Origin of the sequence: Sphingobium amiense (assembly GCF_003967075.1) — a bacterium.
In the GTDB taxonomy this organism is placed as follows: Bacteria; Pseudomonadota; Alphaproteobacteria; order Sphingomonadales; family Sphingomonadaceae; genus Sphingobium; species Sphingobium amiense.
The window spans coordinates 1-109729 of sequence record NZ_AP018665.1; the positions used below are offsets into that span (position 1 = coordinate 1).

The 109729-nt window shown below is 63.1% G+C and carries 115 protein-coding genes and 9 pseudogenes; 55 read left to right on the forward strand and 69 right to left on the reverse strand.

Annotated elements, in window-relative coordinates:
* Both SAMIE_RS20265 and SAMIE_RS20270 read left to right on the forward strand, forming a co-directional pair.
* Complete coding sequence (locus tag SAMIE_RS20265) at positions 1-1203, forward strand: AAA family ATPase (RefSeq protein WP_062787893.1); 1203 nt, start codon at positions 1-3, stop codon at positions 1201-1203.
* 259 nt (positions 1204-1462) lie between these two features.
* Positions 1463-2446 (forward strand): ParB/RepB/Spo0J family partition protein, encoded by a 984-nt coding sequence (locus tag SAMIE_RS20270; RefSeq protein ID WP_030092784.1) that lies wholly within the window; start codon positions 1463-1465, stop codon positions 2444-2446.
* Positions 2447-2492: 46 nt separating this feature from the next.
* On the opposite strand, the gene SAMIE_RS20275 is transcribed toward SAMIE_RS20270, so the two are convergent.
* Positions 2493-3296 carry a hypothetical protein gene (locus SAMIE_RS20275; RefSeq protein WP_126516946.1) on the reverse strand — a complete coding sequence of 268 codons (804 nt, stop codon included), beginning with the start codon at positions 3294-3296 and terminating at the stop codon, positions 2493-2495.
* Positions 3297-3494: 198 nt separating this feature from the next.
* On the opposite strand from SAMIE_RS20275, the gene SAMIE_RS20280 reads away from it, so the two are divergent.
* The 3 genes from SAMIE_RS20280 to SAMIE_RS20290 are packed head-to-tail and all read left to right on the forward strand — an operon-like array spanning position 3495 to position 7260.
* Positions 3495-5168, forward strand: coding sequence for a Mu transposase C-terminal domain-containing protein (locus tag SAMIE_RS20280; protein ID WP_030540650.1), 1674 nt, complete (start codon positions 3495-3497; stop codon positions 5166-5168).
* The gene (locus SAMIE_RS20285) at positions 5165-6001 is read left to right on the forward strand and encodes a TniB family NTP-binding protein (RefSeq protein ID WP_030540651.1); all 837 of its coding nucleotides are present in this window, start codon (positions 5165-5167) and stop codon (positions 5999-6001) included. Before SAMIE_RS20280 ends, SAMIE_RS20285 begins: the two co-directional genes overlap by 4 nt.
* Entirely contained in the window at positions 5998-7260 is a 1263-nt protein-coding gene (locus SAMIE_RS20290; RefSeq protein ID WP_048575061.1) for a TniQ family protein, read from the forward strand. Before SAMIE_RS20285 ends, SAMIE_RS20290 begins: the two co-directional genes overlap by 4 nt.
* 254 nt (positions 7261-7514) lie before the next feature.
* Here SAMIE_RS20290 and SAMIE_RS20295 read toward each other — a convergent pair whose 3' ends face one another.
* Positions 7515-8645, reverse strand: coding sequence for a MarR family transcriptional regulator (locus SAMIE_RS20295; protein WP_126516947.1), 1131 nt, complete (start codon positions 8643-8645; stop codon positions 7515-7517).
* A 247-nt stretch (positions 8646-8892) separates the two neighbouring features.
* Here SAMIE_RS20295 and SAMIE_RS20300 point away from each other — a divergent pair, with 247 nt between their 5' ends.
* The 4 genes and pseudogenes from SAMIE_RS20300 to SAMIE_RS20315 all read left to right on the forward strand — a co-directional run bounded on the left by SAMIE_RS20300 (position 8893) and on the right by SAMIE_RS20315 (position 12947).
* Positions 8893-10134: a site-specific integrase gene (locus SAMIE_RS20300; protein ID WP_030541452.1), complete on the forward strand. Its 1242-nt coding sequence runs from the start codon at positions 8893-8895 to the stop codon at positions 10132-10134.
* Between the two features lie 67 nt (positions 10135-10201).
* A pseudogene (locus SAMIE_RS20305) lies at positions 10202-10642 on the forward strand (integrase); the annotation flags it as partial.
* 215 nt (positions 10643-10857) lie between these two features.
* A complete protein-coding gene (locus SAMIE_RS20310; protein ID WP_232037459.1) occupies positions 10858-12672 on the forward strand; it encodes a sigma-54-dependent Fis family transcriptional regulator in 1815 nt (604 codons plus the stop codon).
* Positions 12673-12755: 83 nt separating this feature from the next.
* Positions 12756-12947, forward strand: a complete 192-nt coding sequence (locus tag SAMIE_RS20315; RefSeq protein WP_066704279.1) for a 2-hydroxymuconate tautomerase — start codon at positions 12756-12758, stop codon at positions 12945-12947.
* A gap of 16 nt (positions 12948-12963) precedes the next feature.
* Here SAMIE_RS20315 and SAMIE_RS20320 read toward each other — a convergent pair.
* A pseudogene (locus SAMIE_RS20320) lies at positions 12964-13047 on the reverse strand (IS5 family transposase); the annotation flags it as partial.
* Between SAMIE_RS20320 and SAMIE_RS23850 the strand changes: the two are divergent.
* Both SAMIE_RS23850 and SAMIE_RS24170 read left to right on the forward strand, forming a co-directional pair.
* Positions 13038-13249, forward strand: a pseudogene (locus tag SAMIE_RS23850) (IS3 family transposase); the annotation flags it as partial. The pseudogenes SAMIE_RS20320 and SAMIE_RS23850 sit on opposite strands and share 10 nt — an antisense overlap.
* A gap of 192 nt (positions 13250-13441) precedes the next feature.
* Entirely contained in the window at positions 13442-13690 is a 249-nt protein-coding gene (locus SAMIE_RS24170) for a transposase (RefSeq protein ID WP_408641274.1), read from the forward strand.
* Here the strand turns inward: SAMIE_RS24170 and tnpC (SAMIE_RS20330) are convergent.
* From tnpC (SAMIE_RS20330) to SAMIE_RS20340, 3 genes are all read right to left on the reverse strand, one after another.
* On the reverse strand, positions 13641-15134 hold the full coding sequence (tnpC, locus tag SAMIE_RS20330) for an IS66 family transposase (protein ID WP_066522435.1): 1494 nt from the start codon (positions 15132-15134) through the stop codon (positions 13641-13643). The two genes, SAMIE_RS24170 and tnpC (SAMIE_RS20330), sit on opposite strands and share 50 nt — an antisense overlap.
* Positions 15135-15428: 294 nt before the next feature.
* On the reverse strand, positions 15429-15800 hold the full coding sequence (gene tnpB, locus SAMIE_RS20335; RefSeq protein WP_062346440.1) for an IS66 family insertion sequence element accessory protein TnpB: 372 nt from the start codon (positions 15798-15800) through the stop codon (positions 15429-15431).
* A complete protein-coding gene (locus tag SAMIE_RS20340; protein WP_062346444.1) occupies positions 15797-16210 on the reverse strand; it encodes a transposase in 414 nt (137 codons plus the stop codon). The genes tnpB (SAMIE_RS20335) and SAMIE_RS20340 overlap by 4 nt, the downstream gene beginning before the upstream one ends.
* A gap of 94 nt (positions 16211-16304) precedes the next feature.
* Between SAMIE_RS20340 and SAMIE_RS23505 the strand changes: the two genes are divergently transcribed.
* From SAMIE_RS23505 to SAMIE_RS20355, 4 genes are all read left to right on the forward strand, one after another.
* Positions 16305-16544 carry a hypothetical protein gene (locus tag SAMIE_RS23505; protein WP_162849110.1) on the forward strand — a complete coding sequence of 80 codons (240 nt, stop codon included), beginning with the start codon at positions 16305-16307 and terminating at the stop codon, positions 16542-16544.
* Positions 16541-16912 carry an IS66 family insertion sequence element accessory protein TnpB gene (gene tnpB / locus SAMIE_RS23510; protein WP_062346440.1) on the forward strand — a complete coding sequence of 124 codons (372 nt, stop codon included), beginning with the start codon at positions 16541-16543 and terminating at the stop codon, positions 16910-16912. Before SAMIE_RS23505 ends, tnpB (SAMIE_RS23510) begins: the two co-directional genes overlap by 4 nt.
* Before the next feature lie 294 nt (positions 16913-17206).
* On the forward strand, positions 17207-18700 hold the full coding sequence (gene tnpC, locus SAMIE_RS20350) for an IS66 family transposase (RefSeq protein ID WP_066522435.1): 1494 nt from the start codon (positions 17207-17209) through the stop codon (positions 18698-18700).
* A 38-nt stretch (positions 18701-18738) separates the two neighbouring features.
* The gene (locus SAMIE_RS20355; protein ID WP_096362254.1) at positions 18739-19053 is read left to right on the forward strand and encodes a helix-turn-helix domain-containing protein; all 315 of its coding nucleotides are present in this window, start codon (positions 18739-18741) and stop codon (positions 19051-19053) included.
* A gap of 59 nt (positions 19054-19112) precedes the next feature.
* Here SAMIE_RS20355 and SAMIE_RS20360 read toward each other — a convergent pair whose 3' ends face one another.
* On the reverse strand, positions 19113-19748 hold the full coding sequence (locus SAMIE_RS20360; RefSeq protein WP_126516950.1) for a TonB-dependent receptor domain-containing protein: 636 nt from the start codon (positions 19746-19748) through the stop codon (positions 19113-19115).
* A 123-nt stretch (positions 19749-19871) separates the two neighbouring features.
* Between SAMIE_RS20360 and istA the strand changes: the two genes are divergently transcribed.
* From istA to SAMIE_RS20385, 5 genes and pseudogenes are all read left to right on the forward strand, one after another.
* Entirely contained in the window at positions 19872-21395 is a 1524-nt protein-coding gene (gene istA / locus SAMIE_RS20365) for an IS21 family transposase (RefSeq protein WP_126516836.1), read from the forward strand.
* Positions 21385-22167 carry an IS21-like element helper ATPase IstB gene (gene istB, locus SAMIE_RS20370; RefSeq protein ID WP_126516718.1) on the forward strand — a complete coding sequence of 261 codons (783 nt, stop codon included), beginning with the start codon at positions 21385-21387 and terminating at the stop codon, positions 22165-22167. The genes istA and istB overlap by 11 nt, the downstream gene beginning before the upstream one ends.
* Positions 22168-22243: 76 nt before the next feature.
* Positions 22244-23677, forward strand: a pseudogene (locus tag SAMIE_RS20375) (efflux RND transporter permease subunit); the annotation flags it as partial.
* Positions 23670-23969 (forward strand): DUF3240 family protein, encoded by a 300-nt coding sequence (locus SAMIE_RS20380; RefSeq protein ID WP_010338397.1) that lies wholly within the window; start codon positions 23670-23672, stop codon positions 23967-23969. The pseudogene SAMIE_RS20375 and the gene SAMIE_RS20380, both read left to right, overlap by 8 nt.
* Complete coding sequence (locus tag SAMIE_RS20385; RefSeq protein WP_232037460.1) at positions 23966-24940, forward strand: TolC family protein; 975 nt, start codon at positions 23966-23968, stop codon at positions 24938-24940. The genes SAMIE_RS20380 and SAMIE_RS20385 overlap by 4 nt, the downstream gene beginning before the upstream one ends.
* Before the next feature lie 38 nt (positions 24941-24978).
* Here SAMIE_RS20385 and SAMIE_RS20395 read toward each other — a convergent pair whose 3' ends face one another.
* Both SAMIE_RS20395 and SAMIE_RS20400 read right to left on the reverse strand, forming a co-directional pair.
* Positions 24979-26328 carry an IS1380-like element ISSp1 family transposase gene (locus SAMIE_RS20395; RefSeq protein ID WP_013039775.1) on the reverse strand — a complete coding sequence of 450 codons (1350 nt, stop codon included), beginning with the start codon at positions 26326-26328 and terminating at the stop codon, positions 24979-24981.
* A 100-nt stretch (positions 26329-26428) separates the two neighbouring features.
* A complete protein-coding gene (locus tag SAMIE_RS20400; protein ID WP_096362252.1) occupies positions 26429-27001 on the reverse strand; it encodes an AMP-binding protein in 573 nt (190 codons plus the stop codon).
* A 221-nt stretch (positions 27002-27222) separates the two neighbouring features.
* On the opposite strand from SAMIE_RS20400, the gene SAMIE_RS20405 reads away from it, so the two are divergent.
* Together SAMIE_RS20405 and SAMIE_RS20410 are read left to right on the forward strand one after the other, a co-directional pair.
* Complete coding sequence (locus SAMIE_RS20405) at positions 27223-28704, forward strand: zinc-binding dehydrogenase (protein WP_066704036.1); 1482 nt, start codon at positions 27223-27225, stop codon at positions 28702-28704.
* 475 nt (positions 28705-29179) lie between these two features.
* The gene (locus SAMIE_RS20410; protein ID WP_162849111.1) at positions 29180-30775 is read left to right on the forward strand and encodes an FAD-dependent monooxygenase; all 1596 of its coding nucleotides are present in this window, start codon (positions 29180-29182) and stop codon (positions 30773-30775) included.
* 347 nt (positions 30776-31122) lie between these two features.
* Here SAMIE_RS20410 and SAMIE_RS20415 read toward each other — a convergent pair whose 3' ends face one another.
* Both SAMIE_RS20415 and SAMIE_RS20420 read right to left on the reverse strand, forming a co-directional pair.
* The gene (locus SAMIE_RS20415; protein ID WP_123905555.1) at positions 31123-31473 is read right to left on the reverse strand and encodes a TetR family transcriptional regulator C-terminal domain-containing protein; all 351 of its coding nucleotides are present in this window, start codon (positions 31471-31473) and stop codon (positions 31123-31125) included.
* Positions 31451-31699, reverse strand: a complete 249-nt coding sequence (locus SAMIE_RS20420) for a TetR/AcrR family transcriptional regulator (protein WP_083952639.1) — start codon at positions 31697-31699, stop codon at positions 31451-31453. The genes SAMIE_RS20415 and SAMIE_RS20420 overlap by 23 nt, the downstream gene beginning before the upstream one ends.
* Positions 31700-31747: 48 nt before the next feature.
* Between SAMIE_RS20420 and SAMIE_RS20425 the strand changes: the two genes are divergently transcribed.
* Together SAMIE_RS20425 and SAMIE_RS20430 are read left to right on the forward strand one after the other, a co-directional pair.
* Positions 31748-32116 (forward strand): CopG family transcriptional regulator, encoded by a 369-nt coding sequence (locus SAMIE_RS20425; RefSeq protein ID WP_066704032.1) that lies wholly within the window; start codon positions 31748-31750, stop codon positions 32114-32116.
* A gap of 5 nt (positions 32117-32121) precedes the next feature.
* The gene (locus SAMIE_RS20430) at positions 32122-33102 is read left to right on the forward strand and encodes a tyrosine-type recombinase/integrase (protein WP_066704038.1); all 981 of its coding nucleotides are present in this window, start codon (positions 32122-32124) and stop codon (positions 33100-33102) included.
* On the opposite strand, the gene SAMIE_RS20435 is transcribed toward SAMIE_RS20430, so the two are convergent.
* Genes SAMIE_RS20435 through SAMIE_RS20445 form a run of 3 tightly spaced genes read right to left on the reverse strand, consistent with a single transcriptional unit; the run spans position 33099 to position 34297 of the window.
* The gene (locus SAMIE_RS20435; protein WP_066704029.1) at positions 33099-33719 is read right to left on the reverse strand and encodes a histidine phosphatase family protein; all 621 of its coding nucleotides are present in this window, start codon (positions 33717-33719) and stop codon (positions 33099-33101) included. The two genes, SAMIE_RS20430 and SAMIE_RS20435, sit on opposite strands and share 4 nt — an antisense overlap.
* 18 nt (positions 33720-33737) lie before the next feature.
* Positions 33738-34031 (reverse strand): type II toxin-antitoxin system RelE/ParE family toxin, encoded by a 294-nt coding sequence (locus SAMIE_RS20440; protein WP_066704026.1) that lies wholly within the window; start codon positions 34029-34031, stop codon positions 33738-33740.
* A complete protein-coding gene (locus tag SAMIE_RS20445) occupies positions 34019-34297 on the reverse strand; it encodes a CopG family ribbon-helix-helix protein (RefSeq protein WP_066704024.1) in 279 nt (92 codons plus the stop codon). Before SAMIE_RS20445 ends, SAMIE_RS20440 begins: the two co-directional genes overlap by 13 nt.
* Before the next feature lie 539 nt (positions 34298-34836).
* Between SAMIE_RS20445 and SAMIE_RS20450 the strand changes: the two genes are divergently transcribed.
* The 3 genes from SAMIE_RS20450 to SAMIE_RS20460 all read left to right on the forward strand — a co-directional run bounded on the left by SAMIE_RS20450 (position 34837) and on the right by SAMIE_RS20460 (position 36500).
* Complete coding sequence (locus SAMIE_RS20450) at positions 34837-35478, forward strand: transcription elongation protein SprT (protein ID WP_066704021.1); 642 nt, start codon at positions 34837-34839, stop codon at positions 35476-35478.
* Between the two features lie 79 nt (positions 35479-35557).
* Entirely contained in the window at positions 35558-36193 is a 636-nt protein-coding gene (locus SAMIE_RS20455; protein ID WP_066704017.1) for an AAA family ATPase, read from the forward strand.
* 25 nt (positions 36194-36218) lie between these two features.
* On the forward strand, positions 36219-36500 hold the full coding sequence (locus tag SAMIE_RS20460; protein ID WP_066704014.1) for a hypothetical protein: 282 nt from the start codon (positions 36219-36221) through the stop codon (positions 36498-36500).
* Positions 36501-36556: 56 nt separating this feature from the next.
* On the opposite strand, the gene SAMIE_RS20465 is transcribed toward SAMIE_RS20460, so the two are convergent.
* Positions 36557-37468 (reverse strand): replication initiation protein, encoded by a 912-nt coding sequence (locus SAMIE_RS20465; protein ID WP_066704011.1) that lies wholly within the window; start codon positions 37466-37468, stop codon positions 36557-36559.
* 307 nt (positions 37469-37775) lie between these two features.
* A pseudogene (locus SAMIE_RS20470) lies at positions 37776-39887 on the reverse strand (Tn3 family transposase); the annotation flags it as partial.
* Between the two features lie 122 nt (positions 39888-40009).
* Between SAMIE_RS20470 and SAMIE_RS20475 the strand changes: the two are divergent.
* Together SAMIE_RS20475 and SAMIE_RS20480 are read left to right on the forward strand one after the other, a co-directional pair.
* Positions 40010-42919: a Tn3 family transposase gene (locus tag SAMIE_RS20475; protein ID WP_006961814.1), complete on the forward strand. Its 2910-nt coding sequence runs from the start codon at positions 40010-40012 to the stop codon at positions 42917-42919.
* Between the two features lie 142 nt (positions 42920-43061).
* Positions 43062-43928, forward strand: coding sequence for a recombinase family protein (locus SAMIE_RS20480; protein WP_006961816.1), 867 nt, complete (start codon positions 43062-43064; stop codon positions 43926-43928).
* A 24-nt stretch (positions 43929-43952) separates the two neighbouring features.
* Here SAMIE_RS20480 and SAMIE_RS23855 read toward each other — a convergent pair whose 3' ends face one another.
* The 9 genes from SAMIE_RS23855 to groES form a co-directional block, all read right to left on the reverse strand.
* Positions 43953-44360 (reverse strand): nucleotidyl cyclase domain-containing protein, encoded by a 408-nt coding sequence (locus tag SAMIE_RS23855; RefSeq protein WP_232037461.1) that lies wholly within the window; start codon positions 44358-44360, stop codon positions 43953-43955.
* A gap of 66 nt (positions 44361-44426) precedes the next feature.
* Positions 44427-47570, reverse strand: a complete 3144-nt coding sequence (locus tag SAMIE_RS20495) for a response regulator (protein ID WP_066701793.1) — start codon at positions 47568-47570, stop codon at positions 44427-44429.
* Between the two features lie 222 nt (positions 47571-47792).
* Entirely contained in the window at positions 47793-49349 is a 1557-nt protein-coding gene (locus SAMIE_RS20500; protein WP_083952558.1) for a phosphomannomutase, read from the reverse strand.
* Complete coding sequence (locus SAMIE_RS20505; RefSeq protein WP_066701770.1) at positions 49330-50679, reverse strand: glycoside hydrolase family 130 protein; 1350 nt, start codon at positions 50677-50679, stop codon at positions 49330-49332. Before SAMIE_RS20505 ends, SAMIE_RS20500 begins: the two co-directional genes overlap by 20 nt.
* Positions 50670-52976, reverse strand: coding sequence for a glycosyltransferase family 4 protein (locus SAMIE_RS20510; RefSeq protein WP_066701769.1), 2307 nt, complete (start codon positions 52974-52976; stop codon positions 50670-50672). Before SAMIE_RS20510 ends, SAMIE_RS20505 begins: the two co-directional genes overlap by 10 nt.
* Positions 52973-53809, reverse strand: coding sequence for a class I mannose-6-phosphate isomerase (locus tag SAMIE_RS20515; RefSeq protein ID WP_066701766.1), 837 nt, complete (start codon positions 53807-53809; stop codon positions 52973-52975). The genes SAMIE_RS20510 and SAMIE_RS20515 overlap by 4 nt, the downstream gene beginning before the upstream one ends.
* A gap of 34 nt (positions 53810-53843) precedes the next feature.
* Complete coding sequence (locus SAMIE_RS20520) at positions 53844-54920, reverse strand: mannose-1-phosphate guanylyltransferase/mannose-6-phosphate isomerase (protein ID WP_066701764.1); 1077 nt, start codon at positions 54918-54920, stop codon at positions 53844-53846.
* A 136-nt stretch (positions 54921-55056) separates the two neighbouring features.
* On the reverse strand, positions 55057-56676 hold the full coding sequence (gene groL, locus SAMIE_RS20525) for a chaperonin GroEL (protein WP_008829923.1): 1620 nt from the start codon (positions 56674-56676) through the stop codon (positions 55057-55059).
* Between the two features lie 53 nt (positions 56677-56729).
* Positions 56730-57044, reverse strand: a complete 315-nt coding sequence (groES, locus tag SAMIE_RS20530) for a co-chaperone GroES (RefSeq protein WP_008829924.1) — start codon at positions 57042-57044, stop codon at positions 56730-56732.
* A 271-nt stretch (positions 57045-57315) separates the two neighbouring features.
* On the opposite strand from groES, the gene SAMIE_RS20535 reads away from it, so the two are divergent.
* The 5 genes from SAMIE_RS20535 to SAMIE_RS20555 all read left to right on the forward strand — a co-directional run bounded on the left by SAMIE_RS20535 (position 57316) and on the right by SAMIE_RS20555 (position 58886).
* Positions 57316-57552, forward strand: a complete 237-nt coding sequence (locus SAMIE_RS20535) for a hypothetical protein (protein WP_008829925.1) — start codon at positions 57316-57318, stop codon at positions 57550-57552.
* Positions 57549-57818 carry an usg protein gene (locus SAMIE_RS20540; protein WP_008829926.1) on the forward strand — a complete coding sequence of 90 codons (270 nt, stop codon included), beginning with the start codon at positions 57549-57551 and terminating at the stop codon, positions 57816-57818. Before SAMIE_RS20535 ends, SAMIE_RS20540 begins: the two co-directional genes overlap by 4 nt.
* The gene (locus SAMIE_RS20545; RefSeq protein WP_008829927.1) at positions 57815-58213 is read left to right on the forward strand and encodes a hypothetical protein; all 399 of its coding nucleotides are present in this window, start codon (positions 57815-57817) and stop codon (positions 58211-58213) included. Before SAMIE_RS20540 ends, SAMIE_RS20545 begins: the two co-directional genes overlap by 4 nt.
* 44 nt (positions 58214-58257) lie before the next feature.
* Positions 58258-58488 (forward strand): hypothetical protein, encoded by a 231-nt coding sequence (locus SAMIE_RS20550; protein ID WP_036528742.1) that lies wholly within the window; start codon positions 58258-58260, stop codon positions 58486-58488.
* A gap of 125 nt (positions 58489-58613) precedes the next feature.
* Positions 58614-58886 (forward strand): DUF1971 domain-containing protein, encoded by a 273-nt coding sequence (locus tag SAMIE_RS20555; RefSeq protein WP_397587088.1) that lies wholly within the window; start codon positions 58614-58616, stop codon positions 58884-58886.
* A 54-nt stretch (positions 58887-58940) separates the two neighbouring features.
* Here SAMIE_RS20555 and SAMIE_RS20560 read toward each other — a convergent pair whose 3' ends face one another.
* From SAMIE_RS20560 to SAMIE_RS20565, 3 genes and pseudogenes are all read right to left on the reverse strand, one after another.
* A complete protein-coding gene (locus SAMIE_RS20560) occupies positions 58941-60218 on the reverse strand; it encodes an ATP-binding protein (protein WP_066701762.1) in 1278 nt (425 codons plus the stop codon).
* A gap of 88 nt (positions 60219-60306) precedes the next feature.
* Positions 60307-60576, reverse strand: coding sequence for a PAS domain-containing protein (locus SAMIE_RS24175; RefSeq protein ID WP_169800216.1), 270 nt, complete (start codon positions 60574-60576; stop codon positions 60307-60309).
* Between the two features lie 10 nt (positions 60577-60586).
* Positions 60587-61381: pseudogene (locus SAMIE_RS20565) on the reverse strand (alpha/beta fold hydrolase).
* Positions 61382-61604: 223 nt separating this feature from the next.
* Between SAMIE_RS20565 and SAMIE_RS20570 the strand changes: the two are divergent.
* Positions 61605-62555 (forward strand): NAD(P)/FAD-dependent oxidoreductase, encoded by a 951-nt coding sequence (locus SAMIE_RS20570; protein ID WP_066701760.1) that lies wholly within the window; start codon positions 61605-61607, stop codon positions 62553-62555.
* Between the two features lie 33 nt (positions 62556-62588).
* Here the strand turns inward: SAMIE_RS20570 and SAMIE_RS20575 are convergent, their stop codons facing one another.
* Positions 62589-62852 (reverse strand): hypothetical protein, encoded by a 264-nt coding sequence (locus tag SAMIE_RS20575; protein ID WP_066701758.1) that lies wholly within the window; start codon positions 62850-62852, stop codon positions 62589-62591.
* A 103-nt stretch (positions 62853-62955) separates the two neighbouring features.
* Between SAMIE_RS20575 and SAMIE_RS20580 the strand changes: the two genes are divergently transcribed.
* The gene (locus SAMIE_RS20580) at positions 62956-63144 is read left to right on the forward strand and encodes a hypothetical protein (protein ID WP_066701756.1); all 189 of its coding nucleotides are present in this window, start codon (positions 62956-62958) and stop codon (positions 63142-63144) included.
* Between the two features lie 78 nt (positions 63145-63222).
* Here the strand turns inward: SAMIE_RS20580 and SAMIE_RS24010 are convergent, their stop codons facing one another.
* The 3 genes from SAMIE_RS24010 to SAMIE_RS20590 all read right to left on the reverse strand — a co-directional run bounded on the left by SAMIE_RS24010 (position 63223) and on the right by SAMIE_RS20590 (position 64557).
* Positions 63223-63357 (reverse strand): hypothetical protein, encoded by a 135-nt coding sequence (locus SAMIE_RS24010; RefSeq protein WP_267886517.1) that lies wholly within the window; start codon positions 63355-63357, stop codon positions 63223-63225.
* The gene (locus SAMIE_RS20585; protein ID WP_066701755.1) at positions 63354-63686 is read right to left on the reverse strand and encodes a PilZ domain-containing protein; all 333 of its coding nucleotides are present in this window, start codon (positions 63684-63686) and stop codon (positions 63354-63356) included. Before SAMIE_RS20585 ends, SAMIE_RS24010 begins: the two co-directional genes overlap by 4 nt.
* Before the next feature lie 91 nt (positions 63687-63777).
* Positions 63778-64557 carry a transglutaminase-like domain-containing protein gene (locus SAMIE_RS20590; protein WP_066701754.1) on the reverse strand — a complete coding sequence of 260 codons (780 nt, stop codon included), beginning with the start codon at positions 64555-64557 and terminating at the stop codon, positions 63778-63780.
* 155 nt (positions 64558-64712) lie between these two features.
* Between SAMIE_RS20590 and SAMIE_RS20595 the strand changes: the two genes are divergently transcribed.
* The gene (locus SAMIE_RS20595) at positions 64713-66218 is read left to right on the forward strand and encodes an ABC1 kinase family protein (protein WP_066701752.1); all 1506 of its coding nucleotides are present in this window, start codon (positions 64713-64715) and stop codon (positions 66216-66218) included.
* 39 nt (positions 66219-66257) lie between these two features.
* On the opposite strand, the gene SAMIE_RS23860 is transcribed toward SAMIE_RS20595, so the two are convergent.
* The 4 genes and pseudogenes from SAMIE_RS23860 to SAMIE_RS20615 all read right to left on the reverse strand — a co-directional run bounded on the left by SAMIE_RS23860 (position 66258) and on the right by SAMIE_RS20615 (position 67432).
* Positions 66258-66497 carry a response regulator gene (locus SAMIE_RS23860; RefSeq protein ID WP_305851986.1) on the reverse strand — a complete coding sequence of 80 codons (240 nt, stop codon included), beginning with the start codon at positions 66495-66497 and terminating at the stop codon, positions 66258-66260.
* A gap of 89 nt (positions 66498-66586) precedes the next feature.
* Positions 66587-66754, reverse strand: a pseudogene (locus tag SAMIE_RS20605) (Na+/H+ antiporter); the annotation flags it as partial.
* A 31-nt stretch (positions 66755-66785) separates the two neighbouring features.
* Positions 66786-67094, reverse strand: a complete 309-nt coding sequence (locus SAMIE_RS20610) for an alkylphosphonate utilization protein (protein WP_011950649.1) — start codon at positions 67092-67094, stop codon at positions 66786-66788.
* A 14-nt stretch (positions 67095-67108) separates the two neighbouring features.
* Positions 67109-67432 carry a helix-turn-helix domain-containing protein gene (locus SAMIE_RS20615; RefSeq protein ID WP_008829942.1) on the reverse strand — a complete coding sequence of 108 codons (324 nt, stop codon included), beginning with the start codon at positions 67430-67432 and terminating at the stop codon, positions 67109-67111.
* A 97-nt stretch (positions 67433-67529) separates the two neighbouring features.
* Here SAMIE_RS20615 and SAMIE_RS20620 point away from each other — a divergent pair, with 97 nt between their 5' ends.
* The 4 genes from SAMIE_RS20620 to acpP all read left to right on the forward strand — a co-directional run bounded on the left by SAMIE_RS20620 (position 67530) and on the right by acpP (position 70839).
* On the forward strand, positions 67530-69137 hold the full coding sequence (locus tag SAMIE_RS20620) for a phosphoenolpyruvate carboxykinase (protein ID WP_048938212.1): 1608 nt from the start codon (positions 67530-67532) through the stop codon (positions 69135-69137).
* 58 nt (positions 69138-69195) lie between these two features.
* Positions 69196-69615 carry an acyl-CoA thioesterase gene (locus SAMIE_RS20625; protein WP_048938211.1) on the forward strand — a complete coding sequence of 140 codons (420 nt, stop codon included), beginning with the start codon at positions 69196-69198 and terminating at the stop codon, positions 69613-69615.
* 62 nt (positions 69616-69677) lie between these two features.
* Positions 69678-70385 (forward strand): HD-GYP domain-containing protein, encoded by a 708-nt coding sequence (locus SAMIE_RS20630; RefSeq protein WP_305851985.1) that lies wholly within the window; start codon positions 69678-69680, stop codon positions 70383-70385.
* 217 nt (positions 70386-70602) lie between these two features.
* On the forward strand, positions 70603-70839 hold the full coding sequence (gene acpP, locus SAMIE_RS20635; protein WP_066701786.1) for an acyl carrier protein: 237 nt from the start codon (positions 70603-70605) through the stop codon (positions 70837-70839).
* A 73-nt stretch (positions 70840-70912) separates the two neighbouring features.
* On the opposite strand, the gene SAMIE_RS20640 is transcribed toward acpP, so the two are convergent.
* The 3 genes from SAMIE_RS20640 to SAMIE_RS20650 form a co-directional block, all read right to left on the reverse strand.
* On the reverse strand, positions 70913-71536 hold the full coding sequence (locus SAMIE_RS20640) for an HdeD family acid-resistance protein (RefSeq protein ID WP_066701749.1): 624 nt from the start codon (positions 71534-71536) through the stop codon (positions 70913-70915).
* A 13-nt stretch (positions 71537-71549) separates the two neighbouring features.
* Complete coding sequence (locus SAMIE_RS20645; RefSeq protein WP_066701784.1) at positions 71550-72251, reverse strand: Bax inhibitor-1/YccA family protein; 702 nt, start codon at positions 72249-72251, stop codon at positions 71550-71552.
* Positions 72252-72447: 196 nt separating this feature from the next.
* Positions 72448-72765, reverse strand: a complete 318-nt coding sequence (locus SAMIE_RS20650; protein WP_232037463.1) for a hypothetical protein — start codon at positions 72763-72765, stop codon at positions 72448-72450.
* Positions 72766-72839: 74 nt separating this feature from the next.
* Between SAMIE_RS20650 and SAMIE_RS20655 the strand changes: the two genes are divergently transcribed.
* Positions 72840-73049: a hypothetical protein gene (locus SAMIE_RS20655; protein WP_066701781.1), complete on the forward strand. Its 210-nt coding sequence runs from the start codon at positions 72840-72842 to the stop codon at positions 73047-73049.
* An 8-nt stretch (positions 73050-73057) separates the two neighbouring features.
* Here the strand turns inward: SAMIE_RS20655 and SAMIE_RS20660 are convergent, their stop codons facing one another.
* From SAMIE_RS20660 to SAMIE_RS20755, 20 genes are all read right to left on the reverse strand, one after another.
* Complete coding sequence (locus tag SAMIE_RS20660) at positions 73058-75868, reverse strand: conjugal transfer protein TraG N-terminal domain-containing protein (RefSeq protein WP_066701741.1); 2811 nt, start codon at positions 75866-75868, stop codon at positions 73058-73060.
* Between the two features lie 16 nt (positions 75869-75884).
* On the reverse strand, positions 75885-77348 hold the full coding sequence (locus SAMIE_RS20665) for a conjugal transfer protein TraH (protein ID WP_066701739.1): 1464 nt from the start codon (positions 77346-77348) through the stop codon (positions 75885-75887).
* Positions 77348-78163 (reverse strand): conjugal transfer protein TraF, encoded by an 816-nt coding sequence (locus SAMIE_RS20670; RefSeq protein ID WP_066701737.1) that lies wholly within the window; start codon positions 78161-78163, stop codon positions 77348-77350. The genes SAMIE_RS20665 and SAMIE_RS20670 overlap by 1 nt, the downstream gene beginning before the upstream one ends.
* 215 nt (positions 78164-78378) lie before the next feature.
* On the reverse strand, positions 78379-78771 hold the full coding sequence (locus tag SAMIE_RS20675; RefSeq protein WP_232037464.1) for a hypothetical protein: 393 nt from the start codon (positions 78769-78771) through the stop codon (positions 78379-78381).
* A complete protein-coding gene (locus SAMIE_RS20680; RefSeq protein ID WP_066701736.1) occupies positions 78752-80614 on the reverse strand; it encodes a conjugal transfer protein TraN in 1863 nt (620 codons plus the stop codon). Before SAMIE_RS20680 ends, SAMIE_RS20675 begins: the two co-directional genes overlap by 20 nt.
* Positions 80614-81357 (reverse strand): type-F conjugative transfer system pilin assembly protein TrbC, encoded by a 744-nt coding sequence (gene trbC / locus SAMIE_RS20685; RefSeq protein WP_036528769.1) that lies wholly within the window; start codon positions 81355-81357, stop codon positions 80614-80616. Before trbC ends, SAMIE_RS20680 begins: the two co-directional genes overlap by 1 nt.
* A gap of 10 nt (positions 81358-81367) precedes the next feature.
* Positions 81368-82390: a conjugal transfer pilus assembly protein TraU gene (traU, locus tag SAMIE_RS20690; protein WP_066701734.1), complete on the reverse strand. Its 1023-nt coding sequence runs from the start codon at positions 82388-82390 to the stop codon at positions 81368-81370.
* A complete protein-coding gene (locus tag SAMIE_RS20695) occupies positions 82387-82659 on the reverse strand; it encodes a hypothetical protein (protein WP_066701732.1) in 273 nt (90 codons plus the stop codon). Before SAMIE_RS20695 ends, traU begins: the two co-directional genes overlap by 4 nt.
* Positions 82659-83312, reverse strand: a complete 654-nt coding sequence (gene traW, locus SAMIE_RS20700) for a type-F conjugative transfer system protein TraW (protein WP_066701729.1) — start codon at positions 83310-83312, stop codon at positions 82659-82661. The genes SAMIE_RS20695 and traW overlap by 1 nt, the downstream gene beginning before the upstream one ends.
* The gene (locus SAMIE_RS20705) at positions 83309-83872 is read right to left on the reverse strand and encodes a S26 family signal peptidase (RefSeq protein WP_232037466.1); all 564 of its coding nucleotides are present in this window, start codon (positions 83870-83872) and stop codon (positions 83309-83311) included. The genes traW and SAMIE_RS20705 overlap by 4 nt, the downstream gene beginning before the upstream one ends.
* A complete protein-coding gene (locus SAMIE_RS20710; RefSeq protein WP_036528775.1) occupies positions 83853-84500 on the reverse strand; it encodes a TrbI F-type domain-containing protein in 648 nt (215 codons plus the stop codon). The genes SAMIE_RS20705 and SAMIE_RS20710 overlap by 20 nt, the downstream gene beginning before the upstream one ends.
* Positions 84493-84867 carry a hypothetical protein gene (locus tag SAMIE_RS20715; RefSeq protein WP_036528777.1) on the reverse strand — a complete coding sequence of 125 codons (375 nt, stop codon included), beginning with the start codon at positions 84865-84867 and terminating at the stop codon, positions 84493-84495. Before SAMIE_RS20715 ends, SAMIE_RS20710 begins: the two co-directional genes overlap by 8 nt.
* Before the next feature lie 5 nt (positions 84868-84872).
* A complete protein-coding gene (traC, locus tag SAMIE_RS20720) occupies positions 84873-87467 on the reverse strand; it encodes a type IV secretion system protein TraC (protein ID WP_066701727.1) in 2595 nt (864 codons plus the stop codon).
* A 1-nt stretch (position 87468) separates the two neighbouring features.
* A complete protein-coding gene (locus SAMIE_RS20725) occupies positions 87469-88482 on the reverse strand; it encodes a TraV family lipoprotein (protein WP_066701724.1) in 1014 nt (337 codons plus the stop codon).
* Complete coding sequence (locus SAMIE_RS20730; RefSeq protein WP_066701776.1) at positions 88458-89345, reverse strand: DsbC family protein; 888 nt, start codon at positions 89343-89345, stop codon at positions 88458-88460. The genes SAMIE_RS20725 and SAMIE_RS20730 overlap by 25 nt, the downstream gene beginning before the upstream one ends.
* Positions 89332-90663 carry a TraB/VirB10 family protein gene (locus tag SAMIE_RS20735; RefSeq protein ID WP_066701722.1) on the reverse strand — a complete coding sequence of 444 codons (1332 nt, stop codon included), beginning with the start codon at positions 90661-90663 and terminating at the stop codon, positions 89332-89334. Before SAMIE_RS20735 ends, SAMIE_RS20730 begins: the two co-directional genes overlap by 14 nt.
* 4 nt (positions 90664-90667) lie before the next feature.
* Positions 90668-91471 carry a type-F conjugative transfer system secretin TraK gene (locus SAMIE_RS20740; RefSeq protein ID WP_066701719.1) on the reverse strand — a complete coding sequence of 268 codons (804 nt, stop codon included), beginning with the start codon at positions 91469-91471 and terminating at the stop codon, positions 90668-90670.
* Positions 91468-92034: a type IV conjugative transfer system protein TraE gene (locus tag SAMIE_RS20745; RefSeq protein WP_066701717.1), complete on the reverse strand. Its 567-nt coding sequence runs from the start codon at positions 92032-92034 to the stop codon at positions 91468-91470. The genes SAMIE_RS20740 and SAMIE_RS20745 overlap by 4 nt, the downstream gene beginning before the upstream one ends.
* A gap of 1 nt (position 92035) precedes the next feature.
* Positions 92036-92326: a type IV conjugative transfer system protein TraL gene (traL, locus tag SAMIE_RS20750; RefSeq protein ID WP_008832027.1), complete on the reverse strand. Its 291-nt coding sequence runs from the start codon at positions 92324-92326 to the stop codon at positions 92036-92038.
* Positions 92327-92381: 55 nt separating this feature from the next.
* The gene (locus tag SAMIE_RS20755) at positions 92382-92702 is read right to left on the reverse strand and encodes a TrbC/VirB2 family protein (RefSeq protein ID WP_008832026.1); all 321 of its coding nucleotides are present in this window, start codon (positions 92700-92702) and stop codon (positions 92382-92384) included.
* Between the two features lie 360 nt (positions 92703-93062).
* On the opposite strand from SAMIE_RS20755, the gene SAMIE_RS20760 reads away from it, so the two are divergent.
* Entirely contained in the window at positions 93063-93575 is a 513-nt protein-coding gene (locus tag SAMIE_RS20760) for a hypothetical protein (RefSeq protein WP_036528824.1), read from the forward strand.
* 227 nt (positions 93576-93802) lie between these two features.
* A complete protein-coding gene (locus SAMIE_RS20765) occupies positions 93803-94219 on the forward strand; it encodes a hypothetical protein (protein ID WP_232037467.1) in 417 nt (138 codons plus the stop codon).
* Positions 94220-94273: 54 nt separating this feature from the next.
* Here SAMIE_RS20765 and SAMIE_RS20770 read toward each other — a convergent pair whose 3' ends face one another.
* Positions 94274-95269 carry a lytic transglycosylase domain-containing protein gene (locus SAMIE_RS20770; RefSeq protein ID WP_066701710.1) on the reverse strand — a complete coding sequence of 332 codons (996 nt, stop codon included), beginning with the start codon at positions 95267-95269 and terminating at the stop codon, positions 94274-94276.
* 110 nt (positions 95270-95379) lie between these two features.
* Here SAMIE_RS20770 and SAMIE_RS20775 point away from each other — a divergent pair, with 110 nt between their 5' ends.
* Positions 95380-96675: a hypothetical protein gene (locus SAMIE_RS20775; RefSeq protein WP_066701708.1), complete on the forward strand. Its 1296-nt coding sequence runs from the start codon at positions 95380-95382 to the stop codon at positions 96673-96675.
* A gap of 48 nt (positions 96676-96723) precedes the next feature.
* On the opposite strand, the gene SAMIE_RS20780 is transcribed toward SAMIE_RS20775, so the two are convergent.
* The gene (locus SAMIE_RS20780) at positions 96724-96993 is read right to left on the reverse strand and encodes a hypothetical protein (RefSeq protein WP_066701706.1); all 270 of its coding nucleotides are present in this window, start codon (positions 96991-96993) and stop codon (positions 96724-96726) included.
* Positions 96994-97213: 220 nt separating this feature from the next.
* Between SAMIE_RS20780 and SAMIE_RS20785 the strand changes: the two genes are divergently transcribed.
* Positions 97214-97498 (forward strand): hypothetical protein, encoded by a 285-nt coding sequence (locus SAMIE_RS20785; RefSeq protein WP_066701775.1) that lies wholly within the window; start codon positions 97214-97216, stop codon positions 97496-97498.
* 137 nt (positions 97499-97635) lie between these two features.
* Positions 97636-98139 (forward strand): DUF983 domain-containing protein, encoded by a 504-nt coding sequence (locus SAMIE_RS20790; RefSeq protein WP_232037468.1) that lies wholly within the window; start codon positions 97636-97638, stop codon positions 98137-98139.
* A 15-nt stretch (positions 98140-98154) separates the two neighbouring features.
* Here the strand turns inward: SAMIE_RS20790 and SAMIE_RS20795 are convergent, their stop codons facing one another.
* From SAMIE_RS20795 to SAMIE_RS20805, 3 genes and pseudogenes are all read right to left on the reverse strand, one after another.
* Positions 98155-98706, reverse strand: a complete 552-nt coding sequence (locus tag SAMIE_RS20795; protein WP_232037470.1) for a sensor histidine kinase — start codon at positions 98704-98706, stop codon at positions 98155-98157.
* 14 nt (positions 98707-98720) lie between these two features.
* Positions 98721-98975 (reverse strand): annotated as a pseudogene (locus SAMIE_RS20800) (DUF4158 domain-containing protein); the annotation flags it as partial.
* A gap of 4 nt (positions 98976-98979) precedes the next feature.
* Positions 98980-99487, reverse strand: a pseudogene (locus SAMIE_RS20805) (recombinase family protein).
* Positions 99488-99740: 253 nt separating this feature from the next.
* Here SAMIE_RS20805 and SAMIE_RS20810 point away from each other — a divergent pair.
* Genes SAMIE_RS20810 through arsH form a run of 5 tightly spaced genes read left to right on the forward strand, consistent with a single transcriptional unit; the run spans position 99741 to position 102739 of the window.
* The gene (locus SAMIE_RS20810; protein WP_048937964.1) at positions 99741-100073 is read left to right on the forward strand and encodes an ArsR/SmtB family transcription factor; all 333 of its coding nucleotides are present in this window, start codon (positions 99741-99743) and stop codon (positions 100071-100073) included.
* An 8-nt stretch (positions 100074-100081) separates the two neighbouring features.
* Entirely contained in the window at positions 100082-100513 is a 432-nt protein-coding gene (arsC, locus tag SAMIE_RS20815) for an arsenate reductase (glutaredoxin) (protein WP_066701701.1), read from the forward strand.
* On the forward strand, positions 100510-101571 hold the full coding sequence (arsB, locus tag SAMIE_RS20820) for an ACR3 family arsenite efflux transporter (protein ID WP_048937962.1): 1062 nt from the start codon (positions 100510-100512) through the stop codon (positions 101569-101571). The genes arsC and arsB overlap by 4 nt, the downstream gene beginning before the upstream one ends.
* A complete protein-coding gene (locus SAMIE_RS20825; RefSeq protein WP_048937961.1) occupies positions 101568-102002 on the forward strand; it encodes a GNAT family N-acetyltransferase in 435 nt (144 codons plus the stop codon). The genes arsB and SAMIE_RS20825 overlap by 4 nt, the downstream gene beginning before the upstream one ends.
* Positions 101999-102739, forward strand: coding sequence for an arsenical resistance protein ArsH (gene arsH / locus SAMIE_RS20830; RefSeq protein ID WP_066701700.1), 741 nt, complete (start codon positions 101999-102001; stop codon positions 102737-102739). The genes SAMIE_RS20825 and arsH overlap by 4 nt, the downstream gene beginning before the upstream one ends.
* A 70-nt stretch (positions 102740-102809) precedes the next feature.
* Here the strand turns inward: arsH and SAMIE_RS20835 are convergent, their stop codons facing one another.
* Both SAMIE_RS20835 and SAMIE_RS20840 read right to left on the reverse strand, forming a co-directional pair.
* Positions 102810-103475 (reverse strand): cytochrome b/b6 domain-containing protein, encoded by a 666-nt coding sequence (locus SAMIE_RS20835; RefSeq protein WP_048937959.1) that lies wholly within the window; start codon positions 103473-103475, stop codon positions 102810-102812.
* 65 nt (positions 103476-103540) lie between these two features.
* Complete coding sequence (locus SAMIE_RS20840; protein ID WP_126516951.1) at positions 103541-103975, reverse strand: TolC family protein; 435 nt, start codon at positions 103973-103975, stop codon at positions 103541-103543.
* Between the two features lie 118 nt (positions 103976-104093).
* Here SAMIE_RS20840 and SAMIE_RS20845 point away from each other — a divergent pair, with 118 nt between their 5' ends.
* A complete protein-coding gene (locus SAMIE_RS20845; RefSeq protein ID WP_162849047.1) occupies positions 104094-105443 on the forward strand; it encodes an IS1380 family transposase in 1350 nt (449 codons plus the stop codon).
* A 152-nt stretch (positions 105444-105595) separates the two neighbouring features.
* On the opposite strand, the gene SAMIE_RS20850 is transcribed toward SAMIE_RS20845, so the two are convergent.
* On the reverse strand, positions 105596-105889 hold the full coding sequence (locus SAMIE_RS20850; protein WP_162849112.1) for a metal-dependent hydrolase: 294 nt from the start codon (positions 105887-105889) through the stop codon (positions 105596-105598).
* A gap of 197 nt (positions 105890-106086) precedes the next feature.
* On the opposite strand from SAMIE_RS20850, the gene SAMIE_RS20855 reads away from it, so the two are divergent.
* Entirely contained in the window at positions 106087-107163 is a 1077-nt protein-coding gene (locus SAMIE_RS20855) for an AraC family transcriptional regulator (protein WP_066704062.1), read from the forward strand.
* Between the two features lie 71 nt (positions 107164-107234).
* Entirely contained in the window at positions 107235-108356 is a 1122-nt protein-coding gene (locus tag SAMIE_RS20860) for a helix-turn-helix domain-containing protein (RefSeq protein WP_066704061.1), read from the forward strand.
* A 457-nt stretch (positions 108357-108813) separates the two neighbouring features.
* Here SAMIE_RS20860 and SAMIE_RS20865 read toward each other — a convergent pair whose 3' ends face one another.
* The gene (locus tag SAMIE_RS20865; RefSeq protein WP_066522057.1) at positions 108814-109221 is read right to left on the reverse strand and encodes a limonene-1,2-epoxide hydrolase family protein; all 408 of its coding nucleotides are present in this window, start codon (positions 109219-109221) and stop codon (positions 108814-108816) included.
* Positions 109222-109380: 159 nt separating this feature from the next.
* Entirely contained in the window at positions 109381-109650 is a 270-nt protein-coding gene (locus tag SAMIE_RS20870) for a cytochrome C oxidase subunit IV family protein (RefSeq protein ID WP_083949243.1), read from the reverse strand.
* Positions 109651-109729: the final 79 nt, after the last annotated feature.

Here is a 109729-nt window from a genome sequence, read left to right on the forward strand (position 1 = left end):
ATGGCCACTGATCCCACAAATGTCCCCGCCGATGACCTTCTGGAAGGTGGCCTGGATGTGCTTCACCGTAAAGCGCTCACGATCCTCAAGCGGATCCGCGACAGCGCGGTCGATCCAGAGACAGGGCAGAAGCGAGCCCCCACCTTCCCTATCTCCAAGGCTGCATCACTTGTCGGACGCACCGCGTCGGCGATCCGAGAAGCTGAACGCGACGGGCGTTTGCCGGAGCGTGGGCGGACGGCTTCCGGTCATCGCGTCCAATATACGCTCGAAGAACTCGATCATATGCGTGAGGTGTTCGGAACGCGTCCGTGGCGCAGCCCGGAAGATCCACCCGCCATTCTCTCGGTCTGCAATTTCAAGGGCGGTGTCGGCAAGTCCACGATCGCGCTGCACCTGGCTCAGCACTTCGCGATCAACGGCTATCGTGTGCTGTTTATCGACTGCGACAGCCAAGCTTCATCGACAATGATGTTCGGCTACCGACCAGACGTCGATCTGGAGGAGGACGACACGCTCTATGGGCATTTCCATAACCCGGAATTGCTGGGTGTGCGAAAGATCATTCGGAAGACCCACTTCCATGGGCTCGATCTGATCCCTGCGAATTTGCGGCTCTACAATCTCGAATACGAGATCGCCGGCTACCTCGCGCGCAATCAGAACCTGAACATCATCGACCTGATCGCCGAGGCCATCGACTCGGTGGTAGAAGATTACGATGTGGTGATCATGGATCCGCCTCCAGCACTCGGCATGGTCTCCATGGCGGTCCTTCAAGCAGCCAATGCGATGGTGATCCCCGTGCCGCCAAGCCTGGTCGACTTCGCATCGACGGTGTCGTTTATCGACATGGCGAAGACCACGATGAAGCAGCTCGAGCAGCTCGCGGGGAGGGGGCGCCCGGCTTACAATTTCATCCGTCTCGTCGGCAGCCGGGTCGACGACAGCAAGTCGATGCATCGTGAGATACTTTCGATGATGCGGAGCGTTTTCGGAGGCTCAATGTCTTCTTCGGTGATGGTCACCAGTGCGGAGATCGACAATGCCAGCTCGCGGATGAAGACGGTCTTTGAACTGGAAAAGCCCGTCACTTCGCACGAGGTTTACAACCGGTGCATGAGGCATCTGAATGAGGTTTGCCGAGACATCGAAGAAGACGTTTTGCGGACCTGGCCGAGCCGGGCAGGGGGGCAGCTTTGAGCAGCAGTTGCCACGTGGCAACAGCGGGCAATTGTTCGCCGTCTATGGGGCTGAAATCTGCTAAGAATGATGCGTTGTTGCCACGTGGCAACCGAGCAAGGAAAGCGTTTATAAACAGTATCATGAGCCAAATTCCAGGATCAGTTTTCCCTCAGAAAAGGGGAGCCGAAGGCGAGGCGAATTTCGGTTTGTTGCCACGTGGCAACAGACCAACAAATCGGGTCTCCAAGATGCCGGAAATTCGAGTAGGAGCGAGCCGATGACAAAAGGAAATAAGGGCTTCGGCTCGATGTTCACCGAAGGCCTGGATAATGAGGCCGAGCTTGACAATGCGAGCCCCTCGGAAGGGATCATGGCGAGCCGAAGCCAGACCCTGGCGCGGATAGCGAGCGGCAAGACGGTTACCGATCGAACGGAGTGGGTGGACCCGGCTCGTTGCCGTCCCTGGCGGATGCACAATCGCGACCTGGACCATTTGTCCGAAGAGAGCTGTCGCGATCTGATCGACTCCTTTCTCGCGGCGAAGCGGCAGCGCATCCCGGCGATCGTGCGTCGTCTGAAGGACGATCCTGACTACGATTATGAGATCATCGCTGGCGTTCGCCGGTGGTGGACCGTCCAGTGGCTCCGCGAACATCATCATCCAGAATTTGATTATCTCGTCACGATCCAGACCGTCACGGATGAAGAGGCATTCCGGGTTTCGGACGTTGAAAATCGGTCGCGAAAGGACATTTCAGACTGGGAGCGTGCAAAGGAATATGCGCGAGCGCTGTCGGAGTTTTACGAGAACTCCCAGTCCCAGATGGCGGAGCATCTCAACCTCTCGCGGTCATGGCTGAGCCGCCTGCTGGATGTTGCGAGGCTTCCTGAGGAGATCGTGGCGGCATTTTCGGACACCCACGACATTACCGTTCGAGTGGCGCGCGATATCAAACCGCTGACCAGCGAACCGAAAACTCTGAAGCGAATGCGAGACGAGGCCGAGCGCATCGAGGCCGAGCGTAGGAATGGTGGTTCCAGTCTGACCGGACCCGAGGTGGCGAAGCGACTTGTTCGTGCGACCGTTGAGGCAAAGAAGAAGGAGACTGGCGAGCGAGAGATCACGGGCAAAGGCGGAAAGACGATTCTGCGCTATGCCAGTGCCAGAGGTGGGGGGATCACGATCAAGATCGTGCCCCGGACCGGCGCCACGAAGGCCGAGCTCATGAAAGCGATCGAAGAACTGTTGCCGGCGAGCTGAGCAAAACAAGCGAGACGGCGTTTCAGTACGGAGGGCGTCCCGGTCGCTATTCGGCCCGCAGCCGGCGCTGCGCGGCAGGCGTGGTGGGCAGCGCCGCGAGGAGCTTTCGGGCACCCTGAGGTGTCACAGACAGCAGCTTCGAAACGGAGGATGCCTGGAGCCCTGGATAGGCGATCAATAGGCGCCCGAGAAGCGGCAGGCGACTTCGCTGAGTTGCACCTAAATTGGTGAGCTTGGCGACGTCATGCTCAATTGCGGAAAGCTCGCGGAGCCCCGCCGCGCTGATCTGCCCGATCTCCTTAGCGAGGAACCCGGTCAGCGCGGCAGGGGAAGGGGGCATGAACTTGGGGAGCGGCACCAGTGAGGGGATGATGCGGCTCGTGAAGCCAGCGCGGTAGAGCATGCGAGGAAGAGCGGTCGCGACGAGCCAGTTGCGATCGCGGCAGCGGGGAGGAAGCTCCAACGAGCGTCCGTCGATCGCAACAACCTCCGAGGCGCCGACCGGAAGACGCTCGGTCATTTCGGCAAGAGCGAACACGCGCTCGGCGATGGACCGGAGATCGGCGACGGGGAAGGGTGCATCCGCCGCAGACTTCACCTGACGCCAGAGCGGGCCGAAGTGTGCGAGATCGTCTCCACCATAGCGCTCAGCCTCTGCACGGTCGTCGAGGATGGTTCGGAGAGCATTGAGGGATGCGCGGCCAACCGGGTCTCTGACATCCTCGTCCCGACTTAGTGCGAGGTGGAAAATGGACGCCACCGATATCGGATCGTTGAGACCTTCGGAGGCGCGGGGAGGGGCGCTTCGCCCCGCGATCCAATCCTGCAGGTCGCCGACAGCGATCGGCACGCCGGCGAGACCTGCTAACGCCGCGGCGCCGTGATGTCAGCCGACAAAATAGGCTACATTTCAATAATATCATGTAATATCAATATATTACATCGGATGCTCTGCGAGTAATTCTGTCTAGGGCAATATACACGTCGCGGTGTTCGACAAAATAAGCTACATTTCGCGGACAGCAAAAATCATTGGGGAGCCCGTTCCGTGATTGAGCGCAAGCCGTCTCCAGCGCCCCGGCGGAGCCTCAAATCGCTTGAGGCGGGATTGGCTCTCTACCCCCATTTCCGGCGACATATATCGCTTTCCGGCCCGGTGACAGCGGCTCAGGTTCAGGCGATTTCCGAGGCAACCGGCCTTAAAGAGCGGCAGATACGGACACTGGCCGCGCGCTTCCGGGTGCATCCGGTCGCGGAAACGCTGGCTCCAAAACCGCGTGGACCCGCTGTTGGATCGCACAGGATCGATCCCGAGGTGAGGGCCGCCATCGAGACGTTGATCGACGAAATTGCGCTCAAGATGGTGCCGCCATCGCGTGCGGAAGCGGCGCGGCAGATTTGGGGCCTGTTGCACGCGGACAACGGAGATCATCGCTTTCCCGCCGATCTGATCCCAAGCGAGAAGACGATCGAGCGGCTTCTGGCTGAGATTCCGAGCCGTGTTTGGGCGAAAGCGACGATGGGATCGAAGACGCGGAGCGCCCATGAACCGCACCCCGGCGAATATGCAAGCGAGGGATTTCTCGACCTGGTTCAGATGGATCACACCAAGGGCGATGTCATCCTGGTCGATAGTCTGCGGCGCGAACAGCTCGGAAGACCGTGGATCACCTTCCTCATCGAAATCTGGACCCGGTCCATTCTTGGTTACTATGTCAGCTTCGGCGACCCCTCGATATTCCGGTGCGGACGGGCGGTTGCGAGCGCTGTGTTGCCCAAAGAGCCGGCCCTCGCCCACCTGGGCGTCGATGTCAGCTATCCGATGCACGGTTTGTTCCGGCGCTTGCATGCCGATCAGGCCAAACCGCATCGCTCCGAAGCCTTCCGGCGCGCCTGCGTCCGCAATGGGATTGGCCCCGATGTGCGGAGGCCCGGGCCGGCCCATCTTGGCGGGCATATCGAGCGGCTGATCGGCACGATGATTGGAAAACTGCGGCTTTTGCCCGGTGCGACCGGATCGAACGTGGCGGCGCGCGACGGCTATGATGCCGAGGCGGACGCGGCGATGACGCTTGTGGAATTCGAGCGCTGGCTGCTGTGCCAGATCGCGATCTATCATCACGCGCCGCATAGCGCGCTGGGCGGCCTGTGTCCGGCCCAGATGTGGGAGCGCGAGGCGGCGAAGCACAGCCCGCTGCTGCCCGTGTCGGTCGATGCGGGCGAACTGTTCCGCCAGTTTCTGCCGTCGAAGTCGCTCACGGTCCATGCCAAGGGTATCCAGATCAGATATCGCCATTACTGGCACCCGATGCTTGCCGCCAGGATCGGCCAAAGGGTCGAGATCAGCTGGGATGAGCGGACGATCCAGCATATCTACGCCGACCTCGACGGCCGCTATGTCGAATTGCCGGTTGTCGGCGACTATCCCGACGTCTGGGAGGCGGATTGGGAGGCCGCCAGGGCAGGAGTGCGGGCGCTAGGCCGGGCCTACCAGGCCGATGGCGGTCGCGCGGCGACGGCGCGGGCGGTGGCCGCCGCCAATCAGGAAATCCACCGCGCCCGCGTTCGCACGAAGGCGGCGCGGCGCCAGGCAAAGCGCCGCGAAGGCGAGGGGACGACGCTCGCGGACCTCCGGTATGGCGAAGCGCCGGAAAAGCCGCCCATTGACTGGAAACCGGTCGCCGAGCTCAGCGAAGACGACTGGTTGCAGGAGCGGACATGAGCGCCGCTGCGACCGCGCCATCGCTGGCGCCCTCCTTCTGGATCGATTTCGAAGAAGCGCGGAACGCGGTCGAGACGATCGTCGATGTCGCGCATGACGATCCCGAGGAACGCCCGACCTGCATCGTGCTCACCGGACAGTCCGGCATGGGCAAAACCTCGATCCTGCGCGAAGCGCAGCGCCGCCTTGCCGAAGCCTTTCCCGAGCCCGCCGATTGGGGCGAGGCGCGCTATCAGCCCGTGCTGCGCACGGTCATTCCCTCGAGTCCGACCTCGCTCAAGATCAACCTCGCCCTGCTCTGGAAACAGGGCTGGCCGATCCGCACGAACACGCACAAAACCGCCGATTTGAAGGTCGTCGACCTGCTGGCCGAACAGGGCACGCGGCTGGTCGCGATCGACAATGTCCATGTGATCCTGACCGCGAGCGGCGTTGCGCGGCGCGATACGCTCGATGCGTTCCGCTTCCTGATGAGCGCGGGCAATGTGCCGCTGGTCGTGGCGGGCCTCGATGTCGCCCGGCAGATCTTCGCCGACGATGTCGAGCTGGCGTACCGCTCAATCATCCTCAAATTGCCGTTATGGGAGCCGGGCGAGCCCGCGCAGCGCCTGATCCGCGCGCTGGCCCGCGGCATGGGGATGGAGGAGCCCGACCATCTCGCCGAACCCGCGTTCGCCGAGCGCATCTGGCGGACCAGCGGCGGGGTCACCGGGAACTTCAAGCGCATCCTGCACTGGTCGGGAAAGGTCGCGCGGCGGCATGACCGCCGGTTCGTGACCCAGGACGATATCACCGAGGCGCTGCAATTGTTTACGCCTTATAGCCCGGAATGAGCGGGCGGGAGATCGAGCCGCTGGCGTTTCGGGTGAGGCCGCTGCCCGAGGAATGTTTCGAATCCTGGCTGCGCCGCCTGGCCGCGCGTCATGAGACCACGCCCAAAGCGCTGTTTCGCCATCTCGGCATCGACGCGGCGCTCGCCGATCGCGACCTGGCCGTGTCGCCCGTACCGGCCACGTCGCGCGTACCGGCCACGTCGCGCGCATCGGCTTGGTTGGCCGCGCCGGCGCCGGCGGTCGCTGGCGTGCCGGACCGCCGCCAGGTGATGGTAGAACGGCTCGCGTGGGCGACGATGGTGCCCGCGAAGGCGATTTCTAGGACGTTCGTCGGCTGTGGGCGCGGCGATCTGTTGCCGCTGACGCTGCGGTCAATCGGCTGCGCCCAGTGCTGGCTTGACTGGCTGGTGTCCGGCGCGCCGTGGCGGATCGAGCGGAGCTGGATCTTGCGCGTGACGACCTTCTGCGACCGTCATGCGCTGTTGCTGACCGATCTTGCGGGGATCAGGGCCCTGGGGCGGACGCAGGCCGCCGAGCGGGCGCTCGCGGCCCGGGTCGCGCGCACGCGCGCGCAAATGGCGCGGTTTGCCTTCGTCAAAACCCGAGTGCTGTGGAACGGGATGATTGCGCGGGAGCAAATCCGCGGCGCCCGCCCCGGTGACCGGGTAGGTTGGGAGCGGTACCGGGCGGCGCTGGTCGGCAACCGCTTCCACTACGCTCCGGTGCGTCATCTGCTGCTGGCGGCGCTCCACAGCAGTGACGGGCTGAAAGCCGGGCGATGGGAGCAAATCTTCCGCTTCGATGCGCAGCCGGCACGCCTGCCGCGAAAGGCGGCTTCCGGCGTCGGACCCCAATTATCGGATCTGGCGGAGGCGATCGCCAGGGTCGGCCTGCGGCAGCTCGACCGCGAGCGTCGCCGGCTCACCATGGTCTGCGAGCAGCTCGAGCAGGCCAAGCGCAATTATCCCCGTGCCCATTTGATGCAGGGGCTGAAGGCTCGCCGCGCGGCGCTGGCGCGCGCGGTACGAGACGCCGCCGCGACGGAGAGCGCGGCGATGTCAGCGCAGCGCCGTGGTTTCCAGGAGGCGCTGTTTTACCTGCAAGCATCGGGGATGGTGGGCGCGGCGATGTCCGCCGGCTGCGCCGAGCCGGCTTGCAGCGCGAATGGCGATCTGTGGCGGGCGCGGCTCGCCGCCTGCTTCGCCGCTCCCAGGTTTCGCATCCTGCTCGATCTGCCGGGTCATGGGCGCGGATGGTAAAGCCGGACGGCGACGGTCGCCCATTGGGCATTTCGCGCGAATTTGCCCTCAGGAGGCCCGTAGGGCGTGGTGGCGGCCTCTGGGCGCCCCCTCCTATCCGAGACCGCCTTTTTGCGCTCCCAGGGGCTTTTGCGCGAACTTTCCTTTGATCGTTCAAAGACAGGTCATGGCCTGAAACGGCGGCGCGAGTCCCGTATCGGGCGCGTCGATTTGAAGTTTCTGCCGGGGTTTCCTATCTTGCCGTGTTGCCGGGGTCATTCGCGCGCCGTCTCCATACGGGCGAGCACGCGCTCGACATCGGCCATGGCCGCGTCGAACGCGGCGAACGTCGCGCCGGAGCTGGTTTCAACGGATCTGCTTTCACCCTCGGCCGCCAGCGTGGCACGGCGCGCGCGGGGCAGGGCGCGGATGATCGTGTGATGTTCGTACGCCGCCCGCTCGGCGAGGCCCGCTTTGACGAGGGCGGCGACGAGATCGCGCACGCCGTTTTTCGAAACGCCAAGGGCCTTCTCGATCTGGAGCGGGCGCAGCGGTCCGAAGCCCGCGAGCAGCCGGTAGAGCAGCGGCGCGCGCGAGGTCGAACGCAGGACGGTCATCGCCTCATGCACTTCGCGCACGCTCGCATGGGCTGCATCGAGCTGGTCGCTCAGCCGCTGCGCAGCTTCGCCGGCGGCCTCGGCCGTGATAATGGCGCGCTCGCGGGACCAGAGCTCGGGTCTGAGCGCCTCGGCGCGCACGGCTCCGGGCAGGGGCAGCGGCCTGGTCGCTGGCGCGCTCCGCGCGATCAGGGCGCCGGCGAGGAGATCGAGCGCCCACAGCGGCGTGGCCGTCCGCGTCTGCTCGAAGGAGACCGGCCCGGCGGGCAGGGGGAGCAGCTGGTAGCTGCGCTCGGTGGGCGCGAAATGCGGCGAGGCGGCCGCGGCCCGATGCAGGCGATCGAGCGCGGCGAGGGGCCAGTCGTCCGCGCGATCGTCGGCGGGCGGCTCGGCGAGCCGCGCCGCTTCCGCTACGGCGAACGCGGGGGCATCGCCGCGCTCGCCTTGCGGGGCGCCCTCGCCGCGATGGAAATGCGCTGCGGCGCGGATTTGGATGGCCGTGTCGGCGAGCGGCGCCCAGGCCGACAGCGAGAGCTCGGCGAGCAGCGTGTCGGCGACCAGCGAGGGCGGGGCTGCGACATGGGCGGTGGCGTCGGGCACGGGCTGGAGGCCGGAAAACCATGCGGAAAACCAGCTGTTCGCGCCGGAAAAGCCGCTACCCGTGAGCGCTTCGACGAGGAGCAGGCGGGCGAGCGCGGCGCAGAATTGATGCGCAACTTGCGCGGGCACATGCGCTAAACGGCCTTGCAGCTGGCCCCAGGTGAGCGCCGCGCGCACCCTTGCCGTCATCAGGTCTTCGATCGGCGCATCTTCGTCCGATCGGAGCGGATGGAATCGGGTCGATGGATCGCAAAAATCGGGCATGTCGCAAGGGTAACCTAAACTGCCTTAACTGCACCATCCCTAGCACGCCCTTTTTTGCACTATCGATAATAGAGTGTTATCGATAGTGACTTCGGCGAAATCGGGGTTATAGTCCCCCGGTATGCGCGCCAAATCCGTCCTGTCGATCGCTGCACAGACAGAGCGTCTGCCCATGCCCAAGCGCTCGGTTTCCGCGGAGATCGTGACGATCCTGGCACCCGGCGAGGCGCCGCTGCCCCAGCGGCGGTCGGGCGCCGCGCAAGATCGCGCGGTCCAGCTCGTCGAGTTGCTTCAGGAGCTGACAGGCGAAGGCGCCAGCCTGGTCGAACTCAACTTCCAGAAGAGCATCGAGGCGCGGGCGCCCGCCAGCATCAAGGCGCTCGCGGTCGATCTCGATTGCTACGCGCGCTTCTCGGCCGAGCGCGGCGGGATCGGCCTGCCCGCCGACGAAGCGCGGCTTGTCGCCTATATTGACTATTGCGAGGCGCGGCGGCTCAAGCCGGCGACCGTGTCCCGGCGCCTGTCCTCGCTGGCGGTGGCCCATCACCTTCTCGACGTTCCATGCCCCGTCGGTGCCGTCGTGGTCCGCGATGCGCTGCGTGGGCTGCGGCGTCGGGCCGGAGTCCGGCAGCGCCAGGCCGGCCCGTTGCGGCTCGGCGAAGGGATCGGGCGGGAAGCCGTCAGGGGGTTCACGCTGTCGGTGCTGCTCGAGGCGTGTGGGCGCGACGTCGCTGGCCTGCGCGACGCGGCGATCCTGTCGCTCGGCTATGATGCGGGTTTGCGCGTATCGGAGCTGGTGGCCGTCGCCGTCGAATTGATGGAAGCGCAAGAGGATGGATCGGGGCTGCTCGAGGTGCCCCACTCGAAAACCGACCAGGAAGGGCAAGGGGCCTGGGTGTGGCTGTCGCCCGACACGATGCGGCGTGTCGCTCTTTGGCGCGAGGCCGCATCAATCCGCGCGGGCGCCTTGTTCCGCCGCGTAGCGGTGATCCGGACCAAACCCCGCGAAGCGCGCCGGGCGCTCGCGATCGAGGATCTGGCCTATCATGCCCGGGTCGATCGGGAACGCATGGCGGCGCGGCCTGCGCGCGCGGCCACGGTGACCTACGGAATTGGCGAGCGCGCGCTGACGCCGGCGGCGATGCGGCTGATCATCAAGCGCACGGCGCTCGCCGCAGCCGACCAGGGCCTGGTCGATCTCATGGGCGCCGATCTCGACCATGCGATCGATGCGCTGAGCACGCATTCGTTGCGCGTCGGCCTGACCCAGGATCTGTTCGCCAATGGCGAGGATGCGGGACCGATCGCGCAGGCATTGCGATGGACCTCGACCGCCACTGCACTCCGCTACGGCCGCAAGCTCGCTCCGTCGTCCAACGCGGCGGCGCGTATGTTGAAGGGTGTCAGGAAATAACGCCGGTGCAGAGAATTTTGTCGGTCAGGTGAATTGGCGTGGGGTGTCGGATGCAGTGTTCTTTGTCCGTTCACAGCAGGTGCGGCGCTACAAGGCGCGCGCCGCTGTGCGCGGTCGGCTGATCGACAGCATCTCGGGCCGCGAGACCTGGGATTTGCGCAAGACGCTCTCCAAGCCCGCGGTGAAGGCGCGCGTCGAATATGACATCGGCACCATGGCGCTGCACCCGGGATCGATCGGGCCAATCTTCCGGTCGATCATCCAGCGCGCGTTCGATCTGGGCGCATTGCCCGATCTGACCGGGGAGGATCTCGCCCGGCTGCTCAAGGGAGTCAGCGCGCACTCGACACGGATCGGGCTCAATCAGGACCTGTTCGCGAGCGGCGAGGATTTGGCGGGGATCATGGACGCGTTACGCTGGCAGTCGCCGCGTATGCCGCTCGCGTACAACCGCAATCTCGCCGCCGAGCACGGCGCTGCGGGGCGTCTGCTGGCCAAGCTTGCATAGGTGCGATTGAGACCAAGGCGACGCCCATCCTGGGAATGCAGCAAATTATGGCTCGTACGAACGCCTCGCAGTGGGCGGGCAATGCAGTGAATTATGGCTGTTCACAGTCGTTCGCGGCGACGGGCGATAGGCACGATTGGACCAAATAGCTAATAGACCTTGACTCGACCTCTTGAAGATTTTACCATATGAAGAAAATGAGGATGGAGAGCTGCGTGGCAAACATTGACTCGATACCGCCTCTCGCGAATGAGATTTCATATGATCAACCCTGTCGGGAAGGCATTATGAAGGGCGCAATCGAATTACCCGATATCAAAGATCTTACCGACCAGCTGCGGTTTTCGCCTGGCACGGGCCACATCTGGCTGGGTAATGATCGAATGGTGTTGATGCATACGCGGTCGATGCGCGCGCTCCGCGAGGAGCTAGTTACCACGATCGGGATGGCGGCGACAAGGGCGCTATTGACGAGAGTCGGATACGCATCAGGCGTGCAAGACGCAGAACTCGCTGTGAGGATCAGAGGGCAGCGCTCGTTTGACGAGTTCTTTCTTGTCGGACCGCAGTTACATGGTCTTGAGGGAGTCGGCAGGGTTGAACCGGTATCGGTTCAGTCTGACCCGAAGACAGGGCATTTCTATGGAGAATTCATTTGGCACGACAGCTGGGAGGATGAGGTTCACATCGACTCATTTGGTGTTACAAGTGAGGCAGCGTGCTGGACCCAAATTGGGTATGCTTCCGGATATACATCTGCATTTGTAGGCCGCCCTATCGCCTTCAGAGAAGTGGAATGTCGTGCAACAGGCCACACTTTCTGTCGCATCATTGGAAAGCCCGTCCCGGAGTGGGGACGGGAGGCCGCTGACGATTTGCCATACTTACAACCGCACCAATTCGTGAATCCTAGAAGTTTTTCGGCAACGAGCCAAGTTGCCCAGGGTGAAACCGTGACCGTGGAAGGGCGGCCGACTGCGATCGCGTCGGCACGCGGGCTGGTCGGAGCGTCAGCAGGGTTTAATCTGGTCTGCCATATGCTTGAAAAGGTCGCCCCGACGAATGCATCCGTACTCCTCCTAGGTGAAAGTGGAGTAGGCAAAGAGGTTTTTGCGCGAACTTTGCAACGGATATCATCTCGGCCAGCAGGCCCGTTTATAGCTGTGAATTGCGCGGCTGTTCCGGAGCAACTTATCGAAGCAGAGCTCTTCGGCGTGACAAAGGGAGCGTATACGGGCGCTACTGAAGACCGGCCAGGGCGCTTCGAGCGAGCTGATGGCGGTACAATCTTTCTCGACGAGATTGGCACACTTTCGTTGCCCGCACAGGGAAAACTTCTTCGTGTGCTGCAGGAGCGCGAGGTTGAGCGGCTTGGCGACTCCAAAACGCGTAAGATCGATGTTCGAGTCGTGGCGGCAACCAATGAAGACCTGCGTAAACGTGTGGAAGCACGGGAGTTCCGGCAAGATCTGTTCTATCGGTTAAATGTTTTTCCAATCATCATCCCACCCTTAAGGGAAAGACGAGCGGACATCTCGCTCTTGATGGAGCATTTTCTTGAGCTGTTTACGACACGACATGGAAAGCCGCATAGTGGTTTTACGCAAAGAGCTATTGGGGCTTTGTTTTCATATTCCTGGCCCGGGAACGTCCGCGAGCTTGAGAACATGATTGAACGTGGGGTAATCTTAGCTCCTCATGGAGAAGCTATCGATATCTCTCATTTATTTACGGCCGGTGAGCCCTTGGATGCCGAGCTGCTATCGATGGCAGCGGACGGTAGTTTGGAAAGAAGCCGGAGAGGTAAGGGGATTAGTGGGTTCTATGAGCGACCCGACTTAAGTGGTCTGTTAGATAATCTTATTGATACAGGCGTAAGTCTTAATACGGTTGAAGACCTATTGCTCGAGAAGGCAATCTCTAAAGCGGACGGGAATGTTTCTGAAGGAGCGCGAATTCTCGGTCTCACTCGACCTCAGTATGCATACCGACTTAAGCGTCGTTCGGGTGGAAGCGAAGACGGCGGATAGCGCGTTCCCCAACCTCAAGTTGTGGGGCTAAGCAAAACCTTCTCGCTAAACAGAATATTCTAAATCGATTTGGAGTATAAAATATGCCTTTTGCGCAAATCTTTATTCTTGAGGGCCGCACCGAGGACCAAAAACGGGCCATTATCGAGAAAGTTACGCAAGCACTCGTCGAAGCCGTTGGAGCGCCAAAGGAGAATGTGCGGGTGTGGATCCAGGAGCTACCTAAGGAGAACTGGGGAATCGCGGGGGTCACAGCAAAGTCGCTTGGTCGTTAGGGTCAGTACTCACTGATCAAAGCCAGAAGATGGCGGTGGCGGCCAGGGCAATGGCGGAGAAGAAGACGGTCGGACAGCGATCATAGCGGGTGGCTGACCGACAACGGCTGCTGCTACACTGCACGCGGCACCTGAGCCTTCTCCCGCGACAACGGCCTCGTGCCGCGCACGACCCCAGTCAGCTCGCCCTCCACAATCAAGTGGCATGGCTGAAGCCTTCGGTCACACCCCTCAAACGCGACTATGTCGGCGTAAATCCAACGCCGGATGCGAAGACTGTCATCGGGCAGATCTCTGACTGGCTCACCTTGCGCGGCGTATTCATCCGGTGAGGCACGCCTTGCGGTGATGGCTGGGACCGCTCTTAACAGCGTATCCGTCATCCCAGACCCACGTGGCGTAGATGGCCATGAGCTTTGAGTGTCCCGCGTGCATATCGCGTAATTTGATTCGGCGGGGTGACTGTGGAGCAAGAGATCGACGGCAGTGGCGGCGTGGAGAACGGGCGCCGACGGCGCTGGACGCTGGAAGAGAAGCGCGCGGTGGTGGAGCTGTCGCTCGATCCGGCGTGCAGCATGGCGGAGGTGGCCGCGTGTTTCGATGTCCTTCCGGCCCAGATATATGCCTGGCGCCGCGAGTTGCGCGTATCCGTCATCCCAGACCCACGTGGCGGAAACGTGCCGGTCAAGCGTCTTAAGAGGGGGCGTTGCGCCCGGCGATCTTGGGGAAGTGCCAGGGCATGAGGGAATCGAGGTCCTTGTTGCTATGACCGTTGGCAAGCTTGGTGAGGGTGGCGGTGAGCCAGGCGAGCGGATCGACGTCCGAGAGTTTGCACGTTTCGAGAAGGCTGGCGAGCACCGCCCAATTGTCTGCCCCGGCATCGCTGCCGGCGAACAACGAGTTGCGGCGCGACAGGGCAATCGGGCGGATGCTTCTTTCGACCGTGTTGGTATCGAGCTCGACGCGGCCGTCGAGCAGGCAATAGGTGAGCTGCTGCCAGTGGTTGAGCATATAGTTGATCGCTTCGGCCATCTTGCCCTTGGCGCTGAACCGGCCGAGGTTCTTCGAGAGATAGTCGCGCAGGTTATCGAACAGCGGCTTCAGTATCAGCTGCCGCCCTTCGAACCGCGCCTCGGGCGAGGTGTCCCTGAGCGTCGCCTCGATCTTGTAGATCGCCGAGAAGCGACGGAGCACCTCGTCGGCAACGGGCTCCTTTTCGCGGAAATCGTAGAACTTGCGCCGCGCGTGAAGCAGGCAGAATGCGAGGGTGACGCCATTGCGGCGCTTGATCTCATTGTAGCCGGCATAGCCGTCCACCTGGAGCACCCCGGCGAAGTCGCCGAGATGGTCGATCGGATGCATGCCGCCGCGGCCGGCGGCGTACATGTAGACGACGGCGGGCGGCGCGAGTCCGCCCCATGGCCGATCGTCGCGGGCATAGGCCCACAGCTGGCCGCTCTTGGTCTTGCCGGTCCCGGGCGCCAGCACGGGCATGCGCGTCTCGTCGGCGAACAGCTTCACCGAACTTCGCAGCTCGGCGAGCAGATGCTGCCTGAGCGGAGTCAGCCACCATCCGACGCGCCCGACCCAGTCGGCGAGCGTTGCCCGGTCGAGATCGATCCCCTGGCGGGCGTAGATCTGGGCTTGCCGGTAAAGCGGAAGGTGATCGGCGTAGCGCGCGACGATGACCTGGGCGACGAGCGCGTCGGTGGGCAGGCCCTGATCGACGATGAAGCTTGGCGCCGGCGCCTGGGTGACGCCGCCCTCGTCGCAGCCGCGGCAGCCATAGCGCGGACGGCGGGTGACCAGCACGCGGAAGATGGTGGGCACGACGTCGAGGCGCTCGGTGACGTCCTCGCCGATGACATGAAGATCGTTGCCGCAGCAGGCACACTGCTTGTCTTCGATGTCGACGACCTGCTCGATACGCTCGAGATGGGCGGGCAGCGCTCCACGGTTGTTGCGGCGGCGGCGCTTTGTCTCGCCGGTCGCGTCAGCCTGGTCGATCAGCGCTTCGAGCCCGGCCTCGGCGCGCGACAAGGCAGCTTCGAGCTCTTCGAGCACGAGCTGGTACTGGTCGGGATCGAGCCGCTCGGCGCTCTGGCCGAAACGGTGGCGCTTGAACTGGTCGAGAATGTCGTTGAGGCGCTTGACCTCATCGCGGGCGGCCGCGAGCGCGTCCTCCATCTCGGCGGCCTTCGCCTCGGCGATGACGGCGGCGTGTTCGGCCGCTTTCGCGGTGGCGAGCGCGATGATCTCGCGCGCCTCAGCTTGGGCCGCAGCGCGGGCGAGCGCCTCGTTCTCGGCGTTGATGCGAACGATCTGCTGGTCGCGTTCGGCCGCCTCGGCGGTCAGCTTCGCGATGGTCGCGAGCAGCGCAACTGGGTCTTTGCAGGAGGCCGTCAGCGGGTCCATGGCAGGCATCGAATCACATGCGTAACGACGCGTCCAGCGCAGTTGACTCGGCCTGTCGCGACTATCTCACGCATCAGCGAAACCCTCGATTTTAGGCGGATTTACGCGCCTTGGCGCGCGGTGCCGACGCCAGTCCATGCCCGAGGTGAGTGCTGCCATCTGCGCCGCCGTGATCGAAAAACTGCCATCGACCGCCGGCGGCCAGGCGAATCCTTCGGCGGCCTCGGCGCGCTTGGTCATCAGCCAGATGCCGGTGCCGTCGAACCACAGAATCTTCAGCCTGTCCTTCCTCTTGGAACGAAAAATATAGGCGACTCCGCGCCACGGATCCTGGCTCAACTCGTGCTGGACCTTGGCCACCAGCGTGTCGATGCCGCAGCGGAAATCGATCGGCTTGGTGTAGATCAGCACCTTGGCGTCGCTGCCCGGCCCGATCATCGCGCCCTCAGCAGCGCTGCGATTACCGAGGCGACCAGCGTCGAACTTGCGCCGTGGGCGACCATCACTGGCACGCCGCGCACTTCCATTGCGACCTGCACCACCGCGTCCGGCAGCAGCCGCGCGTTCGCGGCCTCCGGTTCGAGCAGCACCGCCGGCACCGATGTCGGCTCGATGACCGCCGGCAGGAACATCGCCCTGTCCTCGCGCGCCGCGTCCTCCGCCATCTCGCGCAACTCGCGGCGCCAGGCATATATCTGGGCCGGAAGGACATCGAAACACGCGGCCACCTCCGCCATGCTGCACGCCGGATCGAGCGACAGCTCCACCACCGCGCGCTTCTCTTCCAGCGTCCAGCGCCGTCGGCGCCCGTTCTCCACGCCGCCACTGCCGTCGATCTCTTGCTCCACAGTCACCCCGCCGAATCAAATTACGCGATATGCACGCGGGACACTCAAAGCTCATGGCCATCTACGCCACGTGGGTCTGGGATGACGGATACAGTTGCGCGAGATGGCGGAGGACGCGGCGCGCGAGGACAGGGCGATGTTCCTGCCGGCGGTCATCGAGCCGACATCGGTGCCGGCGGTGCTGCTCGAACCGGAGGCCGCGAACGCGCGGCTGCTGCCGGACGCGGTGGTGCAGGTCGCAATGGAAGTGCGCGGCGTGCCAGTGATGGTCGCCCACGGCGCAAGTTCGACGCTGGTCGCCTCGGTAATCGCAGCGCTGCTGAGGGCGCGATGATCGGGCCGGGCAGCGACGCCAAGGTGCTGATCTACACCAAGCCGATCGATTTCCGCTGCGGCATCGACACGCTGGTGGCCAAGGTCCAGCACGAGTTGAGCCAGGATCCGTGGCGCGGAGTCGCCTATATTTTTCGTTCCAAGAGGAAGGACAGGCTGAAGATTCTGTGGTTCGACGGCACCGGCATCTGGCTGATGACCAAGCGCGCCGAGGCCGCCGAAGGATTCGCCTGGCCGCCGGCGGTCGATGGCAGTTTTTCGATCACGGCGGCGCAGATGGCAGCACTCACCTCGGGCATGGACTGGCGTCGGCACCGCGCGCCAAGGCGCGTAAATCCGCCTAAAATCGAGGGTTTCGCTGATGCGTGAGATAGTCGCGACAGGCCGAGTCAACTGCGCTGGACGCGTCGTTACGCATGTGATTCGATGCCTGCCATGGACCCGCTGACGGCCTCCTGCAAAGACCCAGTTGCGCTGCTCGCGACCATCGCGAAGCTGACCGCCGAGGCGGCCGAACGCGACCAGCAGATCGTTCGCATCAACGCCGAGAACGAGGCGCTCGCCCGCGCTGCGGCCCAAGCTGAGGCGCGCGAGATCATCGCGCTCGCCACCGCGAAAGCGGCCGAACACGCCGCCGTCATCGCCGAGGCGAAGGCCGCCGAGATGGAGGACGCGCTCGCGGCCGCCCGCGATGAGGTCAAGCGCCTCAACGACATTCTCGACCAGTTCAAGCGCCACCGTTTCGGCCAGAGCGCCGAGCGGCTCGATCCCGACCAGTACCAGCTCGTGCTCGAAGAGCTCGAAGCTGCCTTGTCGCGCGCCGAGGCCGGGCTCGAAGCGCTGATCGACCAGGCTGACGCGACCGGCGAGACAAAGCGCCGCCGCCGCAACAACCGTGGAGCGCTGCCCGCCCATCTCGAGCGTATCGAGCAGGTCGTCGACATCGAAGACAAGCAGTGTGCCTGCTGCGGCAACGATCTTCATGTCATCGGCGAGGACGTCACCGAGCGCCTCGACGTCGTGCCCACCATCTTCCGCGTGCTGGTCACCCGCCGTCCGCGCTATGGCTGCCGCGGCTGCGACGAGGGCGGCGTCACCCAGGCGCCGGCGCCAAGCTTCATCGTCGATCAGGGCCTGCCCACCGACGCGCTCGTCGCCCAGGTCATCGTCGCGCGCTACGCCGATCACCTTCCGCTTTACCGGCAAGCCCAGATCTACGCCCGCCAGGGGATCGATCTCGACCGGGCAACGCTCGCCGACTGGGTCGGGCGCGTCGGATGGTGGCTGACTCCGCTCAGGCAGCATCTGCTCGCCGAGCTGCGAAGTTCGGTGAAGCTGTTCGCCGACGAGACGCGCATGCCCGTGCTGGCGCCCGGGACCGGCAAGACCAAGAGCGGCCAGCTGTGGGCCTATGCCCGCGACGATCGGCCATGGGGCGGACTCGCGCCGCCCGCCGTCGTCTACATGTACGCCGCCGGCCGCGGCGGCATGCATCCGATCGACCATCTCGGCGACTTCGCCGGGGTGCTCCAGGTGGACGGCTATGCCGGCTACAATGAGATCAAGCGCCGCAATGGCGTCACCCTCGCATTCTGCCTGCTTCACGCGCGGCGCAAGTTCTACGATTTCCGCGAAAAGGAGCCCGTTGCCGACGAGGTGCTCCGTCGCTTCTCGGCGATCTACAAGATCGAGGCGACGCTCAGGGACACCTCGCCCGAGGCGCGGTTCGAAGGGCGGCAGCTGATACTGAAGCCGCTGTTCGATAACCTGCGCGACTATCTCTCGAAGAACCTCGGCCGGTTCAGCGCCAAGGGCAAGATGGCCGAAGCGATCAACTATATGCTCAACCACTGGCAGCAGCTCACCTATTGCCTGCTCGACGGCCGCGTCGAGCTCGATACCAACACGGTCGAAAGAAGCATCCGCCCGATTGCCCTGTCGCGCCGCAACTCGTTGTTCGCCGGCAGCGATGCCGGGGCAGACAATTGGGCGGTGCTCGCCAGCCTTCTCGAAACGTGCAAACTCTCGGACGTCGATCCGCTCGCCTGGCTCACCGCCACCCTCACCAAGCTTGCCAACGGTCATAGCAACAAGGACCTCGATTCCCTCATGCCCTGGCACTTCCCCAAGATCGCCGGGCGCAACGCCCCCTCTTAAGACGCTTGACCGGCACGTTTCCGCCACGTGGGTCTGGGATGACGGATACGCCGACCTTAAGCGAGGTAGCAGACAAGCTTCACATCGCGCAGCGAACCCTCATAAGGCGCCTGGGACGGCTCGGCACGACCTATCAGGAGATTACCGATCGTTTTCTGTTTTGTCGCGCCCGCGAAATGCTCGAGAACGATCAGCTGGCGATCAAGGAGATTGCTGCGGCGATCGGCTTCGACGATCCGGCAAACTTCGGCAAAGCCTTCAAGCGCTGGTGCGGGATGTCGCCGGGCAGCTACCGCAAGCAACGGCAGGATATGGGCGGCACTGGCCCAGCACTCTCCGCCGAGACGCATTAGCTGCCCACCACGTGGTGACAGCTCCACAAGCCCGCGGGCTTGTGGAGCCGGAGTACGTCTCAGAATCGATAGGTGAATTGCAAGGTCAGCTGTCTTCCGAGCGAGGTTGCGACGGTCTGGTCCAGAGCGACCTGTTTGGGGGCCGGATTGCAGGGCAACATCCCGCCGGGATCGGGGGCGCAAGCAAAGGGGCGCGCTTGAGCCTCGTACGCGACAATCTCGTCGGTCAGATTTTTCCCGATCAGAGCCACTTCAAACCGACTGTCGCTGGTGTAAAGCCGGAGTGAAGCATCCAGCAACCAGTAGCTGTCTTGCCTCAAACTGTTCTTGAACGGTGCCAATGAATAGCCATCGCTATAACGCAGATCGCTATCCAGGGCGATCATCACATTCCCGCTTAACGGTCGCTTGTAGGTCCCGCCGACGAAGCCCGTCCATTCGGCATTTCGTTCGCCTTTTTCCCCATCCATATCCTCGCCGTCGAGGTTGACGAACTTGCCGGTGTATTTCGTGTTCGTATAGGCGACCGCGCCGCGCAGCGTCAGACCTTCGACCGGAGTCTTCCAAAGCATATCAGCTTCGACCCCGCGGGTGGTCAATTCCCCCGCATTGAACGTCCGTATCTGAATGACCGAAGCGTCGAACTGCTGGACCTGAAGGTTTTTATATACGTAATTGAAGGCCGTGGCGTTCAAGCGGAGCGTTCTCTGTTGATTGCCGCTGAGAAGTGACCCGGGGAAGCCAGTAATTTTCACTGAGAAGTGACCCATGTTTGAACACGTCCCTGGCTTTGAGCGGGGGACCATGGAGTGTTGGACATGGCATTATTGAGCGTCATCCGGCGCTGGCATTACCTCGATCATCTGTCGATCCGGGAGATAGCCAAGCGTACCGGTCTATCCCGCAACACGGTCCGTAAATATCTGCGGTCAGACACAGTCGAGCCGCAGTTCAAAGTGCCCGAGCGGCCGAGCAAGCTGGATCCGTTCGTCGATCGGCTGACGGTCTGGCTCAGGCGAGAGATGGGCCGATCGCGCAAGCAGAAGCGCACGATCAAGCAGTTGCATGCCGATCTGGTGAGCCTGGGCTTTGACGGGTCCTATGGCCGTGTCGCGGCCTTTGCTCGTGCCTGGCGCGATGATTATCGCCGCCAGCAGCAGATGAGCGGCAAGGGCACCTTCGTGCCGTTGTCGTTCGCACCGGGTGAAGCATTCCAGTTTGACTGGAGCGAGGACTGGGCGATCATCGATGGTGTCCGCACCAAGCTGCAGGTTGCACACTTCAAGCTCAGCTACAGCCGGGCCTTCTTCGTTCGAGCCTATCTGCTCCAGACCCACGAGATGCTGTTCGACGCCCATAATCACGCGTTCCGCGTGCTGGGCGGGGTGCCGCGCCGCGGCATCTATGACAACATGCGCACTGCCGTCGACAAGGTCGGGCGCGGCAAGGATCGGACCGTCAACGCCCGCTTCCTCACGATGGTGAGCCATTATCTGTTCGAGGCAGAGTTCTGTAATCCGGCAGCGGGTTGGGAGAAGGGGCAGGTCGAGAAGAACGTCCAGGATGCGCGGCATCGCCTGTGGCAGCCCGTTCCCCAGACCGAGACGCTCGACGCCCTGAACAGCTGGCTGGAGGATCGCTGCAAGGCGCTGTGGCAGGATATCCCGCACGGGATCGAACCGGGCTCTGTCGCTGATGCCTGGGCCGAGGAGGTGGCAAGCCTGATGCCGATGGGCAGGCCGTTCGACGGCTTTGTCGAATATGGCAAGCGGGTCTCACCGACCTGCCTCGTCCATCTGGAGCGCAACCGCTACAGCGTGCCGGCATCCTTTGCCAACCGCCCTGTCAGCGTGCGGCTCTATCCCGACCGCTTCCTCGTGGTGGCCGAGGGGCAGTTGCTGTGCGAACACCAGCGCATCATCGAACGATCCCATGATGGGCCAGGACGCACTGTTTATGACTGGCGCCATTATCTGGCAGTGGTCCAGCGCAAGCCTGGCGCCCTGCGCAATGGCGCGCCGTTCCTAGAGATGCCCGATGCCTTCCAGCGGTTACAGCGCCATCTGTTGCGCGCTCCCGGCGGCGACAGAGAGATGGTCGAGATCCTTGCCCTGGTGCTGCATCATGACGAGCAGGTCGTACTGCGCGCGGTTACCATGGCGCTGGAGTCCGGTGTTCCGACCAAAACCCATATCCTCAACTTGCTGCACCGGCTGATCGACGGCAAGCCGCTGACGACACCGCCGATCACGGCGCCCCAGGCGCTGAGGCTGGTCAGCGAGCCCCTTGCCAATGTGGAACGCTATGATGCGCTGCGCGGGGAGAACCGCCATGCGTCATGATCCCGCCAGCGGCGCCATCATCGTCATGCTGCGCAGCCTCAAGATGCATGGCATGGCGCAGGCCGTCACCGATCTCATGGAGCAAGGCGCGCCCGCGTTCGACGCGGCCGTCCCGATCCTGTCCCAGCTTTTGAAGGCGGAGACTGCCGAACGGGAAGTGCGGTCGGTATCCTATCAGCTCAAGATCGCACGGTTCCCGGCCTATCGCGATCTGGCGAGCTTCGACTTTGCCAGCAGCGAGGTCAACGAGGCGCTGGTCCGCCAGCTTCACCGCTGCGAGTTTATGGACGTGGCCGACAATATCGTGCTGGTCGGCGGACCCGGAACCGGCAAGACCCACATCGCCACCGCCCTAGGCGTCCAGGCCATCGAGCATCATCGCAAGCGCGTGCGGTTCTTCTCCACGGTCGAGCTGGTCAACGCGCTGGAACAGGAGAAGGCGCAGGGCAAGGCAGGGCAGATCGCCGGAAGGCTTGCCCACTCCGATCTCGTGATCCTCGACGAGCTTGGTTATCTGCCGTTCAGCGCCTCAGGCGGCGCCCTGCTGTTCCATCTGCTGAGCAAGCTTTACGAGCGCACCAGCGTCATCATCACCACCAACCTCAGCTTCAGCGAATGGGCCACCGTGTTCGGAGATGCCAAGATGACCACCGCGCTCCTCGATCGGCTCACCCATCACTGCCACATCCTCGAGACCGGCAACGACAGCTTCAGGTTCAAGAACAGCTCCGCTCAGCAGCCCAAAACCCGGAAGGAGAAAACCCCATCTTGACCCACCCCTGACATCCGAAACATAATCGCAAGGTGGGTCACTTCTCGATGAAAACCCCGGGTCACTTCTCAGCAGCAATCAACAGTCAGTCATCGTGCAGCTGACGAAGCTGCCCTCCATCAGCCTTGCCCAGTCCGTTGAGGGCGACAAGGCGGTCGAGCGCGCGTTGATGGGGGTTCCCGAGGTGCAGGAAGTCATCGCGCGGGTTGGTGCTGACGAAATCGGCCTTGATCCGATGGGACCTAATGAGACCGACACCTTCGTCCGTCTGAAGCCGCAGTCTGAGTGGCGTGGCAGCAAGGAGTTCGTCCTGGAGCAGATCCGCAAGGCCGTCGATGGCCTGCCTGGCATCCAGCCCAGTTTCACGCAGCCGATCGAAATGCGTGTCTCGGAAATGCTGACCGGCGCCCGGGGCGACCTGGCTGTCAAGATTTTCGGACCGGATTCGGCGGTCCTCGCGGATCTTGCAGGTCGCGTGCAGCATGAGTTGGGCCAGGTGCGCGGCGCGACGGAAGTGTTGACGGTCGCGAACGACAGCGTGGACTACCTGCAGCTCGACATCGACCGAGCAGCCGCAGGCCGGTTTGGCATGCCGATCGATCAGTTGCAGGACACCTTGCGCGCGCAGGTGGAAGGCGTTCGGTCCGGTATCGTCGCCGAAGGTCAGAAGCGGATCCCGATCGTCATCCGCGGTGACGAAAGCATCCGCAATGATGCGACCCGGTTTGAAGACCTGCAGATCATGACGCCGGGTGGAACGCTCGCCCGGGTCAGCGACATGGCGCAGGTGAAGCATACGCAGGGTCCGGTGAAGCTCGACCATGAGAATGGTTCCCGCTTCGCTCTGGTCCAGGCCTTCGTCTCTGGTCGTGATCTGGTGGGTTATGTGGACGAGGCGAAAGCCGCAGTCGCGAGCAAGGTGCCGCTCCCGGCCGGCTATCGCATCGTGTGGGGTGGCCAGTTCGAAAATCAGCAGCGTGCATCGGCTCGGCTCATGATGGTCATTCCCGTCGCGCTGCTCCTTATCTTCTTCGTCCTGCTCGCCACCTTGCGTTCGCTGCGGGCCGCCACGCTGATCCTGGTCAACATTCCCTTCGCCATGGTCGGAGGGCTGATCTCGCTCTGGGCATCGGGAGAGTATCTGTCAGTGCCTGCTTCCGTCGGCTTCATTGCTCTGCTTGGCATCGCGGTGCTGAACGGGTTGGTGCTGGTCTCCTATTTCCGCCAGCTCCGTCAGGAGGGGCAGAGCATGACGCAGACGGTGCGCCTGGGTGCCGAGCGGCGCCTCCGTCCCGTCCTAATGACCGCGAGTATTACCGCTTTCGGCCTGGTCCCCCTGCTGTTCGCGACGGGTCCAGGATCCGAGATTCAACGCCCGCTTGCCATTGTGGTCATCGGCGGGCTGGTCACGTCCACGCTGCTCACTCTGGTACTTCTCCCGATCCTTTTCGAAAGGTTCGGAGAAGGCCGCAGCGAGCAGGATTTCGAAGAGGTGCTGGCCAATGGCTGAGCTTCTGCTAGTCCTTCACTGTTCTCCTCCGGATGCGGGAACTCTGGTGGAGGCTATTCGAACCGTTGCGTCCGCGCCGATCCATCGCCGTGAGGAAGCCGTTCTCGGCCGCGACTTCAGCGATGCTGGAACGCATGAGCAGGTAAGAGGAGTCCTCCATCGGATCGCATTCGAACTCGTGGTCGAGGATTCCATGATCCCCGCCATAATCGCTGCGGTTGCCTCATCGCGCCGCAAACAACCTGTGCGCTGGCACTCCTTGCCGATCATCGAGCGCGGGAGGATTTCATGAAGAAGCTGACTGCCCTCTTGCCGCTATCCATCTCGATAGCGACTGCGCTCGCAACTGCCGCGCACGCGCAAGCGACGGGTCTTCAATGGTCCTTGCCGCCTGAGGAGCAGGTGGTGAAGGCGCTCGACGGGCATCCGACGGTCGAAGCAGCGGGCAAGCGCGTCGGCGCTGCATCGGCGGCGAGCGATATGCTCCGCGTTGGCCCTCACGAGGTCCAGCTCACCGGAAGCTACATCAATCGTGACGTGCGGCTGGAGCGGAATTATACGGAGTTCGACGGCACGGTCAGTCGATCCTTTCGCCTGCCCGGGAAGGCTGCCCTGGATCGCGAGGCAGGCCAGCTTGGTGTCGAAGTCGCGCAAAACCGGATGGAAGATACGCGCCATCAGGCGGCCTTGTATCTGTCGCAGCTCTGGTACGACTGGCTGACGGCAAGCGAGCTCAATCGTACGGATCAATCGAACGTCGCATTACTCGAACGTGGTCTCGCTGCCGTGAAGAGGCGAGTCCAGCTACGCGATGCATCGATGCTCGACACCGACCAGGCCCAGGCGGCGCTCGATCAGGCGAAGGGTGTCGCGGCAGCCAGCCTGGCTGATATGGAACAGGCGCGAGCGCTACTGCAATCGAACTTCCCCGATCTGGCCCTGCCGCCGGAGGCACCATCCTTGGCAGATCCAGTCCTGCCTTCTCAAGACCTGACCGCACTTCATGATCTGGTGATCCAACGCAGTCATGAAATTGGGGCTGCTGATCGCGAAGCTCTGCGTCTTGAAGTCGTCGCACGGCGGGCGAGGGCTGATCGGTTGCCGGACCCACAGCTGGGCGTCCGGGCCTTTAGCCTCTCTTATTCACGACGCTCGGTTTCGGGTCCGCTCTGGGCATTTGCTGCGGCTGGCTGTATTGCGCGGACGACCGGCATCGCTGGCGTTTGTTTCACCGCATTCGGATTGATGGGCTTTTCGGGTTGAAGGGCTGGGCTCGGAGTTCTGCGGCGCTGCCGCATGGGCTACGTCGGCGCAGGCTTCAGCCGGAGAACGAGGGCGCGGAACAGGTCGGCATCCGGACAGGCGGAAGCGAAGGCAATGCGGATGCGGCTAGCACTTTCTACGACGCGCGCAGCGACCTTGAGCAGCCGCAGGCGCAAGGTGGTAAACTCCGCGCTTGCCAGAGCAGCGGTCCTGGGCATCGCCTGCTGGATGCGCCATAGCAGCCAGTATGCGGCAGTGTGCAGTATCAGGCGCATCTGATTGGCATTGGCCGAGCGGCACGAGGTTCGGTCGCTGGCGAGCTGGGACTTGTGGCGCTTGATCAGGTTCTCGGCCTGACCACGCGCGCAGTAGAGCGTGTCGTAGATGTGCTCGGCCGATCCTGTTGCCAACGAGGTGACGACATAGCGGATGTCCATGCCCAGCGTGCTGGCCTCGATCCGTGCAACGACGCGACGCTGGCACTTCCAGGTCTTTGCCCCATAGCGGGTCTCGGCATAGTTGCGCAGGACGGGACACTGACGCTGGGCGCGCTTGACCGCGCAGGCATCGGCGACCGCAACAATGGCGGGATCGGCGCGCAGCGCTGAATTGGTGGGCAGGCCGAACACGTAATCGACGCGGGCCGCATCGCAGTAGGCCATGACCTCGGGTCGACCATAGTGCCCGTCGCCGCGGATAGTGATGTGGGTATCGGGCCAATTACGGCGCAGGTGACGCACCAGGCGTCGGATGTGCCCCGCCGCCTCCTTTCCAGAAGGCGTCTTGCCTGTGCGCAGCAGCATGGCCACCGGCCTGCCGGTCGCGGTGTCGTAGATATGGATCGGTAGGAAGCAGCGCTCCCCATGATGCCCGTTCCAGAACGAGAGCTGTTGATAGCCATGCACGACGTCGCACGTGTCGTCGATATCCAGCGTGACCGCTGTCGGAGGGGCGGGATAGCTGGCGCAGTAGATGTCGATCATCGCGGCCATCATGCTGGCCAGTTCGCGCGTAGTCGGTGCATTTTCCCACCGGCTCATCGTCGGTTGGCTGGCCAGCCCCGCGCCCGATTCCGGCAGCTTGCCGAGCGCCAGGCGGAAGCCTGGATCGTCGCGCAGAGCATCGAGATCATCGGCATCCTCATAGCCGCACGCAATCGCGAACACACGGGCACGCAGAATGTCATCCAGGCGATGGATCACCCGCGCTGGATCGCGCGGATCGGCAATACAAGCCGCCAGGCGCTGGCAAATCCCCATCGCGCGCTCGGCCTGTGCAAGCAGTAGAACACCGCCATCCGAGGTAAGCCGGCCACCGTCGAACGCAGCTGTGATTTTCTTGCGGCCGACTGCTGGGAATCCAAATGAGCTTGCGATATCATCGTTCATGGCGGGTGTGGCCCGTGGCATTTTCTGCCCTGCGGCAGGTTCGGCTTAGACACCCAGTTCCTAATTCAGATCAGAGGCTTACGCCACTCCCGCCAACCCTTCAGGACACTTTTGGTGAATAAGGCGGGTTAGGAAGGCCCGTGGTCCCGGAAGTATACATGATCGACAGGATCGCATCGCCGGCGGCGCGCACTTGAGGCTCCGCAACGGTGCCGGTGTTCCGAAAATCGCAATAGCTTTTCGCAAACGGCGCGCATTCGCCCTCGGCGCAGATCTGTAACCAGTGCTCGACATCGGTCTTGTCACCCCGGCGATGGAGCTCGGCTGCAGTTTTCTGAAACTCGTTGTCGAAAACCAGACGACTGACTCCGGAGTCGCGTAGAATGAATTCCAGCTCGTCGGGCACGAGACGCCAGTTCAGCGGCACGACAACGGCGCCGATCTTCGCCAGAGCAAAATAGGATTCCACGAATTCGGCGCCGTTCATCGTCAGGATGCCGACGCGTTCGCCCACTTTGACCCCAGCCTCAACGAAAGCATTGGCCAGGCGATTGCTGCGCTCGTTGAGTTCCTTGAAGGTCAGCCGCAGGCTGCCAGTACCGTCGACGAAGGCTTCCCGCTCAGGGTTCAACAAGGCCCGCTTCGTGAGGAACAGGCCAATGTTATCCTGCATTCCCTGGTCTCCTTCTCCACCTCTACCTTCGTCCCAGTCCCGCAATCTCCACTGCGGTGCTCCGGGTCCTGCATGGTGGCCACAGTTCTGGCTAAGTCCGGCCGCCTAGCTGCCGCGCGCCGGACCTTCTCGATATCTCTAGACCCATACTTACTTGCCCGCAAGTAAGTATGGGTCTAGAGTGACTCGATAAGATCGTCGACAATTCGAACTGGAGGGGAATGGCTTTGGAGCAGCGGGGCAAGCAGGATGCGCGCACAGGTGACGAATTCGTGGCCGAAAAGGCCGATCAGGGGATGCACCGCCGTGCGGCATTGAAGGTCGGTGCGGCGCTGGCGACCGGGGGTGCGGTCGGGCTCCTGGGCGGCCAAGCGACGGCCGCCAAGCCGCAGGCGCCAGCCGTGCTGACCGGCAAGCAAGCGGGAAGGAAGTTTCGCGCTTGGGTCCAAGAGGGCTTGTGGGTCGGCGGGAAGGCCGGTGTCGAGGAGCTTCGCCTCAAAGAGCTGCACTCGCGACAGGTTGTGGTGCGCACAGAGGCTTCAGCGCCCTGCTATTCGCTGTGTCAGCGCGGTATTGGTGGAACCCCTGCCGTCAATCCGGCACCCAAATATGCCCCGGACACTGTTCCGCAGATATCGAACCATACCGCCGTTGGTGTTGTCGAGGCTGTGGCATCAGACGTGCGACGGGTGAAGCCGGGCGATCGGGTCATCGTCGGCGTGGTTCCGCAATGTGGCAATTGTTACATGTGTCTGCACGGCCGGGCCGATCACTGCCAGTGGGCGTTTGCGGTGCCCGACGGGTTTCCACCGAAGATCGCCATTCGTGCGGATGGTTCCGAGATCATCGCGCAAGTCGGAGTCGGGGGATTGGCCGAGCTGACCGTCTGCTATGAAGAATATCTGTGTCCCATTTTCACGGATCTTCCTGCCGATCAACTGTCGCTCCTGGGGGACACGGCGGCCACCGGCTTCGGTGGTGCCACGGCGGTAATGAAGGTCCTGCCAGGATCGAATGTTGTCGTGCTGGGCGCCGGACCCGTGGGCCTCGCAGCCGTCATGGCTGCCCGTCTGGTCGGCGCTGCACAGATCATCGTCAGCGAGCCGGTCAAGCACCGTCGCGAGTCGGCGAAGCGGCTCGGCGCTACAACCGTCCTGGATCCGAATGCATTAGGCGATCGGCTCGTCGAAACCATTCGCGAATTGTGCAAGGGCCCGACCGGCCGCATCATGTCGGGAGGCCGAGGCTGGATCCCGCAGGCCGAATCAGACTTCGTGAATGCAGCTTTTGGGGCAACACGCGACAATCGGGGAGCCGATTTCACGATCGAAGCCGCGGGTCCGACCGGGGATATTCCAAAGGTGGAGACGCCGCCTGATGCAACGGGCACATTGGCGATGCGGCAGGCGTGGGAAATGACACGGCGAGGGGGCGAGGTCGTCTACCTCGGGTTCGGTCAGATCGGCGATGTTTCCTATCCCGCCGCAGCATTCGCGAATGCCGGGCGTACCGTGCATGCCGGGCAGCAAGGTGGTCTCAACTTCATGCGGGATATTCCCGGCATGGTGGCGCTGATGGAGCAGGGCAAATATGACCTCGCTCCGATAGTCACCTCTCGATGGCGCCTTGAAGACACAGACAAGGCGTTCCGGGTGGCGTCGGATCGCACCGAGTTGGCGCCGGTCGTGGTCTTCGACAGCTGATGTGCTTTTGATGCTGCCACGTCAGAACGGAGCCTGCCAGTTCCATTCTGGCGTGGCAGGCACCTCCGATGCTTGGCCTTCCGGATTGTCTGGGGCTTCTGCCCAAGCCGGCCGGATACGGGTCCGGTGAACGGGAAATGGCGAGAACGGTTTTCGCGCAGGCTCACATCGGACTGTCGCTTCAGACCCCAGGGTCTTGTCGGACCGGGCGGGCTTAAGTTCCACGCTGCTTTGATGCCGGGGCAATCGCATTCGAACGCCGAGCGCCCGTTGTCAAAATCTGACATGCAGAGTTGAAAACTTACTTCCATGCAAGTAAGGATGGACGTGCAATCCTGGGAGGTTCTTTTCTCAGTGCTCAAGGATCCGAGATGCCTCGAAACGCAACCATCGAAGAGCACAGCCGAGTTCATCCTGAAAGACACTGCCGGAAGACAAGCCTCAATTTTGCGACAACGGCGGAATGGAGAATGAAATGACCACCGAGCCGGGCGATCGAGCCTCGCAGTTTGATGTGGCTATTGTCGGCTGCGGCCCCGTCGGCGCTCTGCTGGCTAATCTACTAAAGCAATACGGGCATAAAGTCGCGGTTCTCGAGCGCGAGCCCGATATTTTCTACGCGCCGCGAGGGATGGGATTTGATGATGAATCGACGCGGATCATGCAATCCGCGGGCATCCTCGATCGCCTGAAAGCGGAAGGGCATATCTATCAGGCCGACCTCGAATTGATTGACCGAAGTGGCAAACGCCTTGGTGGATTCGATCGGCGTAGCGTTGGAGAAGATCTCCTGTCCGGCCTTCATGGCCATCGCCATATGACCTTGTTCCACCAGCCGAGCTTGGAGGCGACGCTGCGGGAGGAGTTTGCGACTGGCGAAAACGCGGCAACCGCTTATTTCAATCACGAGGTCACTGGCATCACCGACCAAGGCGATCGGGTCGAATTGAACTGCAAGGATCGCGCCACGGACGAGGAACATTCCCTCATCGCCAAATATGTCGTGGGGTGTGACGGTGCGAGGAGCACCGTGCGCAAAACGATGAACGTTCCGAGGATAGACCTGAAATATACTAAAAAGTATCTGGTCGTCGACGCCATCGTCGATGACCCTGTCTATTTCAGGACGATGATACCGCAAGGCGGATATATTCTGCTCGATGGCAAGGAAGCTGGTGTCCTGTTCAAGGGACTGCACGGGCATGTTCGTTTTGATTTTCTGCAGCATTCCGAGACAATCGGGCAGGAGCTGAAGACTGATGAGGACTACCAAAAGGCTGCGAGAGACCTGATCAGGTCGCGAGGTTTCGATCCGGAGAACTTCCGCGTGATCCGAAGCGTCTCATACACGTTTCACGCTGGGATGCCGAGTAAATGGCGGGTCGGACGGCTGATGGTGGCAGGAGACGCAGCGCACCTTACGCCACCGTGGTCGGGGCAAGGCCTGAACATGGGTGTGCGCGACGCAGCCAATCTTTCTTTTAAATTGAATCTGGCGCTTCGAGGCAAGAGCTCCGATCGGATCCTGGACACATATGATGAAGAGCGCAGGCCGCAGAGTCTCGAGACGATCCAGGCTGCCGTCGACATGGGCATCAGAATGCAGAACACGAGTCCGTTGCAGATCGGACTGCGTAATCTGGCCTATGCTTTGTCGCGGAAAAGCAAGTTTGTTAACCGCCTCCTATTCAAAAACTGGATCAGAAAGCCTTCCTACAAAAGCGGCCTTTTGGGGCTGCAGCATCGCTTGTCGGGTGGACCTATGTTTCAGCCGTGGGTGGAGACAGCTGAGGGCAAGCGCGTGCGGATGGACGATCTGATCGGCCTGAACTTCGCGCTCATTTCCACGGACAGTCCAACTGGTCCCGAGGTGAGGCAATTCGTGAGCGAACTTGGGGGCGTCGTTCTCAAACTCGACTGTGATTTTTTCGACCCCAGCGAGACCGTCTGCAAGTGGTACGACGAGCACCGGATCAATGCAGTGCTGCTCCGCCCCGACCGTGTCATTTACGACGCGGGTCGCGACGGTCAGGCGCTATGCCGATCCCTCCTTGCCGAGCTCAGGAAATAGGTTGGTCTGGAAGCGCGTTGGAGGATGGCCGCTAGCCGTTTCGGATGGCGTTGGCCTGTTGCACGTAGACAGGAGCGGCCAGATCTCGGCGGTGGCGAGGCTCTCGAAGGTATGTGCGACACGGTCACGCATTCGGCGTCAGCATCGCGTGCGGCCCCGACCTGGCCTGCGGTTGACCTTCGCCCAGGCCGGAGGTTTGAAGGCGGGCGCCTTACGGACGGCACACTGAAGTCCTTGTCCGATAGCCGGCGCGCAGATTTGCTGCCGAAAAAGCTTGTCTGGCGGAAAGGTGAAGCGGCAGTCGAGTTCGGTCCGAAGTAGACAGGGCAACGGAGGAGCGCATCTGATTAGCGCAGGCTGGTCGCCCAATCGACAAGCAGCCCGCCCAGGTATCGTTTGGCTTCCTGTTTCGTTTCGAAAAAATGCCGGCTCGTGAAGATGCCAGTCATCATCACCATTGCCTTGGCAGCCGCTCTGTCGACATCTACATCTTTTCTGATCTGGGAGCTTTTGACCGCTCCCTGGACGGCGTCTCTTACGATCCCGGCGATTCCATCATAGAGTTCTTTGCACCCTTTTACGACCTCTTCGGGTAAATCGTCGCTGGTAACGATTTCCCGAAGTACCACTCTACTGCCATCGTCATTGTGATAAACGTCAGTCCAGAATGACACTTCAATCTCGTTGAAAAAAACCAACGAAGTCGCCTGCGAAGCGCTCTCTCAACTGCTGGTACTGGGATAAAGTCCGAGCCTTGTGTCTCGTAAACACTTCAATCGCAAGATTTTCCTTGTTCTTAAAATGATAGTGGACGTTAGCTCGCGTGATATCGAGATCCTCGGCTATTCGAGCAAAGTTGAGCTTGGCATAGCTGCCGGCCAGCAATTGCTCGCTCGCTTTATCACATATTAGCGGAGCGGGCATGGGGCCGTTTAAACGGCTCCGCGGATCTACCGCCAAGAGGGAGGGCTTATGCACAAGGATGACGACGAGGCTTTCGCCGACAACTACGCCGAGCGCGACCAGGCCAAGGCGCTGCGCGAGCAGGCGCGCGCGGGCGGCTTGCAGTTCGAGGCGTTCCTGCCGACCTCGCTGGCGGACTGGCTGCTCGAACGGATCGAGCGCGGCATGTTCGCCAGCCCCGCCGAGGCGGTGTTCGCGATCTTCACCGAGGCGCGGGAGCTGGAGCCGCACCGCGATTTGCGCGACGAGGTGTTGCGCCGCATGATCGACGCGGCCCGCGCCAATCTGGAATCGGCGCTCCCCCACGACGAGGCGATGGCCGAGCTGCGCGAGGAAATGGCGCGGCCGAGACCGGAGCCGGCACGCTGGCAACGGTGATCGCGATGAACGAGCTTACCCCCCTGCCCCTGCCCTCGCTCATCCTCTCGCCGGCGCTGGCGTTGCCGGCGCTGATCGCGGCGGCCGACGACGCCACGCGGTTGCGTTTCCTGGAGTTCTTCGCCGTCACGATCCGCAACCCGCATACGCGCCGCGCCTATGCGCGCGCGGCGGGCGAGTTCCTGGCTTGGGTAGCGGCGCGCGGCGTCATGTCGCTCGCCGGCGTGCAGCCGCTTCACGTCGCGGCCTGGATCGAGGCGCTGGGGCGCGAGGTCGCCGCGCCCAGCGTCAAGCAGCAACTCGCGGCCGTGAAACATTTGTTCGACTGGCTGGTGACGGGCCAGGTGGTGCCGGTGAATCCGGCCTCGTCGGTGCGCGGGCCGGCGTACAGCGTCCGGCGCGGCAAGACGCCGGTGCTGGACGCGCAAGAGGCGCGACGCTTGCTCGACAGCATCGACGTGACCACCGATGCCGGCTTGCGCGACCGCGCCCTGATCGCGCTCATGGTCTATAGCTTCGCGCGGATCGGCGCGGCGCTCGCTTGCCGTGTCGAGGACGTGTTCATGCAGAATCGGCGGCTATGGGTGCGGCTGCACGAGAAAGGCGGCAAGCGGCATGAAATGCCCTGCCACCACAATCTGGAGGAATATCTGACCGCCTATATCGACGGGTGCGAGCTGCGCGAGGATCGCAAGGGGCCGCTGTTCCGTACGATCGCGCGCGGCACCAAGCGCCTAAGCGATACCCCCCTGCCCCAGGCCAATGCGTTCGCCATGGTGCGCCGGCGCGCGGCGGCGGCCGGGATCGGGACGGCGATCGGCAACCACAGTTTCCGCGCGACCGGGATCACCACCTATTTGAAGAATGGCGGCACGTTGGAGACGGCCGCGACGATGGCGAACCATAGCTCGACCCGCACGACCCAGCTCTATGACCGGCGGCCCGATGATGTGACGCTGGACGAGGTGGAGCGGGTGTTGATCTAGGCGGCGATCGGCGGCGCACATTCCCAGCAGCCATCCTGCCAGTGGAACCCTACCCGCTGCGCGTTGCTGATCGCGGGCGGCTCGCCTTTGCGCCAGAAGGCGCGCATCTTGGCGCGTTCGTCCAGATGCGTGTCGGCGATGATCGCGCGCGCGGCCTGGATGAACTGTCCATGCCCGAACACATAGACCAGCGATGCGGACGGCATGGCGGCGAGGCGGGCAAGCGCCGCCTCGCAGCGCCGGAGCAGGGTGGCGAAGCTCTCCGCCCCCTCCCCGTCGCAATAATCAGGATCGGCCTCGCTCCAATAGCGTTCGAGGTGCGGCATCCGTTCGGCGCTGCGCGTGCCGTTCCAGCGCGACGGTTGCAGATAGGTGAACTCTTCTATCGGCCAGACTTCGACCGGCACGCCGGGAAAGCGCGCGATCGTGGGCGCGGCCGTCTGCCGGGTGCGGGTATAGGGCGAGGTGACGATGAGGGCGGGCGCTTGCGTCCAGCTCGCCGCGACCTGGCGCGCTTGTTCGTGGCCGCGCTCCGTCAGCCCGATCGTCGCGAGATCATGGCACGGCACGCCGGCGTTGCCGGTGGATTCGCCGTGGCGGATGAAGATCGCCCGCATAGTCCGCGCATCGGCTCCTTACGGATAGCCGGCCTCCTTTTGGTGGCGAACCGCCAGCAGCGTCACCGCCTCGCCATCGAGGCGATAGAGGACGACATAGCCGCTATCTCCAAAGTCGATCAGCTTTTCCCGATATTCGGGGTCCATATCTTCCGCAGGCCGCCCGATGTGCGGCGATGTCGCCAGAATCTTGACCCCTCCCCGGATCGCTGCGACCGCGCGGCGCGCGGCGTCCGCATCCTTGGGCTTCAACCAGCGATGCAGCCGGTCAACATTATTCAGCGCGTTCGCCGTCCAGATCAGACGTGGCACTTAGGTAGTTCCGCGTCCTCGCCCGCTTCCAGCTTCGCCAACCAGGCGTCGGCTTCCTCAAGCGTCACATGCAAGCCGGTCTGCTGATATTCCTCCCATGCCTGTATGGCTTCCTGCTTGAACGCCTCGCGCTTTTCCTCGCGATCGACATACTGCGTGATGGCCTCGCGCATGATCCAATGCGAGCTGCGCCGGCGCGCGTCGGCCAAGTGTTGCACTCGCCCTTTCAGGCTATCGTCCAGCTTGATAGATGTTGCCGCCGCCATATTGCGACCTCCTTAGCAAAAGGTCTTACCTTGCGCTAAGATACGCTATTTAGATCGCGCCGTCCATCCCTTCCCCTGGTGCGCGATGAGGGGCTTTCGTCATTTCAGTTACGCAGGGGGGACGAAGCGAAATTATCTATCATCTGTATATCATAACGCTACCTATCCGCTGTCATTTCGACATTAAAGGGCAATATCGGGCGCGTCCCTTCGGGCACGGCTCTATCTCCGCCTGAAAGGCTCCGACCAAGCCCGCAAGCGGTCTTGGCGCATAGCGTGACGATCCTCGCGCGAGGCCAGGGGCGGGCCCCTGGCCTGCGGTGCCGGCGTGCGCCGGCCTAGATCTTCGTTGGAGGGGAAAGGCGGTCCCGGCCGCCTCTCCCCGCAACGGGATTAGACGGGGCCGTGCCTCGCTGCGCTGCGGCCGCACCACCCCATCGAATCCCGCTGCCCCCTCTCTCGCCGGCGTTCTTGGGCGTCCGTGTTCCGGCCGATGGCCTAGCCATCGCCGGACAGGCGATTTGAAGGGAGTAAAGGCGATGACGCACGACAACCGGGAAAGCTGGCTCAATGCGGTGGCGGCGGGCATGGCCCCCTTGTTCGAGACGCTGGAAAGCTCCCTCCCCTCGCGTATCCGCGTCGCGATCGGCTTCACCAGCAGAGGCGCGAAGGGCAAGGCGATCGGCGAGTGCTGGGATAACCGGCTTAGCGCGGACGGGCATTTTGAAATCTTCATCCGGCCCGACCTGGCGCACGCGCCCGAGGCCATGCCGGCGCAAATCGCGGCCATCCTCGCGCATGAGCTGGTCCATGCCGCCGTCGGCATCCCGGCAGGACATGGGAGGGCGTTTAAACGGGTCGCGCTGGGGCTGGGATTGGTCGGGCCGATGCGCGCCACCACCCCCGGCGAGACGTTCCTTGCGGCCATCGCGCCGATCCTAGAGGCGGTTGGCCCCCTCCCCCATGCCCGTCTCGACACGGACGGGGATTCGACCGCGCCCAAGAAGCAGAAAACCCGGATGCTCAAATGCGAGTGCGCGACGTGCGGCTATACCGTCAGGACCGCGCGCAAATGGCTTGAGCAGGCCGGAGCGCCGCTTTGCCCGATCGAGGATCACGGCCAGATGAGCCATGAGCCGCTGGACGATGACAGCGAGGATGAGGGCAGCGAGGGCGAATAAACGCCGCGATAAATGTATATCGTCTAGCATTACAAACGATGCTATAGCGCAACCATATTGCCAGCGGAGCGAGCGCAGAATGATATTGGCAGTCGGAAACACTAAGGGCGGCGTCGGCAAGACGACCCTTGCCGTCAACCTCGCGGTGGCGCGCGCGCTTGCGGGCCGGGACCTCTTGCTGGTGGACGGCGACGAGCAGGGGACCGCCCTCACCTTCACCGAACTGCGCACCGATCGGCTTGGCGCTGCCGGCTATACCGCCGTTGCGCTCACCGGCGCGGCGCTTCGTAGCCAGGTCCGCCAGCTCGCGGCCAAATATGACGATATCATCATTGACGTGGGCGGGCGCGACACCGGCTCGCTACGCGCCGCGCTTACCGTCGCCGACACGCTGCTGGTGCCGGTGCAGCCGCGCAGCTTCGATGTGTGGGCGCTCGACCAGGTGGCGGCGCTGGTGGCCGAGGCGCGCGAGATTAACGAGGGCTTGCGCGCCGTCGCCGTGCTGAACGGCGCGGACGCGCAAGGGGCCGACAATGAGGCGGCCTTGGAAATGATCGGCGATATCGAGGGGATCGAGGTGCTGCCCACGTCGATCGTGCGGCGCAAGGCGTTCCCGAACGCGGCGGCCGAGGGCAGGGCGGTAGTGGAGCAATCCTCGCGTGACGCCAAGGCGATCGACGAGCTGGCCGCATTGGTCAGCGCGGTATTTGTATAGCATAATGATAGCGGAGTGAATTGCGATGGCTATCGCTCGTAAACCGAACAGCAAGCCCAAGCCCCCGATGGATGAGGCGGCGGCCGATGCCTTCATTGCCGGCGCGGCGAAGCCGGAGGCCGCGCCGATCGCGGCCGACGCCGACGAGGCGGGGCAGGGGGCCGAGCCGCGCAAGTCGCCGGTGATGCTCCGTTTCGATCGTGCGCTGCTGGCGAAGGTCGATGCGGCGGCCAAGCGGCGCGGGATCAGCCGGAGCGCATGGATTCAGTTCACGGTGAGCCGCGCGCTCGATGCCGGCGAGGGGTAGTGCCGGCTAGGGCGCGGCGGCCCCAGCGCGCGAAAGGTGAGTTTTGGGGTAGGGCCTCACCTTTGGGCGGCGGGCAGGCTGAAATCCACCAGCACCGGCATTTCGGGTATATCGCCGCGCAGCTTCGCGCGGCGGACGATGCTATGTTGGTCGATCAGGTTTTGCGCGTCACGGCGGCCGCTCATGGTTTTCGGGAGCCACATCATAGAAACCCGCTCGACCTTGCGGCCCTTCTTGATCGGCGTGAACTCGACCCAGAAGGGGCAGAGCTTGTTGATTTCCTCCTGGGCGACCTTGAGGCAGTATTTGTTGAAATCGGCGAAGCGTTCCAATTTGCCTTCCGGCACGTTGAGCAGGCCGCGCAGCTCCGCAATCGTGAACTCCTCGCTTTGCTTGTATTCGAGGCCGATCCGGCGTTCGATCATTTCATAGAGGCAGAGCGCGTATTTCGACTCGAAACAATACATCACCTGCGTCTTGAGCCGTGCATAGACCTCGCTGTTACGCAAAATCTCAATCAGTTCTTCGGGGATGCGGTAATGCAGGAAGCCGTCTTTTTCGAGGCTTTCGTCGCTGGGGCCGAGAAGCTGGACGCGGCGCTTGTAGCTCTTGCCGCCCTTGCGGATCGTGACGATGGCGATTGTGCCCATCAGGCGCAGCAGCGAGCTTTCTATGCGCTCATTGCCCTGATGCGTGCCCTTGAGCGCGGTTTTGGCGATGCGGTGAATGACCGGCTCGCCGATCCGTTCCCAGGCGTTCGCGATCAGCAGATTGTAGATTCGGCGATCGGCGAGGGTGAGGGGGGACAGCTCGACGATATCGACCAGCTCGCCGGGTTTGACGATTTCCCCGTAATTGGCGGGATCGAACGGATTTCCGCGCCCCTTTTGCGAGAGGGTGAGGGCGGTATCATCACCTAGGGCAATCTTTGCCTTTCCGTTATTTACAGGTGAGCTTGCACGATTCATGCCCTCACTTTAGCAGCAACGGTGAGCTAGGCAATTCCTAAAGCTCCCCGATGGAGGGCGGGGAGGGGATACCCCAAAACTCACCGTCGATTTGGCGGCTACCCAAAAACTCACCGGACTCGACCCCAACACTCACTTTTCAAGGCAATTTTTCAAGGTTTTCTGCGGGTTTGAGGCCTCTTGAATCTTGAATCTAAGAAGAATCTCTGAATCAGAACGCGAACGGTGAGTTTTGGGGTAGCCTGACTGTGGATAAGTCCGCGATACGCCGAACCCTCAGGGGGCGTTTGCGGGAGGGGGCGGAATCCTACGCTAAGGATTTGGGCCAGCGATATTCCCCGGTTAGATTGATGTGTTCCCATCCCAACGGCGAGACGTGGGCGAGTAGATCAGGCGCGATATGGGTACCGCTGGCGGCCCGGGTATTGACGACCTCGCCGAGCTTCATGGTGTTCCAGAATATGATGATGGCGGCGAGCAGGTTCATTCCGGCGATGCGATAGTGCTGGCCTTCGCCGGATCGATCCCGGATTTCACCTCGGCGGTGGAAGCTGATGGCGCGCTTTAGGGCGTGGTGGGCCTCACCCTTGTTGAGGCCGATCTGAGCCTGGCGCTGGAGGCCGGCATCAAGAATCCAGTCGATCATGAACAGGGTTCGCTCGATGCGGCCCACCTCTCGCAATGCGAGGGCCAGCTCATTCTGGCGCGGGTAAGAGGCGAGCTTGCGAAGAATCTGGCTGGGGGCGACGATCCCCGCTGCGATCGTCGCCATGATGCGCAGGATGTCGGGCCAGTTGCGCTCGATGAGCGGTTCATTGATCTTACCTCCGACCAGCGCTCGCACATTGGCCGGCGTCGCGTTGGGCGTGAAGGCATAGAGTCTTTTCTGAGGGAGATCGCGGATACGGGGGGCGAACCTGTAGCCGAGCAAGGCGCAGGCGGCGAACACATGATCGGTGAAGCCGCCCGTGTCGGCAAAATGCTGGCGAACGCGGCGGCCCGCGTCATTCATGAGCAGCCCGTCCAGGATATAGGGAGCCTCGCTGACCGTTGCCGGGATCACCTGGGTTGCGAACGGCGCATATTGATCGGACACATGGCTGTATCCCTTGAGGCCCGGGACGTTGCCATATTTCGCGTTGATCAGATTCATCGCCTCGCCCTGCTCGGTAGCAAGGAAGAACTGCCCGTCGCTGGATGCCGATTGCCCTTGTCCCCAGAAGGCGGCCATGGGCAGGGCGGCGTGGGCCTCCACGATCATGGCGAGCGCCCGATCATAGGCGCTGCCTTCGACATGCCAGCGCGCGATCCGCAGCAATTCCCAGAAGCTGTGCGTGTTGGTCGCCGCCGCCATCTTGCGCAAACCGAGATTGACGCCTTCCGCCAGCAACACGTTCATCAGGCCGATCCGGTCGCTGCAGGGCGCGCCGGTGCGCAGATGCGTGAACGCCTCGGAAAATCCGGTTCGCTCATCGACTTCCAGCAACAGATCGGTGATCCTCGCGGGCGGGAGCTGTTGATAGAGATCGAGCACGAGATCCTCGGCCCCTTCGGGCGTGTCGGCCCTCAGCTTGTCGATGTGCAGCTTGCCGTTCTCGATGATGCCGCCTGGGATCGTGCCGGTTCGCGCCGCGCGGCCAAACTCCTTCAGCCGTGTATCCAGTCGAGCCCTGCGCTCGGCCAGCCATTCGCCGGGTCGCAGCGGCACGGCGAGCCGCGCGGTCTGCTCTATCGCCTGTGGCGGGACCAGAAGCTGCTTGAGGTCGCCATAGCGGCGCGATCCCGCCAACCATATGTCACCGGACCGGAAGGCGTCGCGGATGTGGAACAGCACCGCGATTTCCCAAAGCCGGTGGTCGCCGCTGGGCTCAGCGCGAAGATGACGATGCCATTTCGAGTTGGGACGTAGAAAATCCACCGGCGGATCGACCTTGATCCCGTTACGCAGCATCGCAACGGCCGCCAGAAGAGGCGTGGCGATCGGCGCCGCCTGCATGTCGAGCAGGCGCAGCATCCTGGGCGCGTAGAGGCGGAAACGGTGATAGCCGTCCAGCACACGGCTGAGCGGGTCGGCCGCGAGCACGTTGGTCAGCGCGGAGGCCGTGGCGACAAGGGTTCTGAACCGTTCCCAGCCAGGCCCGGTGGCGATTATCCCGTCCAGGGCCGTGCCATCGTCCTGCGCTCCAAGCAAAGCACCACCGATTTCGGCAAAGGACTTCAGCGTGTCCCGAACGGCCGCCTTTTCGTCGGCGATCCTGGTGTTGCAAAGGCGTTCGGAGGCCCGATAGAGACGGCCTACGATGCGATCGTGGGTCTCCACGATGACATCGGCCAGCGATGACCGCCATTCCAGGGTGCAGACAGCGAGGATCGCAAGCCGCCTGTCTTCGGGCAGATCACGCATGCCGTCGGCGTAATAGGCCCAGTCGGCCCGAAGCTGCGATTTTGGTCATCTTGGAGAACACGTCGGGAACGGGCTGGTTGTTGTTGACGATCGCCCATGCGAGGAACGACGTTCCGCTCCGATAAGGGAGCGGCGTTATGAGCCTTGGCGTTTCGAGTGGGGATCTGATCGGCTCCTGGAGCCTGAGTTTTTCGGACATCGCGTTCGTGACCGGCAAAGCGGAGACGGCACGACTGGGATTGGCGGTTCAGCTTAGATTTTTCGCCGGGCATGGCTTCTTTGTGCCGGATCATGCGTCGATACCCTCCGACGGTGTCTTGTATCTGGCGGAGCAACTTGGTCTCGATGCCAAATCCGTGAACCACTATGATTTTTCCGGGCGCACCGCCCGCCGGCATTGCGCGGAGATTTTGCGGCATCTCGGGTTCCGCCGTATGACGCAGACGGATCGCAGGGCGTTGTCGAGGTGGATTTCCGACGATCTTTGTGCGGGCGGGCAGCCGATCAATGCCATGCTCGAGCATGTTTTCCTGTGGTGCCGCGACCGCCGTATCTATGGGCCGTCGCGCAAGGAGCTGGAACGCCTCGTCCGTTCGCAACGACACCTCTATCTGGAGGCCCTGTTGGCCCGAGTCCGCGATCGGCTTGCGCCGGATGCGGTCGCCTTGCTGGAAGCCTCGCTCGCCGATCCCGATGGCCCGACCGGCTTCAACACGATGAAGGGGGATGCAGGTCAGGCGACGCTCGAAAACATTCTTGGCGTGACCGCCAAACTCGCCTTTATCCAACGGCTTGCTCTTCCCCGAGATTTCCTATCGGTCACGGGCAAGGCATGGGTCGATCAGATCGTTCGCCGGGTTGCCGGCGAGAAAGCCTCGGAGATGCGCCGGCATGTACCGGCGCGCCAGCTCGGGCTCTATGCCGTTTATCTGATGGCGCGGGAAGCTCAGCTTACGGATGCGATGGTCGACCTGCTGATCGAGACGGTCCATAAGATCGGATCGCGCTCGAAACGCAAGGTGGTGGGCGATATCGCGAAAGACATCGAGCGGGTCTATGGCAAGGAGCGACTCCTGGTCGAGATTGCCAGCGCTTCGATCGACGATCCATCCGGGCGCATCTGCGATGTCATTTTCCCAATCGCCGGCAAGGACAAACTGGCGGCGATCATCAAGGAAAGCCAGGCAAAGGGCGCCTTGGATCGGCGGATCTACAAGGTGATGCGGAGGTCATGGGCCAATCATTATCGCCGTATGCTGCCAAGCCTGCTTTCGGCACTGGAGTTCCGGTCGAACAACGCCGTGTGGCGTCCGGTGCTGGCGGCCCTGGACTGGATCAGAAGCAAAGTGGATGATGGATGCCGCTACGTGCCGCCGCACGCAGTGCCGGTCGACGAGGTCATTCCGGCGAGATGGCGCAGTTCCGTCATTGATGAAGAGGGGCGCGTAAACCGGATCAGTTATGAGCTTTGTGTCCTCGCGCAACTGCGCGATCGCATCCGTTCTAAGGAAATCTGGGTTGTCGGGGCGGACCGATACCGCAATCCCGATGACGATCTTCCCAAGGACTTCGATGCGCGGCGAGAAGCATATTACACAGGATTGAACCTGACGGCGGATGCGCGTGCATTTTCAAGCGCCATCCGGGAAGAGCTTGCTCAGGAACTGTTGCTCCTCAATGCCAATATTCCCCGGAACGACAAGGTTCGGCTGCTGTGGCGCGGCGAGAACCGTATATCTCTCACCCCGTTCAAACCCTTGCCCGAACCCAGGGGTCTCGCCTCGATCAAGACCGAGATCGGCCAACGCTGGCCGATGACCGGGCTGCTCGACGTACTGAAGGAGGCTGCCCTTGATACGGGACTTCTCGAAGCGTTCGAAACATCGGCCTCGCGTGTTGCACTGCCGAAAACCGCGCTGGATCAACGTCTCCTGCTATGCCTCTACGGCCTGGGAACGAATGCCGGGCTCAAGCGGATCGCCGGCGCCACCCCCGATGTCAGCTATGAAGAGCTGCTGCATGTCCATCGCCGCTTCGTTCATGCCGCGGCGCTCAAGGAGGCGTGTGCCAGGGTTGCGAATGCGACCCTGGCAATCCGCAATGCTGCAGTCTGGGGGGACGCCGGCACGGCCTGTGCGTCAGATTCCACAAAGTTCGGAGCCTGGGATCGCAACCTGATGACGGAATGGCATGCGCGTTATGGTGGACGGGGCGTCATGATCTACTGGCATGTCGAACGACGCGCGACATGCGTCTATTCCCAGCTCAAGCGCTGCTCTTCCTCCGAGGTCGCCTCCATGATCGAGGGCGTGCTGCGCCATTGCACCGACATGGAAATCCAGCGACAATATGTTGATAGTCATGGCCAAAGCGCGGTTGGCTTTGCATTTTGCCGGCTTCTCGGATTTGAGCTTGCACCCCGCCTGAAAGCGATCGCTCGCCAGAAGCTGGCTCTTCCCGATGTCGGCATGCGAACGCGGCTTCCCCACTTGCAGCCGATCCTCTCCAGTCCGATCAACTGGGATGAGATCGAGCAGCAATATGACGAGATGGTCAAATATGCAGCCGCGATGCAGACAAAAACCGCCGACCCGGAGGCGATCCTGCGCCGGTTTAGCCGCTCCGAGGTGATGCACCCGACCTACAAGGCGTTGAGTGAGCTGGGCCGCGCGGTCAAGACGATCTTCCTGTGCCGGTATCTGCGCGAGGAGTCCTTCCGCCGCGAAATTCATGAAGGCCTGAATGTCGTTGAAAACTGGAACAGTGCCAATGGGTTCGTTTTCTTCGGCAAGGGCGGCGAGATCGCCACTAACCGCATCGATGAGCAGCAGCTCTCGGTCCTGGCGCTACATTTGCTGCAAGCGTCGCTTGTCTATGTGAACACCCGAATGCTTCAGAGCGTGCTGGTGGAACCGAAATGGACGGGCCGGATGACGCCGGATGATTATCGCGGCCTCACACCGCTGATTTACAGCCACGTCAATCCTTATGGCCGCTTCGACCTCGATCTGAATAGCCGGATCGATTTTGGGCGGCTTGCTGCCTGACCGGGGCCTTTCCGCTCGCACCATTTGGGTGCACCCGAACGTGACGATCGGAAGTGACATATACGACATGTCACAAAAGGGTGGTTCCGTCACCAATGTTACTGTACGAGGGCAAAGCCACCCTAATGTGACGGATTTGCCCATGACCCGCGTCGGCTACGCCCGCGTCAGCACCATCGACCAGGATCTCGACATCCAGGTTGCCCGGTTGAAGGCAGCGGGCTGTGAAATCCTCCGCTCCGAAACAGGCTCGGGCGCATCGCGCACTGGACGCACGGAGCTTGAGACGATCATGCAGTTCCTGCGCGCCGATGACGAACTCGTCGTCCTGCGTCTCGATCGGCTCGGTCGCTCCACACGCGATGTTCTCAATCTGGTTCATGAACTCGACCAGAAGGGAGCCTCATTGCGGGTGCTTGAGCCGGAGGTGACGACGGCCGGAAGCATGGGGCGGATGGTGATCACCATTCTGGGCATGGTCGCGGACATGGAACTGACGTTCATCAAGGACCGGCAGCGCGCCGGGATCGAGGCGGCGCGCGCCGAAGGCGTCTACAAAGGCCGGAAGAAAAACATCGATGACGATGAAATCCGACGCCGGATCACCGCCGGCGCGAGCAAGGCCAGCGTCGCGCGCGACCTCAAGATCTCAAGAATGACCGTCTATCGGGCGCTTGACGTCATTCCTTCAAGGATCGGGCTGCCGGAAAAGCCGCCTTCTGTCACCATCGCCCTGCATCTGACCATCGAGAACTTCAACAAGCATGGTCGTGGCAGAAAGCCCGCTCGCGAGCGCATTGAGGCGATGCTGGAGCGGGATTACCAGATGCAAAAGACCGGGAACTGCGATTACACGCTGACCGTCGCCTATGATCAGGGTGCCGATGGCGTCAGCCTCGATGATGAGATCGCATCTCTCCAGACAGAGATGTTCAACATCGCAGAGAGCTACAGGTGCTCGATCGAGACCGATGTTTACGAGATTGGAGGACAAGAGCGAGCCTGGTAGATCGCCATGTTCAATCTTTGTTCTTCAACATGGCCAAAATCGCAGCTTCGGGCCGACTGGGCCAATCAACACGGCGATCCTGGCGCCGTTCGAAGGCAATGTCGGCATCGGTTTCGCGGTTCCCGCGTCGGTGGTCCGGGACGTCCTGCGGCAAGCGCGCTCCTGACCTTTTAGCGAGCGGTGCCCGGCTTGGGCGCGACGCGGATCTGATTGCGGCCCCCGGTCATTGGCCGCATAAAGCGCCTCGTCGGCGGCCTTGAGCGCAGTGCGCGGGTCGGGATGATCGAAGACGTCAGCCACGCTCGCCGAGAAGGTAATCTGGCCGAAGGGCTCGTCATTGTGCCGGTTGACCAGACGCCGCTCGGCGAGGCTCTCGCGCAGCCGGTCAAGGCGCTCCTTGGCTCCGGTAAGGGTGCATCCCCTGAAGAGCATCACAAATTCCTCGCCGCCATGGCGTGAGATGTGGCATTTGTCGTCCGATGACTCCCCGCTATCCCGCTATGCGGGATCACTCTTCGCTGGGTCGAGGGAGATCGCCGACACCACACGGCGCAGATCCTCCTGACTGTAAGGCTTGAGCAGGATTGCGGCATCGGGAAATTCGGTGGATGAAATGCCGCTGCCATCGCCGCTGGCGAAAATGATCGCTGGCGCGGGGACACGCGCCTTGACGGTCCTGGCAAGGTCGATGCCGGACGCCTTGGGCAAGCCGACATCGGTCAGGACAAGGTCGACCTCGTTTTGCCCCAGCAGCGCTTCGGCAGCTTCGGCGTCCTCGGCTTCCAGGACGGCATGGCCAAGATCGGCGAGCATGTCCGCGGTGTTGAAGCGGATCAGTCCGTCGTCTTCGACAAGGAGGATACGGAGGGTGCGGGCCTCCCGCACGGGCTGGGACGCCGGCGAGGGCGATGGCTCCGGTGCGTTTCCGCCGCCCTTCGCGATCAATCGGTGCTGTGCTTCGTTGGCCAGCACGTGGCGGACTTTGCGGGCAAGCGCTTCGCGCGTGTAGGGCTTGGAAAGAAGCTCGACCCCCGGATCGAGCCGGCCATGATGCACGATCGCGTTCTCAGTATAGCCCGAGGTGAAGAGCACCGCGAGGTTCGGCAGCCGTTCCTTCGCTCGGCGCGCAAGTTCGGGACTACGCAGCGGGCCGGGCATGACGACGTCAGTGAAGAGAAGATCCATCGGCACGCCACTCTCGATGACGGTGAGCGCGCTTTGCGCGTCGCGCGCCTTCAGCACCCGGTATCCAAGTTCGGACAGCAGGCAGACGGCGGTCTCGCGGACGGCATCGTCGTCCTCCACCACGAGGACCGTCTCGGAGCCGCCCCGCACCGGTCCCGTGCTCGTATCGGTGAGTATGTCTTCCCGGGCAGTCTCGCGGCGCAGGTAGAGCTTGATTGTCGTGCCCTCACCCACCTCGCTGTAGATCTTGATATGGCCACCCGACTGCTTGACGAGGCCATGGACCATTGAAAGACCAAGCCCCGTCCCCTTGCCTTCCGGCTTGGTACTGAAAAATGGTTCGAAGACCTGGTCGATGATTTCCGGCGCCATGCCTGTGCCGGTATCAGTAACGGCCACCATCACATATTGCCCGGCGGTGACTTCGTCGTGCTGGCGGGCATAGTCATCATCGAGCCAGGCGTTGGCCGCCTCGATCGTCAGGCGGCCGCCATCCGGCATGGCATCTCGCGCATTGATCGCCAGATTGAGGATGGCGTTTTCGATCTGACCCGGATCCACGAGGCAGTTCCACAATCCGCCGCTCACGATGGTCTCGATCTCGACATCCTCGCCGATGACCCGGCGCAGGAGATCGTCCATATTGTTGATGAGGCGGCCCAAATTGACCACCTTGGGCTCGAGCGGTTGTCTGCGGCCGAAGGCGAGGAGCTGCGAGGCGAGCTTCGCGCCGCGCGAGACGCCTGCCAACGCATTCTGCACACGCTGCTCGGCGCGCTCATTTCCTGCAATGTCGCGCGACAGCAGCTGGAGGTTTCCGCTCACCACCTGCAGCAGATTGTTGAAATCATGTGCAACGCCGCCCGTCAGCTTGCCGAGCGCTTCGAGCTTCTGCGACTGGCGCAGCGCCGCTTCGGCAGCCTCGCGGTCCAGCGTTTCGCGCTGCAGCCGGCCAAGGGCCGTGCCGAGTTCTTCAGTGCGCTGCTCGACCCTGTGTTCGAGCGTCTCGTTGAGATTGTGGAGCTGGTCCTCCGCGCGCTTCTGATGCGTCACGTCGTAGCCGTCGACAAAGATGCCCGAGACACTGCCGTCCGGCTCGACGATCGGCTGATAGATGAGGTTCACGAAGCGGGTCTCGAGCGGCCCCTCCGGCGTGCGCTGGAGATGGGCTTCGAGATTGCGGCCCACAAAGGGCTCGCCGGTCTGGTACACCCTGTCCAGCAGCTCGATGAAACCCTGCCCGGCTATTTCAGGAAGCCCGTCGCGAAGGGGCATGCCGACCACATCGCGATGGCCGACAAGTTGCTGATAGGCGTCGTTGACCATGTCGAAGACATGGTCAGGGCCCTTCAAGATGCACATGAAGCTCGGGGCTTGGCGGAAGAGCCGGCGAATGCGATCGCGCTCCTGCGTTCGCAGTTCCACCTCCGAGATCAGCTGGCGGTTCGCCTGTTCGAGGACGCGCGAGGCTTCCTCGCGCATCGTGGCGACTTCCGCCAGCGCCGCCGCGCGCTCACGTTCCGCTTCGAAGGCATAGCTGCTCGTCAGGCCTGCGGTGATCTGGCCGGCAAGCAATTCGAGGAAACTCAGATATTGCTCACCGGCGGGACGATATGGATTGAGGCCGACCACGAGGGCGCCCAGTGGCCGGTCGTTCCCGCGATCGACCAGGGGAACGACGGCGCTCTTGGTGGGCGGACGGTCCCAGGATCCGGTTGGGAGATCGGCGTGCGTCCATTCGTCGATTAGGGGAGCGGTCCAATCGAGCTGAACCCGCTTGACCCCCCAGGGACCTTCCGCCGCACCTGCTGCATGCGCGCAGGGGTGATCGGGATCCATCCCCGCGCAGTTGCGCGCCAGGACAGGGGCGCCCGTTTCGTCGAAAAGGTAGACAAGCGCAAAGGGCATGTCGCGATCGTTGCGCGCGAGCTCCGCCTCGACAGCGTCGAGCACGGCCTCATGCCCTTGGGCGCCTGCAAGGGCCAACGCGAGCTGGCGCAGCGATTCCAGCCGCCGTTCGCTGATGACCCGGTCGGTCTCCTCACTGACCGCGCAAAACACGCCCTCGACCGTCCCCCGGTCGCCCAGGAGGGGGCTGTAGGAAAAGGTGTGATAGGTCTCCTCGGGATATCCCGCGCGCTCCAGGATGAGCAGAAGAGCGCGGTCCCAGGTCGCCTCGCCCTTCTGGTAGACCGTTTCGAGACGTCCTTTGATGTCGTCCCAGATCTCGGCCCACAGCTCGCGCGTCGGCATGGCAATAGAGCGCGGGTGTTTGTTGCCCAGTGTCGGCCGGTAGGCGTCGTTGTAGAAGAAATGGATGTCGGGCCCCCAACCGAGCCACATTTCGAATTTCGACGTCAGCAACAGGCGCAACGCGACCTTGAGCCCGTCGGGCCAGTGTTGCGGAGAACCAAGCGGCGTTGCGGTCCAATCATGGACACGCAGCAGCCGGGCCATCTCGCTGTCCCCCACAAATATGTCTTCATAGGTGTCAGGTATTTTTATGTTTTCGGTCAAGCGCGGCTCCAGACTGTTCATACGGAGTTACGCCCGGAAGGTCATGGTAGCCAGCAGCATCTTCGCAGCCTGCTCTCACGGTCGCTGTCTTACAGGCGCACGCCCGCCTCGCGCTCCATGATCATCGCGATGAAAGGCAAACTGATGCCGCCGGCTTTGCTTTCAATCTGGATGAGAAAGAGGCAACAATTCGTCGCGAAGGATGATCAGCGCGCACCGGCTCAGGTCCTCCGCGGCAGCAGCGGTCGTCGCCTCGGTGTAGCAGCGCAGTTCCGGCGCATTGCCCGACGCGCGCAGATGGATGACGACGCCGCGGTCGAATGTCACGCGCAGACCATCGGTGGTGTCGATCTCCACCACCTGGCCGCCAATCGTACCGAAACAGGTTTCGATGCGCGCCCGTTGCTCCTCGGCTGATCCCTCCCTGAGCCAGCCCAGAAGCGCCGCGCTTTGCGCCGGAGCCACATCCGGGAGGCGGTCGCTATGGGTCGCGCGCTGCGGCAGGCTCGCGACCAGTTCCGCGACGCTGCTTCGCCTGGCGGCCGCGAGTACCGAAACGATCGGCAAGACAGCGTCGCGCGTGGGAAGGGCATCCAGCGGATGGTCACCGTCGAGCACCGTCGAGCCGAGCAGGACGCTGCCATTGGCCTCATAACCGCAGACGATCGCGCCCGGGTCGGCCGCGATCTCCTCCTGCATGGCGGCGATCACATAGGGTGAACCGATCCGCGTCCGCCGAACCGCGACAAACGCGCCTGAAAGCTCGGCCGCGCTATTGCTGCTCACCGGGGTCACGACGCGGTCCGCGCCAAGCGCGCGAGCGCACAGCAGGGCGGTGATATCACCGCGAAGCCAAGTCCCCTGCGCGTCGGCGACGAGCGGCCGGTCCGAGTCCCCGTCCGTCGACACGATCGCATCGACCGTGTGGTCGTTCGCCCACGCGTGCGCCAGAATGATGTCCTCATCGCGAATGGCTTCGGTGTCGACCGGCACAAAGCTTTCGGATCGGCCGAATGGCAGCACGATGGCGCCGAGCGCCTCGAGCACGCTCACCAGGACGTCCTGCCCCACCGCGGAATGTTGGTAGACCCCGACTGTCACGCCCTTGAGTGCGTCCGCGCCGAAGAAGCCGACGTACCGATCGCGATAGGCGCTTGTGATCTCGACGGTCGGAGGCAGCGGTTCAGCGCTCAGGAGCGTGCCCGACGCATCGAAAAGGCTGTCGTCGGGTGAGACCCGCTGCTCGAGCATGCCGGCCTCGTCCGACTTGAGGACCTCGCCTGTCGGCCGGTAGAATTTGATCCCGTTACGATCAGCCGGAATATGGCTTCCCGTCACCATGATCGAGGGCATCTTGCGGCCCAGCGCGTAATAGGCCAGCGCCGGCGTCGGCACGAGCCCGCAGTTCACCAACACGCCGCCGGCGGCGCGGACCGCCGCCGCACAGGCCTGCACGATCCGCGGTGTGCTGGGACGCAGATCGCCGGCCAGCGCCACGGGCTGGCCCGGGGCAAACTCATCGATCGATCGCAAATACTGGAGGAATGCGCTGGTATAGGCAAAACAGAGCGCGTCGGTCATGGCCGAGACGGGTCCCCTGACGCCGCTCGTGCCAAAAGGAACACCGCTTTGCGCCATCAGGGTGCGCACGCTTTTGAGAGCGGCACCCTCGCTCGGCGGGGAGTCATCTACCTTCATGTCATTCGGCAATGCGTTCATGGCCCCGCCACTCCAGTTCGTTGTCATTGAGCAAATCCATGCTGTCGGGCGCGCGCAGCGCGGCGAGCAGATCGGCTATCTCGATCCTGGCAAAGCTTACCGACGTATCGGCAACGCCATAGGGCATGAACAGCCTTCCGCCATGCGCGATCGCCCCGCATGTATAGACGACATTAGGAACATAGCCTTCCCGGTCCTCATCGGAAGGCGACAGGAGTGGCACCGCCGAGCGGCCGATGACCCGCGAGGGATCATCCTTGTCCAGCAGCACCGCGCCAATGGCATATTTGCGCATCGCGCCCACGCCGTGGGTGAGGACGAGCCAACCTTCCTCAAGCTCAATCGGCGCGCCGCAATTGCCCATCTGAACCAGTTCCCAAGGATAATGCGGTCCCAGAATCCGCTCGCCTTCCTCCCAGTGATGCAGATCGGGCGAGCGCAACAGGAACAGGCTTTCATTGTCCTGCCGGCCGATCATCAGATAATCGCCGCCGAACCGGCGGGGGAACAGAGCCATGCCCTTGTTCCGCGCCGCCGGACCCGTCAGCGTCTGCAATGCAAAGGTTTCGAAATCGCGGGTGACGAAAAGCTCCGAGGCGATCGCCGCGCCGCTATAGGCGGTATAGGTGCCGTAATAGCAGGTCGATGCGTCGTCATCGGTGAAGCGCACCAGGCGAAGATCCTCGAGCCCGTTGCGCTGGGCGGGCGTTGCGGGAAAGAGCACGGTCTCATCGAGCCGCATCCCCTCGACGTGCCGAGTGAAGCGGACTTCACCGCCAGGCCCGGTCTCGGGCCGCGCGGCAATCGCGAAATCGGGTTCCGGCGCCATCTCGATCGTGCCGCACGGTAGGATTAGGCCCTCGCGAAAGGTGATCGAGGAGATATGCCCCTCGCCTACCGCCCGCAGCGACAGGACGAAACGCAAGCCGCCCTCCGGTACGCCAGTCTGGTCAGGATGCGGCACGATGCTGGGGTTCATCACCGCCGCTGCGCCAAACGAATATTCATGGCAGAAATAGGCGCCGATCAACTGGCGAACCGAGGGCGATAGACTGTCTGCCAGCTCCACCTCGCGCGCGACCTGCTCGAAGCGCTCTTCGAACACCCTGCGGATTTCGCGGTGGCGGTTCCCGAAATCGGCGAGGATGACGGCCAGTTCCCGGTCCACCGTCGCGCCCTCCATGGCGCGCACACCATTGATGATGCGATGCATGCGCTCATTCTGGACGGGGCTGAGATCGCGTGGTTCAGGCGCGATCTGCAAGGGCCGGACGACCACCCGCGCCGGGTTGGGCCGCAGCCGCAAGGGAATCGACTGGATCAGCGACATGCAGCGACGCTCCCCTCCTCCTGTCCCTCTTCCCGGTTCTGCGACCCGTCGCTCCTGGCCCTCAGTCGGCGCACACCAAGCGCTGCAAACTGCCAGGCGAGAATGGATTCGGCGCCCTGGTTGAGGTTGACCCGATCGACCTGCAGGCCGTCGAAACAGCCGCCGTCGGGCAAGGCCAGTCGCAGACCCAGATCGTTGGCGCCCAGATACCAGGCATAGGCGGTCTCGACATGGGTGAGCCATTGGGCGTCGCCGGTCGTCTCGAACGCCAGGGCGCAAGCCTCGATCGTGGCCCAGGCTTCAAGCGGCTGCTGGTCGAACGCCTGCGGCGTTTCATGGGGGAGCCCGAAGCTCTCTGTCCCGATCGGACGGAAATGGCCTTCCTTCGCGGTTTGGCGCTCGGCTAGCCACGCAAGCGCCTCGATCGCTTCATCGACCATATCGGGGCGCGCGAGCGCACGGCCCGCGCGCAGCAGCGCTTCGGGGAGGCGCGCATTGTCATAGGCCAGCACCGGCTCGAACCAGATCCAGTCGTCCCGGCGATTGGCGCGCAGCAGTTCCAGCAGGCGGACCGAGAAGGTCTCCATCAGCAAACGGGCGGGACGATGGCCGGGATAGACCGCCAAGAACGCGGCAAGCCCGGAAGTCGCGAAAGCCTGGGCGCGCGGGCTCTGCAGAAAGCTGCTCGCCGGAATAACCTTGTCGGCGAGCGCCGTGGCCCAGAGCTTGAGACCATGGTCATCGGTTGCCTGCGCGGTCCGACCCAGCGCCCAGAGTCCGCGGCCGAAGCTGTCCTGCGACCCTTCCGTCTCGAGCCAGTCCCGATCATAGCCCATGAAGTTGCGGAAGCGGCCCGCATCCTCGTCCCAGGCGAAATCGACAAAGGACGCGTAGATGTTGGCAAGGCGTGCTGCGCGCGGCGTATCCAGCCCTTCCAGGGCAAATTCGCTTGCGAGCATCAGCGCCCGGGCATTATCGTCCAGACAATAGCCGTGTCGGCGGTCCGGCACCTTGGAGCGGCTATGCTGCAGCATGCCGCAACCATCCGTCATGCGATCGATAGCATCGAGCGAAGGCTCTGGCGCCGGCGTGACGGACGGGCGCAAACCGACGAGCGTGGTCGCCAGGGGAGAGCCCAGCCGGGCCTGGGCGAAGAGCGACAGATAGCTGCCGCCGACCACCGGCCATGTCATGGCGCGCCCCGCCTGGTAGGCGCTACGCCGTAATTCGTCGCGGCGCCGACCGTCACCCAGCAGGTCGCCCACCGCCTTCGCCAGGGCGTCCGGCGAGGCGAAGGGAACCAGCACGCCGCATCCGTCGGACAAAAGTTCCTGTGCGTGCCAGTAGGGCGTCGATACGACCGCCTTACCGAGCCCCACGCTGTAGGAGAGCGTGCCGCTCGTGATCTGCGCTTCGGTCAGATAGGGAGTGACGTAGATGTCGCAGGCCGACAGCCAGGCTTGCAGGGTGTGCGTATCGACATATTCGTTGACGAAACGGACGTTGCGCTCGAGCCCGAGCGCGCTGACCTGCCGGGCAAGGTCCTCGCGATAGGCTTCGCCCTCGCGGGCCACCAGATGCGGATGGGTTGCGCCGAGCACCACATAGATGAGATCGGGATGATCGCGCACCAGCTGCGGCAGCGCCGAGATCATCACCTCGATGCCCTTGTTGGGCGAGAGCAGGCCGAAGGTGAGCGCCACGCGCCGCCCGTCGAGCCCGAAGCGGTGCTTTTCGAAAGCCGGGTCGAGGAACGGCATATCGGGAATGCCATGGGGAATCACCACGATCTTGTTCGCCGGGACGCCCATGTCGCGGGCAAGGATGGTGCGACCCATCTCAGTCATGACGATGATCCGCGAGGAGGCCTGCGCCAGCGCGTCCATCACGCGTCGCTGGTCCGCCGTGGGATCGGTCAGCACGGTGTGCAGCGTGGTCACGATCGGCGCACGCAGTCTGTCGACGAGGGAAAGGAGATGGTCGCCCGCCTCGCCCCCGAAGATCCCGAACTCGTGCTGAAGGCATACGATGTCGGGATTGAGCGCGTTAATATGCTCCGCCGCCGCAACATAGTCGGAGAGATTATCCTGCGCGATCTCATAGCCGACTTCGCGGGGATAATCGTGATGCACGCCGGGGTCGTTGAGCGCGATCGTCGAGATGGTGAGATCCGGATCGCCGGCTTTCAGCGCGGCGTGCAGATCCGCCGTGAAAGTTGCTATACCGCAGCGGCGCGGGGGGAAATTGCCGATGAGTGCGACATGGCGCACCGGCGGCGGCGTCAGATCGATAGTCATGGCAACAGATCTCCTTCAGCAAGTGTGGACCGAGCGGAGCGGGGCTCGGCGAGAACGAGGCGGGCGGGCGTGTCGGCATGCAGCGCGACCGGTCCGTGCGTGAGCCAGCATTGGTTGGCCGCGAAGGGCCGGCCGGCTATCGTGCCCTCGCCCGACAGGACGGCCAGACAGGCGCGCTCGGGCACGAGGACGACCTGGCCGCCCGGGTTGAGGGCGAACTGCGAGAGAGCGAAGGGCGCGCCTGCGCCGGGCAAGGCTTCCACCGGCTCGACCTCGGTGCGCGCTTCGAACAGGGCCTGGGCGAGGTGAAGCTCGCGCGGTCGCCCATAATCGAAGAGGCGATAGGTCACATCGCTGTGCTCCTGGACCTCGAGGACGGTGAGGCCGGGCCCGAGCGCATGGATCGTCCCGGCTCTGATGTAGAAGCTGTCCCCTGCCCGCGGACGAATTCGCCGAAGCAGCGAGGGTAGCGTTCCGTCGCGGGCCGCTTGGGCGATCGCCTGACGCGAAGCGGGCGCCTCGAGCCCGAGATCGAGATAGGCGCCCGGGAGCGCCTCGGTGACATGCCACCATTCATGCTTGCGGCCGGGCCCCTGTGGATGGACCTGGACCGACAGCGGCTCGCTCGTCTGCAGCCATTTGATCGTCAGGCCCGCATCCGGCGCTTCGAAGATCATTTCGCCCAGCGGCTGCGCCTCGTCCGGCGCCGGCAGGCCGTCGCGCCGGCCCCAGGGCTTGGCGACATAGCGGGGCGTCAGCCTTTCCGCCCAGCCCCCGGCCTCGGGGGCGGTGTCGGCTGGCTCTTCGCGTTCCAGACAGGTTTCTATCAGCATCGATCGGTTCTCCCAGGGATGATGCGTTTGAGGGTCAGGATGCCGTGGCGGCCTCGCGGGTGGCGGAAGGGCTCTCCTGTCCGGCAAGGCGCCGAACGTCCTGCGAACGCCCGCGCGGCGCGATTAGCACCGTGTCGCCGGTGGCTACGACGATGAGGTCGGAAACGCCGATCGCGGCGATGCGTGGCCCGGTGCTCTTGAACAGGCAGTTCCGGCTGTCGAGCGCCTTTACCTCGCCCTCCGAGAGATTGTCGGCTTCGTCGCGGCTGCCAATCGCATGAAGCGCATCCCAGCTGCCCAGATCCGACCATCCCATCGCCGTCGGCACGACGGCGACACGCGCGGCTTTTTCCAGGACGGCGTAGTCAATCGAGTCCGCGGGAATGGCGGCAAAGGCGTCAGCGTCGGGATCGATGCGCCGGCCTTCCCGCGTTGCCGACGCCAGCGCGGCCTCGACAGCAGTCAGCATTGCCGGGGCATGCAGGCGCATGGCCTCGAGAAAGGCATCGGCGCGCAGGAGGAATATGCCGGCTTTCCAGCAGTGACCGCCTTCAGCGATCATCCGGGCAGCGCGGTCGCTATCGGGCTTCTCGACGAAGCGATCGACCTGATGAACGCCTTGGCAGATCGCTTCGCCGCAGCGGATGTAGCCATAGCCCGTCTCGGGATGGTCCGGCGTGATGCCGAAGGTGACGAGCCATCCGGCGGCCGCCTGCGGCGCCGCGCGTTCTATCGCGGCGGCGAAAGCTGGCACATCGGCGATGACATGATCGCTGGGCATAACAAGGAGCAGCGCGTCCGGACTGGGCGCCTCGAGCGCCGCCATCGCGATAGCAGGCGCCGTATTGCGACCGACGGGCTCGAAGATGAGCCGGGCGGGCATGCAGTGGATGGCGCGCAATTGCTCGCCGAGCAGCGCGTCGTGACCGCGATTGGCGATCAGGATCGGTGCCTGGACAAGGCCTGCGGCGCGAGCACGCCGAACTGTCTGCTGGAGCAGGCTCTCCTCGCCGGCGAGCGCAATGAATTGCTTGGGGCTGGCCGCGGTCGAAATCGGCCAGAGGCGCGTACCGGACCCGCCGGACAGGATAACAGGAATAATCGAGCGCATATCCGAGCCACTTTTCCTGGGCAGCACGCACGAGGAGGCTGCGCGCAATCCTGTAAGAAAGCCCGGAAATCCCTCTCGCTATGCTGAATAATGATGAGGTGACAGGGCCGGCCGCGCCGGCCCTGTCGGTGGAGGATCAGTAGTCCATGGCCGGCATGGGCGCGGCCTTCTCATCCTTGGGTAGCTCGGCGACCAGCGCTTCGGTCGTGATGAGCAGGGATGCGACCGAGGCCGCATCCTGCAGCGCGGTGCGCACGACCTTGGCGGGATCGATGACACCCGACTTCACCAGGTCCTCATACTGGCCGCTCGCGGCGTTGAAGCCCCAGTTATAGTCGTCGCTTTCGAGCAGCTTGCCTACGATGAACGCGCCGTCCTCACCGGCATTGTCGCAGATCTGGCGCACCGGCGCGCGCAGGGCGCGGCGAATGATGTCGATACCGGACTGCTGGTCGTCATTGGCTGCCTTGAGGCCGTCGAGCGCCTTCAACGCGCGGAGCAGCGCGATGCCGCCGCCCGGCAGAATGCCTTCCTCGACAGCGGCGCGGGTCGCGTGCAGCGCGTCGTCAACCCGGTCCTTCTTCTCCTTGACCTCGACCTCGGTCGCGCCGCCCACGCGGATCACGGCAACGCCGCCGGCAAGCTTGGCCACGCGCTCCTGGAGCTTCTCGCGGTCATAGTCGCTGGTGGTCGTCTCGATCTGCGCCCGGATCTGCGCCACACGGGCGTCGATCTCCTCGCGCGCGCCGGCGCCATCGACGACCGTGGTGTTGTCCTTGTCGATGATGACCTTCTTGGCGCGGCCGAGCATGCCGAGCGTGACGTTCTCGAGCTTGGTGCCGAGTTCCTCGCTGACCACGCTGCCGGCGGTGAGAACCGCGATGTCCTCAAGCATGGCCTTGCGACGATCGCCAAAGCCCGGCGCCTTGACGGCCGCGACCTTGAGGCCGCCGCGCAGCTTATTGACGACGAGCGTGGCGAGCGCTTCGCCTTCCACGTCCTCGGCGATGATGAGCAGCGGCCGGCCCGACTGCACCACCTGCTCGAGCAGCGGAATGAGCGCCTGGAGGTTCGAAAGCTTCTTCTCGTGGATGAGGATGTAGGGATCCTCGAGCTCGACCTTCAGTTTCTCGGCGTTGGTCACGAAGTAAGGCGAGAGATAGCCGCGATCGAACTGCATGCCCTCGACGGTCTCGAGTTCGGTCGCGAGGCTCTTGGCCTCTTCGACGGTGATGACACCCTCATTGCCGACCTTTTCCATCGCTTCTGCGAGGATAGTGCCCACTTCGGCATCGCCATTGGCCGAGATGGTCGCGACCTGGGCGATCTCGCTGTTGGCCGAGACCTTCTTCGCGTGCGCCTTGAGGTCCTCGACGACCGTCGTCACGGCGAGGTCGATGCCGCGCTTCAGGTCCATGGGATTCATCCCTGCCGCGACCGCCTTCGAGCCTTCGCGCACGATGGACTGGGCCAGCACGGTGGCGGTGGTCGTGCCGTCACCGGCCTTGTCGTTCTGCTTGTTGGCGACCTCACGCAGCATCTGTGCGCCCATATTCTCGAACTTGTCCTTCAGTTCGATTTCCTTGGCGACGGTGACGCCGTCCTTGGTGATGCGCGGCGCGCCGAAGCTCTTCTCGATGACCACATTGCGGCCCTTGGGACCGAGCGTCACCTTGACGGCGTTGGCCAGCGTATCGACGCCGCGCAGCATGCGATCGCGCGCGTCCGAGGCGAACTTCACTTCCTTGGCAGCCATCTGCCTAACTCCTTTCCTTTGTCCTTCCTGATTTCGAGGGACGGGGCGGCCCGTCAGGCCGCCTGCTTGAGCTCGGCGACGGGCTCGATGATGCCGAGGATGTCGCTCTCCTTCATGATGAGCAGATCCTCGCCATCGATGCGAACCTCGCTGCCCGACCACTTGCCGAACAGCACCCGGTCGCCGGTCTTCACCGTGGTGTCGGTGAGCTTTCCGTTTTCGTCGCGAGTGCCTGGACCGACCGCGAGGACTTCACCCTCCTGCGGTTTTTCCTTGGCGGTGTCGGGGATGATGATGCCGCCCGAGGTCTTCTCCTCGGCTTCGATGCGGCGAACAAGCACACGGTCGTGCAAAGGGCGGAAATGCATGGGCAAAGCCTCCGGTTGCAAAACAAGAATGATGATCCCCGCCGTTCATCGGAACGACAGGTTCCCGGGAACTAAGAAGCTCAATTTGCCCCTTCAAGACCCTCATGAAAATTTTTTGGCACTCAATGGAACGGAGTGCCAATCGCGTCGATCTCAATGGCTTAGAGATGAAAAAACGTCTTGACGCGACTCCGCATCGTACCAAAATCTGGAGGGTGCGGATGAGGATGTCCGCCACGAAAGACAGGAGCGACAGGAAAGGAGGCTGACTATGTCGCAACCATTTTCCCGTTTTCTTCATCCCTTCGACGTCGCGCACCATCCTGATCTGGAGCCCGAGGTCAAACGCGCCATCCTGGCGTCGTGGGCATCGGACAGATCGGCCGTGCGCGACAAGCCAGCGCTGCGAAAGCCGCGCGGTGCCAAACGCGCCGTGCCGATCGACGAAGTGCTCGCGGCCATGCGCACGCTGGACGAGGGGGATTCAGGTCAAACCAGCTTGCAATGAGCGACCGCGGTTTTCTGGCGCAGCTGCAGGGCTACGGCATGACAACGGCGGAAATTCACTATTACCGCCCTGACGCGCCGTCACTCCTGCAGCTCTTTGTCTGGCAGGAATATGATCTCGCGCCCGACTTTCCAGTGTTGTTCGACTTCCTGGACCATTGGCGGCGCGAGATCACCGCCGCCCTGCATTCCGTGCGGATCGCCCATGAGCAGCTGATCCGACCCACCGAATGGAGCGCGGTCGACGGGATACTCTCGATACGATGAAACAGGCGCTGATCCATAGGCTCAAGGGCCGGGGCAAGGGTGTCCGCCTCACCTTGCCCTTCGACGATATCATGGAGTTCGCGATTGCGTTGCTGACGGTTGGTCCCGAGGACCTGGAGGCGCTGGGCTGGACCTTCGCTGATCGCAAGCGCTTCCTGGATCATTTTCTTGCGTCCGGTCGGGCCGCGCAGGGCGTCGCTCCTGAGCATCTCGGGCAAAAATCCATCGAAATCGTGGTGCCGCGCAAGGATCTCGATCGCCTGCATCGATTTGCGGTACGCGAACTGCCCAAGGCGGCCAGCAATGCCGCCATGCTCGACCGGGTGATCCGCGCGCTCGATCAGGCCGCGCAGCGCCAGGATGCCGGCAAAAGGCGAACGCCCGGGAAATCCTGACGACGTCGCCACTTCATTCACCATCCAATGAAAGGAGACATTCCATGCGTTATCAGCTGTTTCGCGACGACGACCATAGCCAGCGGGTCGCTGAGAGCGATGAATTCCAAAGCGAGTTCAAAGCGACCGAATGGGCGCGCGCGTGGGTGAAAACCAACGGCGATCACGATCGCTACCGCTTCCAGCAGGTGGACGGCGGCCGGCCCATGCTCTTGCTGAAGACCGTTGCCGGACAATGGTATGTGATGCCGCTCGCCGAGCAGGTTGCGGCATAGCCGATCTGGCCGGGTCCGCGCCCTTCCCCTCTCGCACCGGGCCTCGCCGTGGATTAGGCTTTCCAAGCGCCATGGTTCCCGGTGCGCCACAGCCACAGGCTCTTCTCGAGCCACAAGCGGACGACATGATGCCCGAACCCTATCGTTCAACGCCAGTGTTCGATCAGGACACAATCCCCTCCGGACTGCGCGGCAATCATCGAACCAAGGCGGGGGTTTGGGGCGTCATCCGCGTCCTGGAAGGCGCCCTGTGTCTCACCTATGTCGAGCCGCGATCCGAAATCGTTCTCGAACCGCGTGTCGTGGGCGTCGTGAAACCCGAGCAGGAGCATTTTGTCACGCCGCTGGGCAACGTGCGGATGCAGGTCGACTTCTACAATGAACCACCCCATGGGTGAGGCTGTGCCCAACTTCCAGAGTCCTTGGTATGCTTGAGCGCGGCAGGGCCGCTTTCAGGGTCCGATGCCGATCCGCGCCAGGGCCTGCGTCAAATCGCCTTGCCGGAAGGATTTGGTCAGGCGCGCGAGATCGGGGTCGATGCTGTCTGAATCGGCGTAGCCCGAGATGATGAGCACCGGCATCGGCTGACGCGCGCGAAGCGCCCGCGCCAGTTCGGTCCCCGTCATGCCGGGCATCAGATGATCGGTCATCAGAAGATCTGGCGTGAGACCCTCGTCCACCAACCGCAGCGCGGCCGCGCCGCAATTGGCCTCGATCACGCGATAGCCCATTTCGGTGAGCATATCGGCGGTTATCGTGCGGATCAGGTCTTCGTCGTCGACGAGCAAGACCATTCCGATCTCCCGTCGCTCGGGTGCTTGGGTGTTCGATACCGGCGCCGTGCAAGGCTCTTGCGGCGCAAGCGGCAGCCACAAGTCGATGCAGGTGCCCGACCCCGGCTGGCTTTTGATGCCCATGTGTCCGCCGAGCTGGGCCGCCAGGCCATGGACCATCGACAAGCCGAGCCCCGTGCCTTTGCCAACGCCCTTGGTCGAGAAGAAGGGCTCGATTGCGCGCGCGAGGGTCTCCTCATCCATCCCGGTACCGGTGTCGGCGACCGAGAGCCGCACGCGCGGCGCTCCTGCCTCACCCCGCGCGTTCGCCTCGAAGGTCACGCCGAGGGTCAAGGTGCCGCCGCCTGGCATTGCGTCACGCGCGTTGACTGCGAGGTTCAGCAGCGCCATCTCGAGCTGGTTCGCATCCGCCAACGCGCGGGGCGTGGTTTCATCCACGTCGAGGCGGACCTCAATCTGCGGGCCTGCGGTGGTTTCGATGAGGTCGGCCATGCCCTGGACCAAAGCTGCGACGTCGACGGCGACCGGCTTGAGCGGCTGCCTCCGGGCAAAAGCGAGCAGCCTCTGCACCAGCGTTTTTGCCCGTTCCGCGGAGGCGAGCGCTCCGGCAATCGTGGGCTTGGCGCGGTCATCGCCAATCCCCCGCCGCTCAAGCATGTCCAGGCCGCCGATGATGGGCGTCAGCAAATTGTTGAAGTCGTGCGCAACGCCCCCGGTCAGCGTTCCCATCGCTTCGAGCTTCTGGGCATGGCGCAGCTGTTCATGGGCCTGGTTGAGCGCCGCGGTTCGTTCGGCGACGCGGGCCTCCAAGGTCTCGTTAAGATCGCGCAGCCGTGCCTCGCTGATCTTGAGCGCTCGGGTGCTCTCCTCGGCTCGTTCGCGCGCCGCGACCAGATCCCGCTCATAGGATCTGCGATCGGTCGCATCGACGAGCATGACCCGCGTACCGACAGGTCGGCCCTCCACATCCACTCGCCGCCATTCCGTCAGGACCGGCAAGCGCCGGCCTTCAGCGCATCTCAGATCAATGGCGACCTGCCGGACGACGCCCTCCCTGTGAAGAAGCGGCGACACATGGGTCTCGGAAAAAAATCCGACCGGCCGGCGTCAGCACATCCTGGATTTTCCGACCGACCACATCGGCTTTGCCGACTCCCAGCCATGACAATAGCGTCGCGTTGATCCTGACAACGCGCAGCCGGCTGTCGAGCGTCACATAACCGCACGGGGCATGATCGTAGAGATCGTCGAGCGTTTCTTCGGGAGGCTGATCGTCGGGTGGCGGCTCGGACACTAGGGGCGCCTCAGCTATCCAGAAACTGGCGCATCGCCTCGATGGTCTCGGCCGGCGCGCTCATGTGCGGACAATGGCCGGTAGCCGCCATGATATGTAGCTGCGCATTGGGCATTCGCGCCGCCACATACTGCCCGACCTCTTCGGGGGCGACCATATCGCTCATCGTTTGGAGGACGAGGGTCCGGGTTTCGCATTTTGGTAAATCGGAGCGGTGGTCCGAAAGAAACGTCACGCGCGGGAAATGGGCCGCGATGCTGGGATCGGTGCGGCAGAAACTCTCGCCCAGATCAGAACCGAGCTCGGGCCTGTCGGGATTGCCCATGATGGCGCGGGATCCGTCACGCGCCCATTCGAGAAAGTTGCTGTCGATCACCTCAAGCAGTTCATCCAGGTCCTGGCGCGAAAATCCGCCCTTGTAGCCGGGCTCGTCGACATAGCAGGGCGAGGGACACACCATGATGAGGGAGGCGAAGCGATCCGGCTGCTCGATCGCGGCAAGCATACCCATCATCCCCGCGACCGAATGACCCGCAAAGATGACGTCGGAAAGGTCGAGTGCGTCCAGAACCTCCAGAATGTCGCGCTTCTAACCGTGCAGGCTGCTATATTTTTCTGGATCGAAGCCGGAAAGGTCCGACTGGCCCGCGCCGACATGATCGAAGGCGACCGTCCGGTACTCGGTCGAAAAGGCGGGAATGACGTCCTTCCAGGCCTGTTGGTCGCACCCGAAGCCATGGGCAAATACAATTGTGCGACGGCCGCTGCCAGAGACGGTCACATTGTTTCGCTGAAGCACGCTCATTCGTTCCGCACCAACTCCGTCCGTTATTTCCGGTGGCTTATATCTTCGTACATGCGCGGCGCGGGTGCAAGAACTTGCGAGCCTTGGCCGCCGCGACCGGTCTGGTCCGTGGACGAATGGTTGGCCTGCGCGACCCATTCTCCTATAGCGGGCACGCGGATCGCCCGTACATGATCGGGCGTTAACCTCCCCAGGGGTATTTGCATGCAGTCTGCTGGCCACAATGCCCGATCCTGAGACCTTGCGCCGCAGCCGCGCAGCACCTGATGATCTGGATTGTCTGGTGATCGGAGGTGGGCCCGCGGGCCTCACGGCGGCGATCTATCTCGCCCGCTTCCATTTGCGGGTCGTGATCGCCGACGCCGGCGCCAGCCGGGCCGGCCTCATCCCCCTCACCCGTAATCACGCCGGCTTTCCCGAGGGTATTGCCGGGGCGGACCTCCTTGCTCGCATGCGCGAGCAGGCTCTTCGCTATGGCGCGACGCTCGCCCAGACCTCGATCGCGCGGCTGGAGCGGGCCGGAGACGATTTCGTGGCCCATGGCGAAACGAACGCGTTCAGGAGCCGGACCGTGCTGCTGGCCACTGGCGTTTCGAACCATCGGCCCCCAATGGATGAGGCGATGCACGCCCGGGCGCTCGAGCAGGGATTGCTGCGTTACTGTCCGATCTGCGACGGCTTTGAAGTGACCGATCAGCGCGTCTGCGTTCTGGGGACTGGCGAGCGCGGGGTGAAGGAGGCGATCTTCCTGCGCAGCTATTCCCGCGACCTGTCTCTGATCGCTCCGGCCGGCGCGCATGATCTGTCCGACGAGCAGAGAATGGCGCTGCGCGATGCCGGAATCGCCGTCGTGGACGGGCCCTGCGCCAGCTTCGCGATCGGGGAGAACGCCATCGAGGTCGCGACGCCCGCCGGCACGCAGACTTTCGCGAGCCTCTATCCTGCGCTTGGATCGACGATCCATTCTGAGCTGGCGGTCGATCTCGGCGCCAAGGCAACGGACGATGGCTGCCTGGTGGTGGACAGCCACCAGCGCACCAGCGTGCCGGGCCTCTATGCGGCCGGCGACGTCGTCCTGGGGCTCGACCAGATCAGCCATGCAATGGGCGAAGGGGGAGTCGCAGCGACCACCATTCGCAACGACCTTGCGGAGCGCTCGCCGCTTCGCCGATAACCCCTGACCGTTCTTTGAGGGGACGGGCCCCTTTCAGCCGTCCTTGCCGCCCGAAATGACCGTGAACGGTGCCCCCTCGATGCCGCAGTTGCGGATCGCCTCCACGAACCCTTCCGTCATGAATCCCTCATAGCCCGGGACCAGATGGCCGCATTCCTCAACAAGATCGCCAAGGCTATCGGGACTATGGCGGCCCGACAGGAGCGCATCGCGGGCGAAGGCGCCCTGCAGCCGGATGAGATCGCGCCTGAGGTCCTGGACCACCGTGGCCAAAGCGTCGAGATCTTCCTGGGCCATGCACCGCTATAGCGCTTTACCGTAGCATTCGACAGCGTAATAAAATTTCTCTCGTCCGGGCCGCAGCCGCCCGGGGCGGGGAACACCGCGATGAAGAACGAACATGTCGATACCGATCTTGGGCAGTACCATGCTGCCAAGGCTCTGCTCGCGCTCGCTCAGGCTGAAGACCGTGCCGCCGCTGCTGCTGCTTCGCCCGGTGAGCGCGGGCCATGCCGCGGCCTGCTGGATGGCGCTTCAGGAAATGTGGCGCCTCCTCTCCGGCCTGCCTGCCAAAGAGACGCTTCACTGACCAGATATCGAGCGACCCCTCCTGCAGACTTTCCTCGCCTCGCATTGTGGCGAGACGCCGCGGGACGGGCGGCCATCGTCAGGGGAGCAAGCGGACTGAGCTTTCGTGGAAGGAGAGCCAGCGCGCCCGCAGCGTTTCCGCGCTCGAACCGGTCCCCGCCATTCCGGCATAGCCCGCGCCGACGATCGCGGCCAGGAACAGAAATGTCTTCATGCCGGCTTTTCTTCCGCCGAAACCGTGCCGCGCAGCGCTACGATATGATCGCGTAGCGGTTCGTAGAGCGGCCAGTCGAAGGATAATCCCGCCTCGTCGCCGGCGACCCAGCGTACTGTCGCGGGAATACCCTCCAGGCCTTCCAGGCGAAGGGTTACCATTTGTGCGGGAGCGACCCGCTGGCCCCTGGTCACCAGGCAGCAGCCGCCCCGCGACAGGTTGGAGACGTGCCCGGCGATCTTGCTGCGGAATGTTCGGCAGACGGCCGTGGCCGCAATCGCCTCACGCGGAAACTGTCTTTCATCGCTCTTGCCGGCCGCATGGTTCACATGTCGCCCCCCGTACGGCCCTGTCTGCGCCAGCTGTGTAAAGGATCGGTGAAGGGCGCCCTTTCCGCGCAGAATTGGCCTTGCCGGGCGGTCAGGACGCGGCGGCGACTTCGACGGTCTGGCTGTTCAGGACGGCGCGGCCATAAGCGGTGAGGAACGCGACGTCGGCTGCATCCCGGCCCACGCCGATCTTGGCAATTGCGGCTTCCTGCGCCATGCCGGTTGCATCGACCAGATGCCATTCGCCGCCCAGGAACACCTCTGCCACCGCATGAAAATCCTGGGGCTCGACGCCGAGCGCATAGACGCTGGCGATACGCGCCGGGATCCCCGCGGCCCGCACCAGGGTGATCAGAACATGGGCATAGTCGCGGCAGATGCCCTGCCGGCGAATGAAGGTGTCGGCGGCGGTTGTGTCCGACGTACTGGCGCCCGGCACATAGCTGAAGTGGCCATGGACCCAATCGCGCATGGCAATGACTTTCTGGCCGCCCTCCAGACTATCGAATTCAGCGCAGACGAAGGACTGGAACTGGTCGGACGGACAATAGCGCGAGGGCATCAGATATTGTGCGGTTTCGCCCGGCAACTGGTGGGGCGGGATCGCTGGCAGCGCCAGGCAATCGTCGAGGATTCGGTTGATCGAAACCGTCGCATGGTAGTCGACGCGCAGTTCGCTGCCGACGCGCACCCAGATCCGCTCCCCGATCATATCGTGCGCGGCGACACGCGCGAAATGATCCGTCTCCGACAGGTCGATGTGCGCTTCCTCGATCGATTGCTCGGGGATCGCCGCGGCTTCGAGCTGCAGGAGGACGTCTGTCGGCCGGTCGAACCGATAGTCGAGCTGGGCATGAATGGCGATCTCCATCAGGATCCTTCGCGTAGCAAGGCGCAGCCCTGCACGACGCGCGGGATGGCTCTCACGAAACACGCCCTTGCTTCCTACGTTCCTGCCGGCGCACCGCGACCCTCGCGAAAACGTCGCCCCTTCGTTTCCGGTGCGCAGCCCCTATCTCTGGGGCCATGTTGAAAAGCTTGATGGTAGCGGCCCGAGATCGGGACCGCCTTGCCGAGGTCACCGGGGTCCTGGCGCGCTATGGCCTCGACACGGCGATCGACCGGCTCGGCCTGGGCGGAAAGGATGCCCTTTCGGGCGAGGCAGCGGCGCTGCCCGCACGCACACGGCTGGCGCTGGAGGAATTGGGTCCCACCTTCGTCAAGCTCGGGCAAATTCTCGCCACGCGCAGCGATCTTCTTCCTCCCGACTGGATCACCGAATTGGAGCGGCTTCACAGCCAGGCGGCGACCCTCCCGTTCGAAATGGTGCGGCCCACCATCGAGGAGGCTTTGGGAGAACCTGTCGGCAAGGCGTTCGCCGCGTTCGATCCCGAGCCGCTTGCCGCCGCTTCGATGGCGCAGGTCCACCGCGCCCACCTGCACGATGGTCGCGCCATCGTCCTCAAGGTCCGGCGGCCCGGCATCCGTCCCCGCATGGAAGCGGATCTGCGCCTCATCGCCGAGTTCGCGGCGGTACTCGAGCGGGCCAGTGCGGAAATCCGGCGCTTTGCGCCCACCGCGCTCGTCCAACAGCTCGCTTCCGCAATCCTGGAGGAACTCGACTTCACCAACGAGGCCCGCAATGCCGACCGCTTGCGCGCCGATCTCGCCGGCAACGCGCAGGTCGTCATTCCCCGGATCCACTGGGAATGGACCTCGGAAACGCTGCTCGCCATGGACTATATCGAAGGGGTCGCGCCGCGCTCGGCAGAGGCCCTCGTCCAGGCGGACATCGATCCCCACGCGATCGCATCGCTCGGCGCCCAGGTCGTGCTCGACATGGTCCTTCTCACCGGGCGGTTCCATGCCGATCCCCACCCCGGCAATCTCCTGTGCTTGCCCGGAAACCGCCTCGCCTTGCTGGATCTAGGCCTGATTGGCCATGTCAGCCCCCGGCGCCGGGAAGAGCTTTTGCGCTTCGTCCAGGCTATCAATATCGGAGATCCGCAGGCCTTGGCGGAGACGCTCGCCCTATGGTCCGCCGGTGAGAGCCCGCCTCGCGAGCGGCTCCTTCTGGCGGCCGAACAGCTTGTCGCCCGCCATGGCGGCATGCGCCTGGTGCTCGCCACCCTGGTCAACGATTTTTTCGCGCTCATGCGGCAGGAGCGGCTGACCGTCCTGCCCGACCTGCTGCTTATCTTCAAGGCACTGGTGACGCTCGATGGCGTGCTCGCCAACATCGCCCCCGGCTTCGACCTGACCCTTGCCCTGCGGCAGGCTGCCGGGCGCATCGTTGCCTCGCGGCTCGATCCCGCTGCCTGGACCCCGGTACTCCAAGGTCTGCTGCTCGAGATCACAAGGATCGGGCAGGATGGCCCGCGGCTGCTGAGGCTGATCATCGAGCGGCTGGAGCGCGATCAGTTCATCCCTCTGCAGCGTGGGGGCACGGAGATCGCCGCGGCCGGGCGGTGGATCGCGGGCGCCATTGTCGCAGGATCCCTCATCCTCGCGACCGCTCTGGCGCTTTTCTAAGGCGACCCGATGGAGGCTCGCCGCTTCGCGGCTGCCTTTTCAGGCGGCCGAGAGGGGGTCTTCGATCACGCGGAGCAATTCGCGATGGTCGACCGGCTTCGAGACAAAGACAGCATCGTTGGGCAACGCGCCTTGCTCAGGCCGAACGGCGCCTGAGGAAACGATAAGAGCGATGGGAGGATAGGCATCGCGAATATAGCGCGCCAGGCGCAAGCCATCCATCGATCCGGGCATCTGGATATCGGTGACGACGATCCGGATCGAGGGCAGCGCCTGCAGGACCTCAAGAGCCTAGGCGGCGTTGGAAGCCTCCTCAACCGTATAGCTCTCGCCCTCCAGGAGATCGACAAGGATCATCCGGAGCACCGGAATATCTGCGGGTCGAGCGTGACCCGCCAGTCCGCGGCCAACCCGATGAGCGCTCCAAGTCCAATCTGAAACAACGGCCGGGGCAAGGGCAAGGGCAGCATTCGGGACAGTATGCCGCTCAGGATCACCGCGAGCAGCAAAAGCAAGACGATCGAGATGACTTCCAACAGGGTTCCTCTTTCTTAGCGCCAGGCAGGCTCAGCGCTTACGGACGAATTCGGCGCGCAAAACGAGGCCCTTGATGCCCTCGTAGCGGCAATCGATTTCCTGGGCGTCGCCGGTCAGGCGAATGGACTTGATGAGCGTGCCGCGCTTGAGCGTTTGGTTGGCGCCCTTGACGGTAAGGTCCTTGATCAAGGTGACGCTGTCGCCATCGGCAAGAACATTGCCTACGGCATCGCGCACTTCGACCGCATCGCCCGGGTCTACCGCGCGGGCCTTCGCATCCTGCGGGCTGATCCATTCGCCGGATGCTTCATCATACACATAGTCGTCCGAACTGCTCATCATCATCCCTTGGTTCACTGCGGCGGCGTCGCGCCGGCCTCTTCCTGGTCGTACAACAGCGACGGCACGGTGCCGGCGGAGCGACCGGACTTCGTCTCGCGCAGGCGCACGCCGCGTCCCACCCCGCTGCTCGGCGCGTTCTCGCCGAGCAGTTCAATGCCGGCGCTTTCAAGCGCGCCGATCACTTTTACCAAGGTGTCGACCACGCCGCGAACCTGCCCCTCCGAGGCTTCCATGCGCTGGATGGTCGGCAGCGAAAGCTGCGCGAGCTGGGCGAGTTGGCGCTGGTCAATCCCGAGAAGGGCGCGAGCCGCACGCATTTGTTGCGAAGTGATCATGCGCCCTCATGACGTATGAAACATCAAATTGCAATCTTATCCAATCACAGATCATGTGTGATAAGGCTTGCTAAACCAGACTCTTAAGGATCGACAATTGGCCTCCCAAGTTTTTCCCATCGCTTTCGCGCCTCGAGCTTCCAGCACGCTGCATCGCAATCTGGGCACCGCGCCCCTGATCGAGCAGGCGCCGCGCCGGGGAGAGGGCGTGCTTTCGCGCGACGGAGCCTTCGTTGTCGCAACGGGCAAGCACACCGGCCGTTCCGCGCAGGACAAGTTCATCGTCCAGGATGGCGAGACCGAGGCGGCGATCTGGTGGGGCAAGACCAATGTTCCCATGTCGCCCGAGCATTTCGCGGCGCTCAAGCAAGACTTCCTGGGCGCGCTGGGCGCCAAGGACACCGTCTTTCTTCAGGATCTCTTCGGGGGCTCGCAGAGCGAGCATCGCATTGCGGTACGGGTCTACACCGAGCTCGCCTGGCACAGTCTCTTTGTTCGGACCCTGCTGGTTCGTCCCAGCACCGATGAGCTCGCGACGTTCGTGCCTGAATATACGATCATCGACCTGCCGAGCTTCCGGGCCGATCCTGAACGCCATGGCTGCCGCAGCGAAACCGTGATCGCGGTCAATTTCGCGCAGAAGCTCATTCTGATCGGCGGTACGGCCTATGCCGGCGAGATGAAGAAGTCCGTCTTCAGTCTCCTCAATTACTTGCTGCCCGAGAAAGGCGTGATGCCGATGCATTGCTCGGCCAACATTGGCCCCAAGGGTGACACCGCCGTCTTCTTCGGCCTTTCGGGGACCGGCAAGACGACCTTGTCGGCAGATGCGAGCCGCACGCTGATCGGCGACGACGAGCATGGCTGGTCGGACAGCGCCATCTTCAACTTCGAGGGCGGCTGCTATGCTAAGGTGATCCGTCTGTCGGCCGAGGCGGAGCCCGAGATCTACGCCACTACGCGCCGCTTCGGCACGATCCTCGAAAATGTGGTGATCGATCCTGAAACGCGGATCATCGACCTGGATGATGACAGTCTCGCCGAAAACAGCCGGGCCTCCTATCCGATCGAATTCATTCCCAACGCGTCGGCCGACAATCTCGGGCCTGTACCCCGCAACATCATCTTCCTGACGGCCGATGCCTACGGCGTCCTGCCTTCAATTGCGCGGCTGACGCCCGAGCAGGCCATGTATCATTTCCTCTCGGGCTACACCGCGCGCGTGGCAGGCACCGAGATCGGCGTGACCGAACCGACCGCAACCTTTTCCACCTGCTTCGGCGCGCCGTTCATGCCGCGTCATCCGTCCGTCTACGGCAATCTGCTCAAGGATCGCATCGCGCGAGGTGACGTCAAATGCTGGCTCGTCAACACGGGCTGGACCGGCGGGAGCTACGGCACCGGCAAACGCATGCCGATCAAGGTGACCCGCGCTCTTCTCAATGCCGCGCTCGATGGCAATCTCGACGGCGTCACCTGCCGGATCGACCCGATCTTTCGGTTTCAGGTTCCCGTCGCCGCGCCCGATGTCGACGACACCATCCTCGACCCGCGCGAAACATGGGCGGACAAGGCTGCCTATGACGCAACCGCGGCCAAGCTCGCGCGCCTGTTCGCCGAGAATTTCGTGCAGTTCGAGGATGCCATCGATCTCTCCGTCCGCAATGCCGGGCCGCGCGTCGAACTTCACGCCGCCGACGCTTGATCACCAACGTCTCGATAAGGGAACGGCCTTCCAGCCTGCTTGTGCTATGACAAGAACCATGACCACCGCGATTCTCCACGCTTTCGAGATAGGCATCGATCCCTCCGACATCGACTTCATGGGTCACGTCAACAATGCCAGCTACCTCAAATGGGTACAGGATGCCGTACTCGATCACTGGCGCTCGCTCGCACCCAGGGAGGCCGTCGCGGCCCATCTCTGGGTCGCGCTCAAGCATGAGATCACCTATCGGCGTCCGACCTTTCTCGACGACCGCGTCATCGCCGCGGTCCTGCTGGAAAAGGTTCAGGGCGCCCGCGCCTTCTACGATACGGTGATCCGCCGAGGCGAAGAGGTGCTCGCCGAAGTGAAGTCGAGCTGGTGCTGCATCGATGCGGCCACCCTGCGTCCCGCCCGCCTGGCGCGGGAGGTGATCCAGCACTTTTTCACCGCCGATCCCCCTGGCGCTGCAGCTTGAACATAGCTGCCCACCAGCCCGTCTGGGGGCATCCGAACCGAATAATGAGCTTCCGGTATAAGATGTCCGTTCCGGGCACCGTCCTCGACAAGCCGGGCTCGCTGAACAATGACGAATTCGAGATCATCCGCGCGCATCCGCAAAAAGGGCACGAGCTTCTGCTGATGACCGAGGGCATCTCACCCATCGCCCTCGATGTCTGCCTGCACCATCACGAACGCGTCGACGGCACCGGCTACCCGTTCGGTCTGACCGCGGAGCAACTCTCGCTTCATGCACGCATGGGCGCGGTGTGCGACGTCTATGATGCGGTAACCTCCCGGCGCCCCTACAAGGATCCCTGGACGCCGTCCGATGCCTTGGCGAAAATGCTCGAATGGGAGGGCCATTTCGATCCCCACGTGCTCGATGCCTTCATCTCCAGCATCGGCATTTATCCTGTGGGCACACTCGTGCGCCTGCGCACCAATCGGCTCGGGATCGTCGTCGCCGGTAATGCGCGCGAACCGACCATGCCCGCCGTGCGCGCTTTCTTCTCCACGATGGAGCGCGAGTTCCTGCCGCCCGAAACCTTCATCTGCTCGGCGACCCTGAAAGGCGATGCCGCAATTGGTATCGAAAACGGCGAGGCGTGGTTCGGTCCGCGATGGCCCATTATCCAGGCGTTCGTGCTCGATAATCGCATGCCGACGGCCGATCTGATCGGGACCGGCCAAGCCAACATCGCTTCGCCGGCACTGGACCAACCGCGCGTCGCGACGGGAAATTGATCGTTCTGGGTCACAGTTGCCGCCGCGATGCCGACGGTGCCCTCATCGCTACATGCTGACGCAAATCTCTGAAGAACGGGCCTTGGCTTTGCGAGTGGCTTGCCCTCTCGAAGCCCCCCAGTTTCCGCGACTCTGCGTGACGTTTGGGGGCTCTTTCGTCTAGAGAGGGACAGAGAATGCCATGCGGCATCCGCCAGCATGGCCCGCGGGCAAAGACATGACTGATACTGATACGCGCGTTGCAAACCTGGTTGCCCAGCAACTGGGTGTCGATCCCGACAAGGTGAGGCCGGAATCCCGCTTCATGGAGGATTTGGGTGCGGACAGTCTGGATGTCGTCGAGCTTGTCATGGCGATCGAGGAAGGCTTCGATGTCCAGATACCGGACGATGATGCCGAGAAGATCGTGACGGTGAGGGATGCCGCTCTCTATATCGAAGCCGCGATGGTCTAACGCGCCTGCGGCGCCACCCACGGGATCGATGCGGCGAACCCAAGTTTCGACTTGGGTCGCCGCACGCTTCCTTTTACGCCGCCACCGCCTCTGGATCAGGTCCCTTGTGGCCCTGTCGCGAAGCCCGCAGCCGCCAGGCAAGGCTGATCAACAGCCCGCCCCCGAGCAAGGCCCAGGCGCCGATAAGCCATGCGACGGACAGGATCGAGGCGATCGGCTGCAGATAAAGCAGGACCAGTATCGCGACGCCTAGCCCGACGGTGATCGTGCCGGAAAGGGCGAGGAGCACTTCCCCGCGGATTTCCTTGCGCAGCCGAACCGCCGCGACGATCTCGAGCAAGCCGACCGCTATCGCCCAGGCAGCAACCAGAACCAGTGTCGCCAACGCGTAGCTGACGGTGAATTCCAGCGGCAAGGCTACGAAGAGGCCGGCTGCTACAAGTCCGAGCACGCCGCGCAGGACCAAGGCGATCCACCGGTCCTCCTTGTGCGCGGCGCCCTGTATCCCGGCAATCAGTGAGGCGATGCCGTCGACGCCAGCAAAAGCGGCAAACAGCATCGTGAAGGCAAAGAGTGCGCCCGCAGGGAAGAGCAGCGCCGCTATGCCCAGCGCCAGAGCCAGGACACCGCGAACCATCATCCATTTCCAGTTTTGCGCCACCAGCGGAACGCCGCGCCAGAGCGAGGTATCGTGCATGTGCCGTCCTCCTTTACTCGCGCCGCTGACCCATGAAGGTCAGCAGCAACTGGAACAGGTTGATCAGGTTGAGATAGAGCGAGAGTGCGCCAACGATGGCGAGTTTGCTTGCCTCTTCCTGCCCGGCATAGGCATAATACTCGTTCCTGAGACGCTGCGTATCCCAGGCCGTCAGGCCGGTGAACACCACGATGCCCGCGATCGAGAACAGCATCTGCAGCGTCGAGGATCCCAGAAACAGATTGACGATGCTGGCCGCCACGACAGCGAGCAGACCCACCATCACGATCGGGGCCCAACGCGACAGGTCAGCGCCGGTGGTATAGCCCCAGAGGCTCATCGCCGCGAACACCGCCGCGGCCGTAAAGAAGGCGAGTGCAATGCTCTCACCCGTGAACATTAGGAAGATGCTGGCCATCGAGATGCCCATGACGCCGGCGAAGACGAAATAGGCTGTCCGGGCCATGGCGGCCGACATCTGATGTAGGCCGAACGATAGCAGAAGTACGAAGGCCAGAGGCGCAAAGATCGCCACCCACTTTAGCGGCGTGCCGAATATGGGCTCGTACAAGGCCGGCGTGGACGCGACGCCAAACGCGACCAGACCAGTAAGGGCAAGACCAAGCGCCATGTTGCGATAGATGCCGATCATGTGGTTTCGCAGGCCGGCATCGAAGCCCCGGTCGATGGGGCTTGCCCTGCGCTGCGAAGGCATCGTCCGATTGAACAATGAATCCATAGCTCTCTCCATCGATTAAGACGACAGATCGCGCGGGCGCAGCGAGAGGCTTATAGCGAACCGCAACACCGAGCACGCCCGGTGCGCCGACCTGTCGTTCAGCGCGACAAGCCCGGCCCACGAACCGAAAAATGTGTTTCGGTTTCCGGGGTTTCAAGACCTGTGCCCCGCTCTATCCGGTCGTATAAAGGACACCCGCGAGCGAAACGCAGAACACGGACAGCCACATGAAAATCTGGCTGAAGACGTGCATTACGACGCCGACCCAGCTGTAGTGCCGCCTGAGCACGGCGGCCGATCCAACGGCGACGAAAAAGACGATCAGTGCCGACGCGGAAGGTGTGGGATCACGTGAGAGCGTTTCGTCGAACAACGGCAGCAGCCCTAACGCTGAAACGAGGAGCCACGAGAACATAAATGCCAGGTTGCCCGACAGGTCGAGGTCCTGATTTACAGGGCTGCCCCGCTTTAAGGCCGCACTTTTGATCACGGTATTGTCTCAATTGTGCGAGGTTGTCCTGAATCTGTTTCGCCGGTATATTCATGGTGACTTTGGAGGATCTCATGGGCCAGCATGCTCGGTTTGATATCGACACGTATAATCAGACGAAGAATCTGAGTGGCGGACCGGTGGTTGGGGTCGTCTATGAGGAAATCCCCTTCATTGAACCTGCGACAGATGAGCAAGGGAATGTCACGCGGTCGGGAAAGATTGCCTATCTCGTGGCGTATGCCGTAGCGGCAGTCGCACTCGGCTATTGGTTTTGGATGTAGGCGACCGCTCACTTTCTGAGCTCGGGGTCCAGGAAGAACCCTTTATTTTGTCCCTCGTTGACTTCCGACTGGACACGGGCCGCTCCTTCTAAATTCGCCGCTCTGCCCGCCTGCGCAGATGCTCGATCTCCATCTAGCGAAGCTTTACCTGATGAGATAACGGCAGCGGCTGCGCCCGGATTACCGGCACCCGGCCCAGCCGGAATGCCGCCAGCACCATGCGGATGATAAGTCGCCCTGACATCGGCTGCGGACGACACGCGGGTGCGGTGTACGTCAACAAGATCCGGCTCGTTCAGGCTTCCGCGAATTTCCTCGTAGATCGCTTCACGCTTCTCCGACATCCACCGCTGGACCATCTCATCCCGGACACTGCGCTGATGCTCGGAAAGATCCGTCGCCCAGATCTCCGGAGCGTCCAGGCCAGGATTTGCAACTTGCTGTGCGCGGTACCAGTTCGCGAGGTCCTGGCTGAGGTTCGTGCTGAGCTGCATGCCGTGGCTCTCGGCCCAGCTGGCGTCGCGGGATAGCTGCTGGGACAATTCCTCCAGCTTGCGCGCGGACTCCTGATATGAACGCGCACGGGAAAGAGCGTCTTCAGTGCTCACCGAAGCCGACGAAGTCTGCGAGGCGCGACTGAACACGCCGCTCCGGCTGTAGGTACCGTCTGAAGAACTCGCGCCGGTGCCGTTCGAATGTTCGTCGCGTACCCCACTGGAAGCGGTGTTGGAGCTATCGGTGGAATTGGTTTGTCCGGTGGAATGCTGTAGCTGATCCTGTTGTGTACCGGATTTCGAAACGGACCCACTTATGCTTGGAAGCGTGCGGCCTCCGCGACCTCCTTGCGTCCCCGCCCCGGTCCCGGTCGGGCCGCCGAGCCCCCCGCCCAGCGCTCCATTTATTTGATCCGCCGCTATGACATTCCGATCATGACCGTTCGACACCCGCTGCGACTGCCCGATCGAGGATCTGTCTTCCAGCCCCTGGGAACTGCTTCCCGTTCTCCGGTCGAACTGTTCGATCGAAGTGTTTGCCTGACGGCCGCTGCTCGAATCCCATCCCGACGACCGCTCGGTCGAGGTTCCAAATGCGCTGCGATTGGTATGGGTTGAGGTCAGAATGTCGTTTGCGGCGTTTTCATAGGCCTGCGACTGACGGTGCGCCTCGTTTGCCATTTCGCGCCATTCGGCGACGGCCCCCGACGACATTGTCGGCGTGAATGCTAGGCGCGAAATAGCGCCGCCCGTATCGAAGACCTCTTGCCCGTTGCCAAAGCCATTGATCAGCGCGCCATTGTCCTGGCGCCAACTCGTCATCGGCGCGCCGCCCATATAGCTCGGCGCCTTGGTCCACTGGTCGCTCTGCTGCATGTTGGACGTCGAATTCGCCCAGCTGACATTCCCATAGGAATAGTTGCCCGTCGTCTGTTCGAGGGCAGCGGCTTCGGCGGCGTTCTGTGCGGGCGCGAGCATGGACATGGACTGGCCGGCGATAGACATCGCGCCGCGTGCCAGTCCGGCCGCGAGGAAAGGGACGGACATCAGCATGAATCCTGCGATCGTCGCAGTCTCACCGTTCACGGCGCCGATGCCCGCGAACGTGCCAAGCGTAACGCCGCCCGAGGCGATGCCGGTCGCTGCGGTCTCGGCGCGCGTCATGCAGATCATATGCAAGATCACGTAAAGCGGGCCCCAGGCAGCCAGGTAGAAGAAGCCGACAGCGTAGCCCTTGAGCGCGCTCAGCCCGGTTTGCGGCATGAGGAAGAGCGGGAAGATGACCGGGAACATCGCAAAGAACACAACTGTCAGAACGATGTTGAGGATGGGCACCCAGGCCATCGCCTGTTGCGCAATCGAATTGTAGGTATTGCGGGCCTGTACGTCGGCACGGGTCTGCGCGAACGTGTCGATCGCCGCCGCCCCCGTGCCACCCGCCATGGAGTTGCGCGCCTGCATGAATGCGTTGATCGCAGTGTTCTGCCGCATATAGTCGGCGTAGCTGCTTCCCGACCCCGTGAAAGCCTGGTTCACAATAGGAACATCATGCTTCAGCTTGTCGGCAGCAAGCGCGTTGCTGAGCTTGGGGTAGACCTCTTTCGCCCAGATCGGGGTGTTAGCCTCGATCATGTTGGCCCACTGACCCGAAAGACCTTCATAGGCCTGGCGGCACGTCACGATATAGCTCGTGACCGCGCCGCTGCCGTCCTTTTCCAGCCATTCCTGGGAGCGTGCTTCCGAGCCCGGGCCAATCGCGGCCCAAAGATCCTGCGCCTTCGACAGCTCGGTCAGCGATTTCTGGTTGAGCATGACGTCGCCGAACACACAGTTCTTGAAATGCTTCTCGAGATTGGTCGCAAACTCGGCGTCGCGGATTACGAAGTTGCGCGTCGCATCGAACAGCCTCGCGCCATAAACCATGCCGTTGGTCGTGTAATTGAGCTCGCCGGGCATCACGAACACGGTCTCGGCGGTGCGTGTCATCCAATCGCCGATCTGCGTGGTGAAGCTCGCCAGCACGCCCAGTCCCAACGGTACGTTGTCGATCGTCGCCGGCGCGAGCGACGGATTTACCCTGTCTGTTACCTTGATGTCGACGGTCGGCACCATGAGGCACAGGTAGATCGCCGTGGCCTGGAGAAACCAGTTCATCCACGCTTTGTAGTTGAGCGTGAAGGCCACAACGAGAAGCGAATAGATGAGGCCCATGACCATCACGACCCGGAGCAGCGCGCGATAGCCCCCGCCTCCCGACCAGGCCGCTACAGCATTGAAGGTATTGACCAGATATTCGCCGCCACCGACCGTGAAGACCTCTAGCATCGCCTGTTCCCCGGCTTCAGTTCAGCCCCTGCGAGCTCAGCCCGCGCGAGAAGGTCAGCGCCGAAGCCATGCCCGGCGTCATCGAATTCTGCAGGGTGGACTCCAGCATCATGCTGCGATTGATGAGCTGCATCGTGACCTGCAGCTTGTTGTTGAGCTTGACGTCGCGCTGCGCGTATTTGGCCCGAGCCGCGGCGATCTGCGCCTTCCACTGGGCCGCGGTAGCCTGGTCGAAGGTCTGGTAGTGGACCTGGCTTTGCTCGACCCGGTCCATCATATTGTCGAGCATAGCGGTGAGCAGGTCGACCGCGACGATTTCCGACATTGCCTGGATCTCGCCGGGCGACAGCGAATAATGCGCATAAGCCTGGACGCTCAGGATCTTGAAGATCGGCACCGTCGCGATGTTCAGAAGCTGCTTTTCCGCGGCATCGAGTGGCGTATCGCTGCGGATCTTGTCGTTCATCGACTGGATCAGCGCTTCGATCCGGGGACGCAACGCGGACGATGCTGGCACCGACAGCGTCTGCGCGCCGACCTCGTAGCAGTTTTCGTCATTGCATTTGAGGAGCTTCACCGGCGGCGCATCGGCCGTACCATCCAGAAGCGCGGTCACCACGGCGTCTTCGGCCGGGCCGATCATCACGACCTTGCCGCCGACACTCGGATCGTCCGACGGCTTCGTGATTACCGTACCCACCAGGGTCATGATGAATTCGGAGAAGCTCTGGTCGAAGGCGCCGAACTTGCCTGCCTTCTTCAAGGCCTCCCAGGTATAGTTATGCGGCTCGCCAACAAGTTGGTCCTTCATCGACGCATCGCTGTTTCCGGCGATCGTGTTATCGCGCTGGTTGCCGTTGTTGCAGCCCTGCCGTGAGGCGGCCCAGTCCGAGAATATGCCCTGGCTGTTGCCGATGGCTTCGCAAATGGTCGAGCGGGTGGTGTCCATCTGCGGCCAGATGCCGCCAACCAGCGCCTGCGCGGTCTCGCAGCTCGAGATGTTCATCTGGTTGAGGAGCTGAGCCTTCTGGCTGAACTCGTCCATCACCTTGCCGATTTCCGGAGAGACGGAGTCAATCGCGAGCTTGAAAGCAAAGCCGAGCGCATTGTTGGCGGTGGCCTTGAGCATCGCCACGATCTCGGAGGCGTTGATGAATGAGAAGGACCCCGAAAAGAGGTCGATGCCGCCGCAGCCTGCTCGAGCGCTTGGCAACTGCAGGTTGAACGGCGACACCGACTTTTGCGGGAAGCGCGTCCAGACATTGCCCATCGAATAGTAGCCGGCCGACTGGCCCTGGAAGGCGCTTGGGCCCGTCACATTGGCCGCACCGCCCGCGTCGTTGAAGAAGCTGTTCATCTGGCCCGCCACATCGGCATGGGCAACGCCCACCAGCGCGAAATGCGATGCCGCCAATAAGGCGGCGCCATGACCGAGGCGCCGGATCGCCGCCCGTGCCCGTCCGGAACTCTTGCGTGCCATCAGTAGTCACTCCCCACCTTGGTGTTGGTGAGCATGAAGATCCGGTCCATGATCTCATCGGCGCTGAGGATGCCGTACCCGACCGGGATCGTCCGCTTCGTCTGGGTGTCGAACAGGACCAGCGCCGGCGTCTCGTTGCCGGTCAGTCCCATGCGGGCACGCTGGCCCGTGTCGACGACATAGTTGGGAAATTCCTTGTTTGGGCCGCCGTCCATCGAAATCGCCATGACCGCCATCCGATGGCTGTCGGCGACCGAGCGCAGGATCGGCGCGAAGAGCTCGCAGGCGCCGCAGCTTTGCGCATAGAAATAGAAGAGCCCGTAGCGCTGGCTGAGGCTCGTCAGGACGGCATCCCGATCCGCCTTGCGATTGTCGAGCCAGGCTCGTTTGCCGACCGTCGAAACCGGGCGTTGCAGCGTGTAGTCGATGTCGGGATGCTGCCAGAGAGCGCGCTGCCACGTATCCGCGAAAGTCGAGGCCCGGTCGAGCTGCTCGCGCTGGAAGCGCACATAGGCGATGACATTCTCTTCGGAGGGGTCAAGGATCGCGCGGGCCTTGAGCTCATCGAGCTCCTTTGCGATCGCGGCCATGCGTTCGGCAGCCGATGGCTCGGGCGCCTGCGGCGACGCTGGGCGGGTCTCGCGCGGCTTGGGTTTCGAGCAATAGAACCATTGCCCCAGGCGGCGCTCGCCACAATAGAAGTCGTCGGGCGATTGCCCGTCGATCGTGTCGCGGCTTGCCCCGGCCTCCTGCGCGTTAACAGTCATGGGCATCAGCGCCAGAACCACTGCGCAAATCCTAGTGAACTTCGACATGGCTCGGGATCCTTTCCTGCGGCTGTGGCGCAGCGGCAAAGTGAGGCGCGGAAGGGCGGGCGGCGGTCAGGTCGAGCGCCCGGGGGTGGACGCAGCAATCGGACGGGCCGGCGTCCCTCGCTGCGCGGCACGGCGAACTTCTCGCCGTCGCAGGCTCGGGCGGCGGCTGTGCGCCTGGGCCTGTCAGCGTCAGCACCAAGGCGAAGATGACGGAATCAATTATCGGCAGGGCCATTGTCCAGTTCTCCCCTGGTAAGGCGCAGCACCGACATCATCAGCGCCACGTCGATGAGCCGGGTGCCTTGATCGAGCATCCGGATAATTCCCTCCACGAGCGGTCGCGCTGCGCGGCGGCCCTGCTCGCTCGCCTTCACGGCCTCGCCGACCGGCGTCAGCCAGCCACGGCTCACCATGCCGGGGACCAGCAGCGCGACCTGATCGGCGGGCATGTCGCCGAACCAGCCATGCATGACCGCGAAGATCTCGCTTGCTCGGATGGGCGTGCGGGCGCGGAAGGCGCAGACGAAGATCGACAGCTCGAGAACCGTCATCGCGCTTTCGTCCCCGGCATCGCGGGGTAGCCCCGGATCATTTGCCGTGGAGATCATAGTAATCCTGTATCTTCGACTGAATGTCCGTCATCGTCTGGACTTCGTCGGGAAGCTTTGCTGCATCCAGGAAGTCCGAATAGATTTCGGTGAAATCCATCACCGAGAGGTCGAGCGAGGCGAACTCCTCGATCGTGAAACCCTGGCACTGCTCCTTCTTGGGCGCCCCCCAGGGCTTTCCCAACTGCACGCGGCCCTGCTCCTGGAGAATCCGCGAAAGCTTGCTTTCAAAGCAACAATAGGCCGTGCGCTTGGTCTTGCAGATGCCCAGGAAACTCGATGAGCAGTAGGTGCCCAGATTGTGGCAAAAGCCCATCCGGTCCTTGATATCGAGCCTCATCTCGTCCTGAGAACAGGCGAACAAGACGAGGAACGGCGTGGCGAAGGCCGCGATCGCGGCCGGCCCGCCGGCCAGAGCGGCGGCGCCCGCCGCTACCGGCACCAATCCCGAAACCTTGCCGGCACAGCAGTTGATGAGGCCAAATACCGGCTTGTGACAAGTCTCGCGTACGCCAGAAAAGACCCGGTAATTGGTCTCGTCGAACTCCTTGCCGGCCTGGTCGATCGAGTGCAGCGCCACCAGCGCATCCTTGAATTCGGTCGAGGCCTGCCGTTCGATCGGCTCGCAGTCGCCGTTGATGCAATAGACGTCATCGCCGCAGATATATTGTGGGGCGTCGGCCGAGGTGCCCGACGCCGTCGGGCAACGATAGATCTTCTCCTGGACCTTGCAGGGTCCGCCGTCAGGATCCTCGTCCAAGCATTCGGTGCGTTGGTAGGTGCAACTGCCATTGGCTTCCAGTTCTGAGCAGTCGTTAGCCGACGAAATGGTGTGGCACTGGTAGCTGCGCTGCCACGCCCAGCACGGCTGCGTGACAGGGACACCATCGACGATCCGGGTAACCGGATCGCTTGCCGTGCAGATCTCCGATTCCAGCGTGCAGTTGCTGTCGCTGGCATAGGCTGCGCAGAGACCCTCGTTGCGGGTGATGACGGGAACCGCCGGTTCCTCCTGCCTGGTCAGCCAGTAGTTGCCGGTCGAAATCACCGTGCCAGGGTGATAGGCGCCCTCCGTAATCCCTTGCGCTTCAGCGCTGCACTTCACCTCAACGGCCGTGTGGCCCAGGCTCTTGCAGGTGTCGGCCGCCGTGTAGCCATAGGCCGCCATGTTGTCGCAATAGTCGATGGGTCGGCTTTCCCAGCAGACCCCCGAGGCGATTTCATCGTCGAACGCGGCACGGGCCGGATAGGGGCCGCCATCGCTCGGCAGGAAACTCAAACGGCCGGTATAATAGGTGTAGATCGTCCGCTTATCGGTGCGCACATCCAGATTGACGGTGCAGCTGCGGGCGTTGGTCGTTACCTTGGCGCCCGCGTTGCAACTCGCTTCATAATAGCCGCTCGTGCCCGATCCGGGCGGAAGCGCGGTGCAGCTTCCGCTCGTCCCGCCATAAGCCTCGCCCGCCAGATAGGTGGAGGGATCCTCCTCAATGGTGGTCGCGCGATTGGTCGTCGAAAGAATCTCGGCATTGCTGAAGGTCGGGCGCACATGGCTGCTGTCGGTCGTGATCTGATACTGCTCGCTACTCGACTTAAGCGCCTGGGCATCGTTGATCAGCTTGTCCGGATCATCGAAATAGCTGCCCTGCGGGAGGGTTGTCCCCGAGAACCCCGGCACGGCTTCGGCCTGCGCGTTGTCGCTGGGCACCAGGACCGGATTGGCTTTGGCCGCAGTTCCCATCGCCTTTCCCTGCTCGCGCGCTTCCTCCAGCGTGGTCTGCGCCTGTGCGGGGAAGCTGGCCCCGGCCAGGACCGCCAGACTGATTGCGATCGCGAGGCGCATCAGCGCTGCGCCCGCATATTCGAGAGGCCAACGGCGGCGACCCGGGCGCCCGGACCATTGCCGTCGGCAAAGCTGCTGAGCGCATATTCCACGGTGACATTGCCCGTCATGCGGTCATAGGGCGGCACCTTTGTCTGGCAGGAGAAGCCGGCGCACAGGTCGAAATCGGACGACACGGCAACATAGGTCGGGACCGCCTGCACATTGAAAGCTCGGAACAGTCGCGGATCGATGCCGACATTGGCGAATTCGTCCTGGCGCTCGACGATCTGCCCGAGCCGAGCCGAAAACTCCTTCATGCTATTGTTCGGAAAGCCGCGGAACACCACGACGCCGCCAGCGCGCGCCGTATCGCGAATAAGCGGCTTCAGGGACTGCGGCGGCATCGAGAGACTGGCGAAGACGATGAATTGCGGCGCCTCGCCGCTCTTGACGCTGGCATTGCCGGCGGCGCCTTGCACGATCTCATCGAAGTCGATCGCGCCGTCGGGCCCCTTGGGCAGATCCTTGGCCGCGACCTGCCGCATGTTTTCGGTGCCGGCTTCACGCACCGCGACGGCTTCCTCGCGGAACTGGTCGCCGCGATCCTTGACGTGGTTCACGAAGGCTTCGGCATCCGCGGCGAGATCGGCCGAGCGCTTCTTGATGGCCTGCACGTCGAGACCATCGACGGTCTGAGCGAGCAGCGCCGATACACCGGCGGTAGCAAGCAGGGCGGTAACGCCCCAGGCAGCGAAACGCATCGACCCCTCCCTACAGGACACAACAGTTGCGCTTGCGCCAGACGAGGTAGCCCATGTCCTCGCCGCCGGCGGGATAGGCGCGACCCGCATCGGGCGGCATCGTGGAAGCCCCGATTGCGGAGCAGGCGAACCTCCCGCTCACGGTCGGGATCGGATTGACCATCTGGAAGCGATATTGCTGCTTGCGCATGATCGGCATGAGGTACTTCTTGCACAGGCCCTTCGAGCCCATCGTCCCCCAGGCCAGCGCCTCGCGGTGCATCTTGTAGGCGAAGCGGGAGACCGCCAGCCGCGACGACTGCACATGGCCGATCGAGGCCGGGACATTGCCGTTGAGCGGGTACATCGAACCCTGGCAGCCCGCGCACCAGAAGAGCGGATCGAGCGGTAGGTTCACCGTTCCGGCAATGCAGTCACCCGCGCAGGCGGCCTGAGCAATCGGATTGGCGAAGATGATCGCTTCGGGGTTGATCAGCGTGGTGAGGGCATCGTCCTGCCAGAGCGGATCGATCTCGGTCATATAGGCGATGTCGAAGCTCGCCTGCTCGAAGCAGACGAAGTCGGTGAGGATCTCCATCCAATAGAGCAGCGGATACACATACCAGTGCACATGCCACTTGGCCGTGCTTTGCGACCGCCCGCCGACCATCGAGGGACCGGCGAGATAGCCCTGTCCGATATCGAACCCGGGGGCGATGCGAATACCGCCCAGGTTGGGGAAGCACCACGGCTTCATCGTCACATCGGCCAGGCGAGCCGGCTCCCAGAAACCGACGGCAATGCCAATGCGCGGCAACGGATCCGCGCAGGCGCAGACCGGCGAGGCGGGATTGCTGGTATCGGGCCGGCCGCTCGGCCAGATCTTGAGGCCGCCCACCGACAGGGGAAAGAGGCACGACCAGCAGACGTCGGTGATCGGATTGACGAACTTGCCGTTGCAGGTCGGTCCGGCCGCTTGCGCTGGCGCCGCAAAAAGCACCAGCGTCAGGAGAAGCGACACAGCGCCGAGCAGGGATCGAAGACCGCGCGTCATTCTCGCTCTCCCAATTGATCGAGATAGGCTGTGTCAGCGCGCTGCTTGCGAGCCAGATACAGCGCTGTGTAGAGCGCCGTGCCGACGAGCAGCGCGAGGGCCACCGCCGCGACGGCCGGGCGGCCGACCCATTGGCGCAGCGGGCCGACCCCCCCGACCACTAGCGCGAGAAGGATGCACAACGCCTGCCACGTCCGGCGCATGCGGCGCAGGTCGCTTGTCTCGGGCGCGGCCATCGGCGTGCGCAGGAGGTCGAGCCACAAGGGCATCAGCCCGCCCTCCCCTTGAGCGCATGTTCGGTGACCCGCATCACGCGGCCCGCCTGGCTGACGACGGCGGGCGTGTGCTCGATGCCGAAGCGGCCAGTGAGCTTGCCCTCCTGGTCGAAATAGAAGCGCCGCTTGCGCTGCGACATCGCCTCGATCGGCGATCCCTTCACGAAGATGATCTTCGCCTTCATGTCGCTATATTTGCCGCAAGCCCAAGCCAGCTGCTCGGCATTATCCCCATCGACGAAGACAAGATCCTGATGAATGCCGACGAAATCGAGCGGGTTCACCTTCTGACCCGCCTTTGCGATCATATTTCCCTTCTGGTCGCGGACATCATGGTCGATGCGAACCGAGGGATCGAAATCCCAGCTGCGCGTCTCCTGGGCCGGCGAGATACCGGCCACGGGATCTGGCCGCCGCACCTTGGCCTCGACCCGCTTGGCGAAAAGCGCGTTGGTTCGCGCCAGTTCGCCGCTCGCTTCGGCACGGCGCAGCCGCGCCTCGATCGTCGCGAGCAGGTCAGGCTCGATGATCGGAAAGGCCTGCCCTGCCGTTCCATAGTCGCGCGCCTCGCTGGCGGAGCCGGCGAGAAGCAGGGTCGTGCCGCCAAGGCATGCGGTCGTCGCCGCCAGCAGGATGGTGCGCCTCATAGTAGCGGCTCCCCGGTCCCGATAATCTGGCGCGCGCAGACGAATCCGATGTCGGCATAGCGGCTGTCGAACCCGTCCTTGTGCGGCGTCCCGACAAAATAGCAGCCCGCCGGGACCGGCCCGGTCGCGCCGGGCGTCAACAGCTCGCCCAGGCGCGAGGCTCGCTTCATGCGCGCCACCATGCGCCCGCCGATCAGGACGTCGTTCCCGCTATGGGAAACGACATCGCCGGGGAGACCATAAACCAGCTTGCCGAACATAGCGGGCCGCGCTCCGAAATGGCGATGCACGAGAGCGGTCGCGGGCGGGTCGAAGAAGACATAGTCACCGCGGCCCGGCAGTCGGCCCCGATCGATGAGGAACGCCCAGTTCGGCAGGGACTCGCTCGTGTTGATGAGGAAGGCATGACGATCGCGCCAATCCGCGATCGCGCCCAGAACCACTGTGCCGACCGACAGGAGCCCCAGCGCCGCCCAGAGATGCTTGCGCGGTCGCCAGGCCGGCGCGGGGTGCGCCGGCACCATCGGGGTTTCGCCCTTGTCACTGAGCAGGGCCGACATCGGGCGCTCCAAAGCTCGACACGGTGGCTCCCTGGGCACCAACGGCCGGGGGCAGGACGGATGGAACCGGTTGGGCAGTGGCTTGTGCGGCGCTCGCCGGCGCGGCCGTCCGCGGATCCTGCGGCACGGGCATCTCGGGCGCGGCCTGCAGGCTCATTTGCTGCAGGCGCTGCAGCTCCTCGGCCGTTATCCGCTTGGGTATCGGCACGCCCGAGGCGTAGACTGCCTTCTTCACCGTTTCCGTAATGTCATCGACATTCTTGCTGAGCACAGCCTCGCCGACGAGGATGACGTCGCCATGGGCGCTGCGACGCGCAAGCTCCTTGTCGAGCGATGCCATGAAGGCCTGCATCTCGGCCTTGACCCGCTCAGGTGGCGATGCCGAGTAGCGCTGCGCCTCGACATATTCTCCGACCAGTTCGGAGAGCTTGACCGAGACGATATGATCGGGCCGGGCACTCACCTGCCGGGTCACCCACATCGCCCAGACGAGCGCCGCGAGCAGCAGGAGCCCGCCCAGCATCTGCCAGCGGGTCAATCCTGCGAATAGGGTCCGGCGGCGCGAGCGCGTGGCTTTGCCAGACGGCGCGGGGACGGGAGGAAGATCGAGTTCAGCCTGCTCAGCCATGGGAACGGTTCCCTTCAGACACATGACGCGGAATGATGAGATGTCGGCGCAGCACGATGATCGCGCCGGCCAGGAGAAGCTGCGCGCAGGCCAGCACCTGCTTGAACGATGCGATGCGCGCTGGGTCCGCGGCGACGTAGCGGCTCGCCATATTGGCCAGCTGGTGCATCATGCCGTCGATCGAGAAGCCGCCGATCGCCAGGAAGAAGAGGAAGAACAATCCCCAGCTGATCAGCAGCGACGACAGGGTGAAGCCGAAAAGGTGGAGATACCAATAGAGGATCGTGCGCAAGTCGAGCCGGATGCACGGGGTAGTCGCCGCCGGTGGGCTTGGCTTAAGCGTCTCTTCGCTCGGGATGGATGCCACTGGACCTACTCCGCAGCGATTGCGACGTCGGGATCACTCTCCGCATTCGCCGCCCATTTCTCGGGATTGTCGGGAAAGGCGATGCGCTCGATCGCCTCGTCCATGCTGAGACCCTCGCCGATCAGCGCCTCGATCCGGGCGAAGGTCTGCGGGCTCGAGGAAAACAATGTGGCCGAATAGGGATCCAGAACCAGGCGACCAACCGCCAGCGTCTCGGGTCCCTTGATCATGATGTCCGAATATTCGAAGCCGTTGCGCTTCAAGGAGCGCAGCAGCGCATCGGTATAATCGTCCATCTCGAAGCGATCATGCTTCTTGAAATCGGCTATCGTTTCCGGCTTCTGCTGCAGAATGACGAACCAGTCGCTGTTCTCCAGCGCTGCGATTGACCCCGCCGACTTATAATAGTCGTTGAGCGACTGCGTGGCGGTGACGAGCGAGGCGCCATATTTGCGGCAGGTGCGCGCATAGGTCTCGATGAAGTCGGCCATGGCCCCGCCGCGCAGCAGCTGCCAGGCTTCATCCAGCAGCAGTGCCTTGGGGATTGCGCGATCGACCTTGCGCATCACCTGCTGCGACATGAACATGATGGCGGTGAGGACCACGCTGCGCAGTTCTTCGCGCGCCGAGAGATCCGAGAGCTCGAAGACGGTGAGCTGCGCCTTCAGTTCGAAGCTGACTTCCCCCTGGAAGAACCGGCCGTAGGTGCCCGCCGCCGAGAAGGGGCGCATAGCAATACTGAGATCGTGCGCGAGCGCGTTGCCGGTTGCATCGAGCGCCTCGATCACAAGGTCGATCGATCCTCTTCGGCCGTGCGCCTCCCAAACCGTGTTGACCGCGCCATCGATGAGGCCGCGCTCGGTATCGTTGAGACGGTCGATGTGGCGCGACATCTGGTTCACGATGGCCTTAAGCATCGCCATGCAGTCGAGCAGATAGTCCTCGTCCTCCGCCGCCTGGGCCTCGTCGATCATCGAGAAGGGATTGAGGCAGAAGCCAGAGCTCATGGTGAACTCGACGAAGGCGCCGCCCTGCAATTTGGCCGAATGCTCGAAGGATCGGCCGTCGTCGATCACGACCACCTTCGCGCCAGCGCCGCACAGCGAGGCGCACAGCTCCTGCAAGGCCACCGACTTGCCCGAACCCGATTTGCCGAAGACCGCGACATTATGGTTGCCCGCCGCGTTTTCGAAGGGTGACCAGAAGAAAGGCTGGCCGCGCCGTCCCACCATCAGGAGATGCGGCACATGGCCGCCCAGATATTCGCCCTGCAGCGGCGCGAGATTGGCGGCGGTGGTGGTAAGCAGCGTGCGCATGCGCTTCATCCGCTCGAGATCGCGCGACAGGCCGTTGGCCATCGTCATGGGCATGGCGCAGAGCAGGCCCATCACCTGCAGGTAGCGGTCGTCGAGCAGGTCCCAGCCCGCTGCTCGGTAGACAGATTTGAGAACGCGTTCGTTGGCGTCGCCGCGCCCCTTGGGCGAGAAGGACGTGACCGAAAAGAACACCCGCACGAGCTTGCGGCCCTGCCGGATCTCGTCGTTGACGAAGCGCCACTCCTGGCTCTGGTCGCGCAGTTGCGGCAGGAAACGCGCGGACTTGGAATCGGCGAGACTCGTCGTCCGCATGAACTTGAAACTCGCCTTGTTCGACGAGGCTTGGGTGTCCGGATATTCAACGCACAGGTTCGTCGCGACCGGGCACGGCATGCGCAGCTTGTCGGTGAACATGTCGCCCACCAGCTTCGCCATGTCCCAGGGCGCCCAGCGATTGGGCAGGTTGCGCACCGAGAAGGAGCGCACGTCGAAGACATCGGGATAGATTTCGCCGATCTCCGGGGCCCCTTCGTGGACCTTGCCGGTCGGTCGGAACCGCTCGGTGCGCAGCAGCATCCGGTCGGGTTCGACCCGGAGCTCGATGTCGCGGCGAATGGCCTGGTCGGCGATGGGATCGAAGGGATTGTAGCTGACGACGTCCTCGCCGGCAGCCGTGGTCGGTGAGGTGATGTCGTCGATCCAGGCGATCAGCGCGACCGGATCCATGCGCCGGGTGGTGACCCCCACCGAAGCCAGCGCGGAGACGAGGCCCTCCATGACCGAGACGATGTCGTCATCGGACACCGACGAACTCTCGGGCGTCGAATAGGAGATCGCCACGCGGTGATGGCGCAGGCAAAAGGGCGCGTCCTTCGAGAGCGACTGCCATACGCCGTCGCTGAGGAAATCGACCCGGTGCTTGGCCATCCGTTCGTAGACGCCGCGTGCGGCGTAGCGCGGCAGATACCATTTGCTCAGCGCCTCCCCCACGCGCGGGCTCATCCACTGATGGAACTGGATGCAGCCCGGCGCGGGAATGCCTTCGGACAGGAACTGCGTGATGATCTCCGCGGTGCGCTCGTCAGCGCCCACCATTGGAGCGGCCTCGATCACGAAACCGCGCGAGGCGCTGTTGTAGAAGATCCCCGTCTTGGGATCGTAGCTGCGATAGGGCAGCCAGTGCGCCAGCATGGGAACGCCGAGCGCGGGCCGGTCATCATCGGGACGCGCCGCATCGCCGAAGAGCCCCGAGAGCATGCTGTCGAAAAAGCCGCCTTTCGCCATGTCAGTTCTCCTCCGCGACGGCGCCGGGGAATGCGGCCGAATTCACCGTGGGCTTGAGCACCGGCCGCAAGTCGGGCGCCTGCGCGCCCGTGGCCGCTGCCCGCGCACCATCCTGTGCCTGCGACGCCACCGCCTGGTACCGGCTATCGGCTTTCACCCGCGCCGCCGCTTCCGCGCCGGCGGTCGTCTTGGCGGGAGCGCCAGGGACTGCCGCAGCCTGCGGAGCGGACGGGACCGCGCGTGTCGGCGGTGCAGCCGCTGCCGCGGGAGGAGCAGTCGGTTCGGCGGACGGGGCCGCAGCGCTGACGGGTTGCGGGGGCGTCGCTGCGACCTTGCGCCGCGCCCGCGCATCGGGCCTTGGCGAAAGCCGGGCCGCGACAGCGCTCTTGATGCTGGCAACCGGATCTGCCGTCGCACGCGCCCGCGCGGCAGCGACAGCCGCCGGGTCAGGCAGGCCTTCGGCGGGGGAGAAGCGCTCCGTCTCGGTCCGATCGACCGCGTCGGCGAGCGTCTCGCCCGCATAGGCCGCGGCGCGCTCATTGCGGGAGGACAGGCCAGACGCGTCCGCGATAGCCTGCTGCTGCCACTCGCCCTGCGCAACCACGGCATGGACGGCACTCGCCTCGTGCAGCCGGCCGCGCTCGTCGATATAAGGCTGGAAGACGATCCGCAGCACTTTCTCACGCGTGCGGCCCGCCTCTCCGATCGACACAGGCATGCGCCGCGTGCTTGCCACCGCCGTCCGGGCGCCTTTTCCCGCTCCCATGTCGGGATCGCGATAGGGTCCCGCCCGTGACGGCACGGCGTCCGGCGCTTCAGCCGTGATGAGGGCCAGTGCCCGGTCGTCGATCGATGACGACGGCGCGCAAATTCCGTCCGGCGCAGGGCAGGAAAAACTCCCCGCGATATTGCTGCCGAACGATGCGCAGCCCCCCATGAGTGGCAGGACGGCGAGCGCCAGGCCAGCATGCCAGCGAGTGGCGCGGCCCTTCACGACTTGGCTCCCTTCAGCCATGCTTCCAGCACGTCCTTGGGCCGGTAGCCCTCAAGCATGGCGCCATCGCTACGGACGATGACCGGGGTCCCGCTCAGGCCATGGCTGCGGGCGAACTGCTCGTTGGCGTCGAGGCCACGCGTGTCGCATTTGCCCTCGCTTTCGAACGGCGCGCCGGAATAGGCGGCGTGGAGCGCCTCTTCCCGGTTCCTGGCGCAATAGACGCGGTCGGCCAGATCCCGGCTGCCCAGGACCGAAATGGGCCGTTCGATGACCTTGACGTCCATGCTGCGCAGCACGCTAGTAAGCGCGCGGCAGTAGCCGCAGCGAAAATCGGTAAAGACCGTGACCGACTGGCTCGATGCCTTGTTGCCCCAGACGATCGCTCCGTCGCGGGGCAGCCCCGCGAGCGACAGCGTGGCCGGCCGCACCGGCACGGAGACACGGCGCGCGCCGGCGGTGGGTGCGACGGGAGAAACGTCCGCCTCGCCGCCGAGCGCGGCCGTCGCATTGGCCTTGGCGGCGCCGCCGACCAGCATGTCGGGGTTCATCTCCAGGAGGCGTGCGGCGGTCACGTCCTGCCGCGTTTCCATGTCGTATACCCGGCCGATGACCAGATAGCGGGCGCCGCGATCGACATAGAAGAGGTTGGCGCCGGCTGTCACTTCGCACAGCCCTGCGACCTTGGCGCAGTTAACCGCGCTGATCTCGGTCTTGGGCAGCCGGGCCTTGAGCAGGCCCGCGACCTGGCTGTCTTCGGTCGGAACGGCAGCGGCAGCGGCAGCGATGGCGGCGGCGCCCAGTCCCACCACCGGCAGGGCGATGAGGCCATAGCTCCAGGGCGTACGCGCAACAGCGGCGCGAAGGCGATCAGTTACGGACATAGACACCCTCCAGAAAGACGATTTCGACATCGATGCCAGTCGGCATCTCGATCACCGGCTGATATTGTTCGGCGCGCTCGATCAGATATTTCGAGACCATGTCGCCGGTCTGGGCGACGCCTTCCCCGAAGCCACCCTCCAGGATCTCGCCCGCCGAGAGTTTGTCGCGCTTGCCGTTTGTGGTGATGTTGGTGCCCTGGAACACCGAATTGGCGTTTGCGGAGAAGCCGCGGCCAAAGCCCCCGAAGAGGCCGGCGATGAAGGCCTGCGTCACCAGCCCGCCTTCGCGCGAGACCACCCGGCCGCGCACCCCGGTCTTGCCGCCGAAGGCGATGAAGCCCTTGACCTCCGAGACCGCGTAGCGGCCGCCGGGCTGCGGACAGGTCATCTTCTGCAGTTTGACGTAGACTTTCTCGGCCGAAAGGTCGCCGCGCGCCGCTCCGTTGATGAGGCAGCCCTCGATCTTCGTGGTGAGCAGGCGCCCGTTCTGGAAGACGCTGCGTGCAGGGCCTGTCACGCGCAGCACGACCGGAAGCGGGTCGGACTGGCTGTTGACGCCGGCACTGGCATCGACGCCGACGATCACCTTGGCGGATGCGAAGCTGTTGGGCGGCAGGTAATTGACGCTGTCGGTATAGACCGTGTTGCCCTTGGCGACGCGCGAGGCATTGCCGGTCTCGGTGGTCTGGAAGTTCACCATCTTGACCTCCGCGCCGCCCATCGGCGCGCCGGCGGGCCCGGCCGCCCCCGGCGTGCCATCGGGCCGCCGATAGGCCTGGGTCCCGCCCGGACCGTAAAGCGCGGCTGGACCTGGTTGGGGCGGCGGTGCCGCCCGCTGCTGGGCCGCCTCGCGCTTGAGTCGTTCGTTCTCGGCCTGGTAGGCGGAGAAGACCCGCTGGCCATCGGCCTGAAGGGCCTGGTTCTGCCCCTTCAGCGCCTCGACCTGGGCTGCCAGCGCGTCGACGCGGTTTTGCTGCGCATTCACCGACTTCAGCTGGTTTTCCATCGACTGGAACTGGTTCTCGGACATCCCCATCCACTCCTGTTGGGAGAGGTTGCGGTTCACGAGATCCTTGGTCGACACCTCGACCTTTTCGCCGTCGTCGTCTTCGGCCGCGTCCTTGTCGTTGCCCCCGAAGATCCAGAAGGACGAGAGCACCAGCCCCGCGCCGGCAACGCCCGCGAGCAGCAACCGCTGCTTCTTGCGGGTCGCCTCGTTTCTGCCGATTTCGCCGGTTACCGGTGAAACAGTTTCTGTTTCTTCATCGGGACCGTCCAGGGTGCGACGGGTGCGCGAGAAGATATCCGCGAGTGCCATATGACTACCTCCCGATCTGCGAGACGAGATAGGCCGTGGTGACCTTGCCGGGCGCGAGCATCGGCTCGGCGATGGAGACGGCGAGCGCGCTGCGCGGCGCGACCGCGCCTTCGTTCAGCGCGATCGGCGCGTTGCTCATATTCTCGATGCGCAGAACCTTGCCGGTGAGCTCCTGCCCCCGATATTCCGCGATCATCTGGACCTTGAGCCCGCCGACGAAGACCGGGCGCAAAGTGCGCTGCCGCATCTCGTAGCCATCGACGATGCTGTTGGAATACATCGCCTGTACGAGTTCGACGGCTGCGTCCTGGGGGCCGGCCTTGATTGTGGCGGCGACCGCCTCACCCGAGCGATCTTTCGCGATCGCCGGATTGGAAATGAAGACCTGCGCGGCCTGCTCGCCGCCAATGCGGCAAACGAACTTGTAGACATAGCCGCGCTTGGTCGTGCCGAAGAAGGAGAGCGCGGACCGCCCGAAACCCTCGGGTACCGACAGGTAGATGTCGCCGCGCACCGGTTCGTTGACGACGCTGAAATCGTCCGTCGGATTGCCGGTGGAGATCTTCGAGACACTGGCGAACTCGTCCTCGACGAGGCTGATGCGGGTCAGGTCCTTGGCCGACGCCTGGCAGTCGACCTGGCTGCTGTCCGACGCCATGATGGTCTGGTCCGCCCAGGCGGGCTCGGCGATCAGAAGCAGGCCGGCCGCGACCAGTCCCGCGCCGATGAAACGGCTGGCGTGGCAATAATATCGGGAGCACAAGGCGGCGCCGGCAGCCGTGCTGCCGATGGCGATAGCACTCATCATTGATCTCCTTCCTCGGCTTTGGACACCATCCCGAAGCCGACGAGCTGCAGCGAGACGCCCGAATATTTCCATTTGAAGCGGAAGGTCCGGCGGTCCTTGGAGATGACCTTGCTCCCTACGATCGTGTGCAGGTCGCCCGTCACGTCCGAGGTCAGATTGTCCGGATCGAGCTTCATCGACTGGATCGCGAAGAACTGCGCGATCGAGGATCCGCGCTGCTCGTTGACGATCTTGAGAAGGTCCGCCTTGAGCCGCCCCTGTGCGCTTGGCGCCGTGATATCGAGAACCGACTTCATCCAGTATTCCAGGTTGCTCGGCGATCGATCGAGGGTCAGCACCGCGGCGTCGCGCGTGACCATCTCCAGATACTCGCGGCTGACCCCGGCGCTGCTGACTGTGAGCGGCGACCGCAGGATCGGCTGCAGGACGATCTCCCGATCGCGGGTCGCTACCATCAGGAAGAGGATGGCGGTAATCGCTGCGAGCACGCCGGCGATGGCGACGAGGAGGTTGCGCTGCTTGAGAACGCGCTGGCTTTGCGCGTGGCTGTTGGCGATCTCCATGTCAGCCGGCCATCAGTCGAAGGTAGGAGGGCGGTGTCGCCTTCATGCCGGTGAACCCGGCCGGAAGGTGCCAATAGGCCATGTGCAGCAGCCAGGATGCCGCCCGTCCCGCCTTAGCGCGCTTCAAGCCCCACCAGCCTGCTCCAGCGAGCAAAATGCCGATAAGGATATGCTGAGACAGGATCCCCCAGGTGAACGGAATCACCATCGCGAGGAACTCATCCAGGGTCCACAGCCCGATCAGTTCTGGATCATCCAGATGAGTTGGAATGACATATTTGTCCGCAGACATCGCACCACCCTCCATTTGGACCGTCGGCGCTGCTACGCCGCCGGCCGAACCCACGTCAGATCGTTGCGGTGACGGTCGAGGTGACGATCGGCACGCCGGTGCCGGCGCCCACGCCGACGCCCACCGGGATGGCGATCTGGCCCATCGAGAAGCGGCCCGAGGCGAGCGCGACCACGCCGCCGGCGAGGCTGAGCACGGTGATGATCTTGCCGCCTGATCCCTCGAGGAAGTCGGTGAACTTGGTGAGCGCGGTGTCGAAGGTGGTGTCGGCGCCGGCGAAGGCCGGTCCGGCGAACATGAGCAGCGCGAAGGCCAGCGCCGCGATCACGAGGATCGCAAGCTCTACCCGCCCGCCATGCTTCAGTACCTGTTGCATGAGCATTTCCTTCCGATTGAGACGCGGCGGTTCCGCGCCCAATCGAAGGCTGTCCCCTCGCTCGCCGGCCGAGCAACCTTCCCCGGCTCGGCGCGTTGCGGGAGACATGAATTTTTCTTCCAGCCCGAGTCGCTTGGCGCCGCGCGCGAACCGCTCCGGTACGCGCTGCGAGCCGGGGTGGCCCGCCGTGCAGACCAGGACGGTCACCAGCGCGCGCCACGCTGGCCCGAAATCCGAGCCACCCGCGCGACTCGCGAAAATTTGCGATAAGATTGGTTAACGGTTAGGTTCTACCGTGGAATCGGCATGAGGTTCGTGCCGCGTAGCAAGGACGCGGGATCCGGCACTCAGGGGGGTCGAGTGGGGCAGGGTTACAAAACGTCACAGGGACAGGACGCGGCGGGAGTAGGTTTCCCCCGACAGGTCAGCATCGATATCTCCGAGCACTTCTTCCGCCTCACCACCGAAAGCGTGCGGCTGCGCTCGAACGAAACCCATTCTTACCAGACGCTCGCGACGCTGGTGAATGCCCGCGCCGCCTCCGCCGCGGCCATGGATCATGATTCCGATGTGCTTCGCTCGCATCTGGACAAGATCCCCACCGAAGGCGGCATTCGTATCAAACTGCGCGTTACCGCGAGCAGCGCCGAGAACCTCAGCGAGGCCCAGCATATTCTGGCCAAGCAACTCGGGCAGGGCATGTCCGCCGGCGACATGCTGTCGCTTCTCCTGTTCGACTATATCGTCGAGCAGAAGGCGAAGGCCGTCGTAGCGAAGTTGCGCGAACAGGGGCTCGATTTACCGCCTACCCAGGCCGCCGGAAAAATTGCGAGCGATTCGCAACAGGTAAGTCCATCCGTACCAATGGCTTAGCCGATACCTATAAAGAAATCCAGGTCACAGGTTGTTGCAAAGCGTTTCCCGCTGTGATTTGGTGCTCTCACGGAGCAGGATCAGGGGGCCGGTTCATGACATCCCTTGCCACCAGCGGGGCACCTTCCTCGACGGACGAAAGCAAGTCCGCTGAAGAGAACGCTGCGATCCCCTTCAGGGACTATATTCCTTACATTCTTCAGGCGATGTCGGATCAAAATGTGAGCGTGCGGAAACTGGCGCTCAAGACCGGCATCAGGCGCAACCGCCTGTCTAATCTTCTGCGGCCCACCGCCGATCCTTCCACCCGTGAGAGCATGACGCTCGTCGAGTTTCAGACGATCCTTCATGTCCTTCAAATCGGGTTCATCCAGGCCGTTCTCGGTGTCGAAACTCTTCGCGACCTGGATCTTCTCCATGACGGCCGATTCTCGACGATGATGCAGATGATTTCCGAGGTGTTCGCGAGCCTGCCGCTCTCGCTTGTCCATGCGCTCAACGACGTGGAAGGCATGGATGGCACCGAGATCCGCCGCGAATGGGCAGGCCCCTTGCGCGACGGCGTCGTTGACCGGGTGGTACGCGAGGTCATCGCGATCATCGAGCGTCGCGCCCGCATGGAGCAGAGCTTCCGCCTGGATTGACCGACGGACGCCGTCCGCGCGGTTCGCACCGGCGTCCGTCGGCTCGGTCTCGCCTCAGAAGCGCGAAACGATCGCGCTGCGTCCATTGAAACGCGGCGATGTTGGAGTCGGCGGCAACGATGGGCCGGTAACACTGGCCGTCCGCGTGAAACCGCTCAAGCGCCGCCAGTTGAGGAGGATATCGTCGACATAGGCCTGGGTCTCGGCGATCCGCGGCACCTGGCCGTCCCGCACCCGTCCCGGCCCGGCATTATAGGCCGCCAACGCCAGATGGACCTGGCCGAAGCGATCGAGCTGGCTGCGCAGATAGCGCGCGCCGCCGTGCAGATTCTGCTCGATATCGTAGCGATCCACGCCCAGCCCCGCGGCCGTGCCGGGCATGAGCTGGGTCAATCCATAGGCATTTTTCGGCGAAACGGCCCGGTCATTGTAGCGGCTTTCGCGGATGATCATGGCGTCGAAAAGGCCGACCGGGATGCCATATTGGCACGCGATCGCGCTCATCATCCCGTAATAGCCCGCCCGCCGGATCTCCGCCTGGGCGCTGAGGAAACCGGCCGGCCGATAGCCTCCGGCATAGCATCCTGCCGTGTATCGGGTTGCGGCGCTGGCAAAGGCCAGTCCGCCGCGCATCCACGCAGGGACGGGTATCGCCTCCAGCGTCGGCTCGGCAGAAACGCCGGGCGCGGCCGCAACTGGCGGCGCCGCCCCGGAAGCCGACACGTCGACCGGCGAGGTCTCGCCGGGGGCCACTTGCCCGTAGGTCTGCGCCATCTGGAACTGCACCCATTTGCGGCTGAGATCATGGACGCTGAACGAGGCTGGAAGCGCGGCTGGACGTGCCTCGGCGAGCGGAGCTCCTTCGTCCACCGCGGGCGTGTCCGGGCGGTCTGTGCCATCTGAGCCCGCAGCGGCCGGCAGGCGTGGCGGCGCCGGCACGCCCATCGTGATAAGCTGAACGGTGCGCGGCGAACCTTGCGGGCTGGCGCCGGCAAGCGGGGCCGCGAGGGTGATGGTGAGCAGCGGTGCAGCAAGGAGCGCGGTCTTCATAAAACCTCCCGAAACCTGTCCTTGCCCGAGTGGAGGTGAACCCAAATCCCGTTGTCAATCCCGCGGCGCCTGGTCAGACTTTGCCCATTGCGCTCCAAAAGGGCTTCTCCATGTGGCTGATCGACCGGCAGGGCGACGGACAAAAAGGTCGTCGCATCCCCCTTCCCGACCTCGTGCGGTCCGCACTGGTGCGCTGGTATACGGGCGAAGGCTCGCGCGGCGATGAAGAGGCGGGGATCGCGCTGGTCCAGCAAGCACGGATCGGCGCCAAGTGGATCGCATGCGACTGCCTGGGTCCCGACACCCGGCCGCCGGTCCTGACCCCCGCCTTCCTGTCGGAAGCTGAAACCTATTATCTGCGGCGCCTGACGGGCGCCGACCGGCCCGAGCATCGTCCCCAATGCCCCTTCTTTCGCGAGCAGGCGACCAATCGCATTTCGGAGATCCGTACACCCCATTCGCCGGCCGATCCCCCGGAAGGCTATTTCGAAGTGCTGCGGCCAGCCCCTGAGAAGCTGGCGCAAAAGCCGCAGGCCGACAGTATCGACGACAGGACACGCAATGCGACGGTGCCGCGTCTCGCCCGCCTTCTCTGGCGCCTTATGACCCTGGCCGGTGTCCATCGCACGCCGCCGCTTGGGGCGGAGCCGCCCGAACGCTCCATTGCACAAGAATTCAGGGCCCTGAGCGCGGCGGCCGCGCGGATCGAGCTTGCACCCGGCATCGAGCTCGGCCGCGCCTTATGGACACATGCCCGCCCCTTTCACAATAATCGCGTGTTCGCAGGTCTGCGCGCGTTATCCCATCAGTGGCCACCGGGTCACGCACCGCAGGCGTTCCTCGCGCTCTACGCGACAGCGGTGCAGGGTGCGACCATCCATGTCGCGGGCGCCGAGCCGGTGGTGCTCGCCAATCGGGTGCAGTCCCCATCGATCCGCGGCAACCCGATCAAAGGTCCTTACCTGGTACTGGTCGTGGTCGGCGAATATCCCGAGGCCGACGGCTATGCGGCGCTGCGCGCCTATGCGCAGCCCATCCTCTCAGGCCAGCGTTTCGTGCCGGTTGCCTCCGAATTCGAGCGATCTCTCTATCGCGGCCTGCTTGACGCGCGACGAGGGCTCGATCGCCTCGGTATTGATCTCGTGATCGAAAAGCCGCTCTTCGACCAGTTGACCCCGCAAGGCGCCTGTCGGCCCGACTTCCTGCTTGAAGCGCAGTCGAGAGAGACCGGCGAGATCCGGCAGCTGGTCGTTGCGGCGCAGAGCGCCCTCGACGAGAACTTTCTGGCGGTGAAGGCCGCCATCCATCCGCGCCTCGAGATGATCGCGCCGCTGATTAGCCTCGGGCCCGACGCGCTTGAGCGCGGTGCCGTACCGGATATCGTGCGAACCGCCTTAGGCCTGTGAGCCCGGCGCATCAGGCAATAATGATACGGCGAGCGCCCTCGCCTCTGCTCAGGACCAGCGGAGCGTCGCGGCGAACCATGCCACAATGCCCAAGGTGACCGGCGTCGACAGCAAATAGAGTTTCTGCCAGCGCCACCAGGTCCGGGGCAGAAACAATGCTGCTCCACGCACATCGTGAATTTGGCGCCAGGCACGCTCCTGAACCAGCTGTCCGAGAAGCACCCCGACCGACAGCGAAACTGCGAGCGCGCAGCACAGGCCGACGCCAACGTAAATCGCAAGCCAATTGGCAATTTCCATCTGCGTCAACTGCGCCATGAGTCTCTATGTCTTTCTTGCCATGTCCAGTACGCGCTTGAGACGACACCTGTTCCCGCGCGTTCGACACTTCCTAGCACAAGCATATTGGCAAATGGTTTAGCTCCAAAATGGTCTTAATTCAGCCTGTTGAACCCGCTCATTCTTTGCCCATCTTGCCCGGAGGGTGAATGAAAGCCGCACGGGGTGCCTGAAGCGTCGCAGGTTCGTGCGGAATCCCATGAAAGGCAACGGTTCAAGGGCGAAGAAGGCTGTGCTGGCTACGGTATTAGTGATCGTCTTCCAGGGGACGGAGAAGGTAGGCATCTATGACGATCGGCCAGCGGCCAGCGCGGCCTTGTGGAGCTTCGTCGAGGCGCATTGGGACGAGGCGCACCATGGTCCCGCGCCAGAAGCCCGAAGCGAGGCGCAACTGAACCTCTTCTTTGCCGGAGAGGGCGACAGCTATGTCATCGCGGAGGCGGATCTGGACGACGCAGCGCAGGCTCTCGGATCGCCGCTTTAATCAGACGAGCGCACATTTCGGACGTCGGAATGATGTTTTATACATCATAACTGCGCCTTCATATTTGAGTGTAAAAGCCATATGATTCCTGGGGCTGTCTGCCGTCCAGCCTTGCCTCTCTTTTCGATAGCAGCGAGATGATCTTGCCTGCTTTCACCCGAACGCCATTCGATCGCCGTGATCGTCCGGCCGGCGCCCCGCCCGCCCAGTTCATCGGGCCGAAACGTCGAGACTGCGCTCTGCCCGAAACGCTGGGTACCGCCGCGCTACGCGGCGTGCGCGGCCGCTGTCCAAGGTGCGGCGAAGCGCACCTATTCTACCGATTCCTCAAACCTGTGACCATCTGCGCGCACTGCGGCCAGGACTGGAGCCATCAACGCGCGGACGACTTCCCGGCCTATGTGGCAATCATCGTGACCGGTCACCTCATGGCGCCCCTCATCATCGCGCTGGCCCGCGATTTCGCGCTCTCGGTCACCGCGATGATGGCGATCATCGTACCGCTGGCGCTTGTTCTGCTTCTTGGCCTGTTGCAGCCCGCCAAAGGCGCGATCATCGCGCTGCAGTGGTGGTGGGGCATGCACGGGTTCGAAAAGGAGCGAACAACAGGAGTGGCCGAGCCTGGGGACGATGGACCGTAGAGGTCGCGGCCCGCCTCAGACGACCTCGAAAACGCTGCCCTCTCCCGGCGCGCTGCGCTTGAGCGTGATCGTCCCGCCGTGGAGCTCGACCAACTGTTTGACGAGCGCGAGTCCGATCCCAAGTCCTTCCTGCGTGCGCTGGTTGGACCCATCGATCTGGGCAAACAGATCGAAGATCCGGGCCTGCATCTCCGCCGGGATGCCGACGCCCGTATCGGCGACCTCGATGCGGACCTGATCCTCTTCGCGCCTCGCGGAGAGGTGAATTTCTCCGCCCGCAGGCGTGTATTTGGCGGCGTTGGTGAGGAGATTGCCGACGACCTGCGCAAGACGGGCATGATCGGCCTCCAGCCAGATCGGCTCAGGCGCGACATCCTGGATCAGCTCATGGCTGGCCGCATCGATATGATGGCGTGATCCTTCGACGGCAAAGGTCAGCAGATCCTGGAGCAACAGATGCTCCTTCTTGAGCGCGATCTTGCCTTGGTCGATGCGTGCGATGTCGAGCAGGTCCTCGACCAGGCTGCCGAGATGCCGCACATATTTGCTCATTTGCCCGCGCACCATCGTGGCTGTCTCGGGATGCCGAGCTGATCCCCGACGAACCTGAGAGGAGCATCCGGGATGAATTCGCCGGGCTTCAGCAGCCGGCCGGGATAGCGCAAGGCACAGAGCTGTAGCGCAAAACCGAGTCGGTTGTGGGGACGCCTTCGGCTCGTGATGGCGCGCAGATCGTCGACACCGAGCGTCCAGTACCGCACCAGGTCGGCTTCGTTTTCGGACAAGGCGAACAACTCGGCATGTTGCGCCTCGGTCAGAACAGAACGGCGGGGCATCTGCTCAGGCCTTGGCTGGCCCCGTCCAGCCAATCCGATCAAGCGTGCCGATGAGGGTCGATCGGGGCACCTTGAAGGACCGGCACACTGACGCCTTGCTTGCACCAGCATTGAGTGCGTCAGTGATCTGCTCGATCGTTTCCGCGTTGATGCTAGGTGGACGCCCCCCGTGCCGACCGCGCCGCCGAGCTGCTGCCAAACCCGCCATCACCCGTTCGCGCGTGAGCGCGCGTTCATATTGAGCAAGCGCGCCGGTCTTTCAGGTCGGTGATGATCGTCAGAAGGTTGGCCAGGGATCGCCCGAGGCGGTCGAGCTTCCAAACGATCAGCGTGTCGCCATGCTTCAGGTACTCCAGGCAAGCCTTCAGCCCGGGGCGATCGTCCCGTGCGCCCGATGCTTTGTCGGAATAGAGATGACGCTCATCGACGCCGGCGGCGATGAGAGCATCGCGCTGCAGGTCGACCGACTGGCGATCGTCGACCGATGAGACACGCATGTACCCGATGAGCATGTACGACAAACCTCTGAATTGATGTTGTCGCGCATTAGATCAAGGCGACAGGGTTTGTCGTACATAATCGGGCGTCGTCATGGAACTGCAATCCGTTTGCGTCGTCCCCTGTCGGGAAACATGTGTTTGGCGACAGGGGCGAGCGCGGCAGGGGCCGACCAGACCCGGCCTTTCGTGACGGAGCGGCCAAGGTCGGCTTCTGGTAAAGTCAGACGCTCCTTGATTAAATCCATATATCCAATAACGTGGATATATGGACAACGACTCAGCCATCTCGGTCCTTGGCGCGCTCGCGCAGGGCACGCGCCTCGACGCATTCCGCCTGCTGGTCCGCCACGAGCCTGACGGCCTGGCCGCTGGCGAGGTCGCCAAGGCGCTCGACGTGCCGCAGAACACCATGTCGGTGCATCTCGCGACGCTGGCCCGCGCCGGGCTGATCCGGTCCGAGCGGCGCAGCCGCATCATCAACTACCGCGCCGATCTCGACCAGTTGAAGGCGCTGACCCTGTTTCTCGTGAAGGACTGCTGCGGTGGGAAGGCGGAGCTTTGCGAGCCGCTGATCGCCGAGCTCAACCCCTGCTGCTGAAGGCCGCCATGACCGTCGATATCATCATCTATCACAACCCCGAGTGCGGGACGTTGCGCAACACGCTGGCGATGATCCAGAACGCCGGCATCGAGCCGCACGTCATCGAGTATCTGAAGACCCCGCCCAACCGCTCGCGTCTCGTTTCGCTGATCGGTCGCATGGGGATCACGCCCCGCGCGCTGCTGCGCGAGAAGGGCACGCCCTATGCCGAACTTGGCTTGGGCGATCCGGCGCTGAGCGATGACCAGCTCATCGACGCGATGATCGAGCATCCGATCCTCATCAACCGGCCGATCGTCGTCTCGCCACTCGGCGTGAAGCTGTGCCGTCCGTCGGAAGAGGTGCTGGACCTGCTACCTTCCCGGCAGCGCGGCGCCTTCACCAAGGAAGACGGCGAGAAGGTCATCGACGACGCGGGCAACAGGATCGGCGCATGACCACTGCGGCGCCGGCGAAGCCGGCGATCAGCACATTCGAGCGCTATCTCAGCGTCTGGGTAGCGCTGTGCATCGTGGTCGGGATCGCGCTCGGCTACGCGCTGCCGGGCCTGTTCGGCGCGATCGCCACAGCGGAGGTGGCGCGGGTCAACCTCGTGGTGGCGGTGCTCATCTGGCTGATGATCATCCCCATGCTGCTGAAGATCGATCTTCGGGCGCTCGGCTCGGTCCGCCAGCATTGGAAGGGCGTCGGCGTCACGCTGTTCATCAACTGGGCGGTGAAGCCGTTCTCGATGGCGCTGCTCGGCACGCTGTTCCTGGGCTGGCTGTTTCGGCCCTTGCTGCCGGCGGGCGAGGTCAGCTCCTATATTGCCGGTCTGATCCTGCTCGCCGCCGCGCCTTGCACGGCGATGGTGTTCGTCTGGTCCAACCTCTGCGAGGGCGAGCCGACCTACACGTTGAGCCAGGTCGCGCTGAATGACGTGATCATGGTGTTCACCTTCGCGCCGCTGGTCGGCCTGCTGCTCGGCGTCGCGTCGATCACCGTGCCGTGGGACACGCTGCTGATCTCGGTGATGCTCTACATCGTCGTACCGGTCATCGTCGCGCAGATCGTCCGCAGTGCGGTGGTCGGATCAGGCGGACAGGCAGCACTGGACCGGCTGCTGGCCTGGCTCGGGCCGGTCTCGCTGCTGGCGCTGCTGACCACGCTGGTGCTGCTGTTCGGGTTTCAGGGTGAGGCGATCATCGCCCATCCGCTGGTCATCGCGCTGATCGCCGTGCCGATCCTCATCCAGGTCTATTTCAACGCGGGGCTAGCCTACTGGCTGAGCCGCCGGCTCGGTGTGGCATGGTGCGTGGCGGCGCCAGCCGCGCTGATCGGTGCTTCCAACTTCTTCGAGTTGGCGGTCGCCGCCGCGATCAGCCTGTTCGGGCTCAACTCGGGCGCGGCGCTGGCGACCGTCGTCGGCGTGCTGGTCGAGGTGCCGGTGATGCTGTCGGTCGTCTCGATCGTGAAGCGGACGCGGCCCTGGTACGAAGCGAGAGCGACGGCATGACCCAGATCTATTTCTCCGAGGCTCGGCACGCTGATGATATTCTGCGGCTCGCGCTTGGCGCCGCGCAGCTTCCGACCGACGATCTCGGCGGTCCCGACCAGATGTTCTTCAGCCTGTCCGACGACGAGGGTCTGATCGGGTTCATCGGTCTGGAGGGCAACGGTCCCGACCGACTGCTCCGCTCGCTCGTTGTCCTGCCGACCCGTCGCGGCAAAGGATATGGCCGGATGCTGGTCGAGCGCCTTGAAGGCGTTGCCGATGGCGCGGTCGAGCGGCTGCATCTTCTGACCAGCGGCACCGGGGAGTTCTTCCGCAGGCTCGGTTACGCCGATGCCGATCGCGATGCCGCGCCGGCGTTCATCGCCGCGACCGCGCAGTTCACGTCGCTGTGCGGTCCGCGCGCGACCTATCTCGTCAAGGATCTTGGATGACGCGCCTTCGTGAAGTGCCCGACGCCGACCATCTGCCCGCACTCGATCGTAGCATCGCCATCACTCGGCCCGCCGCCGGCATGGGCGACAATCAGCCGCCGCCGCGCATCCTGCTGTTGTACGGGTCGCTGCGCGAGCGGTCGTTTAGCCGGCTCGCGGCTGAAGAAGCGGCGCGACTGCTTATCCTCTTCGGCGCGGACGTGCGGATATTCGATCCGAGCGACCTGCCGCTCCCAGATCAGGTGAAGGGTGACGATCATCCGGCGGTCCATGAGCTGCGCCAGCACGCGCTCTGGTCCGAAGGCATGGTTTGGTGCAGCCCCGAGCGGCACGGCCAGATCACCGGCATCATGAAGGCGCAGATCGACCATCTGCCGCTGGAGTTCGGCGGCATGCGGCCGACCCAGGGCCGCACCCTCGCGGTCATGCAGGTGTCGGGCGGCTCGCAGTCGTTCAACGCGGTCAACACGCTGCGCCTGCTCGGCCGCTGGATGCGGATGATCACCATCCCTAACCAGTCAAGCGTGGCGATGGCGTTCAAGGAATTCGACGAGGCCGGCCGCATGAAGCCGTCGAGCTATTATGACCGCATCGTCGACGTGATGGAGGAACCCGTCCGGTTCACGATCCTGACCCGCCCGCACGCCGGCCAGCTCGTCGACCGCTATTCCGAACGGAAGGCTGTACAGGCAAAGCGTAACGCTGCCACCGATCTTGCGGTCCAAGCCGTTCTGTAGGCCAGCGCATCAATCATCGACTATTCGGAAAGCCAAGCCGCTATCGCCACGTTGCAGCATTACCTCCATCCTATTGTGCTCGGCCGGGAAGCATCGCTGTAAGAATATACTTCCCACTCCTCCTCGTTTCGAAAACAACACCGGCAAGGTGGAGGGCAATCAGAACGTACAGCAAATTCACCGCTGTCTCGTGCACTTCCTTCAAGGGCTCGTCCTCTGCGTCGTCGCCTGCCTCTTTCCGCTTAGAACCTTTGAGTACGACGCTGTCCCTGTCATCTGTGCCTCGACCAACGGCGTGGGACGGAGCCTCGCTAATCCATTTCGTGGAGGGCAGACCAGCCATGCCAATGCCGGTCGCTATGATGATACTAAGCGTTCCCCAAATAGCGTAGACCATCAATGCACCTAACGGATTGTGCGATGGATGGATTTCATTGTGTCCGGCTCTAATCTCCCGGATATGGGCAAGCGCTTTACGCGGGCTCGGTGGGAATGCTGTGAACCGTGCCTCTTTGGGCCCTACGAAACCCCAGAGCAGCCTAAGCGCCAAAACGGTTGCGAGGGCGTATCCCACCCAGACGTGTGGCCCCGAACCCTCTTCGGTGAAAATAGCATTCCCGATGACAGCAAGAACGATTGACCAATGGGTCACCTTAACGACGGGGTCCCATTTCGCCTTTGCTCGGGCTGAGTCTTTTAGGGGCCGGACTGGGGTTCCAGGCTTTGAACTCTGCATTTCAGATTCCTCCGCGTGAATGGGAAGATGACTTCATTCTCTACAGCGATTGCCAACCTACGCCCTCATGGCTCCTTCTCGTTACCTTGCCATATCGTATGAGAATCGATGAGTAATTTCACGATAGCTCGTGTCGCAGAGCTGCGCGCGTCTATGGCCAGCCGGTCCGCATCATGTGCTTGCCGCCTGGAATAGAGCAGATCGGACAGGTCGATGATGCCCCCTTCGTACCCGCGCTCCGTCCGTGTGGCGGCGTCGAGCGAACTTCTGGCGGCACCCTGGAGCCGCTGCCAAGCGACGTAGCGGCCAGAGGCGTTCGCCATATCAGTATCGGCCATCGCCAGCACCATCCGGCGCGCTTGCGCGAGATCCATAGAGGCAGCGGAGGCATTCGCTTCCGCCTGATCCTGCTGGAATTTCCGGTATCGTCCTCCCAATGGGATCGAGAAGACGACACCGACACCGCGTTCAATGCCAGAACGCTCGCTAACCCGTCCTATTCACCAGACGGGATCTGGTGGTTTGGCGGGAGTGGCATAAGCCTCTGATCTGAATTAGGAACTGGGTGTCGAAGCCGAACCTGCCGCAGGGCAGAAAATGCCACAGGCCACACCCGCCATGAATGACGATATCGCAAGCACATTCCGATTCCCAGCGGCCGGGCGCAAGAAAGTCACAGCCGCTTTCGACGGTGGCCGGCTGACATCGGACGGCGGTGTCCTACTCCTGGCGCAGGCCGAGCGCACGATGGGGATTTGCCAGCGGCTTGCGGCTTGCATTGCCGACTGGCGCGATCCTGCGCGGGTGGTTCATCGCCTCGACGATATCCTGCGCGCCCGCGTGTTCGCGATCGCCTGCGGCTACGAGGACGCCGATGACCTCGACGCCCTGCGCGACGATCCGGGCTTCCGGCTGGCGCTGGGCAAGCTGCCGGGATCGGGTGCGGGGCTGGCCAGTCAGCCGACGATGAGCCGGTGGGAGAACGCACCGACTACGCGCGAACTGGCCAGAATGATGGCCGCGATGATCGACATCTACTGCGCCAGCTATCCCGCCCCGCCCGCGGCGGTGACGCTGGATATCGATGATACCTGCGATGTCGTGCACGGTTATCAGCAGTTGTCGTTCTGGAACGGGCATCATGGCGAGCGCTGTTTCCTGCCGATCCATGTCTACGACACCGCCACCGGCCGGCCGGTGGCGATGCTGCTGCGCACCGGCAAGACACCGTCGGGTGTCGAAGCTGCTGGCCACATCCGGCGCCTGGTGCGTCACATCCGCCGAAACTGGCCGGAAACGCACATCACCATCCGCGGCGACGGGCACTATGGCCGGCCCGAGGTCATGGCCTTCTGCGAGGCGGCCAGCGTCGATTACGTCTTCGGCCTGCCGACCAACGCCGCGCTGCGTGGCGATCCGGTCATCGTCGCTGTCGCCGATGCCTGCGCGGTCAAGCGAGCTCAGCGCCAATATCCGGTCCTGCGCACCTATGCTGAGACCAGCTACGGCGCGAAGAGCTGGAACTGCCAGCGCCGCGTCGTCGCCCGGATCGAGGCCAGCACAATGGGCATGGACATCCGCTATGTCGTCACCTCGCTGGCCAAAGGCTCGGCCGAGCACATCTACGACACGCTCTACTGCGCTCGCGGCAACGCCGAGAACCTGATCAAGCGCCACAAAACTCAGCTCGCCAGCGATCGCACCTCGTGCCGCTCTGCAAACGCCAATCAGATGCGCCTCATCCTGCACACCGCCGCCTACTGGCTCCTGTGGCGCATCCAGCAGGAAATCCCAAAAGCCACCGCACTCGCCGCCGCCGAGTTCGCAACGCTGCGCCTGCGGCTGCTCAAGGTCGCTGCCCGCGTCATAGAAACCGCCACTCGCATCCGCGTCGCCTTCGCGTCAGCCTGCCCGGATGCCAGCGTGTTCAGAGCCATCGCCATCAGCCTCAGACCAGCACCCACATAGCCAGCGCGGCTGTGCCGCCGAATCCCCGAGCCCCAGTCCATCAACCTCGAAAAGCCCATTGCTCCTGCCGCGCTGAAAAACGCCGGCCAAGCCGCTCGCCCAGGTCACGCGGCCACCGACAGATCTAGGCGGACCGCCCCCGAGGAGCAGTCTCATGAATAGGCCGGGTTGAAGTGCTGCGCCTCCTGGGCATTGAACGCGTGCATATCCTTTTTCAGGGCAGGATCATCGACATGATCCATTGCCTCCCGTAGCGTTCGGATCAGAAAGGGCTCGAGATAAGGTAGAGACAGCGAACCAGCATTTACCATCTGGCTGAATTCCGGCTCCCGCTTGTTCCAGATCGGATCGAAGTTTTCATCGTTGAACTTGAATGGGATGTTCCTGATGACAATTTCGCTGGTCGGCGATCCAACCTTGTCATGTAGCTCCGTATGAGCGTTCATAACCTCTCCTCCGACTCTTCCGGTGCTCGCCTGAACCCGCGACGCCGCTTGCGCCTGAGAGGCGGAAGCACCGTCGACCATCCAAGATGGCACTCTCCCTGTAATTTGACGACCTTAGCCATTGCGGGCGGATAGTTCTTGTCATATCGTGACAAACAATGGTCAGATCAGGACACAACGAACCAGCTGCGGAGCGAGTGAGCAGGGGCAACGGCACCTCGGCCGAGTTCGTGCGCATGAGCGGTTTGCAAAATCTCGAGAAGACACTCCAGTCGTTCGGCGTCGATCTGGAGGCACTCTCCCAACAGCTTGGATTCGAAAAATCCGATTTCGACCGAGGCGACATGATCATCAGCGTGAGCGCTTCGGTTGCTCTCATGGAAGCGTGCATCGACACCACGGGTCGGGAGGATTTCTTCTATCACCTCATCAAGACCCAAGGCCTGGGGGCTCTCGGGTCGATGGGCCTGCTGTTGCAAACCGCGTCGAATATAAAAGAACTCCTGAGCGATCTCGAGATATTTACAAAATCCTATGCACCTCTGGCACAATGGTTCATTAGACCTCATGGCGATCTGATAGCCATCCAGCTTGTTGTGAACGCATCGAACCTGACAGCCCGCCAACAACGTATCGTGACCGAGTTCGGGCCGTGCAAGCTTTTTCACCTTCTTCAAATCATGACGAACGGTCAGTTCAAGTGCGAGAGCATTTCGTTTATCCATTCCGACGCCACTACGCGACAAGCTGCAGAACAATTCTTCCAGGCACCAGTCGATTTCAATGCCGACATGAACGCGCTGTGGATCAGACCCAAGACACTCAAGGTGCCGATCGTCTTTTCCAACAAGGATATGCACGCGCTGATGCGCGAGAAGCTCAGTGATCCGTCGACGCTCGAGCTGGAAAGCTCGTTAGCGAATCAGATCCGCATCATCATCAGCTCGCTCCTCCCGAGCGGAACTCCAACCGTCGAGGAAGTCGCGCGATATTTCCATTGTGACAAACGCACGCTGCAGCGGCACTTGCGACGCGAGCATGACCTTTCCTTCCAAGACCTGTTGAGTGCCGTCAGACTGGAAAAGGCCCAGCATTATTTGCGCACGGCAAACATGTCGATGACGCAGATCGCTTACTTGCTGGGCTATTCTGACCCCAGCAACTTCAGCCGGGCATTTCGCGCCCTCGTCGGATGCAGCGTACGAGAGTGGGTCGCCGCAAATGAGCCGCATCGACGCCGAAGCTCGCTCGCGCGGCGGAGAAGCGTTGTTTGAATGGTCGCGCCTGGCGGGATGGAGATCCGGGCACCGTGACAAGGAATTCGATCTGACAGATCACGACACCAATGATCAAACGCGACACGATCAGTAATATGCCGACCGTGGAACGGGGGAACATGGAGAATGGGGCCTCGGCCGCACTCGTGCGCATGAGCGCATTGCAGAACCTTGAAGTCACTCTGCAATCGTTCGGCGTCGATCTAGAGACGCTTGCCAAGCAGTTGGGCTTCGAAAAGGCGGATTTCGATCGTGGCGACATGATGGTCAGCGTAAGCGCTTCGGTTGCCCTGCTGGAAGCTTGCATCGAAAAGACGGGTCGTGAAGACTTCGTCTACTGCCTCACCAGAAATCAGGGCCTCGGGGCTCTCGGCTCGATGGGTTTGCTGCTGCAAACGGCATCTAACGTCAAAGAGCTGTTGAACGACTTGAAGGTCTTCACAAAGTCGTACGCACCGCCTGCGCGGTGGTTCGTTCAACCGCAGGACGAACTGATCGCAATTCAGTTCGTGGTGAATGCTTCGCACCTTTCTGTACGTCAACAAAGGATCATAACTGAGTTCGGCCCATGCAACCTCTTCCACACTCTTCAGATCATGACGGATGGAAAGTTCATGTGCGAGAGCGTTTCCTTCATTCACTCGGCCGGTGACACGCGACAAGCAGCGGAACAGTTTTTTCAAGCGCCGGTCGATTTCGATTCTGACATGAATGCAGTCTGGATAAGACCTGCTATGCTCCAGGTGCCGATCGTCTTTTCCAATAAAGACATGCATGCACTCATGCAGGAGCAACTCAATGACCCGACCGTATCTGCTGTCGAAAACTCTCTAGCAAACCAGATTCGCATCATAATCAGCTCGCTCCTCCCCAGTGGCACTCCGACGGTCGATGAAGTCGCCCGGTACTTTCACTGCGATAAGCGCACGCTGCAGCGCCATCTGCGTGACGAACATGACCTCTCATTCCAGGATCTTCTGAGCGCAGTCAGGGTCGAAAAAGCACAACATTATTTGCGCACCACGAATATGTCGGCAACGCAGATCGCCTATCTGGTGGGCTACTCCGATCCGAGCAATTTCAGCCGGGCATTCCGCGCCCAGGTGGGCAGCAGCGTGCGGGAATGGGTCGCTACCAATGAACCGCAACGCCGCCGAAACTCGCTGGCTCGGCGGAGGAATGTCATTTAGGGTGATGCTCCTTGACCACGGCTGCTTGGTCGCTCCCCTGAACCATGATTTGTCGATGCAATAGGACCATCCGTGACCCGGCGGTGCTCCTTGATGGATGGTTCCAGCTGAGCGAGCCGTAGATGCGCCGGATCGAGCCATTCCCCATTCAGTCTCACCTGACCCGGGCGTGAACGACCGGCGCATCGCCCGCACAACAGTTTAAAGCCGATTGATCCGTGAGCAGCGTGAGCGGACTCAGTGGCACTCCGCCGGTCTGGCCAGCCAGGCCGGCGTGACCGATCGGACCAGGATCGACGCGCCCGCTTGAGATGCACCGGACGGCGGTCAGCCAGTTCTAGAGGGCCCTGCCAAGCGTATCGGGCGCGGCAATGATCCCCAAGCTGCCCGCTGCCGCACTCCATCGGCAGAATTCTAGCAAAGGAGTGCGCGCCGACGATTGTTCCGAATAACGGAACTAGGCGGCCACCTCGGGAGCTTGGAGAACTGCCGCCCAATCGCTGTGATTGAAGTAATCCCGCCACATGACGATCTTTCCGTCCCGGACCTGACAGATCGCCATGCACTTGATCATCGTCCGCTTCGAACCGTCCAAGTTATAATAATGGTCGATACGCTCCGACAGCACCATGTCTCCGTCCGCCGCGATAGCGCTCCACTCGAGAACAAATTTGAATGGCGGCGCATCGTTTTCCAGCCTGTTGCAAAGGTCGATCGCTTGATCGATCCCGTAGGTGGTCTCAGATCCGATGGTTTCCCACACGGTTTCCGGGGTGAAATATTTGGCGATCAATTCTTGCAGCGCGCCCGGACCTCCGGTCCAGCCGCTGAAGAAGGCGGTGACGGTTTCAATAGGCGTAGCCATGAATTCATTCTCCCGTGCTGTTCATCATTGCGAAGTGTCGAAAGCCCCTGGTTACCCCTTGCCTTCGGGTGCGAACAAGGGTTTGCGAACCAGATCGGCGATCTCTTGCGGTTAACCGAATTCCCCTTCAGTCTGCCCGTTGTAGAGTTCCCTGGATCATCAAGCGACCAGATACCACATCAGAATTCCGCCTAAAGAGATCGTCCAAGCGCAGGCGACAAGCCTTGCCGCCCAGTGAGCGTGGCGAACTTCGAGAAAGAATTCAATTATGGCCAGCGATTTGATCATCGCTGCCGCAATGATCACTGCCGCCGCCTTTTTGGAGTCAGCCACGGTAGCATCTACACTCTGAACGAAAGAGAGAAGGGTGACCACAACCAGAACGCCGAACACCGCTGTAGTGGATGTAACAAACACATTATTTTTCATGAGGTAAACTCGACATTATCTGAGGAGTCATTCGATCTGCGGCTCTGTCCGTCCTTGCGCTGCAATACTGACGAAATCG

Bases quoted from the DNA above. Each gene is read 5' to 3' on its own strand.
- SAMIE_RS20755 (WP_008832026.1), bottom strand. From the start codon at position 92,702: ATGCAACAGGTACTGAAGCATGGCGGGCGGGTAGAGCTTGCGATCCTC.
- SAMIE_RS20460 (WP_066704014.1), top strand. From the start codon at position 36,219: ATGGCTATCGCTCGTAAACCGAACAGCAAGCCCAAGCCCCCGATGGAT.
- SAMIE_RS20665 (WP_066701739.1), bottom strand. From the start codon at position 77,348: ATGGCACGCAAGAGTTCCGGACGGGCACGGGCGGCGATCCGGCGCCTC.
- SAMIE_RS20430 (WP_066704038.1), top strand. From the start codon at position 32,122: ATGAACGAGCTTACCCCCCTGCCCCTGCCCTCGCTCATCCTCTCGCCG.
- SAMIE_RS20435 (WP_066704029.1), bottom strand. From the start codon at position 33,719: ATGCGGGCGATCTTCATCCGCCACGGCGAATCCACCGGCAACGCCGGC.
- SAMIE_RS20550 (WP_036528742.1), top strand. From the start codon at position 58,258: ATGCGTTATCAGCTGTTTCGCGACGACGACCATAGCCAGCGGGTCGCT.
- SAMIE_RS20705 (WP_232037466.1), bottom strand. From the start codon at position 83,872: ATGTCGGCCCTGCTCAGTGACAAGGGCGAAACCCCGATGGTGCCGGCG.
- SAMIE_RS20670 (WP_066701737.1), bottom strand. From the start codon at position 78,163: ATGTCGAAGTTCACTAGGATTTGCGCAGTGGTTCTGGCGCTGATGCCC.
- SAMIE_RS20510 (WP_066701769.1), bottom strand. From the start codon at position 52,976: ATGACTATCGATCTGACGCCGCCGCCGGTGCGCCATGTCGCACTCATC.
- SAMIE_RS20610 (WP_011950649.1), bottom strand. From the start codon at position 67,094: ATGAGCAGTTCGGACGACTATGTGTATGATGAAGCATCCGGCGAATGG.
- SAMIE_RS20865 (WP_066522057.1), bottom strand. From the start codon at position 109,221: ATGGCTACGCCTATTGAAACCGTCACCGCCTTCTTCAGCGGCTGGACC.
- tnpB (WP_062346440.1), bottom strand. From the start codon at position 15,800: ATGATCGGGCCGGGCAGCGACGCCAAGGTGCTGATCTACACCAAGCCG.
- SAMIE_RS20425 (WP_066704032.1), top strand. From the start codon at position 31,748: ATGCACAAGGATGACGACGAGGCTTTCGCCGACAACTACGCCGAGCGC.
- groL (WP_008829923.1), bottom strand. From the start codon at position 56,676: ATGGCTGCCAAGGAAGTGAAGTTCGCCTCGGACGCGCGCGATCGCATG.
- SAMIE_RS20545 (WP_008829927.1), top strand. From the start codon at position 57,815: ATGAAACAGGCGCTGATCCATAGGCTCAAGGGCCGGGGCAAGGGTGTC.
- SAMIE_RS20660 (WP_066701741.1), bottom strand. From the start codon at position 75,868: ATGCTAGAGGTCTTCACGGTCGGTGGCGGCGAATATCTGGTCAATACC.
- SAMIE_RS20630 (WP_305851985.1), top strand. From the start codon at position 69,678: ATGTCCGTTCCGGGCACCGTCCTCGACAAGCCGGGCTCGCTGAACAAT.
- arsH (WP_066701700.1), top strand. From the start codon at position 101,999: ATGACGCGCCTTCGTGAAGTGCCCGACGCCGACCATCTGCCCGCACTC.
- traL (WP_008832027.1), bottom strand. From the start codon at position 92,326: ATGTCTGCGGACAAATATGTCATTCCAACTCATCTGGATGATCCAGAA.
- SAMIE_RS20410 (WP_162849111.1), top strand. From the start codon at position 29,180: ATGACCACCGAGCCGGGCGATCGAGCCTCGCAGTTTGATGTGGCTATT.
- SAMIE_RS20640 (WP_066701749.1), bottom strand. From the start codon at position 71,536: ATGCACGATACCTCGCTCTGGCGCGGCGTTCCGCTGGTGGCGCAAAAC.
- SAMIE_RS20520 (WP_066701764.1), bottom strand. From the start codon at position 54,920: ATGCGCTCGATTATTCCTGTTATCCTGTCCGGCGGGTCCGGTACGCGC.
- traC (WP_066701727.1), bottom strand. From the start codon at position 87,467: ATGGCGAAAGGCGGCTTTTTCGACAGCATGCTCTCGGGGCTCTTCGGC.
- SAMIE_RS20285 (WP_030540651.1), top strand. From the start codon at position 5,165: ATGAGCGCCGCTGCGACCGCGCCATCGCTGGCGCCCTCCTTCTGGATC.
- SAMIE_RS20785 (WP_066701775.1), top strand. From the start codon at position 97,214: ATGAAAGGCAACGGTTCAAGGGCGAAGAAGGCTGTGCTGGCTACGGTA.
- SAMIE_RS20555 (WP_397587088.1), top strand. From the start codon at position 58,614: ATGATGCCCGAACCCTATCGTTCAACGCCAGTGTTCGATCAGGACACA.
- SAMIE_RS20615 (WP_008829942.1), bottom strand. From the start codon at position 67,432: ATGATCACTTCGCAACAAATGCGTGCGGCTCGCGCCCTTCTCGGGATT.
- SAMIE_RS20850 (WP_162849112.1), bottom strand. From the start codon at position 105,889: ATGAACGCTCATACGGAGCTACATGACAAGGTTGGATCGCCGACCAGC.
- SAMIE_RS20505 (WP_066701770.1), bottom strand. From the start codon at position 50,679: ATGTCGCTGATCCAGTCGATTCCCTTGCGGCTGCGGCCCAACCCGGCG.
- SAMIE_RS20745 (WP_066701717.1), bottom strand. From the start codon at position 92,034: ATGGAGATCGCCAACAGCCACGCGCAAAGCCAGCGCGTTCTCAAGCAG.
- SAMIE_RS20680 (WP_066701736.1), bottom strand. From the start codon at position 80,614: ATGCGCCTCGCGATCGCAATCAGTCTGGCGGTCCTGGCCGGGGCCAGC.
- groES (WP_008829924.1), bottom strand. From the start codon at position 57,044: ATGCATTTCCGCCCTTTGCACGACCGTGTGCTTGTTCGCCGCATCGAA.
- SAMIE_RS20645 (WP_066701784.1), bottom strand. From the start codon at position 72,251: ATGCCTTCGCAGCGCAGGGCAAGCCCCATCGACCGGGGCTTCGATGCC.
- SAMIE_RS24010 (WP_267886517.1), bottom strand. From the start codon at position 63,357: ATGAAGACATTTCTGTTCCTGGCCGCGATCGTCGGCGCGGGCTATGCC.
- SAMIE_RS20835 (WP_048937959.1), bottom strand. From the start codon at position 103,475: ATGCAGAGTTCAAAGCCTGGAACCCCAGTCCGGCCCCTAAAAGACTCA.
- SAMIE_RS20795 (WP_232037470.1), bottom strand. From the start codon at position 98,706: ATGGTGCGCGGGCAAATGAGCAAATATGTGCGGCATCTCGGCAGCCTG.
- SAMIE_RS20290 (WP_048575061.1), top strand. From the start codon at position 5,998: ATGAGCGGGCGGGAGATCGAGCCGCTGGCGTTTCGGGTGAGGCCGCTG.
- SAMIE_RS20790 (WP_232037468.1), top strand. From the start codon at position 97,636: ATGATCTTGCCTGCTTTCACCCGAACGCCATTCGATCGCCGTGATCGT.
- tnpC (WP_066522435.1), bottom strand. From the start codon at position 15,134: ATGGAGGACGCGCTCGCGGCCGCCCGCGATGAGGTCAAGCGCCTCAAC.
- SAMIE_RS20495 (WP_066701793.1), bottom strand. From the start codon at position 47,570: ATGGCCCGGCTGCTGCGTGTCCATGATTGGACCGCAACGCCGCTTGGT.
- SAMIE_RS20385 (WP_232037460.1), top strand. From the start codon at position 23,966: ATGAAGAAGCTGACTGCCCTCTTGCCGCTATCCATCTCGATAGCGACT.
- SAMIE_RS20775 (WP_066701708.1), top strand. From the start codon at position 95,380: ATGTGGCTGATCGACCGGCAGGGCGACGGACAAAAAGGTCGTCGCATC.
- SAMIE_RS20810 (WP_048937964.1), top strand. From the start codon at position 99,741: ATGGACAACGACTCAGCCATCTCGGTCCTTGGCGCGCTCGCGCAGGGC.
- SAMIE_RS20575 (WP_066701758.1), bottom strand. From the start codon at position 62,852: ATGGCCCAGGAAGATCTCGACGCTTTGGCCACGGTGGTCCAGGACCTC.
- SAMIE_RS20395 (WP_013039775.1), bottom strand. From the start codon at position 26,328: ATGAACGATGATATCGCAAGCTCATTTGGATTCCCAGCAGTCGGCCGC.
- SAMIE_RS20870 (WP_083949243.1), bottom strand. From the start codon at position 109,650: ATGAAAAATAATGTGTTTGTTACATCCACTACAGCGGTGTTCGGCGTT.
- acpP (WP_066701786.1), top strand. From the start codon at position 70,603: ATGACTGATACTGATACGCGCGTTGCAAACCTGGTTGCCCAGCAACTG.
- SAMIE_RS20625 (WP_048938211.1), top strand. From the start codon at position 69,196: ATGACCACCGCGATTCTCCACGCTTTCGAGATAGGCATCGATCCCTCC.
- SAMIE_RS20770 (WP_066701710.1), bottom strand. From the start codon at position 95,269: ATGAAGACCGCGCTCCTTGCTGCACCGCTGCTCACCATCACCCTCGCG.
- SAMIE_RS20590 (WP_066701754.1), bottom strand. From the start codon at position 64,557: ATGGAGATCGCCATTCATGCCCAGCTCGACTATCGGTTCGACCGGCCG.
- SAMIE_RS20380 (WP_010338397.1), top strand. From the start codon at position 23,670: ATGGCTGAGCTTCTGCTAGTCCTTCACTGTTCTCCTCCGGATGCGGGA.
- SAMIE_RS20845 (WP_162849047.1), top strand. From the start codon at position 104,094: ATGAATGACGATATCGCAAGCACATTCCGATTCCCAGCGGCCGGGCGC.
- SAMIE_RS20740 (WP_066701719.1), bottom strand. From the start codon at position 91,471: ATGATGAGTGCTATCGCCATCGGCAGCACGGCTGCCGGCGCCGCCTTG.
- SAMIE_RS20445 (WP_066704024.1), bottom strand. From the start codon at position 34,297: ATGGCGGCGGCAACATCTATCAAGCTGGACGATAGCCTGAAAGGGCGA.
- SAMIE_RS20465 (WP_066704011.1), bottom strand. From the start codon at position 37,468: ATGAATCGTGCAAGCTCACCTGTAAATAACGGAAAGGCAAAGATTGCC.
- SAMIE_RS20475 (WP_006961814.1), top strand. From the start codon at position 40,010: ATGAGCCTTGGCGTTTCGAGTGGGGATCTGATCGGCTCCTGGAGCCTG.
- SAMIE_RS20295 (WP_126516947.1), bottom strand. From the start codon at position 8,645: ATGACGGCAAGGGTGCGCGCGGCGCTCACCTGGGGCCAGCTGCAAGGC.
- SAMIE_RS20515 (WP_066701766.1), bottom strand. From the start codon at position 53,809: ATGCTGATAGAAACCTGTCTGGAACGCGAAGAGCCAGCCGACACCGCC.
- arsB (WP_048937962.1), top strand. From the start codon at position 100,510: ATGACCACTGCGGCGCCGGCGAAGCCGGCGATCAGCACATTCGAGCGC.
- SAMIE_RS20315 (WP_066704279.1), top strand. From the start codon at position 12,756: ATGCCTTTTGCGCAAATCTTTATTCTTGAGGGCCGCACCGAGGACCAA.
- SAMIE_RS20450 (WP_066704021.1), top strand. From the start codon at position 34,837: ATGACGCACGACAACCGGGAAAGCTGGCTCAATGCGGTGGCGGCGGGC.
- istA (WP_126516836.1), top strand. From the start codon at position 19,872: ATGGCATTATTGAGCGTCATCCGGCGCTGGCATTACCTCGATCATCTG.
- SAMIE_RS20825 (WP_048937961.1), top strand. From the start codon at position 101,568: ATGACCCAGATCTATTTCTCCGAGGCTCGGCACGCTGATGATATTCTG.
- SAMIE_RS20860 (WP_066704061.1), top strand. From the start codon at position 107,235: ATGATCAAACGCGACACGATCAGTAATATGCCGACCGTGGAACGGGGG.
- SAMIE_RS20535 (WP_008829925.1), top strand. From the start codon at position 57,316: ATGTCGCAACCATTTTCCCGTTTTCTTCATCCCTTCGACGTCGCGCAC.
- tnpB (WP_062346440.1), top strand. From the start codon at position 16,541: ATGATCGGGCCGGGCAGCGACGCCAAGGTGCTGATCTACACCAAGCCG.
- SAMIE_RS20265 (WP_062787893.1), top strand. From the start codon at position 1: ATGGCCACTGATCCCACAAATGTCCCCGCCGATGACCTTCTGGAAGGT.
- SAMIE_RS20420 (WP_083952639.1), bottom strand. From the start codon at position 31,699: ATGCCCGCTCCGCTAATATGTGATAAAGCGAGCGAGCAATTGCTGGCC.
- SAMIE_RS20735 (WP_066701722.1), bottom strand. From the start codon at position 90,663: ATGGCACTCGCGGATATCTTCTCGCGCACCCGTCGCACCCTGGACGGT.
- SAMIE_RS20480 (WP_006961816.1), top strand. From the start codon at position 43,062: ATGACCCGCGTCGGCTACGCCCGCGTCAGCACCATCGACCAGGATCTC.
- SAMIE_RS20655 (WP_066701781.1), top strand. From the start codon at position 72,840: ATGGGCCAGCATGCTCGGTTTGATATCGACACGTATAATCAGACGAAG.
- traW (WP_066701729.1), bottom strand. From the start codon at position 83,312: ATGAGGCGCACCATCCTGCTGGCGGCGACGACCGCATGCCTTGGCGGC.
- SAMIE_RS20695 (WP_066701732.1), bottom strand. From the start codon at position 82,659: ATGCCCTTGTGGCTCGACCTCCTGCGCACGCCGATGGCCGCGCCCGAG.
- SAMIE_RS20405 (WP_066704036.1), top strand. From the start codon at position 27,223: ATGGCTTTGGAGCAGCGGGGCAAGCAGGATGCGCGCACAGGTGACGAA.
- SAMIE_RS23855 (WP_232037461.1), bottom strand. From the start codon at position 44,360: ATGCTCTTCAGGGGATGCACCCTTACCGGAGCCAAGGAGCGCCTTGAC.
- SAMIE_RS20780 (WP_066701706.1), bottom strand. From the start codon at position 96,993: ATGGCGCAGTTGACGCAGATGGAAATTGCCAATTGGCTTGCGATTTAC.
- SAMIE_RS20675 (WP_232037464.1), bottom strand. From the start codon at position 78,771: ATGATCTCCACGGCAAATGATCCGGGGCTACCCCGCGATGCCGGGGAC.
- tnpC (WP_066522435.1), top strand. From the start codon at position 17,207: ATGGAGGACGCGCTCGCGGCCGCCCGCGATGAGGTCAAGCGCCTCAAC.
- SAMIE_RS20270 (WP_030092784.1), top strand. From the start codon at position 1,463: ATGACAAAAGGAAATAAGGGCTTCGGCTCGATGTTCACCGAAGGCCTG.
- arsC (WP_066701701.1), top strand. From the start codon at position 100,082: ATGACCGTCGATATCATCATCTATCACAACCCCGAGTGCGGGACGTTG.
- SAMIE_RS20730 (WP_066701776.1), bottom strand. From the start codon at position 89,345: ATGTCCGTAACTGATCGCCTTCGCGCCGCTGTTGCGCGTACGCCCTGG.
- SAMIE_RS20570 (WP_066701760.1), top strand. From the start codon at position 61,605: ATGCCCGATCCTGAGACCTTGCGCCGCAGCCGCGCAGCACCTGATGAT.
- traU (WP_066701734.1), bottom strand. From the start codon at position 82,390: ATGACGCGCGGTCTTCGATCCCTGCTCGGCGCTGTGTCGCTTCTCCTG.
- SAMIE_RS20300 (WP_030541452.1), top strand. From the start codon at position 8,893: ATGCCCAAGCGCTCGGTTTCCGCGGAGATCGTGACGATCCTGGCACCC.
- SAMIE_RS20455 (WP_066704017.1), top strand. From the start codon at position 35,558: ATGATATTGGCAGTCGGAAACACTAAGGGCGGCGTCGGCAAGACGACC.
- trbC (WP_036528769.1), bottom strand. From the start codon at position 81,357: ATGCGTTTCGCTGCCTGGGGCGTTACCGCCCTGCTTGCTACCGCCGGT.
- SAMIE_RS20725 (WP_066701724.1), bottom strand. From the start codon at position 88,482: ATGGCTGAAGGGAGCCAAGTCGTGAAGGGCCGCGCCACTCGCTGGCAT.
- SAMIE_RS20500 (WP_083952558.1), bottom strand. From the start codon at position 49,349: ATGAACGCATTGCCGAATGACATGAAGGTAGATGACTCCCCGCCGAGC.
- SAMIE_RS20560 (WP_066701762.1), bottom strand. From the start codon at position 60,218: ATGCTCGTCGATGCGACCGATCGCAGATCCTATGAGCGGGATCTGGTC.
- SAMIE_RS20580 (WP_066701756.1), top strand. From the start codon at position 62,956: ATGTCGATACCGATCTTGGGCAGTACCATGCTGCCAAGGCTCTGCTCG.
- SAMIE_RS20595 (WP_066701752.1), top strand. From the start codon at position 64,713: ATGTTGAAAAGCTTGATGGTAGCGGCCCGAGATCGGGACCGCCTTGCC.
- SAMIE_RS20400 (WP_096362252.1), bottom strand. From the start codon at position 27,001: ATGCAGGATAACATTGGCCTGTTCCTCACGAAGCGGGCCTTGTTGAAC.
- SAMIE_RS20540 (WP_008829926.1), top strand. From the start codon at position 57,549: ATGAGCGACCGCGGTTTTCTGGCGCAGCTGCAGGGCTACGGCATGACA.
- SAMIE_RS20710 (WP_036528775.1), bottom strand. From the start codon at position 84,500: ATGGCTGAGCAGGCTGAACTCGATCTTCCTCCCGTCCCCGCGCCGTCT.
- SAMIE_RS20355 (WP_096362254.1), top strand. From the start codon at position 18,739: ATGACGGATACGCCGACCTTAAGCGAGGTAGCAGACAAGCTTCACATC.
- istB (WP_126516718.1), top strand. From the start codon at position 21,385: ATGCGTCATGATCCCGCCAGCGGCGCCATCATCGTCATGCTGCGCAGC.